Here is a 102376-nt window from a genome sequence, read left to right as displayed (position 1 = left end):
ACACATCTTGTTGATATCACCCTCCAAGCCTAGCCTCTCTCGTTGGGTGCAGATCAACATACAAGGAGCGAATTCATTCGCGAAGGTCAGGTACATCCGACAGATATATGTCGTTTGAAACACTGTCTTCGCGAATGAATTCGCTCCTACGGAATCGCCGCTCTCTCTACCTGAACCTGACCTGAACAGCATCGGCATCACCGGAAAAACAACTGGCTCTCATTCGGGAATGAGTATCATTATGTTACTTATTGTTTCAGCCAAACAGCCCGCTGGAACACCTCACCCCGAAGCCTTTACCCCGGTGAACCATGCTTGTTCCGTTTTTGATCATGCTGCGCGAAGGTATTGAAGCCGCGCTTATCGTTGGCATCATCGCCAGTTACCTGAAACAGACCGGCCGCGGCGAGTGGATGCCTGCGGTCTGGATCGGCGTATTCCTCGCCGCCGCCCTGGCCCTGTTCGTCGGCGGAGGCCTTGAGCTGATGAGCGCCGAATTCCCGCAAAAGCAGCAAGAGCTGTTCGAGGGCATCGTCGGCCTGATAGCGGTCGGCATTCTCAGCTCCATGGTGTTCTGGATGCGCAAGGTGGCGCGTTCCATCAAGCACGCCCTGCACGCCTCACTGGACGCTGCCCTCGCCGGCTCGAAAAACCAGACTTACGCCCTGATCGCCATGGTGTTCTTCGCCGTGGCCCGCGAAGGGCTGGAAACCGTTTTCTTCCTGCTCGCCGTCTTCCAGCAGAGCGAAGGCACCAGCGCGCCCTTGGGTGCCCTGCTCGGCCTGCTGCTGGCCATCGGTTTCGGCGTGGCGATCTACAGCGGCAGCATGCGCCTGAACCTCGGCCTGTTCTTCCGCTGGACCGGGCTGTTCATCCTTGTGGTTGCTGCCGGGATTCTGTCCAACTCCGTGCAGGCGTTGCATGAAGCCGGCGTGTGGAATCACTTGCAGGATGTGGTCATCGACCTCAGCGCAACCCTGCCGATGGACGGCCCGCTCGGTTCGATACTGGCCGGCATGTTCGGTTATCAGGATGCGCCGACCGTCAGCACCCTGAGCGCTTACCTGATCTATCTGATCGGCGCGCTGGTGCTGTTCTTTCTGCCCCACACCCCGGCAGAAAAACAGCAGCCCTCACCCACTTCCGTCACAAACGAATAAGGGCCTACATGTCGAACCCTTCCTCTGAGCTTTCCGGGAAAGCCAGGCCTCCCCGCGCCTTGCGACTGGCAGTTGCCGGCTCCGTGATCCTGATGATCGCTGCCGGCGGCCTGTTCTACTACGCCTCCCAGGTGGCTTCGAAAAAACGGGCTGCCAACAGCGGCAATGAAACAGTGGTCAATATCCACGCCCACAACTGTGAGCCCAACGCACTGACCGTGCCTGCTGGCAAGAACGCCTTTCGCATCGTCAACCGCTCTGAACGTGCTGTGGAATGGGAAATCCTCGATGGCGTGCTGGTGGTGGAAGAGCGTGAAAACATCGCGCCCGGCCTGAGTCAGGTAATCAACGCCAACCTGCAACCCGGCGACTACGCCATCACCTGCGGCCTGCTGAGCAACCCGCGCGGTACCTTGCATGTCACCCCGACCGCCGAGTCTGAAGCCAAGGCAAAAGCGCGTCCGTCCATGGTGGCGTTTATCGGCCCGCTGTCCGAATACCGCGTGTACCTGAGCCAGCAAAGCTCGGCGCTGATCAAGGCCGTCACCGCCTTGCAACAGGCCATCGAAGCCGGTGACCTGAGCGCAGCACAAGCAGCGTACACCCCGGCCCGCACGCTGTATCAGCGCATTGCTCCTGCTGCACAACGTCTGGCCGAGCTGGACAACGCCATCAACGCCCGCGCCGACTACTACGAAAAACGCGAACAGGACCCAGGCTTCGGCGGCTTCCATCGCGTCGAGTACGGCCTGTTCCAGCAGCACAGCGTCGAAGGCCTGACACCTGTGGCGCAACGTCTGCAAACCGATGTCGCCAGCCTCAAGCAGCAACTGCTGGCCCAGACACTCGCGCCGGAGCAACTGGCCGATATCGTCGCCCGCAACATGCACAGCCTGGCGGAAGTGCGCAGCAAGGGTGAAGAAGAGCGCTACAGCCACAGCGACCTCAATGGCTTCGCCGCCAACCTGGAAGGCACACGCAAGGTCATCGACCTGCTGCGTCCGCTGCTGGCCAAGAGCGCGGGCACCCAATTGCAGAATATCGACAGCGCATCGGCTGCGCTGGATGAACAACTCAAGGCGCTGAAAACCGATAACGGCTACCGCCCTTACGATCAGGTCGATGCAGCACAGCGCCAGGCAATTGCCGACAAGGCCAAGGCTCTGGCAGATGCGCTCAACGGAATCGACTCGGCCCTCGGCCTCTCCGACCTCTGACAGATGTGAACAAGTGACTACGATGAAAAATCCGGAATCCGATAACGCGCCCCACTCCCTTCAGCGTCGCCGCGTTCTGCTGGGGCTCGGTGCCGCCGGTGCCGCGCTGGCAGGCAGCAGCCTGAGCGGCAACGCCCTGGCCGCTGCCACCGCCCAGGTCACCGAAGCGCCGAACAGCGACAAGACCCAGGACCACAATGCGTTCCATGGCATCCACCAGAACGGCATCGTCAACCCGCGTCCGGCGGCGGGCATGTTGGTGGCCTTCGATGTGCTGGCCGCCGACCGTGAAGACCTGGAGCGGATGTTCCGCACCCTCAACGAGCGCATCGCTTTCCTGATGATCGGCGGCCCGGTGGCTGAAGTCGATCCGAAACTGCCACCGCTGGACTCGGGCATTCTTGGCCCGGTGGTCACCCCCGACAACCTGACCATCACCGTGTCAGTAGGCGAGTCGCTGTTCGATGAGCGCTTTGGCCTGACTGCCATCAAACCCAAGCGCCTGAGCCGCATGACAGGTTTCCCCAACGATGCGCTGGAAGCCAGCAGTTGCCACGGCGACCTGAGCATCCAGTTCTGCTCCAACACGCCGGACACCAACATTCACGCCCTGCGCGACATCGTGAAAAACCTGCCGGACCTGCTGCTGGTGCGCTGGAAACAGGAAGGCACGGTGCCGGCCCAGGCCCCTAAAAAGCCAGGCCAGCCAGCGGAAAGTGCGCGCAACTTCCTGGGCTTCCGTGACGGCTCGGCCAACCCGGATTCCAACAACCAGAAGACCATGAACGAACTGGTCTGGGTCCAGCCCGGCAGCGACGAACCGGCCTGGGCCGCCAATGGCAGCTATCAGGCGGTGCGGCTCATCCGCAACTTCGTCGAGCGCTGGGACCGCACGCCCTTGCAGGAACAGGAATCCATTTTCGGCCGCACCAAAAGCACTGGCGCTCCCATGGACGGCAAGGTGGAAAGCGACGTGCCGAACTACGCGGCCGACCCCCACGGCAAGAAAACCCGCATGGACTCGCACATCCGCCTGGCCAACCCGCGCACGCCGGAAACCCAGCGCAACCTGATCCTGCGTCGTCCGTTCAACTACTCCAACGGCGTCAACAAGAACGGCCAGCTCGACATGGGCCTGCTGTTCATCTGCTACCAGAGCGATCTGGAAAAAGGCTTCATCACCGTGCAGACCCGCCTCAACGGCGAGCCATTGGAGGAATACCTCAAGCCTTTCGGCGGCGGCTATTTCTTCACCCTGCCCGGCGTGACCGGCGACAAGGATTTTATCGGCCGCTCATTGCTGGCCGCCTCAGCGACTGCCCAAACCGCATGACCTTCAATCACCTGACCCGGAAGACACCCATGAAAAAGACGCCTCTGGCCTTGCTGCTGACCCTTGGACTGCTTCAGACCCCGCTGGCGGCGTTCGCCGCCACCGCGCCGCTGGACCTGGTCGGCCCGGTTTCGGACTACAAAATCTACGTCACCGAAAACATCGATGAACTGGTCAGCCACACCAAAGAATTCACCGATGCGGTCAAGAAAGGCGACATCGCCACCGCCAAGAAGCTGTACGCGCCAACTCGTGTCTACTACGAGTCGGTAGAGCCGATTGCCGAGCTGTTCAGTGACCTGGATGCGTCCATCGACTCCCGTGTGGACGACCACGAGCAAGGCGTTGAAGCCGAAGACTTCACCGGTTTCCATCGTCTGGAATATGCCCTGTTCTCGCAGAACACCACCCAGGACCAGGGCCCGATTGCCGACAAGCTGATGGCCGACGTGAACGACCTGCAAGCCCGCGTGACTGACCTGACCTTCCCGCCCGAGAAAGTCGTCGGCGGTGCTGCTGCATTGCTGGAAGAAGTCGCCGCCACCAAGATCTCCGGCGAAGAAGACCGCTATAGCCACACCGATCTGTATGACTTCCAGGGCAACATCGACGGCGCGAAGAAAATCGTCGACCTGTTCCGTCCGCAGATCGAGAAACAGGACAAGGCCTTTGCCACCAAAGTCGACAAGAACTTCGCCACTGTGGACAAGATCCTGGCCAAGTACAAGACCAGGGATGGCGGTTTCGAAACCTATGACAAAGTGAAGGAAAACGACCGCAAGGCCCTGGTCGGCCCGGTCAATACACTGGCCGAAGACCTGTCGACCTTGCGCGGGAAACTGGGCCTGAATTGAGTCGACCTCTTCGCGAATGAATTCGCTCCTACACAATTTGTAGGAGCGGATTTATCCGCGAAGAAACCAGCGAACCCTCAAATCCCGCTAAACCAGTTATACCCCTGATCCTCCCAATACCCGCCGGGGTTTTCGTTGCTCACGATGATCTCGACGATGTGCTTGGGGTTCTTGAAGCCCAGCTTGGTGGGCACCCGGACCCGCAACGGGTAGCCGTAATCGGGCGGCAAGGCGACTTCGCCGAAGTCCAGGGCCAGCAAGGTCTGGGGATGCAGGGCCGTGGGCATGTCCAGGCTTGAGTAGTAACGGTCGGCACACTTGAAGCCGACAAAACGCGCCGTGGTGTCCGCACCGATATATTCCAGAAACGTCCTGAGCGGCACGCCGCCCCACTGCCCGATGGCGCTCCAGCCTTCGATGCAGATAAGCCGTGTGATATCGGTGCGTTGCGGCAGTTTGCGCAGGGCTTCCAGCGTCCATGGCTGCTTGTCGCGCACCAGCCCCGACACCGCCAGCCGATAGTCGGACAGTTCCACCTCGGGCACGTTGTATTCCGGGTAAAAGGCATTGAACGGGAACGGATTGGTGATCTGCGCCTTGCTGTAGGTCGGTGCCAGTTTCTGGCCGTTGAACAGCCAGGCCTGAACCCGGTCGTTCCAGCGCGACATGGCCCACAGCACTCTGTCCACCTGATCGCCGTCCTGCAGATTGCAGCCGGTCAGCATCGACATGGCACCCACGGTCAGCCCGGCGCGCAGGAACGAGCGGCGCTGGATATCCACCAGTTGAGTCTGTTGTGCAGGCTCCAGACGGATGCGCTGGGTGATGCGTTTACGAGGTTCATTCATGGCCGGGGTTTCCGTTTTCAGCCGGCAGACGCCCGCCAGTAATCATGGGCAACAAGGTGCGCGGGACCAGCACGACCAATGCCAGATGAGCGATGACGAATGCGCCGATGGCCGACATCGCACCGAAATGCACCCAGCGGGCAGCGTCGTAGCCGCCCATCAGGCTGGCCAGTTCCTGAAACTGCACCGGTTTCCACATCGCCAGCCCGGACAGCACGATCAATACGCCCATGGCCAGCACCAGCCAGTACATCAGGCGTTGCACGGCGTTGTAGCGACCTTTGATATGTGCCAGACGAAAGCGCAAGGCATCGGCAATATCGCGCTTTACCTCGGCGGGACGTACCGGCAGCAGGTCACGCTTGAAGTGGCGACTGAACACGCCATACAGCACATACATCAGGCCATTGATCACCAGCAGCCACATCACCGCAAAGTGCCAGGCAATCGAACCACCCAGCCAGCCGCCAAGGGTGAGTGATTTGGGAAAGGTAAAAGCCATCAGCGGCGCAGCGTTATAAATCGCCCAGCCGCTCATGAACATGCAGACCATGCCCACGGCATTGACCCAATGAGTCAGGCGCACGGGCCAGGGATGAATGGGACGGGTTTTCATGATTTTCTCTACCTACAATCGCTCTCATCAAAAATAAACGCAACGCCATGAATTAAAACGCTTTTCTGTAGGAGCGCGCTTGCCCGCGATCGAGTGCGAAGCGCTCGCAAAAATCTACGACTGCTACGCAGCCGGTCGCGGGCAAGCGCGCTCCTACACCGTCCTCTGTTTGCTGCGCGAAAGCGCGGTGCCAAGGCGACGTGTGATCTCCTACGCGCGTTCGATCACATCGGTGGGGTGTACCCATCCTTGCCCACGGCAACCCCGCGAGCGGATTTGCCGTCGTCGGCCGGGAACAGCACGATCTTCGCGCCTGCTTTCAATTCACTGCGCTGGCCCGGTTCGACGTAGGCAATCGGCACATCTTCAGGCACCACCAACTGTTTCTCGCCGCCCTTGTAGAGCACGCTCAAGGTGCGGCCATTGGCTTTGGACAAAGTGCCCACCGTGCCATTGGTCATGGTGCCAGTACTGCCATCGGCGTTTTCCCAGCCGTAATGGCCTTCACCGCTGCCTTTGAGGCTGGCTTCAAACACGGTGACTTCCAGCGCCTTGAGCGTACCGTCAGCCTGGGGAATGGCTGCCGAGCCGACGAAGCTTTCCGGCTTGATGGTGTCCAGATCAGCCTTGGAGACCAGACGGATGCCGGTCTTTTCGGTCAGTTGAATGCTCTGGTGCTGGCCGGCACGAGTGGTGAAATTCAAGGTGTCGGCCTGAAGGCTCTCGACCGTGCCACGCATCGGTTTGACCACCGGCAGATCAGCGGCCTGGGTCATGACAGCGGCACTGAGCAACAACAGGCCGAAGGTAGTGGAAAGCGCAGTCTTCATCGGTTATTCCCTGGCAGATTGAATGGAGCACCATCATTCCCTTGCTACCGGTACTGCAAAATGACCCGCCAATGACATTTTTGTCATTCACGAAACCGAGCCAATCAATGACAAAAATGTCACCGACTCGCCGCTGGCAACTGGTTAGACTGCCGGCACCGGCGCGACTGAAGGCGCCTGCCAGAGTGTAGCCAGCATCACGATGCATATCCTGCTGATTGAAGACGACACCAAGACCGGCGAGTACCTGAAAAAGGGCCTCGGCGAATCCGGCTATCAGGTCGACTGGGCACAACATGGTGCAGACGGCCTGCACATGGCGCTGGAAAACCGTTACGACCTGATCGTGCTGGACGTGATGCTGCCCGGCATCGATGGCTGGCAGATCATCGAAGTGCTGCGCGCAAAACAGGATGTGCCGGTGCTGTTTCTCACCGCACGGGATCAATTGCAGGACCGGATTCGCGGCTTGGAGCTGGGTGCCGACGATTATCTGGTCAAGCCCTTCTCCTTTACCGAACTGCTGCTGCGCATCCGCACCATCCTGCGCCGGGGCGTGGTGCGTGAGGCCGATCATTTCCATCTGGCCGATCTGGAACTGGACCTGCTGCGCCGCCGTGTTACCCGCCAGCAACAGGTCATTGTCCTGACCAACAAGGAGTTCGCGCTGCTGCATCTGTTGTTGCGCCGCGAAGGCGATGTGTTGTCCAGGGCACAGATCGCCTCCGAAGTCTGGGACATGAATTTCGACAGCGACACCAATGTGGTGGATGTGGCCATAAAGCGCCTGCGCAGCAAGGTCGACCTGCCCTACCCGATCAAGCTCATCCATACCGTGCGCGGCATCGGTTACGTCTGCGAGGTACGGCCATGCAACCCGGACGCCAGCCTTCCCTGACCCTGCGCTCGACCCTGGCCTTTGCGCTGGTGGCGATGTTCACCGTGGGCGGTGCGGGGTTGTATCTGTATCAGTCGATCAAGCAGACCGTCATGCAGCGCAGCGACCATGCGGTACTCGCCCGGCTGGATCACTTTCGCAAACTGCTGCGCTATGACCTGACCCTGGACAACCTCAAGGCCAGCCCGCAGTTGTTCGAGAACATGCTCGACAGCGAAGAAGACATTTTCATCATCGGCGAACCGGACAAACCGCCGGTGATTGCCGTGAACCCGCAACGCGCGCCACTGCCGGAACTGCCAACGGTCGCTCAGGATCAGCCCCTGAGTGTCAGCGACCTGCGCAGCGGCATGAGCCTGCAAGGCGTGCCGCTGCGGGCGGCGTCAGTTCAGGCGATGTCCAATGGCGTGGAGTTGCGCCTGCAGGCCGCGCACCTGATGGTCAAGGAAATGGCCATGCTCGCCAGTTTTCGCGAACGCATCTATGCCGCCATGACGCTGACCTTTGTGCTGACGGCCTTGCTGGGTTACGTGCTGTTGCGCCGCGGCTTGCGCCCGTTGCGGCAGATGGCAGCCCATGCGGCCGGTATCTCCCCGACAAGCCTGCACAACCGCCTCGATACCCGCAACACGCCGGTGGAGCTGCAACAACTGAGCGACGCCTTCAACGCTATGCTCGACCGGCTGGATGACGGCTATCAGCGCCTGACGCAGTTTTCCGCCGATCTGGCCCATGAGATCCGCACGCCGGTGGGTTCGCTGATGGGGCATTGCCAGGTCGCGTTGCGCCAGACTCGCAGTGTCGATGACTATCAGGCCTTGCTGGCTTCCAACCTCGAAGAACTGGAGCGGATTTCACGGCTGGTGGAAAGCATTCTGTTCCTGGCTCGTGCCGACGAGGCCCAGGCGGTTCTGGAACGTCAGCCGCTGCAATTGCAGGACGAACTGCAACGAGTGACGGGCTATTTCGAAGGGCTGGCCGAAGAACGGCAACTGGAACTGCATGCCAGTGGCCAGGGCAAGCTGGACGCCGACCCGATCCTGCTGCGCCGGGCTTTGAGCAATCTGGTCGCCAACGCCATTCGCTATGCCGACGAAGGCAGCCGGATTCTGGTACGGGTCGTGTCTCTCAAGCATGAACAGCGGATCGAAGTGGAAAACCAGGGACCCGTACTGCCCGCTGCAACCCTGGACCGGCTGTTCGACCGTTTCTACCGTGGCGACTCATCGCGCCACGAAAGCTCCGATTCCAACGGCCTGGGGCTGGCCATCGTGGCGGCGATCATGCATTTGCATGGCGGTCGCGTCGAAGTTGCACAGCCTGAGGCCGGAAGGATCTGCTTCAGCCTGGTATTTACCGGTTAAGCCTTCTTGTCGTGGGCAATGGTCAACTTGTAGAAAGTCGCCGCGCCACCTTCGTTGGTGTAACCGGTGTTGTCCTGGGTATAAACCCCGGCCTTGAAGTAGAACAGCTTGGTGCTCCAGGTCGAGTCCAGGCTGGCGTTCCAGATATGGTCGTAGGCATTGACCGTGAGACTCCCGCCAGGCGTCAGGTGGATGCTGTAGCTGAAGCGCTCATTGAGCGGAACCCCTTGGGCGATCATGATCACTTCGATTTCGGCATCCGGGCTGCGACGAAACTTGGCGACGATATTGCCGGTCTGCAGTTTTTCCTTGTACTGATACTCGACCTTGAGCAACGGCTCGGTGCTGCCGTAGCAGTGGATCTGGCCAATCACGATCTTGCCGCTGGAAGGCACCTGGTTGACGGTCAGCGAAGCCCGCAGAAAATTGTCCGCACTCGGGTAAGCCCAGTTGTGGGCTCGACCATCCGCCGTGGTCTCGCGCAACTCGGTACGCGGGTACTTGGCATTTTCCGTGGTAGAGCCGGTAACCGGTGCCCAGAAAAACAGGGTATTTCCTGAGCGGAAATAACCATCCTCATAGCCACCCATGAGTTTCGGGGTGTCGATGGTAGTGGCTGGTGTCCCGACAGGTACGGACAGATTCCAGGTGGCGAGGTCGATCATGGGGTTGCTCGCAAGGTGCGCAGTGGCACCGGCAGGATGGCTCTGGAACGGGCGTTCTGCGCCCGCTGGATTCGTCCTGACTATCGGCTGAAACGTTTATTTTTTAAACATCGACCCACGGCAAATTGGCGTCAAAAGAAAGTCACAAAAACCCCAAAGCCATTACTTTGATGTCATTTGTATCGAAAGTTTGACAAGTGGGTTTTTTGCTCTAAGCGGCGATTCATTTGGAAATAGTCAAGAACCGGGTGCGTCATTTTTTTGAATGGCGATCGCCGAAATGAGCGTTTTTTACGGAAAATTACCGACAGACGGTAGCAATTATTTTCAAAATTCGAGGCACTTTTCAAACCCTGAACTGTCTTGACGACCGTTCATCGCCTTTGGAACCCCGCAAAAGCCCCCGACCGCATAGCTTCCGGCGATAAATTTCCTTTGAATGTACAGGCCACTCGCGAATGAATTGGCTCCTACTCAATGCAAAGAGCAGGTTCCGGCAAGCGAATGAACACGGTATAGGTCGCGCCTTCCATTTCCTCGAAGGCAATCAGCTTCTCGACCAGAAGCTCGCTGAGCACCTTGCCCGCATTGAGCAGGAGCATGCCGTTATCGGCGTTGAGGTTACGGGCCAGCACCATGCCCGCACTCAACTCACGAGGTTTCATGGCCTTGACCAGCGGATCGCCCAGGGTGATATCGGAGCGGTAGACCGTGCAGGCCTTGATGAACGCATCCAGCAGACCTGGGTCATACCAGCGCCCGCTGTACTGGCGAATAAACACCAGCGCTTCGTCGCTGTTCATGCGCCGCTGAAGGATCAGGCCATGCTGCAACTCGATGAAGTCCACCGCCAGCTTGAGCAGGCGCGAACCGAAGGGAATCGCCTCGCCCTTGAGCCGGTCGGGAAACCCCGTGCCGTCCCAGTGCTCCTGATGGTGCAGAATCAAGCGGGCTGCATCGCGCATGGGGTCCAGGGTCATGAGCAATGATTCGCTCTGCTTCGGATAATCCCGATAGCGCTCACGCTCGGTGTGGGACAACTGGTCGACAGGCGAAACGATCATGTTGTCGCTCCAGCCGAGCTTGCCGATATTGTGCAGCGCGGCCGCCATGCACAGGTCGCGTCGGCTGGCTTCATCCAGCCCGTGAACCTGACAGTAAGTGCGCACCAGATCGATAACCTGCCGATTGGTCTGCTTGTCCACCGGCAGTCGCTGATTGACCAGCAACGAAAATAGCTCGGTGCTGGTGGCATAGCTGTGCTTGAGTTCGTCGTAGGCCAGGTCGAGCATGTCGGCGGTCTGCTGCACCTCGGACGTACGCGCCAGCACGCGCTTCTCCAGGGTGGCATTGAGCAGTTGCAGCGCTTCGTTCTGGTCGTGGGTCAGTTGTTCGAGACGTTGCCGCTCACGCTCGGAATGCTGATGGGCCAGGGACTGACGCAAGGTCAGCAGCATGTCCTCGTCATTCCAGGGCTTGCTGATGTAACGATGAATACCCCCTTCGTTGATCGCCTTGACGATCATGTCCAGGTCCGCATAACCGGTCAGCAGCAAACGCATGGTAGAGGGATAGAGCTCATGGATACGGGCCAGCAACGTGGAGCCGTCCATGTGCGGCATGCGCGCGTCGCTCATCACAAGATCGATGGGGTGTTTCGCCATGATGCTCAGGGCTTCTTCGCCGCTGTTGGCGCAGTGAATAGTGTACCCCTGGGTTCGCAGCAGACGGCGCAGGCTGCTGAGAATCAGCTCTTCGTCATCGACCAGAAGCACGTTCGGCTTGAATGCACCGGCAGAAACAGACTTGTCGTCCATCGCGAGTACCTCGCTCGGCGGTAGTGGCACATTTGTTCTTGTGAAGTGCCAGATCATCATGCGCTTGCATCTTGCCTTGAGCATAGTGGGCCATTGAAAAATAGTGGCACTTTGAAATTATTTTTCCGATGAAAGCTCACCCACAGCGCTATGCTCAAGTCAGTCAGGGACGCTTCCTGTCATCCACTCGACCGTTGCCGCAGGTGTGCCATGAAAATCCTGTCCAACCGACGCATTCTCCTGATCGATGCCACCCCCGCCACTCACGAAGACTTTCGCAAGGCGCTGGTGCCAGACAGCAGCGGCCAGGCGGATCTTTACCTGATCGAGGCCGCCCTGTTCGGCAATGACATGCCGATCATCACCCACCACTATCTGCTCGATTGTGTGTACGACGCGCCAGACGGCCTGCTCAGGGCGCAGCAGGCGCTGGATGACGATGAGCCCTACGCACTGGCCTTTGTCGACATGCATCTGGCGGAAGATGCGCGGGTCATCGAAAAGCTCTGGCAGATCGACCCGCGCCTGCAAGTGGTGATCTGTACCGCGCAGTCCGACTATTCGTGGGAAACCCTGATAGATCGCCTGCAAGGTCATGAGCGGCTGCTGACCCGCAAGAAACCCTTCAACGACATTGAAGTGCAGCAACTGGCCAATGTGCTCACCACCAAATGGGAAATGACCGAGCTGGCTTCGGTGCAGATGGACCGGCTCGAACAACTGGTGGAACAGCGCACCGAAGAACTGACCCGCACCAGTGAAGAACTGCAACATCAGATCGACGAGCGCAAACACCTGGAAAGCCAACTGGTGCAATCGGAAAAACTGGCTTCGCTGGGGCAGCTGGCGGCCGGCGTAGCCCATGAAATCAATAACCCCATCGGCTTCATCTCGTCCAACCTCGGCACGCTGGAAAACTATTTCGCCCAGGTAAAGGAAATGCTGCTGGCCTATCGGGATGCTGAGCAGAGCCTTGCACAAGGCCCGGAACGGGATCGACTGGCCGGATTGCGCGAACGCATAGAACTGGATTACCTGATCGACGATATTCCAGTGCTGATCAGTGAATCCAAGGAAGGCATCGACCGCGCCGGGAAGATCGTCAAGGATCTCAAGTCATTCTCACGGGCCGACAGCAACGAGCAATGGCAGTGGGCCGACCTGCATCAGGGCATCGACTCGACGCTCAACATCGCGGCCAATGAAATCAAGTACAAGGCCGATGTGATCAAGGAATACGGCGACCTGCCACAGATCGAGTGCCTGCCCTCGCAGATCAATCAGGTGGTGATGAATCTGGTGGTCAACGCAGCACAGGCCATCGGCAGCGAGCGCGGGCAGATCATCATTCGCAGCGGCCAGGAAGGCGACACTGTCTGGCTGGAGGTGGCCGACAACGGCTCGGGCATGGAGCCGCAGGTCATGCAGCGTATCTTCGATCCCTTTTTCACCACCAAACCCGTGGGCAAAGGCACCGGTCTAGGGCTGTCGCTTTCCTATGGCATCGTCAAAAAACATGGCGGCAGCATCGACGTTTCAAGCCAGGTGGGGAGCGGCACCACCTTCAAAGTGGTACTGCCGATTCATCAGGTCAAACCCGGCAATTGATTCACGACGCCACGAACCTCGGGAAATTTACGGTTGACGGAAAGACTTTGTTACAGGATATTATTAGTTAGCAAGCTATTAATATCCTCGCTAACAATATCATCCCTAACTAAATCCCCGGTTCCCCATGTCACTCGATTCACTTCACAGAGCCATCAGCAGCGGTATGGTCGCCGCCTCCCGCCAATGGCGGCGCATCTGCCAGACCACGCTGTCCACCTATGGCATCTCGGAAGCCTGTGCAGGTCCGCTACTGGCCATTGCGCGCCTGGGCGACGGCGTGCATCAGGTGAAAGTGGCCCAGGCCGCCGGTATGGAAAGCCCGACCCTGGTGCGTCTGCTGGATCAGCTATGCGCCTGCGGCATCGTCTGCCGCACCGAAGACCCCAACGACCGCCGCGCCAAGGCTTTGAGCCTGACCGAAGATGGCCGCAAGCTGGCCGGTGCAATCGAACAGGAACTGACTCGCCTGCGCGCCGACGTGCTCAAGGGCGTCGACGCTGCCGACCTCGAAGCCACCTTGCGGGTCTGCAAGGCCTTCGCCGATGTGGCTCACCTCGACAATGCAGGCCAGTCGTGAACGGCTTCTTCGCAGGTTTCCCGCCAGCCCGCGACTGGTTTTATGGCGTGCGCACCTTCGCCGCCGCCATGCTGGCGCTGTATATCGCGCTGCTCATGGAAATGCCTCGACCTTACTGGGCCATGGCAACGGTCTATATCGTTTCCAGCCCGTTCGTCGGCCCCACCAGTTCCAAGGCGCTGTACCGGGCCCTCGGTACGCTGGCCGGTGCCGTTGCCTCGGTATTGCTGGTGCCGCTGTTCGTGCAGACGCCTTTGCTGCTGGCCATCGTGATCGGCCTGTGGACCGGAACCCTGCTGTTTCTTTCCCTGCACCTGCGCACCGCCAACAGCTACGCGCTGATGCTGGCGGGCTACACCATGCCGCTGATTTCCCTGCCGGTGGTGGACAACCCGCAAGCGGTCTTCGAGATTGCCGTATCGCGCACCGAAGAGATTTTCCTGGGCATCATCTGTGCCGCCGTGGTCGGTTCCATGTTCTGGCCGCGCCGCCTGAAACCGGTGTTTCAGAGCACCACAGAAAAATGGTTCAGCGACGCCAGCGCCTACAGCGAGCGCTTTCTGGGCCGCAGTGCCCAGGCCGAAGAAGTCGGCGCACTGCGCAACTCCATGGTCGGCAGCTTCAACTCGCTGGAGCTGATCATCAGCCAGTTGAGCCATGAAGGCACCCGCAAGCAGACCGTGCGCAATGCCATGGAACTGCGCGGGCGCATGATTCACCTGCTGCCGGTGATCGATGCACTGGACGACGCACTCTGGGCACTGGAGCGCCGCACGCCTGAGCTGCTGGCCAACCTCTCGCCGTTGCTGGTGGAAACCCGCAACTGGCTGGGCAACACCGCCAACGGCCCGCAACTGGAGCAATGGCAATGGCTGCATCGCGAGCTGGAGCGCCTGCAACCCGACTCCGGGCAACTGGATGAGCGTGAACAACTGCTGCTTTCCAACGCGCTGTATCGACTGGGGGAATGGATCGACCTGTGGCTGGACTGCCGCACCTTGCAATACGCCATCGACACCGACGACCAAACGCCCTGGCGCGCCGTCTACCGGCACTGGCGTCTGGGCCGGCTCACGCCGTTTCTGGATCGCGGCCTGATGCTGTATTCGGTGGTTTCGACGGTGCTGGCAATTATCGTCGCTTCAATGCTGTGGATACTGCTGGGCTGGAAAGACGGCGCCAGCGCGGTGGCTCTGGCAGCGGTGTCTTGCAGCTTTTTTGCCGCCATGGACGACCCTGCACCGCAGATCTACCGGTTCTTCTTCTGGACCTTGCTGTCGGTGGTGTTCGCCAGCCTGTACCTGTTCGTGGTGTTGCCCAACCTGCATGACTTCCCGATGCTGGTGCTGGCCTTTGCCGTGCCGTTCATTTGCGTCGGCACGCTGACGGTGCAGCCGCGCTTCTTTCTCGGCACGCTGCTGACCATCGTCAACACCTCGTCCTTCATCAGCATCCAGAGTGCTTATGACGCCGACTTCCTGAACTTCCTCAATGCCAATCTGGCCGGGCCTGCCGGGCTGTTGTTCGCTTTTATCTGGACGCTGGTTTTCCGCCCCTTCGGCGTCGAATTGGCCCTCAAGCGCCTGATCCGTTTCAGCTGGCGCGACATCGTGAGCCTGAGCAAACCGGCCACACTGGCCGAGCACCGGCACATGGGCGTGCAGATGCTCGACCGTCTGATGCAACAACTGCCTCGCCTGACCATCACGGCCCAGGATACGGGCATTGCCCTGCGTGAACTGCGGGTCGCCCTCAATATCCTCGATCTGCGGGCTTATACACCGCGAGCCACACTCGTTGCCCAGAGCTTGCTCAATCAGGTGGTGGATGAAGTCGGCAGCTACTTCAAGGCCTGCATCAAGGCCGATGAGCGCCTGCCTGCACCCAAGGGTTTGTTGATGACCATGGACCGGGCACGTCGCTCACTCACCGATCAATGGATGGGCCAGGACCCGGCGCGCATTCACCTGCTGCATGCCCTGAGCGGCCTGCGTCTGGCGCTGCTGCCGGGCGTCGAGATCGTCAGCGTTGCAGGCGAAGCTACCGAACAACCGCCCTATGGCATCGATGGAGCACCGTCATGATTGGTGATCTGGATATCAGCGGCATTTTCGTGCCCACCTTTCTGGCGATCATGGGCATCGCCTACCTGCTGTTTCTGGGGCTGCACGCCGTCTTGTCGCGCGCCCACTTCTACCGCCTGGTGTGGCACCGGGCTTTGTTCAACGTAGGTCTATACGCTTTGTTGCTCGGCGCCGTGGATACTCTCAGTCGATACCTGATGACATGAAAAAACCATTACTGACATTGGGCCGCGTGGTCCTGACCCTGCTCGTTGTGCTACTGGCTTGCGTCGTCGTCTGGCGCATGGTGATGTACTACATGTATGCGCCCTGGACCCGTGACGGGCATATCCGTGCCGATATCGTGCAGATCGCACCGGACGTCTCCGGTCTGATCCAGAAAGTCGAGGTCAGCGACAACCAGCAGGTCAGCAAGGGCCAGGTGTTGTTCACCATCGATCAGGACCGTTTCCAGCTGGCCTTGCGTCAGGCCCAGGCCACCGTTGCCGAACGCCAGGAAACCTGGGAACAGGCGCGCCGGGAGAACAAGCGCAACAAGGGCCTGGGCAATCTGGTGGCCCGCGAACAACTGGAAGAGAGCCAGTCCCGGGAAGCCCGTGCCCTGTCGGCCCTGAATGAAGCCAAAGTGGCGGTGGACGCCGCGCAACTGAACCTGGATCGCTCGGTGATCCGCAGCCCCGTGGACGGCTACCTCAACGACCGTGCGCCGCGCCCTCATGAATTCGTGTCGGCAGGCCGCGCCGTGTTGTCGGTGGTGGATACGGCGTCCTTCCACATCGATGGCTACTTCGAGGAAACCAAACTCGATGGCATTCATATCGGCCAGAGCGTGGACATCCGCGTGGTCGGCGACAATGCGCGCCTGACCGGCCATGTGGTGAGCATCGTCGCCGGTATCGAAGACCGCGACCGCACCAGCGGCTCGAACCTGTTGCCCAACGTCAACCCGGCGTTCAGTTGGGTACGACTGGCGCAGCGCATCCCGGTGCGTATCGCCTTTGACGAAGTGCCTGCGGACTTCCGCATGATCGCCGGGCGCACGGCGACGGTCTCGATCATCGACGACCGTCAGGGAGCGGCACAATGAAACACGCCACGCACATGGCCACGCTGGGGTTGGGTCTGCTGCTGTCGGCCTGCCAGATGGTCGGGCCGGATTATGAGCTGCCCAGGAACGGCGCGATCAATCGCCCGGACCTGCAAGGTGAACTGGCGGGCCAGTCGGTCAATACCGTTTCGGCACCGGTGCCGGAACACTGGTGGCGTCTGTATCAGGACCCGCGACTCGATGAACTGGTGCAACAGGCCATGGCCTCCAACACCGACCTGCGAATCGCCGCCGCCAACCTGCAACGCGCCCGCTATCAGACCGCCGAAGCCCAGGCCGCAGGCGGTTTCACCAACAGCGCCAAAGTGGGTGCCCAACGCCTTCAGGAATCGGGGGAGGCCTTTCTGCTGGCCGACAAGGTGCCGGTGGCCAATGTCGGTGATGTGGGGCTGACCACGTCCTATCAGTTCGACCTGTTCGGCACCTTGCAGCGCGGCATCGAAGCGGCCCAGGCCAATATCGATGCCAGCCAGGCCGCCGCCGATACGGCGCGTATCACGCTGGTGGCCGATGTGGTGCGGGCCTATACGCAGGTCTGCGCCGCCAATGAAGAGCTGCACATCGCTCAGGAGTCGCTGGACCTGCAACAACAGAGCGTGACCCTCAACCAACGCCTGCGCGATGCCGGGCGTGGCGATGAAACCCAGGTCACCCGCTCCCAGACACAGTTCAAATCCCTGCGCGCCGAACTGCCCCGCTACCAGGCCTTGCGCCAGGCCGGGCTGTTCCGTCTGTCGATGCTGCTGGCCAGACCCGTAGAGCAACTGCCGGCTGGCGTCAGTACCTGCAACGAACTGCCGCACATCGCGCAAGTCATGCCCGTGGGCGATGGCGCCGCCCTGCTCAAGCGCCGCCCCGATGTGCGTCAGGCCGAACGTCATCTGGCCATGGCCACCGCGCAGATCGGCGTCGCCACAGGCGAGCTGTACCCGGACATCAGCATCGGTGCGACCGTGGGCAGCATCGGCATCCTCGAAAACCTTGGCAAACCGGCAGCCAACCGCTGGGGCTTCGGCCCGTTGCTGAACTGGACCGTGCCGTCCAACGGCTCACGGGCACGCATCCACCAGGCCGAAGCCTCGACCCAGGCCGCACTGGCGCGCTTCGATGGCGTGGTGCTCAACGCCATCCGCGAAACCCAGACCGGCCTGGCGCAATACACCGCCCTGCTGGACCGCCGCGATGCCTTGAAAGATGCCGAACAATCGGCACAGGAAGCCGCCGACCAGACCCACCGTTTCTACAAGGCAGGCCGCGCCTCGTTCCTGGCGGACCTGCAGGCTACGCGCACCTACACCGACGTGCGCGCACAGATGGCGGCAGCCAATACTCAGGTGGCCATGGGGCAGATCGATCTGTTTCTGGCGTTGGGTGGGGGTTGGCAGTAGGATCTTGTTCACTCTGTAGGACCGAATTCATTCGGGAAGGCGATACATCAGGCCAATAGATGTCGCTTGAAATACCTTCTCGCGAATAAATTCGCTCCTACGGGGCATGACATTGATCCTGTATCCGGAAAGCACATGAACACCACCCTCAGCCGCCGCGAGCAGCTGCACAGCATCATTTTCCAGACCGACACACCCGCTGGGCGGCGTTTTGACAAGATTCTGCTGGTTGTCATTCTGCTCAGCCTGCTGGTGACCATGGTCGACAGCATCCAGGACATTCATCGCGACTACGCCGACCTGCTCACCTACATCGAGTGGGGCTTTACGCTGGTTTTCGCCATCGAGTACATCCTGCGTCTGTACTGCTCGCCGAGGCCGCTGAAGTACGCCTTCAGCTTCTATGGTCTGGTGGACCTGCTGGCCATCGTGCCGGGGGTATTGGCGATCTACTACAGCGATGCCCAGTACCTGCTGATCGTGCGGATCATCCGCATGCTGCGCATCTTCCGGGTGCTCAAGCTCAGCCCTTACCTGAAGCAGGCGCACTATCTGGTGGAAGCCCTGCGCGGCAGCAAGCAGAAGATCATCGTGTTTCTGGTCAGTGTCTCGACCCTGGTCACGGTGTTCGGCACCCTGATGTACGTGATCGAAGGCCCGCAACATGGGTTCACCAGCATCCCCAAAGGCATTTACTGGGCTATCGTGACCCTGACCACCGTGGGTTTTGGCGATATCGTGCCCAAGACGCCGCTGGGGCAGATGGTGTCGTCGGTGGTGATGATCATCGGTTACTCGATCATTGCCGTACCCACCGGTATATTCACCGCCGAACTGGCCAATGCCATGCGCGGTGAACAGTTGAAACACGACTGCCCGGTGTGCGTGAAAAAGCACCATGAGCATGGCGCAGCCTTCTGCTCACGGTGCGGTAATGCGCTGTTTCCCAAGGTGGAAAATCAGGCATAAGCAAATACGTTTTTAATCTTTATGAGGCCAATGTTCAGCGGCTATAGTCGCGGCATAACGCCATCAGCCCTATAAGAATGACTGTCAACTCAAGGAATCCGCAGTGAAAAAAATCTTCGCCGCCTCGCTACTGGCCGCAGGTCTGGCTTTTGCCAGCGCCGCACAGGCCGCTCCGACCCTGCTCAACGTCTCCTACGACGTGATGCGTGACTTCTACAAGGACTACAACAGCGCCTTCCAGAAGCACTGGAAAGCCGAGCACAAGGAAGACGTCACGGTGCAGATGTCCTTCGGCGGGTCGAGCAAGCAGGCGCGTTCCGTGATCGATGGTCTGCCGGCTGACGTCATCACCATGAACATGGCCACCGACATCAATGCACTGGCCGACAATGGCGAACTGGTGCCGAAGACCTGGGTAACCCGTCTGCCGAACAACAGCGCGCCCTTCACTTCTGCCACGGTGTTCATCGTGCGCAAAGGCAACCCGAAAGCCCTGAAAGACTGGCCGGACCTGATCAAGGATGGCGTAGAAGTCATCGTGCCTAACCCGAAAACCTCGGGCAACGGCCGCTACACCTACCTGTCGGCCTGGGGTTACACCCTGAAGAACGGCGGCGATGAAGCGGCTGCCCGCACGTTCGTCGGCCAGTTGTTCAAACACGTACCGGTGCTGGATACCGGTGGCCGTGGCGCAACCACCACGTTCATGACCAACCAGATCGGTGACGTGCTGGTGACCTTCGAGAACGAAGCGGAAATGATCGCCCGCGAGTTCGGTCGCGACCAGTTTGAAGTCGTTTATCCAAGCGTTTCCGCCGAAGCCGAGCCGCCGGTGAGCGTGGTCGACAAGGTCGTGGACAAGAAAGAGTCCCGCGCACTGGCCGAAGGCTACCTGAAATACCTGTGGTCCCCTGAAGCCCAGGAAATCGCCGCCAACAACTACCTGCGCCCACGGGACGCAACAGTGCTGGCCAAGTACAAGGATCGTTTCCCGAAAGTCGATTTCCTGTCCGTAGAGAAAACCTTCGGTGACTGGCGCACCGTGCAAAAGACCCACTTTGTTGACGGTGGCGTGTTCGATCAGATTTATTCAGGCAAGTAAGTAAACCCGGGCCTCACCGGCGCTATCGCGCTGGTGAGGCCTTTTTATTCGTAACAAAACGCTTGCACACCCCAGACATAATCGCTATAAACATGCCACACAAGCACGCTCAGTACTTGAATATGGATATGGTTATGTCGACACAGGGAAGGTGTTCAACACTCAAGTGTATTCACACTTAGCCCCCACTCTACTTAATGCCTGCGCATAAACATGACCGCCTGACAGCGTGTCAACATTTCGGCGCGTGCATAATAAAGACCCGACAACAACAATACCTTTTTTTCAAAAAGGGATACTGCTACGCCTGATTGAAAGTTTAAAACCTTAAATCATCGCCAACACCAAAAGGATTTACACATGTTCAAGAAGACCTGCCTGACTCTCTTTGCAACTGCCGTACTGGCTACGGGTAATGCCCATGCCGCTTGTGCCAACCTCAACGTCAACGGCAGTGGCGCCAATATTCTCGCCCAAGGCGATGCCATTGTCTATGGCCCTTACAGCATTTCATGTGCCGGACCACAGAGCTTCACCTTCCAGGACTTGTCCGCGACAAACAGCAATAACTCGATCAAGCATATTTTCGAGAAACAGAACGGCTCCACCTGGACCGTCGTTTCCAGCAGCACCAGCACCGGCGCAGCATCTGTCACCAAAAGCTTTTTCATCAGCACTAACGGCACTTACCGTTATCGGATAGAAAACGTCGGCACCTCACGAATCGCGAACTGGACAATGAGTGGCCGAGTCACCTTGTTCACCATTCCGGGCACGTTCTAATCTCATCGATTATTAAAGCCCTTTATACTTTTAACAAAAATAATACCTTTTTTAAAAAAGGAATACTGCTACGCCTGATTGAAAGTTTAAAACTTAAATCATTGCCAACACCAAAAGGATTTACACATGCTCAAGAAGACTTTCCTGGCACTCTGTGCGACTGCCATATTTGCCACAAGCAATGCCTATGCTGTTTGTGTCAACTTCAGCCTCACCCGTAGCGGCTCCAATGTTTACCCCCAGGGTGAAACCGTTGTCTATGGTCCCTACAACAGCTCATGCTCAGGAACACAGAGCTTCACGTTCCAGGACTTGTCGTCACGTTTTGTCACCAACAACATCAAACACATTTTCGAGAAACAGAACGGCTCCACCTGGACCGTCATTTCCAGCACGACCAGCCTTGGAGGCTCAACCCTGAGCTTTTACGCCCCCACTGCAGGCACCTACCGCTACCGCATAGAAAACGTAGGCACCACGCCTATCGCGAACTGGACAGCGACTGGCAAGATCACCTTGTAACTGAACAGTCTGGCAGTGAGTACGGTGTACTCCTGCCAGATTTTCGTGTCACCCAAGCCCACGAAATGCCGTGAATATAGGACATTTCTTACAGGCTTATCCCTTTCATGCGCATGAACTTTCCTAGAAAATCTTCCCCCCTTGCATGGGTGTTTTTGGCTCTCTAGGCTGTGTCGGTCACTGCTCATCAGTGATCGGGTTTAGCAGCCCTCAGGACATAAATCACCATGCAAAAGTACCGCTTATGGCGGCTTTGCGTGGGGCACCTTCGGGTGCGCCGGTTTTTGGTGATTTTTCCCCGGTCTGCTAACCCGCGACAAAGCCGCCACCCTCAATCGTTTAGCAGCGATTGTCCGGTGGCCTGACCAAGGAAGAAATCATCATGAAAAAAGTAACCCCCGATCCGCCAGGCAATACACTCGAAGAATCCCTGCTACACGTCTCCGATCTGCTGCGTTGCGCAGCCGCCACCGCCTACGAATCCGGCGACAGCCTCAACGGCCCGAAACGCGACCTGGCCTTTTCCGTCGTACACCTGATCGGCATGGCCCGAACCGAACTCGACCGCTCGCTGGAACGGGTAGAGCCGCGCTGACACCACCGCGGTAGGAGCGAATTCATTCGCGAGAGGCCCATACATCCGAAGAAAATGTATCGAGTTCAATGACGTCTCGCGGATCAATCCGCTCCTACCCGCGGATCACCCAATCAATTACTGAACTGCCTCCCCAACCCCGCCGGAACCCCGCTGGCATCAGTCGCCTGCCATGGGCCATCGGGATGGGTGGACCAGCTCCAGCCGTTATTCCATTGGTAGTAGGTGCGCTGGCGGTAGAAGGTGTTGGGTTGTTCGTCCATCACGTACACGCCCATGCGCGCATCCCAGTGGCTGTTGCCGCCCGGTGGCGGGGCGAAGCTGGCGGAGGTTTTCGGCGCGGGTGCCGGGGCCTTGGGCGGGGTTTTGGGGGTGGTCGGGCGTGGGCTGCCGGGTTGCTGGCCGCCGGGCAAGGACTGGATGGGTTCCTGGCCATGGGGTTCGGGTGGCTGAACCGCACAAGCACTCAAACCAAGAGCCAGACCCAATAAGGTAATGCGTGCGGTGCGGTACATAAGCGACTCTCTATTTGTCAGGACTGTCGATAGTTAAGGCCTGCTGCGCCGTAATGCTACTGGCCAGTGGCTGGCTGCGGCCGATCCACTCACCGGTGGTTGGCTGCCCTGCACGGGACACCCGTGCAACCAGTTGGACTTGCGCAAAGTTCGACAGTTTCAGTTGCGGCATCATTGCGTCGGAATCACCCAGTTCGACCTGCGCTGGCAGGTCGGCCACGGTGATGCGCTTGACCGCCAGAGGTGCCGGTGGGCCATTCACGGCGCGGGCAAAGATGAACACGCTGTCGTCCGGCTGCACACTGGCCTTGAGCGCTGGTGCCAGGTCCACGCGCACCTTGATACGTGCAGCATCGGCCACGTCAGGAGCAGCTTTGATACCAAGGTTTTCACGGGCGCGGGCAATACCGCCTTCCAATGCCTGACGTGACGGGTCTTGCGGGGGCAAGACGCCCAGCAGGCGGGTCCAGTAATCTACGGCGATCTGATAGCGCTCGCTTTCAAAGGCGGCGATCCCCAGCAGCCCAAGGCTGGTGGCTTCTCGCGGGTCGGCCTTGAGGGCTTCGTCGGTCAAGGCCTGAACCTGAGGCGTGAATTGCTTATCGCTGGCGAAATACAGCGCCTGAGCCCATTGCCCCAGCAGTTCCGGCTGACGTCCGGCCAAGGCTACGGCACGCTCGAGCATTTTTGCCGCATCGCCCGGACGCTCCTGGGCCATGTAGCTGCGGGCCAGGAAGTAGAAGCCCTCGGCAGAGTCCGGCTGAGCTTCGACGGTGCGCTCCAGACGGCGGGTCATGTCGGCCAGGGAGGTCGGCGGCTGAGAGAACTCACGGGCCAGTTCGACCTTGTCGCTGGCTCCGTAATGCAGATAAAGGCCCAGGCCCAGAGCCGGCATAAGTACCGCCGCCAGCAAAGGCAAAGCCTTGCCCAGACGCGAGGGGCGCACGGGGCCGGTGTCTTCGGTATCGGCCAGCAGCTCCCGCGCCGCTTCCGAACGACCGCTCTGCATCTGCGCGGCGGACAGCACGCCCTCCTCCTGCTGGCCTTGCAACTCGGCCACGCGCTCTTGATACAACGCAACGTTAAGGGCGGTGCGGTCCTCTTCGGGTTGCACATGACGACCGCGCAGGACCGGGATCAACAAGAAACTCAGGGCCGCCAGCAACAGCAGGCCGGCTGCCATCCAGAAATCGATCATTCTCGGTTTTTATCCAACAGATGGGCGAGGCGCTGACGCTCCTCGTCGGAAAGAACATCGGCTTCTTCGCGTTGCTCACTGCGACGACGACCAACGATCACGCCAATAACAACCAGCCCCACAAGCAGCAACCCGGCCGGGCCGAACCAGAGCAGCCAGGTGCGCGAGCTGAGTTGCGGGTTGTAGCGCACGAATTCGCCGTAACGATTGACCATGAACTCGACGATCTGCTGATTGCTCTGGCCTTCACCGAGCATGCGGTAGATTTCCTTGCGCAGGTCGGCGGCAATCGGTGCGTTGGAGTCGGCGAGGTCCTGGTTCTGGCATTTGGGGCAGCGCAGTTCCTTGGTCAGTTCGCTGTAACGGGCACGCTCGGCTTCGTCGCGAAACTGATAGGCATCGATGGCCCCTTGGGCGAAGCCGACAAGGCCCAGGCTCAGGACAGCGGCAGTCAACCAGCGCTTCATGGCCTGGCCTCATCGACCAGCGCCTGATACAGGCCGGCCAGTTTGTCTCGCCAGACTGTCTCGTCGATCACGCCGACGTATTTGTGGCGGATGATGCCCTTGCTGTCGATCAGGAAGGTTTCTGGCGCGCCATAGACGCCCAGATTCACGCCCAGAGTGCCCGCTTCATCGCGGATATTGAGCTGATAGGGATTGTGGAAGTCCTTGAGCCACTTGATCGCGTCGGCATTTACATCCTTGTAGTTGATGCCGTAGATCACCACGCCTTGCTGCATCAGCTTGTTGAGCACCGGATGCTCTACGCGACAGGCGACGCACCAGGTTCCCCAGACGTTCACCAGTGCCGGTTTGCCCAGCAGGTCGGCGCGGGTCAATACCTTGTCACTTTCGACCTGCGGCAGGGAAAACTCGGGGAACGGCTTGTCGATCAGCGCCGAAGGCAGCTCGGCGGGGTCCAGGTACAGACCGCGATAGAGAAACACTGCGACAACCAGAAAGATTGCCAGTGGCAGCACCATGATCCAACGCTTCATACCGCTGCTCCCGTCATGCCCAGCGCGTCACTCACTTTGTTTTTGACCTTTACCCGGTAGCGTCTGTCCATGGCCGCAAGGATGCCGCCAAGGCCGGTCAGCAAGCCGCCGAACCAGATCCAGCGCACGAACGGTTTGACGTGGACGCGCACCGCCCAGGCACCGTTGCCCAAGGGCTCGCCAAGGGCGACATACAGATCGCGGGTGAAACCGGCGTCGATACCCGCTTCGGTCATCATCGATTGCTGCACGGTGTAGAGACGCTTTTCCGGGTGCAGCGTCGAAATGACCTTGCCGTCCTGCAAGACCCGCACAGTGCCGCGATCCGAGGTGAAGTTCGGCCCTTCGTAGTGCCTGGCCCCCTCGAATACGAACTGATAGCCGCCCAGCTCGGTGGACTCGCCAGGTGCCAGGCGCAAATCCCGCTCGGCGCTGTTCTGGCTCGACAGCACGACGCCCAGGGCGCAGACCGCAATCCCGATGTGCGCCAGCTGCATGCCCCAATAGCTGCGGCTCAGGCCGCGAGCGCCCTTGAGCAGGCCTTTGTGACGCGTCTTGTCCAGCAGGTCACGAACACCCGCCAGCAGCACCCAGGCTGCCAGCATGAAGGTGGCCATCACCGCCCAATGGAAATCACCCAGTACGAAACCGGCAATAACCGCCAATACCGCACTGCCGATCAGTACCGGGGCCAGCATGCTCACCAGCCATTTGAGGGGCGTGTCTTTCCAGCGCACCAGCACGCCGACCGCCATCACCACCATCAACAACCCCATCAGCGGCACGAACAGCGCATTGAAGTACGGCGGACCAACGGACATCTTGGCGCCGCTCACGGCATCGAGCACCAATGGGTACAGGGTTCCGAGCAGAATCATGGACGCAGCGACCACCAGCACCAGGTTATTGCCCAGCAGCAGCGTCTCCCGGGACCATAGGCCAAAGCCGACCTGGCTTTTCACCACCGGGGCACGGACAGCGAACAGCGTCAGCGAGCCACCGACCACCATCAGCAGGAAGATCAGGATGAACACGCCACGCTCCGGATCGGAGGCGAAAGCATGCACGGAGGTCAGCACGCCGGAGCGCACCAGGAAAGTCCCCAGCAGACTCAGGGAAAACGCCGCAATGGCCAGCAAGACCGTCCAGCTTTTGAAGACGCCGCGTTTTTCGGTGACCGCCAGCGAGTGAATCAGCGCCGTACCCACCAGCCAAGGCATGAAGGAGGCATTTTCTACCGGGTCCCAGAACCACCAGCCGCCCCAACCCAGTTCGTAATAGGCCCACCAGGAACCCAGGGTGATGCCGATCCCCAGGAATGCCCAGGCGACAATGGTCCACGGACGCGACCAGCGCGCCCAGGCCGCATCCAGACGCCCGCCCAGCAAGGCGGCGATGGCAAAGGCGAAGGCCACAGAGAAACCGACATAGCCCATGTACAGCATCGGCGGATGCACGATCAGGCCGATGTCCTGCAACAACGGGTTGAGATCCCGGCCATTGGCCGGCACCTGCGGCAGGATGCGCGAGAACGGGTTGGAGGTCAGGATCAGGAACGACAGAAAGCCGACACTGATCATGCCCATCACTGCCAGCACCCGCGCCAGCATGATCTGTGGCAATTGTCGGGAGAAGACCGATACGGCAAAGGTCCAGCCGCTGAGGATCAAGGCCCAGAGCAGCAAGGAGCCTTCATGGGCACCCCAGACGGCGCTGAACTTGTAATACCAGGGCAAGGCGCTGTTGGAGTTCTGCGCGACGTAGGCCACCGAAAAATCGTCGACCATGAAGGCATACGTCAGGCAGCCGAACGCAAAGACCAGAAAGCTGAATTGCCCCCAGGCTGCGGGACGCGCCAGCCCCATCCAGAGGCGGTCGCCTCGCCAGGCCCCCAGCAGCGGCACGATGGCCTGCACGACAGACAGGCACAGCGCCAGAATCATGGCCAGATGGCCGAGTTCAGGAATCATGGCTCAACCCTGCTTCGATGGTGTGGGGGATGGAGCCGGAGCGGACTGCCCGCTTTCCTGCAACGCCTTGGTCACTTCGGGCGGCATGTACTTCTCGTCATGCTTGGCCAGCACTTCATCGGCCACTACCACACCTTCAGCATTGAGCTTGCCCAGCGCAACGATGCCCTGCCCTTCACGGAACAGGTCCGGCAGGATGCCGCGATAGGTGATGGTCACGGATTTGCTGAAGTCGGTGACGACAAAGCGCACATCCAGCGAGTCGGCCGAACGTTGCAGCGAGCCCTTCTCCACCATTCCGCCTGCCCGGATGCGCGTATCCAGCGGCGCTTCGCCGTTGGCGATCTGAGTCGGGGTGTAAAACAGGTTGATGTTTTCCTTCAGGGCACTGAGCGCCAGGGCCAGGGCAATGCCGACCCCGGCCAGTATGGCGAGGATGATCAACAGACGCTTCTTGCGCAGCGGATTCACTTCTTGCTCTCCCAGCGCAGACGACGCGCCTCTTGTTGCAGGTAACGCCGACGCGCCAGTAATGGCAGCGCCACGTTGAGAATCAGCACGAACAGGCAGATACCGTAAGCCGACCAGACGAACAGGCCATGACGGCCCATGGCCAGAAAATCAGCGAATGACTCGAAACTCACTGTGCGCCTCCGCTGTTTGAAGAGGTCGGACTCTGACCCAGGCTGTTGAGGATTTCGGCTTTCACCCAACTGGCACGCGACTCGCGCTTGAGCACTTCAAGGCGCATGCGCACCAGCAGGACTGCACCGAAGAAGCAGTAGAAACCCAGGGTGGTGAACAGCAGTGGCAGCCACATTTCAGCGGGCATGGTCGGTTTTTCCGTCAGGGTGAAGGTCGCGCCCTGATGCAGAGTGTTCCACCACTCCACCGAGTATTTGATGATCGGAATGTTCACGACGCCGACGATGGCCAGCACTGCACAGGCCTTGGCGGCGCTGTCGCGGTTGGTGATGGCGTTACCGAGAGCGATCAGGCCGAAGTACAGAAACAGCAGGATCAGCATGGACGTCAGCCGCGCATCCCACACCCACCATGAACCCCAGGTCGGCTTGCCCCAGATGGCGCCGGTGACCAGTGCCAGGGCGGTCATCCAGGCCCCGATGGGCGCGGCGCTCTGCAGCGCGACATCGGCCAGTTTCATCTTCCAGACCAGACCGACCACGCCACAGACCGCCAGCATCACGTAGCAGGACTGGGCCAGCATGGCAGAGGGAACGTGGATATAAATGATGCGAAAGCTGTTGCCCTGCTGATAGTCAGGCGGCGCGAAGGCCAGGCCCCAGACCGTGCCGGTGCCGATCAACAGCACGGCGGCAACGCTCAGCCAGGGCAACATGCGCCCACTGATACCGTAAAACCACTTCGGCGAACCGAGCTTGTGAAACCAGGCCCAACTGATGCTGTTTTTCATCACGCTGCTTTTCATCACGGTGCATTCCGGGTTTTTACTGATGGCTGGCATTGGCCAGCCTCAGAACCTCAATTATTCGCCGACGCTGATCTTCAGGCCGGCGGCTATTGCAAAGGGTGTCAGGGTTACAGCCAAAGCGGTCAGGCTGCCAAGCCAGAGTAGATAACCGGTTGCCGGCATGCCTTGCAGGGCAGCTTGCAATGCGCCACTGCCCAGAATCAGCACCGGGATATATAACGGCAGGATCAACAGGGCCAGTAACAGGCCACCGCGCTTCAAACCGACTGTCAGCGCGGCACCGACTGCCCCCAGCAAGCTCAGCACCGGCGTCCCCAGCAATAGGGAAAACAGCAGGACCGGCAGGCATTGAGTGGGCAAGCCGAGCATGAGTGCCAGCAGCGGTGCCAACAATACCAGTGCCAGCCCGGAAAAAACCCAGTGTGCCAGTACTTTGGCAAGGACAAGAAGCGCCAGAGGGTGTGGCGAAAGGACCCACTGCTCCAGTGAGCCGTCCTCGAAATCACTGCGGAACAAGCCGTCCAGCGAGAGCAGGACCGATAAAAGCGCCGCGACCCAGAGCAGCCCTGGCGACAAGGTTTGCAACAATTGAGTCTGCGGGCCGACCGCCAGAGGGAACAATGCAATCACGATAGCGAAAAAGACCAGTGGGTTGAGCAGCTCCGCCGGGCGACGCACAAGCAGACGCGCCTCACGTGTCAGCAGCAGGGTAAATACATTGCTCATACTGACCACTGTCCCAGATCAATATCCCGATAACCCGCAGGCATGCGGCTCAGTGTGTGATGGGTGGTCATGACGATCATTCCGCCTTGTTCGCAGTGTTGGGCCAGATGGTTTTCCAGTTGCGCGACACCCTGCTTGTCCAGGGCGGTGAAAGGCTCGTCGAGAATCCAGATCGGCGGCGCCGCCAGATACAGGCGCGCCAGTGCGACTCGACGCTGCTGACCGGCGGAGAGGGTATGGCACGGCACGTCCTCGAAACCCTGCAAACCCACGGCACCGAGCGCTTGCCAGATATCAGGCGCCTGCACCGGTTGATGCAAGGCACAGAGCCAACTGAGGTTTTCTGCCGGCGTCAGCAGGTCCTTGATACCAGCGGCATGGCCGATCCACAGCAGGTTGCGGGCAAGCTCCGCACGCTGGCCTTCGAGGGGCTGACCATTGAGGCGGACTTCTCCGGTTGTAGGCTGCATCAGGCCGGACAACAACCTGAGAAGGCTGGTCTTGCCACTCCCGTTGGGGCCGCTGATCTGCACCATGGCACCCGTTTCGAGGCGCAATTCAAGGTTCTCGAACAGCATGCGCCAGTCACGTTCACAAGACAGGCTGATTGCTTCCAGAAGAGGTGTCGCAAGGGTCATCGATAGCTTCCAGCATGGCGTTGACACGTCGAGAGACAACGTACAGGGCGCAGACAGAAAAAGGGACGGTTCAAGTCGGCATTGAAACAGCCGTTACATTGGTGCAACTTTATCTCCGGGCCATGCGTGGCCGGCATTATACATGTGTGTCCTGATACCAAGAGGGCAACTTCCACAGGTCGAGATTCAATGACAGGTGATATCACCAGCGTTCCTGCCGCTACACCGCCTACGGCCCTGTTGAAGGCGACAGTGACTCAGGCGCAGGTCCTGACCTTGCTGCAAGCGGCAGAAAATCTCGTGCCCGAAGGCCAGACCGCCGAAGCCGAGGTGCTGACCCTCAAACAGGTCAATCAGCAATTCCAGTTACTGCTCAGGCTGGCCCTCAGCAATGGTAGCCAGACTAACCTGCCGGTCAACAGCAGCCTGCCCTTCACGCCCGGCACCACGCTGCAAGTGGCACAAGCTTCGCCCAACGAACTGACCCTGACCTTGCAGCAGATCAACAATGCGTTGAAAAACTCGCAAACCAGCATCGATCTCAAACAATTACCGGTGGGTTCCCTGCTGCAAGGCAAGGTCATGACCAGCCAGCTCGTCAATCAACTGGCCGGGGCGCAGAGCTATCGCTCGATCGTGATGCTGCTCAATACCGCTCAGGCCGGCACTATTCTGACCATCGAGAGCCCCAAGCCGCTGACCGTCGGCAGCCTGCTCAGCGCTCAGGTGCAGGGCAACCAGTCGTTGAACTTCGTGCCCCTGCCCGGCCGTCTCGATCAACTGGCCGTCGCGCAGCAACTGGCCACTCAGCAGAATCGCCAGGGCTCGCTGGAAAACCTGATAGCGGCCCTGCAGAACCTGCCGCGCTCCAACCCTTCGATTCCCGCGCCGTTGCAGGCCAGCATCAACCAGATACTGGCCAGCATTCCCGATGTCGAGCAGATGAGAACGCCGGGCAATGTCGCACAAGCCCTCAATGCCAGCGGCATGTTCATGGAGGCCAAGCTGCTGGCGGGCCTGAGCCCGTCGCTGGCGCCGGACATGAAGGCCAACCTGATGCGTCTGATCGCGCAGGTTCTGCCCGAGCTGCCGGACAATGCTTCGTACAATGCGGCGGCTGCGTCCAACATGCTGACCCGAGTCATCCCCAGCACTATCCGCAATGCCTTGGGTACGCTGGGGCTGGTCGCTCCGCGCCCGCAACCGACCGGCTTCCCTCTCCCCTCCCGCGATGTGAGCGGTGGCGAGAAAGAAGAAGATCTGGAACTGCTGCTCAAACTCGCGGCGGCTGCGGTGTCACGTCTGCAAAGCCATCAACTGGGTGGCCTGGAACAGACCCGCACCAACGCCGACGGAACACAGGTCACCACCTGGCAAATGGAAGTGCCGATGCGCAACGCCCACGACATCGTGCCCTTGCAGGTCAAGATGCAGCGTGAAGAGGCGCCGGAACAGGAAACCACCGAGGATCAGGATGGCAACGACGTCAAAGGGCCACGGGAAAAGCTGTGGCGCATCGACCTGGCCTTCGATATGGAGCCGTTGGGGCCTTTGCAGGTCAGTGCGCAGTTGATCAGCGGCACGCTGTCGAGCCATCTGTGGGCAGAGCGCCCCGGTAGTGCGGCCCTGATCGGCCAGGAGCTGGGTTATCTGCGGGAACGGTTGCTCGCCTGCGGTCTGGCGGTGGGCGAACTGGCTTGCAGCCAGGGGGTTCCTCCACAAGGCCCGCGCACCACACTCGAACAACGCTGGATCGACGAGAACGCCTGATGAGCCTACCTGACCACATGCCGCGCCAGGCTATCGCCCTGACCTACGACGGCCAACAAGCCCCGACCCTGAGCGCCAAGGGCGACGATCAACTGGCGGAAGCGATTCTGGCGATTGCCAGGGAGCACGAAGTCCCGATCTACGAAAATGCCGAGCTGGTCAAATTGCTGGCGCGCCTGGAACTGGGCGACAGCATCCCCGAGCAGCTGTACCTGACCATCGCCGAAATCATCGCCTTTGCCTGGCACCTCAAAGGCAAGTTCCCGGCAGGCCAGGACCCGAATGCGCCGCCGATCGAGCGGGATATCACGCCTCGGTAACAGTACGGGCACCTTCGCGAATGAATTCGCTCCTACGGAGTTCGTAGGAGCGAATTCATTCGCGAAAGGGGCAATCAGGCTAGCTATTGATCCGCAGTATGACGATGCAACTTGCTCATCAATTGCGCTTCGGCCTGGGTCAGGCCACAGGATTGAGTCAGCTCATCGACACTTGCACCCATGCCAACCAGGCGTGCTGCCTGGGCGAAGGACAGCGTGGAGGGATCGCGCTGTTCGAGTGCCGTAAGCTTGTCAGGCAGCGGTGCAACCATCGCACGCAACTCATGCAGGTCTTCCCCCATGCGCACCGTGCCGTTCTGGAAGGTGTCCACACGCTTGGCCAACTCCCGGATCCGCTGGTCCCGCAAGGCACTGGCCTCATCACGCTCAGCGTCAAGAACCCGCTGACGTTTGGTATGAGCCAGGAACATTCCCAGGGTCACGACCCAGAGAATGCCCAGGAAGACAACTGCCGCCTCAAGAATCAATCAGATGTTCTCCAGCTCGGACCACTCTTCTTCGGACATCATCTTGTCCAGCTCGACCAGAATCAGCAGCTCGCCGTTCTTGTTGCAGACGCCCTGAATGAATTTGGCGGTTTCGTCGTTGCCCACGTTTGGCGCGGTTTCGACTTCGGACTGACGCAGGTAAACCACTTCAGCCACGCTGTCGACCAGAATACCGACGACTTGCTTGTCGGCTTCGATGATCACGATACGGGTGTTGTCGCTGACTTCCACCGGAGCCAGGCCGAAGCGCTGACGGGTGTCGATCACGGTCACGACGTTACCGCGCAGGTTGATGATGCCCAGCACGTAGCTTGGCGCACCCGGCACAGGAGCGATTTCGGTGTAACGCAGCACTTCCTGGACCTGCATCACGTTGATGCCGTACGACTCATTGTCCAGGCGGAAAGTCACCCACTGCAGGATAGGATCTTCGGAACCTTGTGCAGACGTCTTATTCATACCGCTAACCCCTCACGTGTGTACTCTGCGGGCAACGCCTCTGGCGCCAACCCATGATTATCTCGATTTGTTCAACTGCTTGACCGCGCCACTGGCTATCAACTCGGCCAACTCTGCAACATCTACCAACGCGCACATATGCTCGATCACTGTTCCCGCCAGCCATGGACGCTGACCACGATGGCCTCGCCATTTGATCTCGGCCGGATCGAGGCGCAATGAACGGCTGACCTGATGCACTGCCAGCCCCCACTCGTAGCCTTGAACCGAGATCACGTACTGCAATCCCTGGCGAAAATCGTCGCGGTAGCGATCAGGCATGATCCAGCGCGCTGTATCCAATACTTTCAGGTTGCCTGCCTGGCTGGGCAGTATCCCGAGAAACCAGTCCGGCTGCCCGAACAGGGGTGTCAATTCCTGGCCTGCCAGAGGGTAGATCGACCCCAGGCATATCAGCGGTACGGCCAGCGTCAAACCCGCTACATCAAACAACAGACACTCGAAAGGCTCGTCGGCCCAGGCCGGACGCCCTTCCCGGTTCGGCGGTGGAGTCGGCGTGCGTTGTTCACCCAGGGTGCTCAACTGGACGACAGGCTCGACCACTTCCACTTTCGGCACTGCAACTTCGGCAACGACCACCGGCGCCGGCACCTCTACAGGTACCTCGACAGGTGTCACCACCGGCACAACAACCGGCGCTGCTACTGCAACGGGTACAGCCACCGGAGCGGGTGCCGCAACGGCCACTGCAACGGGTTTGACCTGCTGCCTGCGCGCATCGAGGGCCTGCTCTTCGAGCACCGCAGCCTGGAACTCGTCAATGGTATCCGACGGTTCTTCCAGTTCTTCAGTGGCATCCTGGAGCAAGGAGTCGAGATACGACTGCAATGCCAGTTTTGGCCGTGTAGCAACTTCTAAAGGGCGGTTCATACCGGGGCCCAACAAAAAATGGAGCGAGTGCCACCTGATAAGCTTATCGGCCGCATGGAGGCCTGACTTGAGCGGGCTGCACAGAAAGAGTAAGGACGCACGTCAAGCCACCTGAGCCGTAAGCTGCTCGGAGAGCATGTGTTTGAGCAGCGCACGGTAAGCCATGACACCACGGCTCTTGCCGTCGTTCTGCGAAGGCGTGACGCCGGCCCGGCTGGCATCGCGCAGGCGTGTATCCACTGGCACGTAGGCTTTCCAGACGTGATCGGGAAAACTGTCGCGCAACAGCTTGAGCGTGCCCATGGAAGCCTGGGTCCGACGGTCGAACAGGGTCGGCACGATGGTGTACGGCAACGGTGTCTTGCGAGAACGGTTGATCATCGCCAGGGTATTGACCATGCGCTCCAGGCCTTTGACGGCCAGGAACTCGGTCTGTACCGGAATCGCCAGCTGCTGACTCGCAGCCAGGGCGTTGACCATCAGGACGCCCAGCAAGGGCGGACTGTCGATCAGGGCATAGTCAAAATCCTGCCACAACTGCGCAAGGCTCTTGGCGATGACCAGGCCCAGACCGCTCTGCCCCGGCGACTGGCGCTCAAGGGTCGCCAGGGCCGTGCTCGAAGGCAGCAGGGAAATACGTTCATCGCTGGTCGGCAGCAACAACTGGCCGGGCAACCCGTCAGGGACCGAGCCTTTGTGCAGGAACAGATCGAAGACACTGTGTTCAAGCTCGTCGGGGTTATGCCCGAAGTAGCTGGTCATGGAGCCGTGGGGGTCAAGATCGACCACGACCACGCGCTTGCCCGCGTCAGCCAGTAATCCGGCCAGGGCAATGGTCGTAGTGGTCTTGCCGACTCCACCTTTCTGATTGGCTACTGCCCAGACTCTCATTGATGTTTTTCCTTCCGCACAACGACGACCATATCGATAACGACTGCTAGAGGGCGGGTGACGGAGAATTGACGGCGTTCGCTCGTACCGGCGGCTTTGCTGGCACAGGTGCAGTTTGTGTGCCAGCACGCCTCAAAGCTGCATCAGGTTGTGCATTGGCCGTGCCGGTGCTGGTCAGACTACGCCGAACATCGAGGTTGCGCGAGATGACCAGCACCACGCGACGGTTCTTTGCACGCCCCGCCGTCGTGGTATTGGTTGCAATCGGCTGGAACTCGCCATAGCCCACCGAAGCCAGTCTGGCAGGGTTGACACCGTCCATGGCAAGCATGCGCACGATGCTCGCGGACCGGGCCGACGACAGTTCCCAGTTGGTGGGGTACTGAGCGGTACTGATCGGCTGATCGTCGGTGAAACCTTCCACGTGGATAGGGTTATCGAAGCGTTTGACGATCCCGGCCACCTTTTCGATGATGGTGAACGCCTTGTCGCTGGGCATCGCATCGCCACTGCCGAACAACAGGCTGGAGTTGAGCTCGATCTCGATCCACAGCTCGTTGCCGCGCACGGTCATCTGGTCGGACTTGATCAGGTCACCAAAGGCATCGCGCACATTGTCGGCGATGGTCTGCAACGGATCGTCAGACTTCTGGCCGATACCGGCATCGGTCTGCTCGCTTTCCTTGATCAACGGCTGGGCAGGCGTGACGCTCACCGGGCGCTGCTCGCCGATGGGAATGGGCTTCATGGTGCGCTCGGCGTCGTTGAATACGCCGACCAGCGCCTGGGACAGAATCTTGTACTTGCCTTCGTTGATGGACGAAATCGAGTACATCACCACGAAAAAGGCAAACAGCAGCGTAATGAAGTCGGCATAGGAAACCAGCCAGCGTTCATGATTCTCGTGCTCTTCGGGTGGACGACGGCGAGCCATGCGGCATTACTCCATGAAGCCTTGCAGCTTGAGTTCGATGGAGCGCGGGTTTTCACCCTCGGCAATGGAAAGCAGGCCTTCGAGCAGCATTTCCCGATAACGGGCCTGACGATGAGCAATGGCCTTGAGCTTGTTGGCCACCGGCAAGAGAATCAGGTTGGCCATGGCAACACCGTAAATGGTCGCCACGAAAGCCACCGCGATCCCGCTGCCCAGCTGGCTTGGATCAGCCAGGTTGCCCATCACATGGATCAGGCCCATGACCGCACCGATGATACCCACGGTCGGCGCATAGCCGCCCATGCTTTCAAACACCTTGGCCGCCTGGATGTCGCGGGTTTCCTGGGTGATGAGATCCACTTCCAGAATACTGCGAATCGCCTCGGGCTCGGCACCGTCCACCAGCAACTGCAGGCCCTTGCGGGCATAATTGTCGGGTTCGGTATCGGCAACCGTTTCCAGTCCCAGCAGACCTTCCTTGCGAGCGGTCAGGCTCCAGCCAATCACCCGATCGACACCGCCAGCCAGATCGATACGTGGCGGGAACAGAATCCAGCCAACGATTTGCATCGCCCGCTTGAAAGCGCCCATCGACGACTGCAACAGCGAAGCACCCAGCGTACCGCCCACCACAATCAAGGCGGCCGGGCCGTTAAGCAGAGCACTCAGGTGCCCGCCCTCCAGGAAGTTGCCACCAATGATGGCAACGAACGCCAGGATAAGACCGATAAGGCTCAGTACATCCATCAGATACAGGCCTCGACCAGATGCCGACCTATATCGTCAAGGCTGTAGATCGCATCCGCCAGATCGGCTTTGACAATGGCCATCGGCATGCCGTAGATCACACAGCTCGCCTCGTCCTGCGCCCAGACGCTGCTGCCGCCCTGCTTGAGCAGGCGGGCACCTTCACGGCCGTCGGCGCCCATGCCGGTCAACACCACAGCCAGCACCTTGTCGCCATAGGACTTGGAAGCCGAACCGAAGGTGATGTCCACACAGGGTTTGTAATTGAGGCGTTCGTCACCCGGCAGGATTTTCACCGCGCCACGGCCATCCACCATCATCTGCTTGCCGCCCGGTGCCAGCAACGCCAGGCCCGGACGCAGGATGTCGCCATCCTCCGCTTCCTTGACGCTGATCTTGCACAGCTTGTCCAGACGCTCGGCAAATGCCTTGGTGAACGCTGCGGGCATGTGCTGGATCAGGACCAGAGGTGCCGGGAAATTGGCAGGCAACTGGGTCAAAACCCGCTGCAATGCCACCGGACCGCCCGTGGACGTGCCGATGGCCACCAGCTTGTAGGCCTTGCGCTTGGGCGCGCCCGAGTGGGCATGGGGAGCCGGTGCGTGATGAGCTGGCGCATGGGCTGCTGGCGCGGGTGCCGTGCGCGACGGCACGGTACGGGCTGGCGGCACGGGCGCGCGGGCTGGTGCAGCAGCCGAAGCCGGTGCTGGCGCAGCCGATGCAGGGGCTGGCAAACTCACGCCACTGAAACGACGATTGCTGCGCGCGATACTGTTGATCTTCTCGCACAGCAGTTGCTTGACCTTCGTCGGGTTACGCGAAATGTCTTCGAAATTCTTGGGCAGGAAGTCCACTGCACCGGCGTCCAGGGCATCCAGCGTAACGCGGGCACCTTCATGGGTCAGTGAAGAGAACATCAGGACCGGAGTCGGGATGCGCTGCATGATGTGTCGAACCGACGTAATGCCATCCATCATCGGCATTTCGTAGTCCATGGTGATCACATCGGGCTTGAGCGCCAGAGCCTGTTCGATTGCTTCTTTGCCATTTGTCGCCGTACCGACGACCTGGATGTTGGGGTCCGAAGAAAGAATTTCCGATACGCGGCGGCGGAAGAAACCGGAATCATCCACCACCAGGACCTTGACTGCCATAAACACTCCAATAGGCGCAGCAGGCAGCTTGCGCTGCCCGCGACCCCAGAATCAAATACGCCGTGCGGCGTAACGCTTGAGCATGCTCGGTACATCCAGAATCAGGGCGATGCGACCGTCACCGGTGATGGTGGCGCCCGACATGCCTGGCGTACCTTGCAACATCTTGCCCAGCGGTTTGATAACCACTTCTTCCTGACCGACCAGCTGATCGACCACGAAGCCGATACGCTGGGTACCCACCGAAAGGATCACCACATGGCCTTCATGCTGTTCTTCATGGGCGGCAGAGCTGATCAGCCAGCGCTTGAGATAGAACAGTGGCAGGGCCTTGTCACGAACGATCACGACTTCCTGGCCATCGACGACGTTGGTGGTCGACAGGTCCAGGTGGAAGATTTCGTTCACGTTGACCAACGGGAAGGCAAAAGCCTGGTTGCCCAACATGACCATCAGGGTCGGCATGATTGCCAGAGTCAGAGGCACCTTGATGACAATCTTGGAGCCCTGGCCCTTGGTGGAGTAGATGTTGATCGTACCGTTGAGCTGGGCAATCTTGGTTTTCACCACGTCCATGCCCACGCCGCGTCCGGAGATGTCGGAAATCTCGGATTTGGTCGAGAAGCCCGGTGCGAAGATCAGGTTGTAGCAGTCGGTATCGCTCAGACGGTCGGCAGCATCCTTGTCCATCACGCCCCGCTTCACAGCGATAGCGCGCAGAACGTTGGGATCCATGCCCTTGCCGTCATCGGAAATCGACAGCAGGATATGGTCACCCTCCTGCTCGGCAGAAAGAATCACTCGCCCGCCACGTGACTTGCCAGAAGCTTCACGCTCTTCAGGCATTTCGATACCGTGGTCTACCGCGTTGCGCACCAAGTGGACCAACGGGTCGGCAAGCGCCTCTACGAGGTTCTTGTCCAGGTCGGTTTCTTCACCGACCAGCTCCAGGTTGATTTCCTTCTTGAGCTGACGCGCCAGGTCGCGAACCAGTCGCGGGAAGCGGCCGAAGACTTTCTTGATCGGCTGCATCCGGGTCTTCATCACCGCGGTCTGCAGGTCGGCGGTGACCACATCCAGGTTCGATACGGCCTTGGACATGGCTTCATCGCCACTGTTGAGACCCAGGCGAACCAGACGGTTACGTACCAGCACCAGTTCGCCGACCATGTTCATGATCTCGTCCAGACGCGCAGTATCGACCCGTACGGTGGTTTCCGCTTCGGAGGCCACAGGCTTTTCACCTACACCGCCAGCAGCAGGTGCGCGAGCCGGGGCCGGGGCCGCAGCAGGCGCTGCCGGTTTGGCCGCAGGTGCCGCAGCGGCAGCCGGTTTGGCTACTGCTGCAGGTGGTGGTGGCGGTGGAGGCGCAGCGGCTGCCACATTGGCGGCAACGGCTTGAGGCTCGAACTTGCCTTTGCCATGCAGCTCATCCAGCAGGTTCTCGAACTCGTGATCGGTGATTTCATCACTGGCAGCCTTGGCAGCAGGCGCGGCAGCCTTGGCAGGTGCCGGGGCAGCCGCTGCTGCAACCGGAGCTGCAGCGACACTGGCATCGAACGAGCCCTTGCCATGCAACTGATCGAGCAAGGCTTCAAATTCGTCGTCAGTGATTTCATCGCTGGCAGGTGCAGCGCCACTGCTCGGAGCAGCCGCTACGGGAGCAGGCGCAGGAGCCGCGACGGCATCAGGCGCAAACTGGCCCTTGCCATGCAACTGGTCGAGCAGCGATTCGAATTCCTGATCGGTGATTTCATCGCTGGCCGCCGCAGGAGCCTGTGCCGCCGCAGCAGGTGCTGCATCGGCCTTGGCAGCGCTCATGGTATCGAGCAGATGCTCGAACTCGGCGTCAGTGATGTCGTCGCTTGCGGCTGGCTCTACAGGAGCCGCCTCAACGACCGGAGGTGGTGGCGGCGCAGCCTCGGCCTGCTCGGCCGATTGCGGCTCGGCAAGACGTGACAGCGCAGCCAGCAGTTCTGGAGTCGCAGGTGTAAGGTCGGTGCGCTCGCGCACCTGACCGAACATGCTGTTGACTGTATCCAGAGCTTCAAGGACCACGTCCATCAATTCGGCGTCAACGCGGCGCTCTCCCTTGCGAAGGATGTCGAACACGTTTTCGGCGATGTGGCAGCACTCCACCAGCTCATTGAGCTGGAGGAAGCCGGCGCCCCCTTTTACAGTGTGAAAACCGCGAAAAATTGCATTGAGCAGATCCGCATCATCTGGTCGGCTTTCCAGCTCGACCAACTGTTCAGACAACTGCTCCAGAATTTCGCCGGCCTCTACCAGAAAATCCTGAAGGATCTCTTCATCGGCGCCGAAGCTCATTGGGGTGCTCCCTAAAATTAACCGTCAACAGACCTAGAAGCCAAGGCTCGATAGCAGATCGTCTACATCATCCTGTCCGGATACGACGTCTTCACGTTTATCGGCATGAATCTGCGGACCTTCACCCTGCGTGATATGTTTTTTAGGATCTTTTTCAGCAAGGATCGCTTTTTCGTCATGTTCGATACCCGCAAAGCGGTCGACATGACTGGCCATGAGGACCAGTTTGAGCAGATTGCTTTCGACTTCAGTGACCAGCTGCGTAACGCGCTTGATCACCTGACCGGTCAGATCCTGATAATCCTGGGCCAGCAGAATGTCATTGAGATGGCTGGCAACGGTATGAGCTTCTGTCTCTGTGCGGGACAGAAAACCGTCAACACGCTTGGCAAGGTCGCGAAACTCTTCAGCGCCGATCTCGCGACGCATGAAACGACCCCAGTCAGCGCTCAGCGACTTGGCATCATCACTCAAGCCGTTCATCAGCGGCGTACTCTGCTCGACCAGATCCATCGTGCGGTTGGCCGCATTCTCGGTCAGTCTCACAACATACGACAGACGATCGGCGGCATCAGTGATCTGGGACACTTCTTCGGCTTGCGGCATGTTCGGGTCAATATGAAAATTGACGATCGCACTATGCAGTTCGCGAGTCAGCTTGCCGACTTCCTGATACAGGCCACGGTCACGAGCCTGGTTGAGCTCATGGATCAATTGCACGGCATCACCGAAACGGCCTTTTTCAAGGCTGGTAACCAGCTCCTGCGCGTGTTTCTTCAGGGTTGACTCGAAGTCACCCAGTGAATCGTTGTTGTCCATAGCGCCCTCGCGGCATGCATCAGCTGTTGACGCGTTCAAAGATCTTTTCGATCTTCTCTTGCAGCACTTGGGCTGTGAACGGCTTGACGACGTAACCGTTCACACCGGCCTGGGCAGCTTCGATAATCTGCTCACGCTTGGCTTCGGCAGTCACCATCAGCACGGGCAGGCTTTTGAGACGATCATCCAGGCGAACCTGACGCAACAGATCGATACCGGTCATGCCAGGCATGTTCCAGTCAGTCACCAGAAAGTCAAAGGAACCGCTTTGAAGCATCGGCAAGGCAGTGATGCCGTCGTCCGCTTCGGATGTGTTGGTGAACCCCAGGTCACGCAACAGGTTTTTTATGATCCGCCGCATCGTTGAAAAGTCATCAACGATGAGGATTTTCATGTTCTTGTCCAATTCGACCTCCAAGCAGTCTTTAACGCATTCAGCACCTGAACACGCTGTTCACTCAATACTGGCACAGCACACCCCCGGCTGTACGAAACGACGACGGGCTTGGCAAAACAACAGAGCACCAACCTGAACCTGCAGGCCATAGGCTCTGTCTGAACAGGCTCCTGCCTTGTCTATCCTGATACCACGTAACGCTCTGCACAGCCGGCTTGCGACAACCTGTGACTTGGATAAGTCACAAATTGCCATCAACGCGCTCGCCACTCCCCCAAACGCCCCCGCAAACGAGCTGCGCACTGGCTGTGTAACTGACTGACTCGCGACTCGCTGACCCCAAGCACTTCACCGATTTCCTTGAGGTTCAGTTCTTCGTCGTAGTACAGCGCCAATACCAGCCGCTCACGCTCCGGCAAATTGGCAATTGCATCTGCCAGCGCTGCCTGGAAACGCTCATCTTCCAGATCACGCGACGGTTCGAGCGAGCCGCTTGCACCATCCTCATGCAGCCCTTCATGATCGCCGTCCTGCAAGAGGTCGTCGAAGCTGAAGAGGCGGCTGCCTAAGGTATCATTCAAAATCCCATAATAATCATCGAGACTTAACTGGAGTTCGGCAGCAACCTCGTGATCTTTAGCGTCACGACCGGTTTTTGCTTCAATTGCGCGAATTGCGTCACTGACCATGCGCGTATTGCGGTGTACCGAGCGTGGAGCCCAGTCGCCCTTGCGCACTTCATCGAGCATGGCGCCACGAATACGGATACCGGCATAGGTTTCGAAACTCGCACCCTTGGTGGAGTCATATTTGGTAGACACTTCCAGCAGACCGATCATGCCGGCCTGGATCAGATCTTCCACCTGAACACTGGCAGGCAGACGCGCCAGCAAGTGGTAGGCAATACGCTTGACCAGCGGCGCGTAACGCTCGATGAGTTCGTATTGCGAATTTCTGGAAGCCTTGCTGTACATTTGAAAGCCGCTCGCTGTCATTGAACAGGCCCCGCACTGGTCTGGTGGACAAGTCGTTCGACGAAGAACTCCAGATGACCACGCGGGTTGGCCGGTAACGGCCAGGTGTCAACCTTCTGGGCAATGGCCTTGAAAGCCAGTGCGCATTTGGAGCGTGGAAACGCCTCGTAGACAGCGCGCTGCTTCTGTACCGCCTTGCGAACACATTCGTCGTAAGGCACGGCACCGACGTACTGCAGGGCAACATCAAGGAAACGGTCAGTCACTTTCGTCAGTTTGGCGAACAGGTTGCGCCCTTCCTGTGGGCTCTGGGCCATGTTGGCCAGAACGCGAAAACGGTTCATGCCGTAGTCGCGGTTGAGCAATTTGATAAGTGCGTAGGCGTCAGTGATGGAGGTGGGTTCATCGCAGACCACCAGCAGCACTTCCTGCGCGGCGCGCACGAAGCTGACTACCGATTCGCCGATACCGGCAGCCGTGTCGATCACCAGGACGTCGAGGTTGTCACCAATCTCGCTGAAGGCCTGGATCAGACCGGCATGCTGGGCTGGCGACAGGTGAACCATGCTCTGGGTGCCGGAAGCCGCAGGCACGATGCGAACACCGCCAGGGCCCTGCAACAGGACATCGCGCAAGTCGCAACGACCCTCGATGACATCCGCCAGCGTGCGTTTGGGTGTCAGCCCCAGCAGAACATCGACGTTGGCCAGGCCAAGGTCGGCATCCAGCAGCATGACGCGCCGACCGAGCTCGGCCAGAGCCAGTGAGAGATTCACTGACACGTTAGTCTTACCGACGCCACCTTTGCCACCGGTCACTGCGATAACCTGTACGGGATGCATGCTGCCCATGTTATTTCTTTACCTTGTCTTGCGTAGACCGAAACCACATTACGGGCTGCATGTTCGCGAACGAACAATGCCTGGCAGACCATTGATGCAGGGACATTCCAGTAATACCCATCACTTAACCCACTCTCTTGCCAGGGGTGTGATAGAGGTCGGCAAACATATCAGCCATCGCTTCCTCGCTCGGCTCATCCTGCATTTGCACACTCACTGCACGACTCACCAACTGGTGACGGCGCGGCAGATGCAGGTCATCAGGAATACGCGGCCCATCCGTCAAGTAAGCAACGGGTAACTCATGGCCGATTGCAAGGCTCAACACTTCGCCGAGGCTTGCGGTTTCATCAAGTTTGGTCAGGATGCAACCTGCCAGACCACACCGCTTGTAACTGTGATAGGCCGCCGTCAGTACCTGCTTCTGGCTGGTCGTCGCCAGCACCAGGTAGTTGCGTGCGCGGATGCCGCGACCTGCCAGACTTTCGAGCTGCATGCGCAGGGCTGGATCACTGGCCTGCAGGCCAGCGGTATCGATCAGCACCACACGTTTGCGCAGCAGCGGGTCCAGGGCCTGAGCCAGGGACTGGCCAGGATCGACATGGGTCACCGGTACATTGAGGATGCGGCCCAGTGTCTTGAGCTGCTCCTGAGCGCCGATACGGAAACTGTCCATGCTGACCAGTGCAATGTTCTGCGGGCCGTACTTGAGCACATAACGGGCTGCCAGCTTGGCGAGAGTCGTGGTCTTGCCCATGCCGGCAGGGCCGACCATGGCGATCACGCCACCCTCTTCGAGAGGCTCGACATCAGGCACGGCAATCATGCGCGCCAGGTGCGCCAGCAGCATGCGCCAGGCCTGACGAGGCTCGTCGATTTCAGGGATCATCGCCAGCAGGTCGCGTGACAGCGGGCCGGACAAGCCGACGCGCTGCAGACGACGCCACAGGCTCGCCTGCTGCGGACGACTGCCTTGCAACTGGCTCCAGGCCAGGGAGCCAAGCTGGACTTCCAGCAGCTCGCGCAGGCCATTCAACTCATGACGCATGGAGTCGTAAGCGCGCTGCCCGACTGCCGGCTCTGCGGCGGCAGGTGTGTGTGCATGAGCAAACGGGCGTGGCGGCTCTTCGAGGGTCGGCTCGATATGTTTATCGAGGCCGCTGAGCGGCATGCCGGAAAACAGCTGGCGATTGATCGAAGGATCGCTGTCACCGCGATTGTCCAGTTCGGCCTGGGCGGAAACGATGCGCGACTGAGTCTTGCGCAGCTCGTCCTCAAGCTCCATGTTCGGCACGCGAGGCGCCAGTGCGGACAGCTTGTAATCCAGAGCGGCAGTCAGCTCGACGCCACCGGCGATGCGGCGGTTGCCAATGATGGCCGCCTCGGCGCCCAGCTCATCACGAACCAGTTTCATGGCTTGACGCATATCGGCGGCGAAAAAACGCTTAACTTGCATGACTCACTACCTCAGCCGTTAGGCCCGACAGTCGCTACGATGGTGACTTGCTTATTGTCAGGAATTTCCTGATACGCCAGAACATGCATGTTCGGTACAGCCAATCGTCCAAATCGTGACAGCATGGCCCGGATGGGACCTGCTACCAACAGAATTACCGGCGACCCTTGCATCTCTTGACGCTGGGCGGCCTCAATCAACGAACGCTGGAGCTTCTCAGCCATGCTCGGCTCAAGAAGAACGCCTTCTTCCTGACCCTGACCAGCCTTCTGCAAACTATTGAGCAATATTTGTTCCAACCTTGGTTCCAGCGTGATGACAGGCAGCTCCGGCTCAATCCCCACAATGCTTTGCACGATTGCACGACTCAGACCGACCCGTACGGCAGCCACCAAAGCGGCGGTATCTTGACTCTTGCCCGCGTTGTTAGCGATGGCTTCGGCAATGCTGCGGATATCGCGAACAGGCACGTGCTCAGCCAGCAGGGCTTGCAGCACATTGAGCAACGCCGACAGCGAAAGAACGCCTGGCACCAGCTCTTCAGCGAGCTTGGGTGAGCTTTTGGCCAGCAATTGCATCAATTGCTGCACTTCTTCATGCCCGATGAGCTCATGGGAGTGCTTGTAGAGGATCTGGTTCAAGTGAGTTGCAACTACAGTACTGGCATCCACCACCGTGTAACCCAATGACTGAGCCTGACTGCGCTGGCTGATTTCGATCCACACCGCCTCAAGACCGAATGCCGGATCTCTGGCAGTGATGCCGTTGAGCGTGCCAAACACCTGCCCCGGGTTGATCGCCAGTTCGCGATCCGGGTAGATTTCGGCTTCGGCCAGAATCACGCCCATGAGCGTCAAACGATAGGCGCTGGGCGCCAGATCCAGGTTGTCGCGGATATGTACGGTCGGCATCAGGAAGCCCAGCTCCTGAGACAGCTTCTTGCGCACGCCCTTGATACGCGCCAGCAACTGACCACCCTGGTTGCGATCCACCAGCGGAATCAGGCGATAGCCCACTTCCAGACCGATGATGTCGATCGGCGTCACGTCATCCCAGCCCAGCTCCTTGGAGTCCTGAACGCGGGTCGGCGATGGCAGCAGTTCCTGTTGACGCTGAACTTCGGCCAGTGCCTCGACCTTTGCCATGTTCTGCTTCTTCCACAGCCAGTAGGCTGCACCGCCCGCCACCAGACCCAGGCTGATGAAGGAGAAGTGCGGCATGCCCGGGACCAGACCCATGACGATCATGATCGCAGCCGATACGGCCAGGGCCTTGTGCGAGGTGAACATCTGGCGATTGATCATCTTGCCCATTTCTTCCGAACCGGAAGCACGGGTCACCATGATCGCTGCCGCAGTGGACAACAGCAGTGATGGCAATTGCGCCACCAAACCGTCACCGATGGTCAGGAGCGTGTACACACGACCCGCATCAGCGAAGGTCATGTTGTGCTGCAGAATACCGACCAGCATGCCGCCGATCAGGTTGATGAACAGAATCAGCAGGCCCGCAATCGCATCACCGCGCACGAATTTGCTGGCACCGTCCATGGAACCGTAGAACTCGGCTTCCTGGGCCACTTCGGCACGACGGCGTTTTGCTTCTGGCTGATCGATCAGGCCGGCGTTGAGGTCGGCGTCGATTGCCATCTGCTTGCCCGGCATCGCATCGAGGGTGAATCGTGCGCTTACTTCAGAGATACGCCCGGCACCCTTGGTGATTACCACGAAGTTGATGATCATCAGGATCGCGAACACCACGATACCGACCACGTAGTTACCGCCGATTACCACTTCACCGAAGGCCTGGATCACCTTGCCCGCAGCCGCGTGACCATCCTGACCGTGAAGCATGACCACACGGGTGGACGCCACGTTCAGCGCCAGGCGCAACAGCGTGGCCACCAGCAGGATGGTGGGGAAAACCGAGAAGTCCAGCGGCCGCAAGGCATAGACACAGACCAGCAGCACGACGATGGACAGTGCGATGTTGAAGGTGAAGAACACGTCCAGCAGGAAAGGCGGGATAGGCAACATCATCATTGCCATCATGATCAACAACAACAGCGGGACACCCAGCTGGCCGCGACCAAAACCGGCAAGATTGCTACGTGCGCTACTGATAATCTGAGAGCGATCCACTGTTCTTTACCTGCGCACTAAATCAAAACTTTGACGCCCAAGGCGACCTGAATCGACTTATTGCAAAAAGCTGTCCAACTTTAGCAGCGAGTAGCCAGCACAAAGCCCCAAGCTGATAACAACTTGTTGCCTTGCTTGGGGATATGGGGTTTTCGCGAATGAATTCGCTCCTACAACGCGCGTGGTGAAATGCGCGAATGAATCCACTCCTACGAACTCCAAGGAGCGAATTCATTCGCGATCAGGCGTCGCGCTGCAAATCCGGCGGAATAGGCAATACACCCAATGGATCGGGGCGTTTGCCTCGGCCAGAGTGGTACTGGCGGATCTGATAGACGTAGGCCAGCACCTGGGCCACAGCCAGGTAAAGCCCGGCCGGGATCTCCTGCTCAAGCTCGGTGCTGTAGTAGATGGAACGGGCCAGGGCGGCCGATTCCAGGATCAGTATCTGGTTGTGGGCGCCAATCTCGCGAATCTTCAGGGCGACAAGATCAGCCCCCTTGGCCAGCAGCATCGGCGCCCCGCCCTTCTCGGGATCGTACTTGAGCGCCACGGCAAAGTGCGTCGGGTTGGTGATGATGACATCGGCCTCCGGAATGGCCGCCATCATCCGGCGATGGGACATCTCGCGCTGCAACTGACGAATCCGCTGCTTGACCTCGGGGCTGCCTTCGCTGTTCTTGTGCTCGTCACGCACTTCCTGCTTGGTCATCAGGAGCTTCTTGTGGGCTTCATACATCTGGAAAGGCACATCGAGCGCGGCAATGAAGAACAACCCGCATGCCATCCAGAAGCTGCTCCAGCCGACCACCTGCAAGCTGTGGATCATGGCCTGCTCCAGCGGCTCATGAGCAATGGAAACCAGGTCGTTGCGCTCCTTGCTCAAGACCACCAGCGCCACCGCCAGAATGATCAGGAACTTGGCGAGCGACTTGAGCAGCTCCACCAGCGCATGGGGAGAAAACATGCGCTTGAGCCCCGAGGCCGGGTTCATACGGCTGAATTTGGGGGCCAGGGATTTGGTCGCGAACAGCCAGCCACCCAACATGATCGGCCCCACCAGCGCAGCCACCAGCATGGCAATCAGAAACGGCAACACCACAATCAGCGCATGCTCGCCGGAACTGAGCAGCAGCTTGCCCATGTAGGTGGTGTCCATCAGGGTTTCACGACTGATCGTGAAGTTATTGCGCATCAGATCAATCATCATGCGCGCAATGCCCCCGCCAAACATCAGCAGGCCGCCCGCCCCCATCAGCATCACGACGAGGGTCGTCAGTTCCTTGGAGCGGGCAATCTGCCCTTCGGCCCGGGAGTCCCGGACCTTTTTCTCCGTGGGTTCCTCTGTCTTGTCCTGGCCATTCTCGTTCTCAGCCATGTCAGCGGGCCCTCACCAGATCACGCAGGGACTGCAAGGCCTGAACGGCCATGGGTTGGTACTGATTGAGAATGTCGGCCATGCTCATCCACAGGATGACCATGCCAAGCACCAGGGTCAGGGGAAAACCGATGGAGAAGATATTGAGCTGCGGCGCCGCACGCGTCATGACGCCAAAAGCGATGTTGATGATCAGCAGCGCGGTAATGGCCGGCAGCACCAGCCTCATCCCCGAACTCATCACCCAGCCAAGCCCCGTGGCCAGCTCCCAGAAATTACTGACTTGCAGGCCACTGCCTACCGGCATGGTGGTGAAGCTCTCGACCAGAATTTCCAGCACCACCAGATGGCCATTCATTGCCAGAAACAGCAGCGTGACCAGCATGGTGAAAAACTGACCGATAACCGCCGACGACACGCCGTTGGTGGGGTCGACCATCGAGGCAAAGCCCATACCCATCTGGGTGGCAATAATCTGGCCAGCCACCACGAAGATATGGAAGAACAACTGAAGCGAAAGCCCCATGCCTGCACCGATGAGAACTTGCTCACCGATCAACAGCAGCGCACTGAGATCAAGGGCTTCGACAGGCGGCATGGCGGGCAGCACAGGAGCGACCACCACGGTGACCGCCACGGCAAAATACAGGCGCACGCGACGCGGCACCAGCGTCGTACCAATGATCGGCATGGTCATCAGGACAGCGACGATCCGGAACAATGGCAACATGAAGCTGGCGACCCAGGTACTGATCTGGGTATCGGTCAGCGCAAGCAAAGGCTGCATGAGCCGTTAGCCGATCAAGGTCGGAATACTGCCGTACAGCGACAGGATGTATTCCATGAATATTTTCAGCAGCCAGGGCCCCACGACAATCAGGGTCAGGAGCATCACGATCAGACGCGGAAGGAAACTCAGGGTCTGTTCGTTGATCTGGGTAGCCGCCTGAAACATGGCAACCAGCAGGCCGCAGATCAGGCTTGGCACCACGAGAATCGCCACCAGCACGGTGGTCAGCCACAACGCTTCACGAAACAGGTCGACCGCTACTTCCGGCGTCATCGGGCAGACTCCTCGTCAAAACGACTCATACACCACCAAAACTTCCCGCCAGGGTTCCGACGATCAACGCCCAGCCATCCACCAGCACGAACAACATGATCTTGAACGGCAAGGAAATGATCAGCGGTGACAGCATCATCATACCCATGGCCATCAGCACACTGGCGACCACCAGGTCGATGATCAGGAACGGGATGAAGATCATGAAACCGATCTGGAAGGCCGTCTTGAGTTCGGAGATCACGAAGGCCGGAACCAGAATGGTCAAGGGTGCAGCGTCAGGCGTCTGAATATCGGTACGTTTGGACAGGCGCATGAACAGGTCCAGGTCGCTGGTGCGGGTCTGGGCCAGCATGAAGTCCTTGATCGGCACCTGAGCCTTGGCCACCGCATCCTGTGCGCTGAGTTTTTCCGCCAGATAAGGCTGCAAGGCATCCTGATTCACCCGATCGAACACCGGCGCCATGATGAACATGGTCAGAAACAGCGCCATGCCGGTCAGAATCTGGTTCGATGGCGTCTGCTGCAAGCCAAGGGCCTGACGCAGGATCGAGAAGACGATGATGATTCGCGTAAAGCTGGTCATCAGCATGACGAACGCCGGGATGAAACTCAGCGCCGTCATGATCAGCAGGATCTGCAGGCTGACCGAATATTCCTGCTGACCCGCCGGGTTGTTGGACAGCGTGATCGCCGGTATCGACAACGGATCGGCAGCGAACGCGACAGGTGCTGCCACGGCCAACAGCAGCAATATCAGGAAACGCAAGGCACCCATCACTTCTTGTCCTTATCCTTGCCCATCAACTCCAGAAGGCGCTGGGCGAACTCAGGGGTTGCCTGCTCGCGCACGGGAACCTGCACCGGCTCCTTGAGCACATGCAGCGGCGTGATGTGGCCCGGCGTGACACCCAGCAGAATCTGCTCGTTGCCCACCTGAACCAGCAGCAAACGGTCACGGGTGCCGAGCGCCCGCGAACCCAGCAGCTCGATGACCTGGCCACCGTTCGGCCCGACACTCTGTACCCGGCGCATGACCCAGGCCAGCACGAAAATCAGGCCGACCACCACCAGCAGGCCGAGCAGCAACTGCAGCACTTGCCCGCCCATCCCGCCTGAAACCGTGTTGGCCACCTGCGGAGCGGCTGCAGCAGCCTGCGCCACAGGTTCGGTTGCCCACGCCAGCGAAGGCAGCGTCAGCAGCACACCCAGCAAGCGCCTCACTTAGCGCAACTTCTTGATGCGTTCGCTCGGACTGATGACATCCGTCAGACGGATGCCGAACTTCTCGTTGACCACGACCACTTCGCCATGAGCGATCAGCGTGCCGTTGACCAACACGTCCAGCGGCTCGCCCGCCAGACGGTCCAGCTCGATCACCGAACCCTGGTTGAGCTGCAACAGGTTACGGATGTTGATATCGGTGCTGCCCACTTCCATGGAGATCGACACCGGAATGTCCAGAATCACATCCAGATTGGGACCGTCCAGCGTCACAGGTGCATTGTTCTTGGGAACACTGCCGAACTCTTCCATCGCCATGCGCGACGAAGAATTACCTTCATCGGCCGCCAGCAATGCGTCGATATCAGCCTGACCACCCTCACCGGCTTCACCCAGGGCCGCAGCCCACTCATCGGCCAACGCCTGATCTTCAGCAGACGTCATTTCGTTTTCATCAGCCATCGGTTGTCCTCTGCGGGCATTGATTCAGTTACGCAACAATTTTCGGCATCGACCTGAAAGATCAACGCCGCTCTATGGGTTCGATTACTTGCAGGGCGAGATTGCCCTTATGCGAGCCGAGCTTGACCTTGAAAGAAGGTACGCCGTTGGCACGCATGACCAGTGTCTCGGGCAACTCCACCGGAATCACATCGCCAGGCTGCATGTGCAGGATGTCGCGCAGCGGCAACTGACGCTGGACAATGGTTGTGCTCAGCGGAACGTTGACGTCGAGAACGTCTTCCTTGAGCGCCTTGATCCAGCGCTCGTCCTGATCGTCGAGATCCGACTGGAAACCGGCGTCGAGCATTTCGCGGATCGGCTCGATCATCGAGTACGGCATGGTCACGTGCAGGTCACCGCCACCGCCATCGAGTTCGATGTGGAACGTGGAAATCACCACCGCCTCGCTCGGACCTACGATGTTGGCCATGGCCGGGTTAACTTCCGAGTTGATGTACTCGAAGTTCACTTCCATGATCGCCTGCCAGGCTTCCTTGAGGTCGATGAACGCCTGATCCAGAACGATGCGCACGACGCGCAGTTCGGTCGGGGTGAATTCACGCCCTTCGATCTTGGCGTGACGACCGTCACCGCCAAAGAAGTTATCCACCAGCTTGAACACCAGCTTGGCATCGAGGATGAACAGGGCCGTACCGCGCAATGGCTTGATCTTGGCCAGGTTGAGGCTGGTCGGTACGTACAGCGAGTGTACGTATTCGCCAAACTTCATGACCTGGACACCACCCACCGCCACGTCCGCCGAGCGACGCAGCAGGTTGAACATGCTGATGCGGGTATAGCGGGCAAAACGTTCGTTGATCATTTCCAGGGTCGGCATCCGACCCCGCACGATCCGGTCCTGGCTGGTCAGGTCGTAACTCTTGATACTGCCAGGCTCACTGTTACTTTCGGTCTGGACCATCCCATCGTCAACGCCGTGCAGCAGCGCATCGATCTCGTCCTGGGACAGCAGGTCTTGAACGGCCATGTCAGAGTCCTACTGCAATACGAAGTTAGTGAAGAGCAACTGTTCGATCACAGTCTTGCCGAGTTCTTTCTGCGCCACTTCCTGGATGCTGGCGGTCGCTTTCTGACGCAGCATTTCCTGGCCGATTGGCGTGGCCAGCGACTCGAAAGGAATGGCCGCAAACAGCATCACCAGATTGTTGCGAATCACCGGCATATGCACCTTCAAGGCTTCCATGTCCGCAGCGTTGCGCGCCAGCATGGTGATGCTGACCTGCATGTAGCGCTGACGACCATTGGAGTTGAAGTTCACCACGAACGCAGGCGTCAGGGGCTCAAAGACTGCCACTGGCTTGACGTTGGCCGCCGCTGCCACTGCTGCCGGATCAGGCGCACTCGCAGACTTGTGCATGATGAACCAGGTCGCACCTACCGAAAGGCCTACAGCGAGCAATAAAGCCACGACTGCGACGATGATGAGCTTGAGTTTACCTTTGGAAGCGGGGTCTTTAACTTCTTCGCTCTTCGCCATGCCAATAATCCGTCACTATTCAAGGGGTTCGCTGATGCGTGAGAGAGGCAGAGCAAGTGTTATGCCAGAGTTGCGCAGAGGAAGGCGGGGGCGTGAATGAATTCGTTACATATGCGGAGGTTTATCGCGAATGAATTTGCTCCTACGGGCGTAGGAGCGAATTCATTCGCGAAAAGATCAATCAGGCGTAGAAATCGATCTCGCTGGTGCCGATCACCCGGGCCGCTGGCTGGCTGACCGGGGCTGCAGCATCGGCGACAGCGGTATCATCCTGCCCGTCACCGGAACCCGAACCACCACTGCGACCGCCGCGCTGTGCCCGGCTGGCCTGTTCTTGCGCCTGCTGCTGGGCCTGTTGCTGAGACTGGTCGGACACGTTGACATCAACCTGACCGAGCCCTTGCTGCACGAATGACTCACGCAGACGCGACATCTGGTTTTCCAGCGCTTCACGCACACCCAGGTGGGCACTCATGAAGGTCACCTGGGTCTGTTGGTCCGGCGCCATATTGACGCGAATGTCCAGACGACCGAGCTCGGCAGGCTCCAGTTTGATTTCAGCTGACTTCAGGTTCTGGCTCGACAGGTACATCACACGATCCACGATCCCTTCGCTCCAGCCACTCTGGTTCATGGCCAGAGGCTGGTTGATCAGCGGTGCGGGTGCGGCGGCTGTCTTGGCGGGTTGTGCCGCCTGGCTCAGGGCCGCCAGACGCTCGGCGAAGTTATCGACACGGGTATCGCCCGTAACGCTCTTGGTGTCTTTGAGGCCATCGCTGATCAGACTGCTGAACGACTTGTCGCTGCTTTCGGTGCTGCTTTCGTCCGAGGGCAACTGCTCGCTCAAGGCCGCCAGGTTATTGGCGACATGTTGACTCTGATCATTATCGGCATTGTTGGTTGCCCGACCCGATGCATTCGCCTGTTGCGAGGCATGCGCCTTGGCGTTGGCGTTTTCCAGTGCCAGTTGTACGGCATGCAAGCCGTCCAGCGGGTCAGCCTCGGGATCAAAGGAGTCCTCAACAGGCGCCGCAGTGGGCAGTGCCGCCAGGACCGGCAAGGCCTTGGCCGCATCGCTGTCGGTCTTGGCCGCCGAGGCCGCCAGCGCTGCAGGCGCCTGGGCCGCTGCCAGTTGCAATGCCGGATCAAGCGCAGGATCGGTGACCGGTGGCGTCACGACTTCGGCGACTGTTTCACCCTCGGCAGCGGACTTGTCGTCAGAACTGGCGCTGGCCGGATCGGCAGGCAAGCCATTGCCGCTTCCGGCAACGGTCGAGTCATCGGCGGCAGTGGTTGTACTGGCCTCGGTCTTGTCCTTTTCAGGCACAGACTTGTCACGCGCAGGCTTGACCGCAGTGTCGTTGCGATCAGCAACCTTGTCCCTGGCCTGTTTGGCATAGACATTGGAAAAGCTGGAGCCGTCGCCCTTGCCGCTGTCTGCAGCCTTGATCGCATTGTTGGCAGCGCTGGACTTTGACGTCGCAGTCGCATTGGCCTGAAGAAGCACATTTGGGGCAAGGGGCATTTCAATCTCCACACATGAGCAGCTGGTTCCATGAACAACAGCAAGATGCGGGCCAGCTTTACCGGAGAAAGAAAATGAGAGAGAAATCAGGTCTGACCGATGAACAATTGGCGCTCGGCGTCGAATAGCCGGCGGATGGTCAGATACTCGCTGTCGATCAGGCCAATCAGCTCTTCAAGGCCTGCCCGCTGCTGCTGGCGAGCACGCTCTTCAAGCTGGCGGCACAAGTCCGAAAGGACCACTGCACCCATGTTGCTGCTGCTGCCCTTGAAGCTATGGGCCGTGAGGCTCAGCTCCTGCATGTCCAGCAGTTCGGTATCGATAGCGCGGCGCAATTGCGTCACGCGCTGCTCGGAATCCTTGAGGAAAACGTCGAGCAACGTTGGATATTCGTCTTCCATGACTTCCTGCAGAACACTTAAAACACTGTAATCCAGATGAATCGACACTTGCTCACTCCTTGATCAAGACTCTGGAGGCGGATTATGCCACTGCTCTCCAGAAAAATTCCACGCAAGCAACCCGGCCATCCTTAGACCATTGCGCCTGCTGGCTCAATTCACGAATCAACTTCAGACCACGACCATGCAACCCCTCAAGCGAGGAAGGCATGGCAAGCATCTGCTGCACATCGAAGCCCCGGCCACTGTCTTCGACACGGATCGTCAGCCGACCACCCTGCTCCACAGGCTCCACTTGCAGATGCAAGCGGACAAAACCCGACTGCAATGCCTCAAGCCGGTCCGTCCGCTCTTTATAATAGCGGGCAAATCCGCTGGCATCCTGCTTGAGTGCAGAATCGAGCCCCAACACGCCATGTTCCAGCGCATTGCTGTACAGCTCGGTAAGCACGCTGTGCAGTGCCGCACTCTGCGCCTGAAGCCCCGGCACCTCAAGCAATAACTGCATCAGGTAAGGCAAAGGGTTGAAGCGCCGCAGGGTCGAAGCCCGAAACTCGAAGCTGACCGACCAGTCCAGCGGGCTCGATGCCGCATTGTCGGAGTAGTTCGACACGGCAGGCGAATCCTGCTCTTGGTCGATGACACTGATTTCCAGCATGCTGACGTCATCTCGCGCCCGCCCGCCAAAATCGTTAAGCGCCTGGAGAATTTCCTGGATCAGCAAAGGCGGATGACGGTTTGCGGTCAAGACCTCGCGCAACCGCTCCACGCCGAACAGCTCATCGCGACTGTTGCTGGTGTCCAGCACACCGTCGGACAGCAGGAAAATCCGGTCCCCCGTGGACAGCGGGTGAACCTCCGTCCTGTCATCAAAGGAGGCGGCACTCAACACCCCCAGCGGCAAATGCCTCGATACCAGCGGCAAGTGACTGCCGTCAGCCACCCGAAGCAGATAAGCATCGGGCAACCCGCCATTCCATATCTCGACATGCTGCTGCTTGAGGTTGACGCACAGCAGCGCCGCACAGCAGAACATGTCCACCGGCAGGATGCGCTTGAGCTTGGCATTCATTTCCCGCAGGGTTTCGCCCACGCCATAACCCTTGGCGGTCATGCCGTAGAACACCTCGGCCAGAGGCATCGCCCCCACGGCTGCCGGCAGGCCATGACCCGTAAAGTCGCCGAGCAAGACATGCATGTTCCCGGCAGGCGTATAGGCGGCGAGCATCAGGTCGCCGTTGAACAGCGCGTAAGGTGATTGCAGGTAGCGGATATTGCTCGCCCCCAGACACCCCGAATGTGCCACCTGATCGAATACCGCCTTGGCGACACGCTGTTCGTTGAGCAGGTAGTCGTGGTGCCTGGCGATCAGGTCGCGCTGTTGCAGAACGGTTTCCTGCAACAGGCGCAGCCGGTTCATGGCATTGATCTTGGCCGCCAGCACCAACGGGTTGTAGGGCTTGGAAATGAAATCATCGCCACCGGCATCCAGACAGCGCGCCAGGGCTTCGCCTTCGGTGAGAGAAGTCAGAAAGATGATCGGTACCAGCGACTCGCCGGACAGGCTCTTGATACGACGCGCGGCCTCGAAACCGTCCATGACCGGCATCAGCGCATCCATAAGGATGAGATGCGGCCGCTCGGCCTCGAATATCGCCAGTGCTTCAATGCCGTTGGCAGCACTCAGGACTCGATGACCCTGGCGCCCGATGATAGTCGACAACAGCAAACGGTCGCTGGCACTGTCGTCCGCGATCAGTATGCACAACCCCTTGGCTGCCGAGGACAAGGGCGTCAGCTCAACTGGAACAGTTTCGAGAAATTGGAAATGGTGAGGATCTTGATGACATCCGGCGTGCAATTGACCAGCTCCACCACCACGTCATCACCACCGGCATGATCGCGCAGCAGCAACAGCATCCCCAGGGCCGAGCTGTCCAGATAATGCGTACGGGCCAGATCCACCACGTACTTCAGATTTGCGGAGCGGTCTTCATAAGCTCCGCGAAAATCCTGATGAGTGGAAAAATCGAAGCGCCCCTCGATAAACACGGTCAGTTGCTGACCGTCCCGGGAAAGCTCGGAGGTGATCTTCGCCATAAGGACTCCTGAAGTACGTCATCACACCGCAAGCGTAGACGAGAGAATAGACATATCAATCCTGCTCACGACGAGGCAGACGCTGGGACAATTCATCGAGCAGCTTCTGCTCGCGCTTGTCTTCAAGCTGGCGCGCTTCATCGATATAACGCTGCACCAGTTTGCGCAGACCTTCGACCCGCGCATAACATTCCTGCCAGGCGCCACGAGCCTTTTCGAGATTGACCTTGTGCCACTCCAGACTCTTGTTCTGCTGGCCGACGGCAGTTTCCAACTGATTGAGGAAGCGCTGATAGTTGGTAAGCCATTGCCCGGATACACCATGGCTACCCTGACTGATCCATTGCTCCTGATAACTCAAGCGAAAGCGCTCAAGCTCTTCAAGCTTGCTGTAGGCCAGATTGACCTGCCCCTGAAAGTGCCCAAGACGCTGGGCTGCCGTACGCTCGGCGGCCTCAGCCATTTCGACCACCGGCGCCAGACGCGCCGCACGACTCTGGGCCATGATCTATCAGCCGCCAGGAGCCGGGGCAAACACTGCAGCCAGCGCTTCACTGCTGGCCTGCATGCTTTCGTTATCGCGCAAACCCTGACGCAGATAGCGCGCCAATGCCGGTTGCAAGGCAATGGCCGTGTCGGTTTCCCGGTCGCCACCCGCCACATAGGCACCCACGCTGATCAGATCGCGGCTCTGCTGATAACGGGACCACAACTGTTTGAAGAACTGCGCACGCCCCATGTGTTCAGGGCTGACAACTGCCGGCATGACCCGGCTGATGGACGCTTCAATATCGATAGCCGGGTAATGCCCTTCTTCGGCCAGACGCCGTGACAGAACGATGTGGCCGTCCAGCACGCCTCGGGCGGAGTCGGCAATCGGATCCTGCTGATCGTCACCTTCGGACAGCACGGTATAGAACGCCGTGATGGAGCCACCACCGGCTTCTGCATTACCGGCGCGCTCCACCAGCTTGGGCAAACGGGCAAATACCGAAGGCGGATAACCCTTGGTTGCAGGCGGCTCACCAATGGCCAAGGCAATTTCCCGCTGGGCCTGGGCAAAACGGGTCAGGGAGTCCATCAGCAACAGGACATTCTTGCCCCGATCACGGAAATATTCGGCAATGCGCGTGCAGTACATGGCGGCGCGCAGACGCATGAGCGGCGCATCGTCCGCAGGCGAAGCGACCACCACCGAACGCTTGAGCCCTTCTTCGCCCAGGATGTGCTCGATGAACTCCTTCACCTCACGGCCCCGCTCACCGATCAGGCCGACGATGATGATGTCCGCCTCGGTAAAGCGCGTCATCATGCCCAGCAGCACACTCTTGCCCACGCCGGTACCGGCGAACAGCCCGAGACGCTGGCCGCGACCGACCGTCAATAAACCGTTGATGCAACGAATGCCCACATCCAGCGGCTGGCTGATGGGGTCGCGCTTGAGCGGGTTGATGGCCGGGCCATCCATGGGCACCCAGTCTTCGGCCTTGATGGGCGGACGCCCGTCCAGTGGCCGACCGGCTCCGTCGAGTACTCGTCCGAGCATGCTCATGCCCATGGGCAGACGCCCGGTATCGGCCAGCGGCACGACCCGCGCCCCTGGCGCAATGCCTGCAACACTGCCCACCGGCATCAGGAAAACCTTGTTGCCCGAAAACCCCATCACTTCCGCATCGACTTCGACCGGATGATGGCTGTCATCGTTGATCACCACACAGCGGCTGCCCATGGCCGCCCGCAAGCCCTCGGCTTCAAGGGTCAGGCCGACCATACGCAACAGGCGCCCCTCCACTACCGGCTGGGCAGGCAAGGTGATGGAGTCGGCATACGACCCCAGTCGCTTGCTGAAGCTGGTGCGATCAAGGCGCATCGTTTTTCTCTATGTCGACTGCACTGGCAGAGACGCCGGTCAGTTCGATATTCAGATCGGCAGCACCAGGATGAGTCACCTGCTCATGCAACTGATCGTACATTTTGGAAATGGCCAGGGAAATCCGTGTCTCGACACTGGCATCGATACGGCTGTGCTCGGTTTCGATCCGGCAGCCACCCGGCAACAGGCTATCGTCCTCGAGAATCTTCCAGCTTTCTTCATGGCGCTCACGCAGCGCCTTGACCAGCACGAAGTCCTGGGGATTGATAAAGATGCGCAGGTTCTGGGCACCCATGGGCAGCAGTTTCAGGGCATCGCGCAGGACATGGGCGATCTGCTGAGAATCGGTCTGCAGCTCGCGCTGGATGACCTGGCGGGCAATGTGCTCCACCAGATGGATAACCGCCTTTTCGATCTGCGTGTCCTGCTCGGCCACCGGCTCCAGCAGATTGAGCATCAACTGTTCGAGACTGGCGAGCTTGGCCGTCAGAGCCACTTCCGCTTCCTGCCGGACCTTGAGCTGGGTGCTGTGGAAACCTTCTTTTTCGCCCGTGGCAAAACCTTCGTTCCAGGCTTCCTGACGAATGCTTTCCAGCTCCTCCAGGGTCAGGGGCTGCACCTCCTCCAATGGAACTTCTTCCATTTCGGCCGGTGCTTCTTCCACTGACTCCGGTTCGGGTTCCGGTTCTGGCTCTTTGTGCGGGTCAAAGCTTGGCAGTGACCACATGTCGAAGCCAACGATATCCTTGGCGCGAATGAGATCACTAACCGGGTCTTTACTGGAGCTGGGCATGGGTCAACGCAATCCTTAGATCATTTCCTCGCCACCTTTGCCACCGAGCACGATCTCGCCGGCCTCGGCCATACGACGTGCGATAGTGAGGATTTCTTTCTGTGCGGTTTCCACGTCGCTGACACGCACCGGACCCTTGGCTTCCAGGTCGTCGCGCAACAGTTCGGCAGCACGCTTGGACATGTTCTTGAAGATTTTTTCCTTGATCGCCTCGTCCGAACCCTTGAGCGCCAGCACCAGCACGTCCGAAGACACTTCGCGCAACAGCGCCTGGATACCGCGGTCGTCCACGTCGGACAGGTTGTTGAAGACAAACATGAGGTCTTCGATCTGCACCGACAGGTCTTCGTCGACCTCGCGGATCGAGTCCATGAGCGTGCCTTCGATGGAGCTGTCGAGGAAGTTCATGATGTCAGCAGCGCGCTTGATACCACCCAGGGTAGTACGCGACGTGTTGGCATTGCCGGAGAACTGCTTCTCGAGAATCTGGTTCAGTTCCTTGAGAGCTGCAGGTTGTACGGTATTGAGCGATGAAACCCTGAGGATGATGTCCAGGCGCACCTTGTGGTCGAAATGCCCAAGCACCTCGCCCGCCTGATCGGCGTCCAGATAAGCCACCACGATTGCCTGAATCTGCGGGTGCTCGAAGCGGATCACATCGGCGACCGCGCGCGGCTCCATCCACTTGAGGCTGTCCAGGCCGCTGGTGTTGCCACCCAGCAGGATACGGTCGATCAGGCCGTTGGCCTTGTCTTCGCCCAGGGCCTGGGTCAGCATCTTGCGGATATAGCCATCGGAACCGACGCCAAGGCTGGTCTGATCGCCGACGATATCGACAAACTCGCTCATGACCTCTTCGACCTGCTCACGATGCACATTGCGCATCTGAGCCATGGCCACGCCCACTTTCTGTACTTCCTTGGGGCCCATGTGCCGAAGCACCTGAGCCGCATCGGTCTCACCGAGAGAAAGCAGCAGCACGGCGGCTTTCTCCACTTTGGTCAGTTTGGCTACGACGGCTCGATCATTCATCAGTGTTAATCCACTCTTTCACGACCTGGGCCACACGACCCGGATCTTCGGCCACCAAACTCTTGATTGCATTCAACTGTGCGTCATAACCCTCGGTCGGGCTAGGCAGCAGGATACTCTGCGGACCGCCCAAGCTGACCCGGTCATTGGACAGATCGCCATCCATACCGCTGCCGCCCATGCCACCGAAACCACCCAGCTCCGAGTCGCCGAACCCGCCCAGTTCCTTGCCCTTGCCGCTGGTGATGTTGTTCAGCACAGGGCGCAGAACACCGAACACCAGAATCAGGATGAAGATCACGCCCACGGCTTGCTTGAGGATGTCCCAGAACCATGGCTGCGAGTAGAACGGAATTTCCGGAATCACTTCACCGCGCTCACTGGAGAACGGTACGTTGATCACGCTGACGCTGTCACCACGACTGGCATCGAAACCGACCGCATCCTGAACCAGACGCGTGAAGCGGGCCAAGTCAGTGGCGCTCCATGGCGCACGGGTCACTTCGCCGTTGGCCGGATTGGTCTTGACCATGTCATCGACCACAACCGCCACCGACAGACGAGTCAGGCGACCCTGCTGTTGCTTGGTGTGGCTGATGGAACGATCCAGTTCGAAGTTCTTGGTCGACTGCACACGCTTGTCGGCCGGGTACGGCGCCAGAGCGGGCTGGCCGGTGGCCGGATCCATGATCTGCTGACCGTTGGCATCGAGCAGCGGCTGGCCGGGAGCGATGGCGGCTGCGGCACCGGCAGCACCGCCACCGGTAGTCTGAGGCGCGGTCGCAGGACCTGGCGGCTGGTTGCTCAAGGCACCCGGAACACCTTGCGGACCCGAGCTGCTGGAGCGCTGTTCATTGACCGACTGCTCGCTGCGCAAGGCAGGCTGGTCAGGGTTGAAGCTTTCGGCAGTCGATTCGACGGCACTGAAATCCACCACTGCCGAGACTTCGGCCTTGTAGCGGTCGCTGCCCAGAATAGGTTGCAGGATGTTCTGCACACGCTGGGTCAGCATGCCTTCCATACGGCGGCTGTAGTCGAACTGCTTGCCGGCCATGGTCAGCTCGGAGTTTTCACCCTGATCGGACAGCAGGTGGCCCTTCTGATCCACGACCGTGATCTGCGACTTGCTCAACTCGGGAACGCTGGTAGCGACCAGATTGACGATGGCCACGACCTGGCTTGGCTCAAGCGTACGACCGGCATACAACTCGACCAGAACCGAAGCACTTGGCTTGCGATCGTCACGGACAAACACCGAGCTTTTCGGAATCGCCAGGTGCACGCGGGCAGCCTTGACGTTATTCAGGGACGAAATGGTGCGTGCCAGTTCGCCTTCCAGACCACGGCGGTAGCGCGTGGCTTCCATGAACTGGCTGGTACCCAGGCCCTGGTCCTTGTCGAGAATTTCGAAACCGATGTTGGAGTCGTTCTGGACCACGCCAGCCTGAGCCAGCTGGATACGCGCACGCTGCACGTCATCGGCCTTCACCAGCAAAGCGCCGGAGTTGGGCTCGACGGTATAGGAGATGTTCGCTGCAGTCAGGGTTTCCATGATCTGCTTGCTGTCCATTCCCGCCAGGCTACCGTAAAGCGGCCGGTAATCGGGTTGCTGGGACCAGAGCACCACGGCAAAGCCAATGGCCACGCTGGCAGCCAGACCGACCATGAGGCCGATCTGACGCAGCATGGTCATTTCAGAAAGGTTTTCCAGAAAAGACAGACCAAACAAGGGTTTCTTGTCGGGAGAGCCCGCTCTTGCCGGAACGGTTTCGGCTGTTGCTTCGGCCATGACTCAGTACGTCCCTTAAACCGGCATCTGCATGATGTCTTGATAGGCTTGAACCAGCTTGTTGCGAACCTGGGTCAAAGCCTGAAACGAGACGCTGGCTTTTTGTGAGGAAATCATGACGTCAGTCAAATCGACACCACTCTTGCCGATTTCAAATGCGTTCGCCAACTGACCTGCGGCCTGCTGGGTTTCGGAAACCTTGTTGACGGCCTGGCCAAGCATATCGGCAAAGCTGCTGGTGCCGACTTCCGGCGTAGCGGTCACTGGTTTGGACGCCGCCATGGCATCCATCTGCATGGCCCGCATATCCAACATCAAGCGATTAAATTCAACACCTTGGCTCATGGACATTTTCTCTCGTAAGGCCCGCAATTTTTTGACACTGATTCAGCGGATACTGAAGACATAGCAACAAGAGTGCCAAATAGATAACGACACCCGCCTCACTTTGCTCTCACCCGCGCCCCAGACCTTCTGGGCGAACCCCTTGCCTCGCACAATGACATCAATATGCCATTGAATTACAACATTCATACGACAAAGCCATAAGAACAGATCACGCCTTCCCGACCCGCCGGAAAAGCTCAGGTCGCGAACAGGTAACCCTCGACATCCATGCCCGCATCACGCATCTGTGCCAGTTTGTAGCGCAGCGTCCTGGGACTGATGCCCAGTCGCTCGGCAGCTTCCTTGCGACGCCCACGTTCAGTACGCAGGGTATCGATGATCACTTGAAACTCACGACGCCGCAGGTCATCCCCCAAGGCACCGGCCGACTCGGCAGCAGCAGCGGCTGGCACATTGTCCACCGCCACCACAGGCGCCAACGGCACCGAAGCCACAGAGGGCGAGGCCCCGGTAACAGGTCCCGCCAGGCAGAAGTCTTCGGCCTCGATCACGCCGCCCTGCTGCAATATCAAGGCCCGCTGTACGGCATTGTCCAGCTCGCGCACATTGCCCGGCCAGGAATATGCCACCAGACACGCCTGCGCCTGAGCAGACAATCGCACAGGCCCATGCTTCATTTTATTGACGTGCTTGGCCAACAGACGCTCGGCAAGCGGCAGAATATCGGCGGTCCTTTGACGCAACGCTTGCCACGCCAGCGGAAATACCGATAACCGATAAAACAGATCCTCACGAAACCGCCCCGCCGCCACTTCACCCGCCAGATCACGGTTGGTAGTCGCCAGGACCCGGATATCCAGGTTGATCGGCTTACGAGCTCCCACCCGCTCAACCTCACGCTCCTGGAGCACTCGCAGAAGCTTGGCCTGCAAACCCATGGGCATTTCGGAGATTTCGTCGAGCAGGATAGTGCCGCCATCAGCCTGCTCGAACTTGCCTGCCTGCGCCGCAATGGCACCGGTAAACGAACCCTTCTCGTGACCGAACAGCATCGCTTCCAGCATATTGTCCGGAATCGCCGCGCAGTTGATCGCTATAAAAGGCTTATCGGCACGTGGCGAGTTTTGATGAATGAATCGCGCCAATACCTCCTTGCCCGTTCCGGACTCACCGGAAATCAGTACGGTGGAATCGCTCTTCGCCACCCGGCTGGCCAGGTTCAGCAACTGAATGCTGGCGGGCTCCACAGCAATCGGCCCATCGTTTTCAACAGGCCCAAGACGCCCCAGCGCATGCCGGGCAACCAACGCCAGCAAGGCCTTGGGCTCAAAAGGCTTGACCAGATAATCCGCCGCGCCCTGACGCATGGCATCCACGGCTCGCTCGACGGCACCATGGGCCGTCATCAGCAGAACCGGCAATTGCGGATGGCGACTGCGCAACAGCGCCAGCAATTGATGGCCATCCATGCCCGGCATGTTTACGTCACTGATGACCAGGCTGAAGGACTCCTGATCCACCGCAAGCAAGGCATCTTCAGCCGACCCGACGGCACGATAATCGTAACCGGCCAGCTCAAGAGTCTCACCCAGCGCCTCGCGCAACGAACGGTCGTCCTCGACCAACAGCACTTTGATCGACATCAGTGGCTACTCACTAAAGCGGAAACTGGAATCAACGGCAAAGTGACGATTGCACACGTCCCGCGATTGACAGTCGAGCGGTACTGCACGCCACCCTGATGAGCACGGGTCACCGCCGTGACCACCGCCAGACCAAGGCCGGTGCCGGTGGTCTTGGTGGTGAAAAAAGGCTCGCCGATACGCGCCAGCGCCGCCTTGTCCATACCACTGCCGTTATCACTGAAGCACAGGCGCAGCGTATTGCCACGACTGTAGGCATGAATTTTCAGACGGGTTTTTCCGACACTGGCCTGCACCGCGTTTTCCACCAGATTGAGCAACGCCCCTACCAGCGTGTCGCGGTTGCACAGCAGCTCGCCATCGATCGAATCGCACTGCCAGCGAACCGCCACATCCTGCACATGAGTCTGGGCTGCCGACTGCAAGGCCCGGAACAAATCCCCCGGCGTCAGTCGGTCGGTCAACGGCAATTCGCCGCGGGCAAAGACCAGCATGTCGCGCACCTGATGCTCAAGCTCATGCAGGCGCTCCTTGAGGCGCGCCGCAAAACGCTGCTGGGTTTCCACCGGCAATTCCTGCTCGGTCAGATGACTGGCGTAGATCATGGCAGCCGATAAGGGCGTGCGAATCTGATGCGCCAGAGAAGCGACCATGCGCCCCAGGGAAGACAAACGCTCATGGCGAGCCAGTTGCTCCTGGAGGCGACGGGTTTCGGTCAGGTCATTGAGCAGCACCAGTTGCCCAGGCTCCGCATCCAGCGAGCGAGTGGCAATGGACAGCCGGCGTCCGTCGCGCAGGGACACTTCATGCCCGTCATCCTCGCGAGGAGCGAAGCAGCGACTGATGACATGGCGCCACAACATGCCCAGCAATGGTTGCCCCAACAACTCGATGGCGGTCGGGTTGGCCTCGCGGACCACGCCCATGCCATCGATGACAATCACGCCACCGGGCAGCAGATCCACAAGGTTCTGCAGACGATTGGCCAGACGCTCCTTCTCTGCCAGCTCCTGCATGCGCTGGGCACCCGCCTCCGCCAGCTCGCCTTTCAACTCGGCGACGCGAGTCTCCAGCATGCCGTAGGAATCAGCCAACTGAGACGACATCTGGTTAAACAACGAGAAGGCCTGCTCAAGCCCCTGGCGACTTTCCAGTTCCAGGGAGGGTTTAGCTTGGCTGGGCAAGTCAGGGGACATGTGGGCGGCCTTGGACATAAATCATCTCTCGCGTGGCGAACCGTCATTAAACGGTATGTTGAGAGTGACTTAGCAATCCTCGTGCCGAAAAAAAACCTCTGAAAATTCAGAGGTTTGATTTTTCGCACAGGGAACAGGCGTCAATCATCCGCCTGATCGTCACCTTCCCGGCGACTCATGCCGTACTTGCGCATCTTTTCTACAAGCGTTGTACGACGGATCCGCAGACGCTCCGCAGCACGCGCCACAATACCGTTTGCGTCATCCAGCGCCTGCTGAATCAAGCCCTGCTCCAGACCACCCAGGTAATCCTTGAGGTCCAGACCTTCCGGGGGAAGTACAGCACCGGAAGCGAAGTTTGGCGTGTGGGCATTGATAGCCACGCGCTCTTCCAGATCGCTGCGCAGACTGTCGACCATCTGCTCGTCTTCATCATCGACGTAGCGGAATTTCTTCGGCAACTCTGCCACGCCGATCACGCCATAGGGATGCATGATCGCCATGCGCTCCACCAGGTTGGCAAGCTCACGGACGTTACCCGGCCATGCATGACGGCACAGCGACATGATGGCAGCCGAATTGAAACGGATCGAACCGCGCTTTTCGTGCTCCATGCGCGAGATAAGCTCGTTCATCAGCAACGGAATATCTTCGACGCGCTCACGCAACGGAGCCATCTCGATCGGGAAAACGTTCAGACGGTAATAGAGGTCTTCACGGAAACTGCCGATCTCGATCATGTTCTCGAGATTCTTGTGGGTCGCGGCAATGATGCGCACATCGATGCTTTGAGTCTTGTTGCTGCCGACCCGCTCGAAGGTACGCTCCTGCAGAACGCGCAGCAGCTTGACCTGCATCGGCAACGGCATGTCACCGATTTCATCCAGAAACAGAGTACCGCCATTGGCCAGCTCGAAGCGGCCGGCACGGCTGGTGATAGCACCGGTAAAGGCACCCTTCTCGTGACCGAACAATTCGCTTTCGAGCAATTCGGCCGGAATCGCACCGCAGTTGACCGGAACAAAAGGCGCATCACGGCGCTTGGAGTGGTAGTGCAGGTTGCGAGCGACCACCTCCTTGCCCGTACCCGACTCACCCAGAATCAGTACGCTGGCATCGGTATCGGCCACTTGCTGCATCATCTGACGCACGTGCTGAATGGCACGGCTGGTGCCGACCAGACTGCGGAACAGATTGGGTTCGCGATGCCGACCACGCTCACGGGCCTGATCGTACATTTCACGATAGACCTGGGCACGATGTAGCGCATCCAGCAATTTGCTGTAGCTGGGAGGCATTTCGAGAGTGGAAAGCACACGACGGCGCAGATCTTCGGGAAGGTCGACGGCAGAATTTTCGCCCATCAACAGAACCGGAAGGAACTCATCCCATGCAGCGACTGTCTTAAGGAGTCCTTGCAGGCTGCCCGGGGCATTGACGCTCCCCACAAGCACGCAAAGAACTTCGCGCGTAGAGGCCAATGAGCCGACAACCTTCTGCCAGTCCTGACTGGAGCAGGATAAATTTTCTTCGCCCAGAAAATTCAGGATAACCGCCAGATCCCGGCGGCGCTGGCTATCGTCATCGATTAGCAGAATCTTGATTTCACGCCACATGCAATAGCAACTTCCCTAGTCAACTCAATGCCCGAGATCGTGGGCAGCTTGGCATCTCAGCCGTTATATCCGATGAGACGCCAGAAAATAGTGAACATCACTAGTTAAGTCAAAAAAACATATACAGTCAAATTTATGGCGAAACTATTGTCGAACAATCAAACCGACAAATAATAGCTAGCCAAATAGATGGTATACCTTCGCGGCGTTTTTGGCATTGCGGATTTGTGTCATTTCGTCGGCGATTGCCTGACGCTCATCTGTAGCAACGTCAATCAATTGTCGATATACGCCCAGCAGTTCTTCCAGATTGCTGCGCAGCCCCGGCTCATCGGCAGGCGCTTCGCTGACAACAGCCTCAACACACTCACGGCACGCCAGATCAAGTTTGACGATTGCATCCCAGTCACGCTCGGCCAGGGCCCCGACCAACGCTTCACGGGTTTCTTCGATACGCTTGAGCGCAGCACTCATGGTGGTTTCTCCAGAAGACAGCGAACTTATTGTTGTACGGCGCCGATTGCGTCCCAGCCTTCCTTGACTGTAATCAACAGGCCGGCGACTTCATCGAGCATCTTTTCATCATTCTTGGCATTGGCTTCGGCCAGACGCTTCATCATGTAGTGATAGAGGCTGTCCTGACGGACCAGTGTCGGGTCGCTTTCCAGATCCAGACCTTCACGCAACCCACCCACAATGCCGATGGCCTTGCCGATGAATACGCATTTATTGGGAATATCCTTGCGCACCATGGCACCCTTGGCCTGGGCGATGCGATCAAGGCCACCCTCCATCAACATCTGAACCAGACGGTGAGGGCTGGCTTCAGAGGTCTGTGCCTGGGAGCCAATCTTCTGATACTGACGCAGTGCTAACATCGGATTCATAGGGGGCCTCGTAGCAGATCCGGATTACGTATACCCAAGCTATCGACGTACGGTCAAAAAACTTTAGCTCAAAAGCAAAAACCCGACACAGGGTCGGGTTCTTGGCATCTTCTTTATTTACGAGGCGTTTTTCTGTGCATTCATCGCTTCGAAAATCGAGGTGATACTGGTGGCCGTTGCCTTGAGCTTACCCACTGCCAGATCCATCGCGTTGTACTTGGTGGTCAGGGTGTTAGTCAGCGTTTCAATACGACGATCAAGCGCTTCCTGCTCGGCACTGAGCCGAGTCTGAACCTGAGTCAGCATGGTCTTCTTGGTAGCAAGAATCCCACCGGACTTCGTATAGGGTTCGAGGGACTTTTCCATACGCTCGATCAAGCCACCACTACCGGTAAACAACTGCTGAATCTCACCCCCAAACTTCTTGTCATTCAGGGCAGTAGTAAAGACAGTGGTATTCAACGCAAGCGTCCCGTCTTTTTGCTGAGTCGTGATACCCAACTGAGCCAGAGAACCCAGACCGCTGCTGGAGGTTGCCGTAGCAATCTGGTTACGAACCACCGCGAGCAAGGCACGAGGCGTCGAATCACCGGTCATGGCAGCTGCCGTGAAGCTTTTTCCGTCTGCAGATACAGTCCCTTTGGTCAGCGTCGTTACAAGCTTGGCCAAGGTGTTGTAGGAGTCGACAAAGGTCTGCAGCGAGGTTTTCAAACCCTCGGTGTTGGTTGCCACTGTGATCGCCGTGTCCGCGGTGTTACTGGCACTCTTGGCCACCAGCTCGAACGTCAGACCGGATACAGCATTGCTGACTGTATTGGTCGCACTGGTGATCTTCAGCCCGTCAATGGTGAACTCGGCATCCTTGGCAAAGTCCGAAATCGCACCGGCACCCGGAATAGGATTGCCATTGGCATCGTTCGAGGTGCTGGTGGTGCTCATCAGCTTGGTGCCATCAACACTCAGCATGCTGAGGTCTGTACCACCATCCACTGAAATATCACTGCCCTTGCCGGTAGTCGTCGAGCTGTACACCAACCGCGAGCCGTTGCTGTCGGTAATGATGTTCGCCGTAATACCCTTACCCTGGAGCGAGGAGTTGATCGTGTCACGCACCTGCTGCAGCGTAGAAGTCGCGGTAATCTTGACTTCGTGGATAGTGCCATTTTGAGTGATTTTCAGGGTACCACTCGGAATAGCACTGGTTTGAGACGCACTGAGTGCAGCCGTCGCAACCTTGGAGCTGGTCGCCAACTGGCTCACGTTAAGAGAATAAGTACCACTGACCGCCGCATTACCCGCAGTTGCCTTGACCACAGACTCATTGGCTGAAGTGGCGGCAAAACCCTGAAAGGCAGGTGTTGTAGTGCTCTTGAGAGCAGTCATAGCCGTCTGAAAGGCACTCAATGCAGCCGTGAGCTGATCGACACCGTCTGACGCACCCTTGGTAACACTTGTCTGCTTGGTGATCTGGTTTTGTTTGGCAGCTTTTTCGGTATCGATGATAACGCCAACGATTGCCTTGATATCCAGGCCAGAATTGAGACCTGTACTCGCTGTAATTGTAGCCATGATGCTTACTCCTCAAGAATGTCGCCGACCTTTTGACCCTTTCAAGGAATCGGAAAATCCGCAACAAGTTTCGTGCCAGTAGTCAGGCCTTGACGTGAAACAACAAGCTGTGTGCGTCACTCAAGCTATCGGCCAGTTTCAGGATTTCCGCATTGGGAATCTGTCGGACCACCTCACCGGAGTCACTTGCAATCACTTTGACAATGACTTTTCCAGAATCTTCGTCAATCGAAAATTCGAGGTTACGCTTGACCGACTGAAAGAACTTCTGAATGTCTTCCGCCGCAGCCTTCACCTTCTCCTCGTCCTGTGAGTCGTCCTTTTGCAAGTCGGAACCCTTACTTTCTGACGTCGGCGCAACTCGCTCGACGGAAGGCTTATCAACTGGCTTATCCGTTGCCACAACTGGGCTTGCCGATTGAGCGGGTGGATAAGACAGGTTCAGCTTTACACTCATATCCATGACCATCACCTCCGAAAGTAAAAAAGCGAGAGAGCACCGTTAAGCACTCCCCCGCCAAAATCATCCCGATATTACTGAAGCAGTTTCAGTACAGCGGAAGGCAGCTGGTTAGCCTGAGCCAGAACAGAGGTGGAAGCCTGTTGCAGGGTCTGTTGCTTGGTCAGCTGTGCAGTTTCAGCAGCGAAGTCGGTATCTTGTACACGACCCAGTGCAGCACTGGCGTTTTCGTTGATGTTCTGCAGGTTGGAGATGGTGCTGGTCAGACGGTTTTGTGCAGCACCGAGGTCAGCACGAGTGGCGTTGATGGTCGACAGAGCGGAGTCGATAGCGTCCATTGCAGCAGAGAATTTGGTCTCTGCATCGGCGCTGTCGGAACCGGCGATGCTGATAGCCGAACCAACACCCAGGGTGTTAGCGTCGAAGCTGGCGCTCAGAGTCAGGGTGATCTGGTTCGAAGCACCAGTGTTGGAGCCGACCTGGAAAGTCATGGTGCTGGCAGTACCGTCGATCAGGTTCTTGCCGTTCAGGTTGGTGCTGTTTGCGATACGAGTCAGTTCTTCACTCATCGCGGTGAATTCTTTGTTCAGAGCGTCACGGTCAGTAGCGCTGTTGCTGTCGTTTCGCGACTGGACAGCCAGTTCACGCATACGCTGCAGAATGTTGGTGGACTCTTGCAGAGCACCTTCAGCGGTCTGAGCCAGGGACATACCGTCGTAGGCGTTCTTGATGGCCATGGTCTGGCCTTTGATCTGCGAGTTGATACGGGTGGAGATTTGCAGACCGGCAGCGTCGTCTTTGGCGCTGTTGATTTTCAGACCGGAAGACAGACGAGTCATCGAAGTCGACAGTGCGTCAGAGGCGCGGCCCAGGTTCTTCTGAACGTTCAAGGATGCAACGTTGGTGTTTACTGTTAAAGCCATGATGAATTCCTCGTTGGTTGGGTACTACGTGGCTTCCGGCCCCTGCAAGCGCCGGGTGTGCCTAGAGAACCTTCGTAATAGTTATCGTCGCGGTGGCAGGTTGCTTGAGTGTTTTTTTGAAAATTTTTGCCAGCAATCTGCCAGCCCTTATAAAACAAGGGCTTGAAGCCCTACGCACGAGGAAATAACACCGATAAAAGACCTTGCATGAAGAAACCTGCAAGGTTGAAAAAAGCAGATTTTCAAAACTGCTGCTATTACGCACTCGCTCTTTTTCATGAAAAAAGCGCTTGAGGGATGCCCCGCAAGCGCTTTTTGTGAACAGGCCGGAGTCAGGCTCTATAGATGATCGCCGATCCCCAGGACAGCCCGACACCAAAACCGCTCAGTGCAACGCGCTTCCAGGAAGAATCAAGCACGTGCTTTTCGATCAGCAGCGGAATGCTCGAAGACACGGTATTGCCGGTTTCGACCATGTCTTTGACAAACTTCTCTGGCTTGTCCTCGAACCGACGCGCCACGGCATCAACGATGGCCGCACTGCCCTGGTGGATACAGAAGGCATCGATATCGTCAGGCTTCAGGCCCGAATCACCCAGCAACTCATGCAAATGCGCAGGCACCTTGAGCAAGGCAAAATTGAAGACCTGACGGCCATTCATGAAAAACACGCCATTGCTGACCTTCAGGTGCGGTGCGCCGGAACCGTCAGTGCCGAATTTCGCCTTGCCCAACTGCCAGGGAGCATCTTCGCCCATCCAGGTCGCAGTGGCCGCATCGCCAAACAGCATGGTGGTGTTGCGATCTTCAGGGTCGACGATCTTCGAGTAAGGGTCGGCGGTCACCAGCAGGCCGTTCTTGAGCCCTGTCGCCTCCATGAAGCCCTTGATCGCATAGATGCCATAGACATAGCCGGAGCAACCCAAGGAGATATCGAATGCAGCGACATTGGTCGACAGGCCCAGCTTGTCCTGAACGATGGCAGCGGTATGGGGCAGCCCTTCTTCATCGCCGTTCTGGGTCACGACGATCAGCACATCGATGCTTTCGCGCTTCAACTGAGGATTGTTGGCCAGCAGTTTATTGACCGCTTCCACGCACAGATCCGACGTTTCCTGAACGTCATCCTTGCGAGGGAGAAAGGTGGAGCCGATTTTCCCAAAGATGAACTCTTCATCCTTGCCGAACTTGGCACCTTGAGCGTAGTTATCAACGCCATCTACAGGCACGTAACTCGCTATGCTTTTTATGCCAATCATCATGGCTTCCCGATTAGTAAACAGGTAAATGTTTGTCCCAAGAAAATCAGGGCGCTACCGAATAGGCGATTTGCGGGCATTTTCAGGGGGTAGGACACGCTACGCAAGTCGAACCTCTCTGCAACACGATAATGTGGAGATGCACTTTATGACCCGCAGGTCACTCCGACATGCATGCTTTACGATTTGCGGATCACGAAAAAGCAGAAATCGCGTCGGCGATCCGGCTGCAATACAGCCGGATCGCACTGCGTGAGAAAGGATTAACGCGCAGCCAGCGTGAAGCCCGGGCCATGGAGGTCAAGATTGCGGCTGTAAGCTTCATCATGGGCGAACTGTGCCGACCACTTATCGATCAGCGCCGTACGCGCCTCGTCAGGGGCGTTTACCACGCCGGAATGTACGACCTGAACATGGGGCGTCCAGACCGTCAGATAACCGGCCTGAGCAGCCTTGAGGCACAAGTCGACATCAGACAGGGCTTCGGCAAAATCACCTTCATCCAGCCCGCCTATCGCGTCGAACAACGACTTTTCGATCATCAGGCAAGCCGAGGAAACCGCCGAGTAATTCTGCTCGACCACCAAGCGGTGCATGTAGCCTCTGGATTGCTTCGACTCACCCACAAAGCCTGAACCGACACCGCCATTCAAGCCCAGAATCAGGCCGGCCTGAGTCACGGTGCCTTCGCGATCCACCAGCCTGACGCCGACGATACCGACTTCCGGACGTTGGGCCTGATTGAGCAGCGACTCGATCCAGCCAACGTTGACGATCTGGCTCTGGGCATCGAGCAGAATCAGGTACTCGCCCTTGGCTTCCTGACTGACAAGGTTGTTCAGAACCGTTGGGCTCAAACGCTTGTCAGCGCGGAACACACGAACCCGATTGGACAATTTTTCCTGCTGATCCAGCCAGGTCGACAGTTCGGGCGAGCTGCTGTTGTTATCGGCAATCAGCACTTCAAAACGCTGATAACGGGTGCGTTGCAGAATGCTTTGCAGGCAGCGTTGCAGCTCCGGCAGGTTGTCCTGACTTTGCAGCAGGATAGAGACCATGGGCCGATGGGTATGGCGATAGTCGATCTTGTAGGTGCCAGGCAGTATCGAGCTGACTTCGGCCTGATAACCGCGCTTGCCAAGATGACGGGTCAGCGCCTTCTTCTCGTCCTCGTTCTCTTCAAGCTCGGGCGCATCACAGATCAGGACCGGCTCACTCAAGTGCGCCAGCCCGCTCATGCCACCCTGCTCGATCAGGCGCAGCAGCAGGTCAAACTCCAGCGCTTTCGGGAAATCACGGGAATAACCACCCGCCTCCACCAGCAAATCACGACGAATCAACCAGTGACGCGCCATCAGCGCAGGCACGCTCTGCAGCAGATCCAGGTTGAAGCCTGGACGGAACAGCGGCGCCAGCGTGCCATTCGGCTGACGATGGATTTCGTCCACCGCCACCGCCCGACACTGCGCGGCATCGATGAGCTCGACGCTGGCCTGGAGCAGGCCGCTTTGGGTGAACTCATCGCCAGCATTGGCCAGCATCAACCAGTCGCTTGAGGACTGCTTGACGATCTGATTGACCTTGTCGACGTAGTTACTCTCGGTGACTTTGACAAAGTGCAGAGTATTTTGCAGCGTGGTGGTCGCTGGCAACTCGCCAGTGGTAAAGACGACAACCTTGAATGCCCGGTAATGACTGTTGATCAGGCTGTCGAAGGTGGCCTGCAACTTGAAGATATCGGCCTCAAGATCGAGCAGCAGAATACTGATCTGCGAACCCGCCGGCTTTTTCTCCAGTTGAGCATTGAGTTTCTTCAACTCGACAGGACCTGGATTACGCGCATCCAGCCACTTGAGCAAACGACCGGACGCCATGCCATCGAGCAGCCTGCCGTTGTCCTTGTCGGACACCGCTTGCAGGCGCTTGCCCCAGGCCACGATTCGCGCAGCCTCTTCCTCATCGTCTGCAGACTTGCTCAGTTCCTGAGCCAGCTTCTGCACCACGCCATGATTGAAGGCATAGGTTCCATAAGCCTGCCAGAGCCGGCTGACCAGAGTTTCAGCATCAGGGTTGGTTTGTGGGCGTAGCAGCTCGTTCTGTTTGAGCAGCGCGGCCTCCAGACCTTCCAACTGATGGCGACCAGCTGGCAGGATATGAATCAGAAATTCTATACGGGCCAGCTCGTCGAAGAAGGGCTGGTTGTAAAACGGCATTTCAACGAACTGTCGAGGCTCGAAACGCGGCTCGGAGTGCTCGAAGGCGACGCTCCAGACCGCACTGACAATCTTTTCCTTGCCTTGAAAGCTCTGAGTGCTCAGGGACTCGCCCATCGCCTCGAACCCGGCCATGATCAGCTTTTCACCCTCTTCACCCGCAACAACAGCCGAGCCCAGAGCGGACACCAGCGTCCGGGCAAACTCTTCACGCCCGGCCCTGGCCTTGGGATCAATATGCGTAAGCGCAGCATTGATTGCAGCATTATGGCTCGACAGCACCTCTTCACTTTCAATGAAGTGCAGCCCATAAGGAACGGGTAAAACACGCAGTTTGGCAGCCGCTGCCAGGTAAGCCATGTAGCCGATTTCCTGCCAGTGCAGGGCGGTATTTTCAGGAACCGCAGCGAACCACTGCCGAGCCAGTCCGGTTCGGGTGACGGCGTTGAGCAGGGAAATACCCTGCCCAAGGAAGCCGACAAGACGCTCACCCGGCTGATCCGATGAATGATCCTCGATGACCTTGCGATCGCGACGCAGATAATCCACCTGACCGACCTGGGCCTGATAGCTCAGGCTATAGCCCTGGCTCGCGCCGTACTGATCATTTCCTTCAAGAAAACGCAATGCATCGGTCAGCGCGTCCGGCAAAAGGAAACTGCTGGCATCCAGGTACGCAACAAAAGGCGTGGCGACACGCTTGATGCCTTCGGCAATCCGGGCACTCAAACCGGCCTGCGCGAGTGCCGCATCGTGCCAGTACTCAAGACCCGGGGTCCTGGCGATTTCGGTATCGGGTGCCCGAGATGTATCCACAACCACCAGAGCGCAGGGATAGTCACTGTAGTACTTCAAGGCTCGGCGCAGAAAGTCCGGCTGATCCTGAGCCAGCAATACCAGTGTCAGACGCTGATTCAACGGCGTAGCTTCATTCCCGAAATTGCTTTGCATAGTCTTTCCCATAACGAACCGATGACTCTCTCAACAGAGGGGACTGCTCGGCCCGCTGCTGAAGCAAGAGCAAAAACATAACATCTCCCGTGCAAGTCCTGCGCTGGAGAGTATTCATTTTGTGTGGATCAATCCGGCAACCAGCCGTTGGCCCAGTACTGCAGGTTATCGCCACGCAGCATGAAATCACGCAATACCGTCTCACGCAGTTCATCGCCCATACGATAGCTGGCGTTGGGGTCAGACAAGTGCATGCGAATCGCCTGCAACCACTCATCCGAACTGTTGGTGTGGATGCGCGTGGCTGGCAAGTGACCGCGATAGGCCTCGGTATCCGAACAGATCACCGGGTAGCCGCAAGCCCCGTACTCCAGCAGACGCAGGTTGCTCTTGCAGTCGTTGAAGATATGGAACTCCAGCGGTGCCAGAGCCAGATCCAGATTCAGGCTCGCCAGCTTGGCCGGGTATGTACTCAGGCTTACAGCCGAATGGAATTCATGGATGTAAGGCCTGAGCAAGTCGGGGCACATGCCGAAGAAGACCCATTCCACTTCATCGGCCAGCTCGCGTATCACATCGACAATCAACTCCAGATCGCCCCGGTGGCTGGTTCCGCCACCCCAGCCAACCCGAGGCTTACCGGAGCTGCGGCGGACACTTCTGAGATCGCTCCACAGATGGGTCGCCAGCATGTTGGGCACCACGCGAATATCACTGTGCATACTGGACAAGGCCTGAGCCAGCGGATGAGTCGACACCACTACCCGGTCACAGAGCCCGACCCCCTTGCGCAACATGGCCGCAATGTTGTCCGGCATATTGCGTCGATGCTCGTTTTTCTCGGGAACATCGGCGATGTAGTCATCCAGCTCGAAAATACGCATCGCACTGGAGTAATTCTTCGCCAGGGCAATATCGGGCACCTTGGCTTCTGTGTAGCGACCCTGAAAGACAATGACATCCGGAGACTGGCGCTCGATTTCGATGACCGAAGGCGACTCATAGCTCATACGCCCGACGACACGCCCTGCCGCTATCAGCTCCAGTAGAGGCTGACTGACCCGATAATGCCCAACGGCCGACGAGTTAACGGCCATGCCCAGAATGGACGGCAGATGGCGAGTGCAGAACGGGTTCCAGCCAAACTGCAATCCGGGCTCCAGATGGAACGAGGAAGCCTCGCCAAGGCTCAGGTTCGGGTTATAAGCCGGATCCCTGGCCATTTTCGGCAACCATTTCAGGTAAAAGGACTTCTGCTCATTCTCAAGTTTCTCGCGAGAAGACTCCGAACGCTGAGCCGCGGCGGGCTCGGCCAGTACCACAGAAGAACATGGCGTTTCGACGATCAGATAACCTTCGCCCCCCACGCGCATGCACAGGTCCAGATCATGCAGCCCCTGGGAGAAAGTAGCTGCATCCATCCCGCCGATGCTGTCAAAAACCTCTTTGCGCACCATTAGGCAGTTACCGCTGACTGCACTCCAGTTTTGCGTCACCTGCAGGCGCTGCATATAACCACCCGCCCCTGCCGGCACGTTGATGAACGGCCTGCCTGCCAGCCCTTCCATACCCAGCACCATACCGGCGTACAGAATGTTGCCCTGAGGGTTAAGGATGCGCGAGCCGACAATACCGACCTCTGAACGCTGGGCATGATTGAGCAATTCATCAAGCCACTCGGCCTGATGAATCAGCGTGTAAGGGCTGAGGGTGACCAGATACTGGCCGCGGGCATGGGAAGCCGCAAAATTCTGTGTGGCCGCTTCGTTACCAGCATCGGGCGAAGCGAAAATCCGCAGCTTCTCGCTGCCCAGCTCACCCATGGCAGCAAACCAGGCACGAGCCTCGGCGCTCTCGCTGGCCTTGTCGACAATCAACACTTCGTAATTCGGATACCGGGTCTTGCTGAGCAGGCTGTCGACACAGCGCTCCAGATCAGCCAATTGATCTCGGGTGCTGATAATGATCGAGACCAACGGGCTGGACGCATGCAGGTACTCGATACGGTTGAGCAGCGGCAATTGGTCATGATGGATGACATGCTCCAGGCCGATACGCTGCAGGTGAGCCGACACCAGCGACTCGCTGCGCTCGATCACTGCCGGCAGTGACAGCCATTGGGCAAACGACAGGCTGGACTCGACCTGGACTTCGGCGATGTGTTCGACGGTTTGCGGGCCGGCACTTTCTACCAGCCGCCAGATCACATCATGGGGTGCCAGCTCGCCATGGGCCGAATCAAATCCGCCCATTGCCAGCAGGTTGCGACGCTCGAACGCCAATGCCCGACCCACATAGGGGTAGCCCCGCATCAGGTCGAGGTTGAAGTCCGGTTTGAACACCGGCTCCTGCGACTCGTCATCAACGATTGCGCCTTCATCACTGTAGACACACAACAGACCGGAAATCTGGGCGACACGCTCGGCCAGGACCAGCAGTGCAGGCTGGGTCAGCCGGTCACCGGCATGCAGCAGATACACCCAGTCGGCATTCTCAAGCAGCGGCAGTACATCGTTCAGTTGCTGCGACCAGTCGGCCTGTAGCGGGAAGCGCAATACCTGCTGATCTTCGAGGCTGGCCGCATTAGTCAGGACCACCACGGACTCGGCAGGGTAATCCTGATCGGCAATGCTCTTGAGGGTCATTTCCAGCGCGTCGGGGTCATTCTGCGCATCGATCACCACCGGCACAATGCGTGGGTTCCAGGCCCAGCGCGCGATACGCTGCTCCAGTAGCTTTTTCTGAGGCTCGCTGAAGAGACGGCATGATAACCATTGGGCATAGAGTTCGGCGTAACTTTCACTGCCACTGCCGACCCGGCTGCGCATGATGCCTTGCCGGCTGGCCATTACGCCATAGATACCAACTTCGTCCCACTCCCTTTGCGACTCCAGCGCCTTGTGCAAGGCCATGAAGCGCACCCAACCCTGGGCAGGAGCCTGCTCGCCGCTACGTGCCTTGAGCATCTCGTTCAGCCAGCCCCACTCCGTGGTTGCAATGTGGTACATGTCTGGCTGGCTGCTGAAGCGGCCTGGATGCAAGCGTTCAAAACTTTCAATACTGTGCAGCGCAATCAGGTTGCCGCGTCGCAACAGACAGTTGAACAACGCGAAGTCGAGCAGCGCAACAAAACCCTGCCCCGCTTGTGCCAATGATGGCAAATACTCCAGCACATCGGCCCTGCGCATCAGGGCGCTACTGAAACCACCCAGCGTATTGCGTGGGGTACGCTCGAAAATCGCCAGCATGTCCTCACCCTTGAACAGGGCATCGTAAGGAACAAGGCCGACGTTTTCCATGCGAACCGGCAGAACATACTCATCGGTATCGACCAGATGACGCCTGCCGACGACCAACTGGACGTCAGGACACATATCCAGCGCCTGAGCCTGGCGTGCGATGCAGTAAGCGTACAGACGATCGTCATCGCACAGAAACTTGATGTACTCGCCCTTCGACTCTTCAAGACACTTGAGCAGATTGCCCTGAAAGCCCAGGCGATAAGGATTGCCTGCGTAGCGTGCAATGCCATTCGATGAGGGCACCAGCTCGTCGAAGATCTCTTTGATTTCACCAGTCTGGCAATCGTCGCAAACGATGACTTCAAGATTGTCGTAGCTCTGATCCAGGGCACTTTGCAGCGCTTCGCGGAAGAACCGTGGATTGAGGGCGGGGATGACAATGCTGACGAGGGGAGTTTGATTCACAGTACGAACTCATGAGCGGCGGGAAACCAGCCAGTCGAATGGCTTCCCTCACCGCTGAAAAAAGACGGCGGATGCTCAATGCCAGGAATCAGATCTGGCTGAACAGGTTCAACTTGGACAGTTGGACAAATACGGCTTGTGAGGCGTCCAGCATGGTCTTTTGCAGCGTCAGCTTGGTGGTTGCCTCAACCATATCGGAGTTGACGAACGTTCCCTGCTCAACCTCGTTGTTGCCCTTGAGCAAGTCGTTGGTCACGCCTTGCGCAGTGGCAGCGACCTGACGCGCACCGCCAGCCGAAATCGCAGTAGAAGCCTGCTCTCTGCTGCTGATGATATTGCCCAGCGCAGAGGACAATGCGGCATCAAGCTTTTGAGAAGCGACCAGGTTGCCATCGGTAGGCGTGCTCAATGCCTTGATCGCTGCCGACAAGGTGTTCAGCACGTTTTCGGTCTGATGCGTGGAAGACTGCACCACGAACTGGTCACCGTTGGCCGGCGTGCCGCTGATCGTGAAGTTGACGCCCGCCGCATTGGCGGTTGTTCCGGTCAGCGTGCCTGTGGACACAGGCGTACTGCTGCTGGTGACGGGCGAGGCATACAGTTCGTAATTCGTGGCACTGGTGAACCTGAGAATCGCACCGGTGGTAGGGAATGTATTGTTGAACGCGGTCAGGTCCGCCGCGCTGGTCCCCACGACCGAACTGCTGATGTTCGCAGTCGAAGGGTTGCCCGGGCTACGGGAAGTGGTGACGCTGTCCGGCGTCGAGGCCAACTGATAGGTACGGTTGGTCAGGACCGCGTCCGCAGCCGCAGTCGTTGCCCTTTCCGACTCCGTCAGGTTGACGTTCATGGTCAGCTCGACGCCACGGAAGGTAAAGGACTGATCATTGAAGCTGTCGTGGGTAAAATTACCCGCCGTCGAAGCATCGGCGGTCACATCATTGCCCGAACCATCCGTGATCTTGAACTGAGTGCTGCTCAGGAAGGTCAGCGTGTAAGGCTCGCCTGCCTGATAGTTGTTGTTATAGGCGTTGCTGGACTTCACCAGGCCACCGGTCAGCGATACCTTGCCATCTTCCACAGCAGGGGAAGTCAATGTCGCAGAGGTACGAGAGGTGTTGATTGCCTGCTCGAACGCCTCGAAACCGGTGGTGTTGCTTGCCAGCACCAGACCGTCACCCACCGCGAGGTTCACGTGGGTCTGGTCACCGTTGTAGCTGTAGGTGCCGTCGGCATTCTGCGAGTACGGAGGAATCGACGATTTCGAGCCCGAGAACATGTACTGCCCGTTGGAGTCCTGGCTGTTCATCAAGCCAAGGATCTCACTCTGCAACTGCCTGAGTTCATCGGCCGTGGAGATACGGTCCTTATCGGTATACGAACCGTTACCCGCCTTGATGATCAACTCCTGAGCGGTCTGCATCGCACTGACGATGCTGCTCAGCGCGGTTTCAGAGTTGGTGGTGTTGGTATTGATCGTACCGATGTTCGACGAGTACTGAGTCAGCATGGAGTTCTGCTGGGCCAGTTGCAGCACGCGAGCGGCACCGACCGGGTCATCACTGGCGGTATTGAGCTTGACCCCGCTGGAGACCTCTTCGCCACTTTTGATCATGTTGGCATAGTTGCGCTGATAGTTTGAAGTCGTGGCTTCGTAGAACTGGGAAGTTGAAATACGCATGGCTCACGACTCCTTAAAGACTGTTGATCAGCGTGCTGAAAATGGTTTGTGCCGCCTTGATGATCTGCGAAGAGGCGGTGTAGTACTGCTGATACTTGATCAGGTTGGCGGCTTCTTCATCCAGGGACACGCCCGATACTGAATCACGAGAAGCCTTGGCCTGGGCCAGGACAGCATCGGTAGCCGTCACATCGCTCTTGCCCTGACTGGCGCGAGTACCGATCTTGGCGACCAGATCACCGTAGGCACCGGACAGGCTGGTGCCGACACTGCCACCAGTCACGTCGACGCTCTTGGCGGTCTGCAAGGCCACACCGGCCAGGGCGTTACGGTTGTCGGAAGAGCCGGCACCGGTCAGATCGATACTGAAGGTGTCATTGACGATTGGAGAACCCGAGAGTGTCATCTCGATCTCGAATGCGGTCTGGGTGCTTGGCGTGGTACGGGTATCGGCGTAGCCCACGCTGAGCTTGATGTTATTGCTCTGCCCTTGAACGATGGTACCGCCCACGGCATTGCCATTCTGGTCGAGCACGGCTGCACCGGTGGAATCCACCAGCGTATAGCTCTGCACGCCTGTGCTGCCGACCGAGCCCATCACCAGCTTCATCGGGGTGGAGTTTTGCAGCGCATTGCGCAGATCACTGGTCTGGGTCGAATCGTAGATGTCGGACTTGGTATTGAGGACTGGCTGGGTAAAGCCACCGGTCCCGGAGTTGCTGACACCCGCCTTGGCGGTCAGTGGCGCGGCAGCGGCAATGTCCTTGGCATCGGTCAGGGCAACAGCGATACCCGAGGCACCGTTGCGCGTCGGGCTGACTTTGAAAGAGTCGCCCGCAGCCAGCGTGTTGCCGTTAAGGCTTACGGTGAAGCCCTCGAACTGGGTCGGCGGGTTATCCGTCAACGAACCGGCGCCGACGCTTTCGCCATTGGGCAGGCGACGCACAGTGAAGTTGTTGGCATCGCTGAAGGTGACTTCGTAATCATCAGCCGTCAGTTTGCTGGTGTCCTTGATTGTGACATCCAGGTTACCCGAGCCCGCACTGTTACCCACCTTGCCAGTGCTGCGTTGAGTGATCAGATCAGCGTTGTTGATATTGGTGAACAGGCTCGAGCCGAAATTGCCCTTGCTGTCGATGCCCTGGCTCATCTGGCTGTTGATCTGATCGGCCAATACAAGCGCCACACGACCCAGCTCGTTGGATGCAGGCGTCAAAACTTCAGAGCGGTAACGCAACAGACCGCCGATGGCACCACCCGTGACTACCGACGTCACGTCGGTCGAGGTCTGGCCGATCGTGATCTGCAGGTTGTATTGCGTAGCGTCGGTTTTACTCGGCGTGGCAGTCAATGCGTATGAAGAAGAACCGCTCACCAGAGACTGACCGGTTCCGGTCATGACCTCGTAAGTGCCATTGCTGCTCTCAAGTACTTTGACGCCAATCAGCTCGTTGAGTTTGCGGACCGACTCATTGCGCGTATCGAGCAGACTATTGGGTGTGGTGTTACCCGTAGAGGCAGCCGTAATCTGCTTGTTCAGGCTGGCAATGGTACTTGTCAGTTCGTTGACCTGATCACTCAGCGTGGTCAGTTGCGCATTGACGTTCTCGTTCTGCGACGACAACTGCGAGGCAATCGAGTTGAACCGTGCACTCAGCGCGCTTGCCTGGGTCAGGAAAGTCGAGCGCTCGGCGGACTGGGTCGCATTGGAGGCAACGGATTGCAGATCGGTAAAGAACTTCGACATCTGCGCCGCAACACCGGTGGTGTTGTCCGACAGCAAGGTATCGGTCTTGCTCGCCTGGCCGGCGTAAGCCACGGCATCGGCACTGAGCGCCGTACCGGCTTGCAATTGGGTATCAAGGTAGCCGTTGTAGATACGGCGCACATCGGACAGCGTAGTGCCGGTACCGATATAGCCGATCCCCAGGCCAATGTTGATCTGCGCCGAAGCCGTGGTCATTACCTGCTGACGCGAGTACCCGGCAGTGTCCACGTTGGCCGTGTTGTTACCGATGGTATTGATCGCGGCACTGCTGGCAGTAATACCCGAGAGCCCAATTGAAATCAGCGACATGATTCAAACCTTATAAAGTCGTGGAAGAGCCCGTTGCAGCGGCGTAGTTCTGGTAACTCTTCATCTGTTTCGCAATCTGCGAAATCTTGCTTGCGTAGGCCGGGTCCGTGGCGTAACCGGCCTTCTGCAATTCTTTTACATACTGCTCAGAGTTATCGGCGGAGTTGACGACTTCTTTATACCGATTGTTGTTCTGCAACAGGCTGACCAGGTCATGGAAGCTGTCGGCGTAGGAATCGTAGGAACGGAAGTCCGCCGTCTCCTTGACCATCTTGCCGTCACGGAACTCGCTGGTGATCGCACGGGCCTGCGCCCCTTGCCAGCTACCGGTTGCCTTGATGCCAAACAGGTTGTGGCTGCTACTGCCATCCTGCTGACGCATGATGGATTTACCCCAGCCGGTTTCCAGCGCAGCCTGGGCCACCAGCATGACGGGATCGACGCCAATGCGCGCTGCCGCCTCCTTGGCCAGAGGCAACATCGTCGCCACAAACTGGTCGGAGTTGCCGAAAGCACGCTTGGCCGGCGCCAACGGCGGCTGGGCCATGGTGCGAACGTATTGCGGTTCGGCAAGATTGGGATCCAGCGTCCAGTCACCATTGCTGCCGGTCGGTGTCGCACGCTGCGCAGCCATCGGGCTATTGGCATTGGTGCTGGCGGTTGCAGTCGAGGGCACAATCCCCAACAGCAGACGATCGGTCAGCTTGGTCGGCAATGCCAGGCGACGCGAATTGAGCAGCGCCATGTCATTACGCCCTTCGACAGAGCCAGCAGCCCCCGCCTTGTCTGCCGCTGCCGAGCGAGTCGCCCACAACGGACGCTGATAGACGCTGGCAGCCAATCCCGCCTTGGAGGAATCCGTAGCAGCAGCCTGAGTGCTACTCGCCGCAGCCGCGTGATTGACGCCCTTGTCCTTGGACAGCTGGCGCATCAGCACATCCTGCAACCCAATACCATTGGCACGGGTCGACAGGGTAACGGCCAACTGCTGGTCATACATGTCCTGATACTGCCGTGTTGCCGCAGTATTCAGCGGATTGTCCTTGGCCAGCACTTCGTTGGCAGAACGCATGGCCTTGAGCATCTGGCTGACGAACAGCGACTCGAACTCCCGGGCCACCTTCTTCAGGTTTTCCGGGCTGTCCTTGTCGCCATTCTTCAAAGCGGCCAGACGATTGACGTCGGTATAGGCACCCGAATCGACCGTCGTGGAAATTCCGCTCTTGGGCATATCCATGCTCGATTCCTCAGATCACGATCAGGTCGGCTTGCAACGCGCCGGCCTGCTTCAATGCTTCAAGAATGGCCATCAAGTCACCGGGAGCCGCGCCCACCTGGTTGACCGCACGAACGATCTCATCCAGCGTGGTGCCCGGGCCGAACTTGAACATCGGGTGCATTTCCTGCTGGGCGTTGAGCCTTGAGCGCGGCACCACAGCCGTCTGGCCATTGGAAAGCGCGCCCGGCTGGCTGACGATCGGATCTTCAGTGATAGTCACGGTCAGGCTGCCGTGAGTCACAGCGGCTGGCGACACCTTGACGTTTTGACCGATCACGATAGTGCCGGTCCGCGAGTTGATGATGACCTTGGCGGCAGTCTGACCCGGATCGATCTCCAGGTTTTCCAGAATCGACAGGTAATCCACACGTTGCCCCGGATCCAGAGGTGCAGTCACACGCACCGAACCACCGTCCAGCGCCTGGGCAACGCCAGGGCCAAGCATGTCGTTGATCTTGTCCACAATGCGTTTGGCCGTGGTGAAGTCGGAACGGTTAAGGTTCAGGGTCAGGCTGTTGCCCTGATTGAAACCGCTCGGCACTGCACGCTCGACCGATGCACCACCCGGAATACGACCGGACGACGGAACGTTGACGGTAATCTTCGAACCATCACGACCTTCAGCATCGAAGCCACCCACCACCAGGTTGCCCTGAGCAATGGCGTAGACGTTGCCATCGACCCCCTTGAGCGGGGTCATCAGCAGACTGCCGCCACGCAGGCTCTTGGAGTTACCGATGGACGAAACACTGATATCCACCACCTGCCCCGGCTTGGCGAAAGGCGGCAGGTCCGCATAGACCGCCACCGCCGCAACGTTTTTCAACTGTACGGTGCCCGAACCGCTTGGTACCTTGATGCCGAACTGCGACAGCATGTTGTTGAAGGTCTGCAGGGTAAACGGCGTCTGAGTGGTCTGGTCACCCGTACCATTGAGGCCGACGACCAGGCCATAACCGATCAATTGGTTGGCCCGTACGCCCGAGATACTGGCGATGTCCTTCAGGCGCTCGGCCTGAACACCGAAGGCGGTGGACAGCAGCAGGGTTGCCGCAATCAGTTGCTTGAGCTTGATCATGTCTATCCCGCTATCAGAAAGGGAACAACGGGCTGAGGAAGAACCGGTCGAACCAGCCTGGCTGGTTGGAGTCGGCAAATGCACCAGTACCTGAATACGTGATACGCGCATCAGCCACTCGCGTGGACGACACAGTGTTATCGGTGGCAATGTCGTCGGCACGAATCAGACCGGCAATGCGGACCAGCTCATCACCGGTATTGAGAGTCAGCCACTTTTCGCCACGCACCGCCAGAATGCCGTTGGGCATGACATCAGCCACCGTCACCGTCACCGAACCGGTGAGGCTGTTGCTCTGGGCGGCCTGCCCCTGACCTGCGGTAGAACGTGCGCCCGTGTAGCCGGCATTGAGACTCAGATCGTTACCACCGATCGGGTTATTGGTCGTCAATCCGGAACCGAACAACGAAGTCAGACCCAGGTTGGCAGTGCTGTCCTTGGTAATGGCAGAGCTTGCAGCCTTGCTGGAAGCCATCCGCTCGGAAAGCGTGATGGTGATGATGTCACCCACACGAAAGGCTTTGCGGTCGCCATACAGGTTCTGCTCGAAACCGGCCTGATAGATCGCACCATTGTTTGCAGCGGCAGACATGGGCGTACGCGGCAACACCGGCGCGTAATAAGGGTCATTAGGCTTGGCAGAAGGCGCCACACAGCCTGACAGCAAGACAATCGCACTCAAGGGTGCGATCAACACTGAAAAACGCAGAACACTAAGGCGTTTCATGACACTTGAAACCTCGCGGTGTAGCAGGCGCCCATCAGACGCCATGTCGGTTTTGAGCAGATACATCAGGGTCTTACAGATTCTGAGTCAGGTTCTGCAACATCTGGTCGGCAGTCGAGATCACTTTGGAGTTCATCTCGTAGGCGCGCTGAGTAGTGATCATGTTGACCAGCTCTTCAACCGTGCTCACGTTGGAGTTTTCCAAGGTGTTCTGCAGGGTTGTACCCAGGCCGTTCAAGCCAGGAGTACCCACTTGAGGCGCACCGCTGGAACCGGTTTCCAGGTACAGGTTGCCGCCAATGGCCTGCAGGCCGGCCGGGTTGATGAACTCGGCGGTCTGAATGTTGCCGATGACCTGCGGCGTGGCAGTGGCGCCCGCTACGGTGATCGAAACAGTACCGTCCTGACCGACAGTGAATGTCTGGGCGTTCTGAGGAACGACAATCGCAGGCTCAAGGGCATAACCATTGGCCGTCACGATCTGGCCAGTGGAGTCCAGGTGGAAAGTACCGTCACGGGTGTAGGCAATGGTGCCGTCAGGCTGCGAAATCTGGAAGAAACCACGGCCATTGACGGCCAGGTCCAGAGGATTCTCTGTGGTCTGCAGACTACCGGCGGTGAAGTTCTTTTGCGTACCGACGATGCGCACACCTGTACCCAGTTGCAGACCGGACGGCAGCTCGCTGTCCTGAGTCGACTGAGCACCCGGCTGGCGCTTGATCTGATAGAGCAAGTCCTGGAATTCGGCACGATCACTCTTGAAACCTGTGGTCGAAACGTTCGCCAGGTTGTTGGAGATGGTGGTCAGGTTGGTGTCCTGAGCAGCGAGGCCGGTTTTCGCAACGTATAGTGCAGGAAGCATTCGTATTCTCCTCAAGCGCCGGTTTGTCGGCGCAAGCTGTCAATGGTTAGCCAAGTTGCAAGACGCGAGCCATCGCCTGGTCATCTTCTTCAGCTGTTTTCATCATCTTGACGTGCAATTCAAACTGCCGGGCCAGGGCCAGCACCGAGGTCATTTCCTCCACGGCATTGACGTTGCTCGCCTGCAGAAAACCGGACTCGACACGCACATTGGCATCCATTGGCGCAGCCTGACCGCTCTTGGTATGAATCAGGCCGTCCGGGCCTTTCTCCATGGTGCTCATATCAGGATTGACCAGCTTGATTCGGTCAACCTGAGCCATCACCTGCGGGCTTTCACCCATGGAGCGAATACTGATCGTGCCGTCGGCACCGATCTCGATCTGCTGCTCAGGCGGCACGGCAATCGGCCCGCCGTTGCCCATGACCGGCAAACCGCTGCCGTTGCGCAACACACCCAGGGCATCGATATTCATGCCGGCACTGCGGGTATAGGCCTCACCACCATCGGCAGTCTGGACCGCAATCCAGCCATCACCCTTGACGGCAACGTCCAGCTCGCGACCCGTCTGGATCAGCGCACCACCGGAAAAGTCAGTACCTGGACGTTCGCCCATCGCATAGGCACGCGAAGGCATGACCTCGCCAAATACCGGCATCGAACGGGCCTGTTGCAGGTCGCGCATGAAGCCATTGGTCGATACGTTAGCCAGGTTGTTGGCATGCACCTTTTGCGCCTGGGCGTTTTCAGACGCCCCGCTCATTGCGACATAAAGCAACTTGTCCACAGTCTTCCTCCTCCGACAGACGCTTGCCGCCTGTAGCTGTTCTGAATGGGAGAAAGCAATTTTTGAACCAACTTTTCATACCAGGGACAAACCCCTGATTTCATTGTTGAAAAAAGCCTAACCACGACCTGTGGTGCGGCACAGCAGGCTTGACTGCGGCGGTAGATTGCCACCGCACTGCAATAACCCCAAACCAACCGCCAAAAAAACCTCACTCGACCTTTACATCCCCTACAAAAAACATCGAGCCCACTGCAAAACATTCATATTTTTTTAATAATAACGAATAGAAAGCACTCAAGACCCACCGCTTGAATGTACAAGAAAGATCACTTTTTCTTGACCAAAAAGTTTTCAACGCTATAACATCGTCGCCGCTGACACTTCCAGTTTTTTAAAAACAGAAGCAGCACACTTCGCAATTTAAAACACTCCAAAAACGCAAAAACAAAGTATTAAAAGGACTTATATGAAATTCAGCATGCGCAAAGCTGCTCTTGCACTCGCCCTTACATCACTGGCCAGCATCGCCAATGCCACAACTGTAACCGTAACCCTGCAAAATTTATCTCCAACCGCCAGCATGTCGGTCAGCTCCGGCAACAGATCCAGCTTCCCCCTCGTCATAGGCCCCAATCAGACACAAACTTTCACAGTAGACTTCAACAACACAACAAGCGAATTCGATATCACCTATCGATCAGTAAAAGGTGATGCCTGCAGATTCCAGGCAGGCCATAAATCCATTCGAGTTTCCCCGACTGTTGTGACCGCAAACTTCACACAGAGCGCCACAAGCGTAGGAACAGGCGTCCCCCTGTGCAACATTAATTTGACCCCGCGAACCTATCAGGCACCATTCGATTACAGACTGAATATACAGATGGGGTCTTATTAACCGTATTAAATAGCTCAAAAGCAGCTTGGGGGGCGGACACTTACCCGCCTCCTTCCAGCGACAATCCGACAACGAATACACACCATCAAAAGCATCAGTGATAGATTTGTCCACTCCCCCCACAGGAAACCGGCATGTATCTTCGCGCATGCATCATCACCCTGATGACCTTTATCCCTCTCCTAAGCCAAGCTGCTCCCGCACCCTATTACAAATGGCAGGGCGCCAGCCGGATCGTCTGCGCCCAGACCAGCCCGGGACCTGGATGGAAACGCCTGAATGGCTCATTCATCAAGTCCGACTGCTCGATCTGAGCAACACCCCGGAAAGCTTTACAACCGAAACCTGCAAACCCTATAAACGAAAAAAGCCCCGACAAAGGGGCTTTTTTCACTACCTCATCAGACCCGGCTATCAGGTCATCTGAATAGTTGTCTGCATGATGGTGCTTTCAGTCGAAATGGTTTTCGCATTCGCCTGATAGTTGCTTTGCGCCTTGATCAGGTTGACCAGCTCGACCGTCAGGTCAACGTTGGACTCTTCCAGCGCCTGCCCCGTGATGTAACCCAGAGTTCCTGATTGCGGCACGCCGGTAAGTGGGATGCCTGAGGAAAAGGTTTCACGCCAGTTGGTGCCGCCAGCCGGAGCCAAACCCTGCACGTTGGCAAACGAAGTGAGCGAAACTTGGCCGATAACTCTAGACTGATTGTTCGTATAGCTAGCGAACAGATTACCGCTGGCATCCACATTCAGACCACTGACCTGGCCTGCCGCGTACCCGTTCTGACTACCACTTGAGCGCCCCGAAACGGTTGCTGTCTGAGTAGCACCGGTCATATCCAGCTGAATACCACCCGGCACACCGGATGCACCATTAGCTACCCAGGTAGACGAAATACCCGTTCCCGTTTGCACACCCGGAACCCAGTTATTGATCTGGAAGGTACCATCAGTATTGACAGTAATATTGGTACTACTCGAAGGGACACTCGGAGTTGCCGCCGTGTTAATGACAAGATTCCCTGAGGAATCAAAGGTCAGGTTATTACGCTCAGCCACCGCCGTTGTAGGATCACTGATACTACGACCATCCATCAGCGAGTACATGGCCCATGTATTGGTGCCCGTCTTGGCAAAGTAACTTTCCAGCTTGTGCTCATTACCCTGAGAGTCGTAGACCGACGTACTGTAGGTAAAGTTATAGCTATTGGTGTTCGTTGCATCGAACGGAGAGATGGTCGGAACAGTTGCCGTCGAATTAAGACTTGCCACGTTAGTGATGATGCCTGTTGCCTTGGCTGGCTGATTTGAAGTATCAACCCGCAAATCACCCGACACCCCAACGGTCACTACGCCATTGGCATCAACGTTATAGCCCTGCAAATTCATGCCGGAACTGTTGACCACATAACCATCTTTGTCAGTATGGAACGCACCTGCACGCGTATAAAGGCTGTCGCCGTTATTGCTCAACATGAAGAAGCCGCTGCCATTGATGGCCAGGTCCAGGCTATTGCCAGTACCCGTGGTCAGGCCACCCTGAGAAAATTGCTGGGAGATGGCAGCAGTGGTAACACCCGTACCAGTATTGGTGCCGCCTGACGTTGCACGAATCGACTGAGCATACTGGTCAGCAAACTCGATACGCGATTGTTTGAAGCCCGTTGTCGCCACGTTGGCAATGTTGTTGCCGGTAACGTCGAGACTTTTGTTTGCCGCATAGAGCCCACTAAGGCCGATATTGAATGACATGTACCACTCCTACGCCGTCTAGTCGGCTCTATATTCCGATTGATTGCACTTTGGACAAAGCGATCGAACTGCCGCCAGCCAGATTTAGTGTCATTTCCCCGCCACTCACAGCCGTTGTAACACTGTTGACTGTTGCGGGCAGGTAAGTGCTCAAGCCAGTATTGGTGCCGTTGATAGTGCCGCTTGCAACAAATTTGTAGGTTCCGGACGGCAAAGCGACACCCTCACTATTGAGGCCATCCCACGCAAAACTTGCATTGCCTGCGCCCTTCGCCCCCAGGTCAATCGTATCAACCTGGTTATTGCTGGAGTCGTACACCTTGACCGTCGTCAACGACGTTGATGCAGGCACCACAACAGAACCAGTCAAACCTTTACTGGTATCAACCTGAGCGGTACCGGTTTCGACAATCACCGAACGCCCCACCAGCGAAGAAGCCTGCAAGGCTTGCGAGGACTTGTAGCTGGTCGCAATGGAATCAACCGTCGAGGTCAGGTTCTGCATGCTTTCCAGACTGCTGAACTGCGCCAACTGCGCAACGAATTGCGTGTTGTCCTGCGGATCCAGCGGGTTCTGGTTCTTCATTTGCGTCACGAGCAGTTGCAGGAACGCATCCTTGCCCAACGCCTCGCTTGAATTGGTTGCAGTCGCCTTGGGGTTCTGCAGCGAGTTTATAAAACTCGTCGATACATCGTTTTCAACGGCCATAACGTTCGCCCTTTATCACTGACCGAGGGTCAGAACCTTCTGCATCATGGATTTTGCGGTGTTCATGATTTCGGCGTTCGTCTGGAACGAACGGCTGGCGGAAATCATGTCGGCCATTTCTTCCACGACATTGACGTTGGGGTAGTAGACATACCCGTTCTTGTCAGCAGCAGGATGATTAGGCTCGAAACGCGCCTCAAGGTTGGAACTGTCTTCAATGATGCCGTTGACCTGAACGCCCTGCCCGGCATCGCCCTGATCCTGAAACAGCGAGCCACCGGTGGACTGCTGACCCTGCATCACGGTTGCAAAAACCGGGTGACGGGCACGGTAGGTCTGATCCATGCTCGATGACACGGTCTCGGCGTTGGCGATGTTACTGGCCGTGGTGTTCAGACGCGTGGTCTGGGCACTCATGGCGCTACCGGCAATGTTGAACACATTGGCTAGTGACATGGATTATTCTCCGCGCAGGGCTGAGATCAGCCCTTTGAACTTGCTGTTGAGCAGGGTGAAGCTGGCCTGGAAACCCATGGCGTTATCGGTGTAGCTGGCCTGCTCGATCTGCGAATCAACGGTGTTCTGGTCCAGCGAAGGCTGAGACGGAGTGCGATACATCAACGTACCGTCGCCATTGCCCATGCCTTCAGCTTCGATATGACGGTTATTGGTCATGTTCAGCGCAAAACGACCGTTCTGAGCCTTCTCGTTTTCGGCGGCCAGCACCGAGGAAAAGTCCAGATCACGGGCCTTGAAATTCGGGGTATCGGCGTTGGAAATGTTGTTGGCCAACACCTCTGCACGCTGAGCCCGGAAGTTAAGGGCCTTTTCGTGTATGCCTAATGCTTTATCGAAGCTGATGCTCATTTCGGGAAACCTTTGCCGGTTGACCTGATTCTCGTATCACTGAGAAAGCAATCAGCGTGCCAAATACACAAACCCAATGTTTGCGGGGCTTGTAGCGGCTGCCAGGGCGGCAATGCCAGAAAAGCGGCAAGGCATTTCCGCTATGAGAGGGTAAAGCGGCAAGGGATGTGTCGTTTTTTTGCCATCACCGCTGAGGGGCAAGCTATTACGGCGCAGAGGCTGCCAGTTCGACATAACCTGGCTTGAGCCCAGAAACCTCGACACCCTGAGGCATCGCACGACCGGCACTGACCATGACCTGTTGCGATACATCAGCCATGTCTTTTCGATAAACCACGAAAGTTCTACCTTCGGCATCCTGGCGCAAGGCCTCAGCCGGAAGCACAAAACCGTTTTCAGCGCGGTAAGTCACGATAGCCAGACGCGCACTCATGCCAAGACGCACCTTCGATTGCTGAGCCGCGGTCAAGGGCGCGATGTTGATCACAACCTCGTAAGTCGTACCGCCACCAAACATATCGGAGGCCACCCCCTGGGCTGCAATGGAAGAAATGGCCCCCTCAAGGGTAATGCCATCGAAACCTTCACCCGTGACCTGCACCGGCATACCCTCGGACAACTGATGCAGATCCGCCTCTTCGACACGAGCAACCGCCCTGATCTGTTCCAGACTGGCCAGTTCAAAAAGCGGCACACCTTGAGCCATGCGCATCCCTTGCTGGACCAAAGGCGACGTGCCGCCTTCAGGCCTTTGGGGGCGCAACACAATTCCGGCAAACGGTGCCACAATCTCGCGCCGGGCATGCAGCGCCTGCAAAGCCTGATAGCGTGACTGGGCATTCGCCAGTTCCATTTCAGCTATCTGCCGGTTTTCACCTTTCCCCTTCTCCATTACGGTGCGCAACTCCGACTGAGAGGCGACCAGATCAAGCTGCTGCATTCTGGCTTGCTGCTCAAGCGCCTCCACATCCATGCGAGCCACAATGCCGCGCTCAAACAACCGGCGAGTATCTGCCAGTTTTCGCTCGGTATCGCTCAAGCCATATTGCGCAGTGGTCACAGTACGCCGCGCCCGCGCCATTTCTTCGCCCTGCGCCCAGTTCTGCATGTCTTTTACTGACCGCTGAAGCTTCAATTGAGCAGCAAGCGCCTCGCGCAACTGAATATCCAGCTGTGTCGTGTCCAGCGTCAGCAAGTGCTTGCCGCGCTCGACCTGCTGCCCCTCGACAACGGCAACCTCCTGCACGACACCCTCAAACGGAGCCGCCATGGTTGATCGACTGGACGCTTCGATTCGCCCGACCAGGCCCAACTGGTTCTCCAGCAATTGCGGCTGCACAGGAATCCAGCTGACGCCCGGAGATATAGGCTCAAGCCGCGTTTGATAGCCATAGACAATGCCCACAAAAAGCCCTGCGGCAACCACCCCGGCAACCACAGCCCGACCACCGACGCGAAAGGTGCGTAAGCGCGCCAGATACTTAGTCATTGAGATCAATCTCCCAGCTCTCCAGGGTCGTACCCAGCCTCTGATCCAGGTCAGTCTGGGCATTAAGGTAGGCAATCAATGCATTAAGGCGGGCATTCTCCGCATTGCGCAGATCCGACTCGAAACTCAAGACCTGGAAGTTACTGGAACGACCGGCCTGTAACTTTTCCCGCTCGATATTCAGCTTGCGCAACGACAGCTCGCGAGCGCGCTGGGAAATTTCATACTGACGCCAGCGCGTCCCCAGATCTCGCACCCCGTCGCCGACATCACGGGCCAGAGACTGATTGGCCTCAGCCAGAAGCAGATCCTGATTCTCCACATCGACCCTTGCCCGCACTTCAGCTTGTCGACGACTTAAATCACCAATCGGAATGTCGACCTGAATACCGGCATAGCCTTCCCAGGTGCGCGTCGTTCCCGGACCGAAGTCATTCTGAGTGCGATCCCGAATCTGAGTGGCACCACCGATCAACGACACATCCCAGAGTCGATCATTGCGAGCGACAGCAAGGTTTATTTCTGCCTGCCTGGTGGCGATCAAGCGGGTGAGATAAGCAGGCTGTCGTTCTTGCGCCGTGGCAAGCGCCTGGGTCAGGCCAACCTCTATGCGCCGAGCATCGAGCACTTCCGCCGCCCGCACTCGCGTCCCGAGGTCCAGCGCCAGAAGACGCAATAACTCAAGACGGCTGGCATCGAGCTGGTTGGACGCTTCTTCTATAGCCAGCTCCTGATTGGCGACATCGGCCTCGGTCTGAACAATATCGAACTCGGCCATCTGCCCCGCAGAAATCATCGCCCGGTTCGCGTCAAGCAACTGACGTGAGCGCTCCAGAGCATCGCGCGCGATACGAACCTGCTCCTGAGCGCGCAACAGCTCACGATAACCCGTGATGATCTGGGTAATGGTGTCCGAAACCGTCGACTTCAGAGCCAGGCGATTGACCTTTTCTGAAAGCACAGCCAGACGCACGGGAGCGGTGGCGATATCTTTCCCGGCACCGCGCAACAAAGGCTGAATGACCGTCAGGGTGGCACCATCATTACGACTGCGACCCGTACTGTCGGCCAGCGTCAGCTGGTTAGTCCAGGCCAGACTGAGCTGGGTACCGTACTCGCTCAGCATCGTGGTTTGCGGGATGACCTGGGTCTGGCGGTAGCTATCACTCTGACTGCGGTTAGCCAGATAACGACTGCTCAGAACCAGTTTGGGCGTAAAACGATCCTGGGCAACCCGCAAGTCGAACTTCTGCGCAATACGCTCCAGATACGCACTGCGGATGGAACGGTTTGCGCGCAATCCCAAAAATACGGCATCCGCCAAGGTAAGCTCGATGGTCTGCTCATTCAGGGAAACAGTCCTGCCCGGCATGCTCGGAGCATCCGGTGTCAAAGGCGCAGCAAGCGAAGGTTGTACTGCGTAAAAAACCAGACAAAGCGCTGCCGCGAAACGATAAAGATCAGTCATCGCGCAACGCCTGTACCGGCTCAAGCCGGGCGGCCATGAGGGCCGGGTTCAAACCAAAGAAAAGCCCCACAAGCAGTGAACTGGCAATGCCCAGGGGAAGAGAAGGAATAAACAAAATAAAGCCCCAGCCCGACAACACCGAAAATAGCCATGCCGCCAGCAAACCGATACACGCACCCACCGATGCTCCCGCGACGGACAACACAGCAGCCTCCAGCAAAAACAGCCGCCCGATATCCAGCGGCCTTGCACCCAGCGCCATGCGAACACCGATTTCCCGGCGACGCTCTGACACATTCATGACCATCACATTCATAACCCCGACCCCACCGACCAGCAGGGAAATACCGCCAAGACCTGCCAGCAGATAGGAAAAAGTGCGGGACTGTTGAGCCATGCCGTCAATCAACTGCTGGGGAATCTGCACCTGAACATCTCGCCCCGGCGCTAATGGCCGCAGAAAGTCAGTCAAGGCATTTCCATCCTGCTCAAGGGTTTCACTCCCTCTGCCCCTGGCGACGATATTGCTGATTTCGGGCTTTGAACTGATACGCCGCATGCCCTCGATCGGCACGACAATAGCCTGATCGACAGCGACGGGGATCAGCGGATTCTGTCCGTGCTCGGCCAGTATCCCGACCACCTCAAAGAGGTAACTGTCGACCTGTATACGCTTGCCCGCCACGTCCTGAATATTCAGGATTCCCAGATCCCTGGCCACTTGCGCGCCCAGCACGGCATAAGTGCTTCGAGCGTCATGGTGGGAAAGAAATCTACCTTGAGTCACCCGAAGCCCAAGGACCGCCAACAAATCACTGGATGTGCCCACCACGCTTGTATTGTGTGCCCGACCATCAAAACGAGCCCTGGTCGACAGCACGATGAGGGGCGCGATATCAAGGATTCCAGGGACTGCATCAATGACAGCCTGGCTATCCAGCGTGGCGGGAGCCGGACGCATCTTTACCCCCGGCATTGCCGCAAAGCTGACGACCAACATATCGCTGCCGAGTCCCTTGAATGCACTGATTGCCTCGTTGGCGGCGTTCTGACCGATATTCAGCAAGGCGACCACAGAGGCGCACCCCACAGCGATTCCCAGCAAGGCAAGCAACGACCTGCGCCCCAAAAGACGCAAGCTGTTCAAGGGCTCCATGAAGATCTGCCCAAGTGATGGGCCGTAACGCACAGACGTATTCTCAGGCATGTGCAATCCCGACCGGCGATACATGCTCCTGGAGGCAACCGTCTTTGACATTCAGGCAGCGCTGCATATGCCGGGCCATGGCGTTATCGTGCGTCACCACGATCAACGTGACGCCCTGCTCTCGGTTCAGGGAAAGCAGCAAGGCGAGAATCTCGGCGGCCGTTGTACTGTCGAGATTTCCGGTGGGCTCATCGGCAAGAATCAAGGCGGGTTGCCCGACAAGAGCGCGGGCAATTGCCACCCTCTGGCGCTGCCCGCCCGACAGCTCGGCAGGCCGATGATGAGCCCTGTCAGCCAGACCAACACGCTCTATCTCACGCTGCGCAGCCACTCGCGCGGCCTGACGGGAATAACCGCGATACAGCAACGGCAAGGCTACATTATCAAGGGCATTGAGGCGCGGCAGCAGGTTGAAGCTTTGAAAGACAAACCCGATAAGCTGATTGCGAACCCTGGCTCGCTGCTCTGCCGAGGCGCTTCCCATGTCCAGGCCATCAAGAAACAGACCGCCGGAAGTCGGACGATCAAGGAGGCCCAGAATATTGAGCAGCGTGCTCTTGCCTGAGCCAGAGCTTCCGACGATGGCGCAGCTCTGCCCGCGTTCGATAGAAAGAGAGATATCGCGCAGGACCGCATGTGTCACGGCTCCCGACTGATAGGAGTGGCAAATACGCTCCAGTTGAATCAGGTTTGCGCATGACGCCAGCGCAGCCTTTTGGCGCTCTCCCTGAATGACCTGCCCTTCCATTGCGCCTCGCCTTCTCCATGACCTCGTATTCGCCCGCCCTTATATCACCTCGACAAAGGGTGTTGGAGCGTTTTTTTGCATGAAGGAAAAAATTCATACTGTCATTCAACGCATGAAACCTGAAAAATTTTAGTACTCACTCAACATGCGAATAAAAACAATACGAAAAATGACAAGGTAAATTATAAAATCGCGTAGATAACGACAACATCCTCAGGCAATACAGCGCCTCAGCACCATCACCACAAAAAAACAATTCAAAAGATTTCAATTTTCAACACATAAAGAAAAGAGCTTTAATTATTCGGCACAAAGAGTGCTAGAAGAAACTAACACTGCTTAAAATTCTTTTTTTCACCTCAGTGTCTTGCTTCAATAAAAACGAGCACGTATAAAGCTCCCACAGCCTGACCAGACAGGCAGGCGCTTCGCAAAGAATGCGAACTCACGGATTAGAAGGAGTCTTCAAAATGAAAAGAAAAGGTATTCTAGGATGTGCAGCAGCATTGGCATTGGCAACGATTGGCAGTAATGCATTTGCAGTAGGGGGTGCTTACTCTCAAGAAGCAGTCGTTAACACCACGTACTCTTCAAACATCTGGAACACCACAAACTTCCGGATTGTAGGCACACCTCCAAACACCGGAAAAATAAACATTGTCAGGTGGAACTATAAAATCGGCGCCATCCCGGCCAATGCAACCTTTACGGCTTATCTGTGCCAAGGAGACACAAACTCTTGTTATGACGTCACCCTTCTTAAAAGCGGATCAACTACCGTCTTCAACAACAGGTCTCCAGACAAGCCATTTTTCCTGTACCACCGAATTTATCGTGCAAGCTCATTCGCACCCGTATCAGGTGGTACATCACAAGTCATCGTTAGCTGGGAAAACTAATACCCGCTAGACGCACTTGCCGAGTCATAAAAACCTAACACTCATGATTCGGCAAGTACTTCTTCTGCGCACTAAAAGCCTGCATATCAGAAGAACGCCCACAAAAAAGAGACCCGAAGGTCTCTTTCATGTCCATACAAAGCCCACCATCACTTGGCCTTGTAGATAATCCCCGGACTGCACTGAACCATCTGATAATGATCCGGCAGGCCGTTAAGCGCTTCGGACGCACCCAGGAACAGATAGCCACCTGGCTTGAGCGTGCCGTGAATGCGCAGCAGGATGTCTTTCTTGACTTCAGCCGAGAAGTAGATCAACACGTTGCGGCAGAACACGATGTCGAACTTGCCAAGGCTCGCGTAGCTGTCGAGCAGGTTGAATGAACGAAACTCGACACGGCTCTTGATCGGAGCCTTCACCACCCAGCGACCCGGACTTTTCACGTCGAAGTAGCGCTGCAGGCGATCCGGCGACAGGCCGCGGCCGATTGCCAGGCTGTCGTACTCGCCCGTCTTGCAGTTGGTGAGCATCAAGCCGGACAGGTCGGTGGCAACGATCTGTGCACCGGCCTTGAGCTGACCCGGATTGCTGCGCTCGAACTCATCGATGGACATCGACAGCGAGTACGGTTCCTGACCGGACGAACAGGCCGCCGACCAGATACGCAAGCGCTGACCCGGGCTGGCCTTGATCTGCTCGGGCAGCACCTTGTTCTTCAGCACCTCAAAGGGATAGGTATCACGAAACCACAGGGTTTCGTTGGTCGTCATCGCATCGACCACCTGTTCGCGCAAACCGCTGCGGGGTTGCGACTGGATGCGCTGCACCAGTTCGCCCAACGATTTGAGTCCCTGCTGCTCCATCAGCTTGTTGAGACGGCTGGAGACCAGGTACTGCTTGTTTTCCCCCAGCAAGATGCCACAGGCTTTTTCCAGAAAGACCCGGAACTGTTCAAAATCCAAATTACCTGTAGACAAGGTGCCGCCTCTCAAAATCATGTGAATCACCAAGGGCGACGCCCCTAGCTATTGTCTGCCGCCTTGATCCGCGCCACGACCCTGGCCGCGAGGTCATCAGGTCGAAATTTCGCGAGAAAATCGTCAGCACCCACTTTCTTTACCATCGCCTGGTTGAACACCCCGGAAAGCGAGGTATGCAAGGTGATGTGCAGCTTCTGCATTCGCGGATCGTTGCGTATGGCTGTTGTAAGGGTATAGCCATCCATCTCCGGCATTTCAATGTCGGAGATCATCATCAGAAACTCTTCTTCAGGTTTCTTGCCCTCTTCAACCATTGCCTTCAGGTAATCCAGCGCCTGACGACCGTCGTTCAAGGCAACCACCTCGACTCCGACCGTTTCCAGGCAACGACTCACCTGCTTGCGTGCAACCGACGAGTCATCGACCGTCAGCACCCGCAACGAAACGGCCTTGCTGTGAGTTTCTTCGTCGATTACGCCGTGGGATACACCCTCGGTAATCGGCGCCACCTCGGCGAGAATCTTCTCGACGTCGATGATTTCCACCAACTGGTTGTCCACACGCGTCACGGCCGTCAGGTAGTGATCGCGCCCGGTGCCCTTGGGTGGTGGATGGATCTCTTCCCAGTTCATGTTCACGATGCGCTCTACCGAATGCACCAGAAAACCCTGAACCTTGGTGTTGTATTCAGTAATGATGACGAAGGAATTAACCAGCGAAATCATTCCGGTCGAACCCGTCGCCATTGCCAGATCCATGATCGGGATCGTGCCACCGCGAATGTTGGCCACACCACGCACAATCCGGCTGGACTTGGGCATGATGGTCAGTTTCGGGCACTGCAGTACTTCTTTAACCTTGAATACGTTGATCCCATAGAGCTGCTTGCCGTCCAGACGGAATAACAGCAGCTCAAGGCGATTCTGACCGACCAGCTGAGTTCGCTGGTTCACCGAATCCATTACACCCGCCATGCCCGACCCCCTTAACAAAAGCCACCGTTCGCCACACACCAGATTTGGCAAGCGGCACGAGCCTTGCTTTTTATACGCCATGAACGCAAAGACGACAATTTTTCGACACCTGAAACTGGAAACCCGCAGACTGCTCTGCGTGATCGCTCTCCTGTGCCTTTCAAGCACTGCAAACTACGGTCGCGCCGAGAATTTCACACTGCCTGAACAGCTTATCGGCGTCACACAGGGGTTTCTTGAGTTCACAGTAGAAGACTATTTAGCGAGCAACCAGATTGAGGGCCGTTTTGAAATTCAGGTGAGGCAGCTGGACCCCAGAATGCGCATGGGCTCCTGTGACAAGGATTTGACAGCAAAACTGGAAAGCGCCAAGCCATTGGGCAGAGTGAGCGTACGCGTACGCTGTGAAGGCTCATCCCCATGGACTGTGTTTGTGCCGGCGGAAGTGAAGCTGTTTCGCAATGTGGTGGTGTCGGTACGTCCCCTGAAACGCGACAGTATTGTGTCGCAGGACGATGTCATGTTGAGGGAAAGGGACATCGGCAGCCTGGGTCTGGGCTTCCTCTCTTCACTGGATCAGGCAGTCGGGCAAAAGGTAATCCGACCAACGGTCATCGATCAGGTCATGTCCCCAGTGTTTCTGGAACAGCCACAGATGGTTCGCAAGGGCGACCAGGTGGTCATTACCGCCCGCAGCGGCTCGCTGGCGGTGCGTATGCCCGGCGAGGCGCTGTCCGATGGCGGTTTCAACGAGCAGATACGGGTGAAAAACCTGAATTCCAATCGTGTCATCAAGGCCAATATTATCGGCCCCGGACAGGTGGAAGTGGCAATGTAGATCGATTGAGGCTGGCGTCGAACGCGCGTTTTTCCTAGACTGCGGTGCATATTCCCGCGGTGGAAAGCCCGTTCCATATGCTTTTCACACAAAGCCTAAAGTTTTTTTGGGTTGGGCCGAAAACAAGGCAAGCGTCCAAACACCCAAGAGGTTTTTTCAATCATGGTCATCGATTTCAGTCGCCTTGGAAATTCACAGTCTGCCGGTAGCGTTTCGCGCACCGGGACTACAAAGGAAAGCGGTAAAACCGGCGCACCCGAATCTGCAGCAGCGGCTGCAAACGTCAAAGGCACCGGAGAATCCGTTCATTTGAGCAGTGAGGCTCAGCAGTTGCAGAAGATCACTGATAAGTTGGGCGATCTGCCAACCGTCAACAGCGCTCGCGTCGCCCAGTTGAAGCAGGCGATTGCAGACGGCACCTACACAGTGGACAGCAACCGCGTAGCCAGCAAACTGCTCAACTTCGAAACCCAACGCTAAGCCCTGTGCTTGCGGTGGATAATCTGGACGCTTGAAAACCAGAGCATGCGATGCAAGATACTACTTTGCTTCAGATGATCACCGACGGCATGGTTCCAACCCGGCAACTGCTTGAGTTGCTGCATGCCGAGTCACTGGTTCTGCACGGCCGCGACATGGGCGAGATGGAACATATCCTGGCGCAGAAACAGGCGCTGGTGATTCTCCTCGAGCAACATGGCCGCAGGCGCAGCCAGTTACTTGCCGGCCTTGGGCTACCTGCGAACCGCAAAGGTCTCCAGGAGCTGGCCAGCCATTCGGATGTGGGCGAACAGCTTCTCGCCGCGAGCGATGAACTGAGCGCATTGATCGCTGAGTGCCAGGCTATCAACGAGCAGAATGGTAGTCTTATCCAGTTGCAGCAGGTGACAACCGCTCACCAGCTCCGCATCTTGAAGGGTGCCGATACCCCGACGCTGTATGACAGTCGCGGATCGACCGCTGGAAGAGCAAGACCACGCCCGCTCAGTCAGGCGTAACTTCCTGTTTCAAGGTTTAGTGCGTAGTGGCAGAATGCCTGTTGTTGCGTTGCCGTAGTATTTTGCCTGGAGAAGTTAAAACGTGAATGGCTCAAGCGCGGATGATGCTCCGCAGCCCCCGAAGGTCCTCAATACACCTTTGGAAATTGCCGCCAACCTGCGGTTACTACATGAACATAATGATCCACTGATCATTACCTTTCATGAGCGCGCCCAACGCTTCCAGAGCTACCTGATCGAGGTTGATCGTGACAGTAACGTCATAGCCCTCGATGAAATGATTCCACGCGACGGTGAACGATTCCTGGCCAATGGCGAATCGTTCAGGGTCGAAGGCTTCCACGACGGTGTGCGCATCGCCTGGGAAAGCTCGGATCAGATGACCATCGTGGACGTGGATGGCCAGCGCCTCTACCGCGGCCCCCTGCCCACCGAAGTGATCTACCACCAGCGTCGCAACGCCTTCCGTGCAGCCCTCAAGCTCGCACAACTGGTCGACATTGAAATCGGTGGCGACAGACTCAAATCCCCTCTGGTCGGCAAACTCCTGGATATCTCGGCAACCGGCTGCAAGCTGCGCTTCGAGGGCGATGTGTCCGAGCGCATGCAACTGGGTCAGGTATACGAGCGTTTCATCGCCAAGCTGCCTTTCGGGGCGATGACCGCACCGGTCGAGCTGCGCTACCTGCACTTCGAAGAAAGATTCCACACCACCTTCGCAGGCGTACGCTTTCACAACATGAGCGGTCTGGTACAGCGCCAGGTGGAACGCTTCGTTTATCAACTGCAGCGCGAAGCGCGTCGGTTCGATAAAGACGACGATTTTTGATAGAAGCAGTTGCAAGCTGCAAGTTTTAAGCTGCAAGCTTTTGACTTGCGGCTTTTAGCTTGCAGCTTGCTGCGCCCTCCCCATCAAGGCCGATTGATTTCCTCTTCTTCCAGCCTCACCGACGGTTCGGCATTGGCCTCAGGTGCCACTTCCGGCTCGACCGTGGTCTGCATCTGCTCCTGAACCACCTGTTCGTCAACCCGCGGATCAAGCGCTACCACCAGCGGCGAACTGGACATGCTGTCCGGCATTGCCACGTGATGCAGCGGCGCGTCGTCCACCTGATGCTGATGGGTAACCGCTTTGGGACGTGTCAGCAGCGCCAGCACCAGTGATATGAAACACACAAATGCATAAAGCATGTTGCTGCCGAACTGTTTCATCAGGGCGCCAGCTACCAGCGGCCCGATGCTGGCGCCAATGCCGAAGGTCATCAGCAGCATCGCCGTCAGCGACACCCGCCGCTCCCCCTCCACATGGTCGTTGGCAAAAGCCACCGCCAGTGGATACAGACTGAACTGCACCAGCGAAGCAATGAAACCCACCACCAGCAGCATTTCCAGCGGCATGCTCGGCAGCACCGCAAGCGGCAAGGCGGCGATCACCAGCACCCCCGCGAAGGTACGCATCAGTTGCGCCCGGTCATAACGGTCGGAAAGCAGACCCAACGGCCACTGCACCACAAGACCGGCAAGAATGCAGAAACCCATGAACATACCGACATGTTCGGTCGACAGACCTTGCTGGGCGGCATACAGCGGCGCC

101 protein-coding genes and 1 pseudogene (1 of these 102 running past the window's edge) are annotated in these 102376 nt (G+C 58.0%); 26 read left to right on the top strand and 76 right to left on the bottom strand.

Going from position 1 to position 102376, the window contains the following annotated elements:
• Positions 1 to 311: 311 nt before the first annotated feature.
• Genes efeU through efeO (K5D32_RS11365) form a run of 4 tightly spaced genes read left to right on the top strand, consistent with a single transcriptional unit; the run spans position 312 to position 4564 of the window.
• Positions 312 to 1160: an iron uptake transporter permease EfeU gene (gene efeU, locus K5D32_RS11380; protein ID WP_221575737.1), complete on the top strand. Its 849-nt coding sequence runs from the start codon at positions 312 to 314 to the stop codon at positions 1158 to 1160.
• 8 nt (positions 1161 to 1168) lie between these two features.
• Positions 1169 to 2377, top strand: a complete 1209-nt coding sequence (efeO, locus tag K5D32_RS11375) for an iron uptake system protein EfeO (protein ID WP_221600285.1) — start codon at positions 1169 to 1171, stop codon at positions 2375 to 2377.
• Positions 2378 to 2399: 22 nt separating this feature from the next.
• On the top strand, positions 2400 to 3710 hold the full coding sequence (gene efeB / locus K5D32_RS11370; protein WP_221600282.1) for an iron uptake transporter deferrochelatase/peroxidase subunit: 1311 nt from the start codon (positions 2400 to 2402) through the stop codon (positions 3708 to 3710).
• A gap of 29 nt (positions 3711 to 3739) precedes the next feature.
• Positions 3740 to 4564 carry an iron uptake system protein EfeO gene (efeO, locus tag K5D32_RS11365; RefSeq protein ID WP_221600280.1) on the top strand — a complete coding sequence of 275 codons (825 nt, stop codon included), beginning with the start codon at positions 3740 to 3742 and terminating at the stop codon, positions 4562 to 4564.
• 77 nt (positions 4565 to 4641) lie between these two features.
• On the opposite strand, the gene K5D32_RS11360 is transcribed toward efeO (K5D32_RS11365), so the two are convergent.
• The 3 genes from K5D32_RS11360 to K5D32_RS11350 form a co-directional block, all read right to left on the bottom strand.
• Positions 4642 to 5412 carry a molybdopterin-dependent oxidoreductase gene (locus tag K5D32_RS11360; protein WP_221600278.1) on the bottom strand — a complete coding sequence of 257 codons (771 nt, stop codon included), beginning with the start codon at positions 5410 to 5412 and terminating at the stop codon, positions 4642 to 4644.
• Positions 5405 to 6028, bottom strand: coding sequence for a cytochrome b/b6 domain-containing protein (locus K5D32_RS11355; protein ID WP_221600276.1), 624 nt, complete (start codon positions 6026 to 6028; stop codon positions 5405 to 5407). Before K5D32_RS11355 ends, K5D32_RS11360 begins: the two co-directional genes overlap by 8 nt.
• Before the next feature lie 224 nt (positions 6029 to 6252).
• Positions 6253 to 6858, bottom strand: a complete 606-nt coding sequence (locus K5D32_RS11350) for a hypothetical protein (RefSeq protein ID WP_201018466.1) — start codon at positions 6856 to 6858, stop codon at positions 6253 to 6255.
• A gap of 202 nt (positions 6859 to 7060) precedes the next feature.
• Between K5D32_RS11350 and K5D32_RS11345 the strand changes: the two genes are divergently transcribed.
• Together K5D32_RS11345 and K5D32_RS11340 are read left to right on the top strand one after the other, a co-directional pair.
• Positions 7061 to 7756 (top strand): heavy metal response regulator transcription factor, encoded by a 696-nt coding sequence (locus K5D32_RS11345; RefSeq protein ID WP_201004637.1) that lies wholly within the window; start codon positions 7061 to 7063, stop codon positions 7754 to 7756.
• On the top strand, positions 7729 to 9120 hold the full coding sequence (locus K5D32_RS11340; protein WP_221600274.1) for a heavy metal sensor histidine kinase: 1392 nt from the start codon (positions 7729 to 7731) through the stop codon (positions 9118 to 9120). The genes K5D32_RS11345 and K5D32_RS11340 overlap by 28 nt, the downstream gene beginning before the upstream one ends.
• Here K5D32_RS11340 and K5D32_RS11335 read toward each other — a convergent pair.
• A complete protein-coding gene (locus K5D32_RS11335) occupies positions 9117 to 9785 on the bottom strand; it encodes a polysaccharide lyase family 7 protein (RefSeq protein WP_221594647.1) in 669 nt (222 codons plus the stop codon). The genes K5D32_RS11340 and K5D32_RS11335 overlap by 4 nt on opposite strands.
• A gap of 470 nt (positions 9786 to 10255) precedes the next feature.
• Positions 10256 to 11602 (bottom strand): HD domain-containing phosphohydrolase, encoded by a 1347-nt coding sequence (locus tag K5D32_RS11330; RefSeq protein ID WP_221600272.1) that lies wholly within the window; start codon positions 11600 to 11602, stop codon positions 10256 to 10258.
• A gap of 210 nt (positions 11603 to 11812) precedes the next feature.
• Here K5D32_RS11330 and K5D32_RS11325 point away from each other — a divergent pair, with 210 nt between their 5' ends.
• The 11 genes from K5D32_RS11325 (at position 11813) to K5D32_RS11275 (ending at position 22341) form a co-directional block, all read left to right on the top strand.
• Entirely contained in the window at positions 11813 to 13210 is a 1398-nt protein-coding gene (locus K5D32_RS11325) for an ATP-binding protein (protein WP_221575727.1), read from the top strand.
• Positions 13211 to 13337: 127 nt separating this feature from the next.
• Positions 13338 to 13790: a MarR family winged helix-turn-helix transcriptional regulator gene (locus K5D32_RS11320; protein ID WP_221575726.1), complete on the top strand. Its 453-nt coding sequence runs from the start codon at positions 13338 to 13340 to the stop codon at positions 13788 to 13790.
• Positions 13787 to 15874, top strand: coding sequence for an FUSC family protein (locus tag K5D32_RS11315; RefSeq protein WP_221600270.1), 2088 nt, complete (start codon positions 13787 to 13789; stop codon positions 15872 to 15874). The genes K5D32_RS11320 and K5D32_RS11315 overlap by 4 nt, the downstream gene beginning before the upstream one ends.
• Positions 15871 to 16080, top strand: a complete 210-nt coding sequence (locus K5D32_RS11310) for a DUF1656 domain-containing protein (protein ID WP_025260844.1) — start codon at positions 15871 to 15873, stop codon at positions 16078 to 16080. The genes K5D32_RS11315 and K5D32_RS11310 overlap by 4 nt, the downstream gene beginning before the upstream one ends.
• On the top strand, positions 16077 to 16961 hold the full coding sequence (locus K5D32_RS11305) for an HlyD family secretion protein (protein ID WP_221594651.1): 885 nt from the start codon (positions 16077 to 16079) through the stop codon (positions 16959 to 16961). Before K5D32_RS11310 ends, K5D32_RS11305 begins: the two co-directional genes overlap by 4 nt.
• A complete protein-coding gene (locus tag K5D32_RS11300; protein ID WP_221600269.1) occupies positions 16958 to 18370 on the top strand; it encodes an efflux transporter outer membrane subunit in 1413 nt (470 codons plus the stop codon). Before K5D32_RS11305 ends, K5D32_RS11300 begins: the two co-directional genes overlap by 4 nt.
• A 135-nt stretch (positions 18371 to 18505) precedes the next feature.
• Positions 18506 to 19339 (top strand): ion transporter, encoded by an 834-nt coding sequence (locus K5D32_RS11295; RefSeq protein WP_221575721.1) that lies wholly within the window; start codon positions 18506 to 18508, stop codon positions 19337 to 19339.
• A gap of 103 nt (positions 19340 to 19442) precedes the next feature.
• Complete coding sequence (locus K5D32_RS11290) at positions 19443 to 20441, top strand: sulfate ABC transporter substrate-binding protein (protein WP_221594653.1); 999 nt, start codon at positions 19443 to 19445, stop codon at positions 20439 to 20441.
• Between the two features lie 360 nt (positions 20442 to 20801).
• Entirely contained in the window at positions 20802 to 21224 is a 423-nt protein-coding gene (locus K5D32_RS11285; RefSeq protein WP_221600267.1) for a hypothetical protein, read from the top strand.
• Between the two features lie 126 nt (positions 21225 to 21350).
• A complete protein-coding gene (locus K5D32_RS11280; protein WP_221575719.1) occupies positions 21351 to 21746 on the top strand; it encodes a hypothetical protein in 396 nt (131 codons plus the stop codon).
• Between the two features lie 382 nt (positions 21747 to 22128).
• On the top strand, positions 22129 to 22341 hold the full coding sequence (locus tag K5D32_RS11275) for a DUF6124 family protein (protein WP_025260852.1): 213 nt from the start codon (positions 22129 to 22131) through the stop codon (positions 22339 to 22341).
• Positions 22342 to 22454: 113 nt separating this feature from the next.
• Here K5D32_RS11275 and K5D32_RS11270 read toward each other — a convergent pair whose 3' ends face one another.
• From K5D32_RS11270 to ccmA, 10 genes are all read right to left on the bottom strand, one after another.
• Positions 22455 to 22856, bottom strand: a complete 402-nt coding sequence (locus K5D32_RS11270; RefSeq protein WP_221575718.1) for a hypothetical protein — start codon at positions 22854 to 22856, stop codon at positions 22455 to 22457.
• A gap of 10 nt (positions 22857 to 22866) precedes the next feature.
• Positions 22867 to 24054, bottom strand: a complete 1188-nt coding sequence (ccmI, locus tag K5D32_RS11265; RefSeq protein WP_221600265.1) for a c-type cytochrome biogenesis protein CcmI — start codon at positions 24052 to 24054, stop codon at positions 22867 to 22869.
• A complete protein-coding gene (locus tag K5D32_RS11260; RefSeq protein WP_221575716.1) occupies positions 24051 to 24521 on the bottom strand; it encodes a cytochrome c-type biogenesis protein in 471 nt (156 codons plus the stop codon). The genes ccmI and K5D32_RS11260 overlap by 4 nt, the downstream gene beginning before the upstream one ends.
• Positions 24518 to 25054: a DsbE family thiol:disulfide interchange protein gene (locus tag K5D32_RS11255; protein WP_221575715.1), complete on the bottom strand. Its 537-nt coding sequence runs from the start codon at positions 25052 to 25054 to the stop codon at positions 24518 to 24520. The genes K5D32_RS11260 and K5D32_RS11255 overlap by 4 nt, the downstream gene beginning before the upstream one ends.
• A complete protein-coding gene (locus K5D32_RS11250; RefSeq protein ID WP_221596106.1) occupies positions 25051 to 27024 on the bottom strand; it encodes a heme lyase CcmF/NrfE family subunit in 1974 nt (657 codons plus the stop codon). Before K5D32_RS11250 ends, K5D32_RS11255 begins: the two co-directional genes overlap by 4 nt.
• Positions 27025 to 27027: 3 nt before the next feature.
• Positions 27028 to 27495, bottom strand: coding sequence for a cytochrome c maturation protein CcmE (gene ccmE / locus K5D32_RS11245; RefSeq protein WP_198728518.1), 468 nt, complete (start codon positions 27493 to 27495; stop codon positions 27028 to 27030).
• Positions 27492 to 27668, bottom strand: a complete 177-nt coding sequence (gene ccmD / locus K5D32_RS11240) for a heme exporter protein CcmD (RefSeq protein ID WP_025260860.1) — start codon at positions 27666 to 27668, stop codon at positions 27492 to 27494. Before ccmD ends, ccmE begins: the two co-directional genes overlap by 4 nt.
• Positions 27665 to 28459, bottom strand: a complete 795-nt coding sequence (locus tag K5D32_RS11235; RefSeq protein WP_221600295.1) for a heme ABC transporter permease — start codon at positions 28457 to 28459, stop codon at positions 27665 to 27667. Before K5D32_RS11235 ends, ccmD begins: the two co-directional genes overlap by 4 nt.
• Positions 28460 to 28531: 72 nt before the next feature.
• Positions 28532 to 29203: a heme exporter protein CcmB gene (gene ccmB / locus K5D32_RS11230; RefSeq protein ID WP_221575713.1), complete on the bottom strand. Its 672-nt coding sequence runs from the start codon at positions 29201 to 29203 to the stop codon at positions 28532 to 28534.
• Positions 29200 to 29841 carry a cytochrome c biogenesis heme-transporting ATPase CcmA gene (ccmA, locus tag K5D32_RS11225; RefSeq protein WP_221575712.1) on the bottom strand — a complete coding sequence of 214 codons (642 nt, stop codon included), beginning with the start codon at positions 29839 to 29841 and terminating at the stop codon, positions 29200 to 29202. The genes ccmB and ccmA overlap by 4 nt, the downstream gene beginning before the upstream one ends.
• A 189-nt stretch (positions 29842 to 30030) precedes the next feature.
• On the opposite strand from ccmA, the gene K5D32_RS11220 reads away from it, so the two are divergent.
• Positions 30031 to 31611, top strand: coding sequence for a flagellar hook-length control protein FliK (locus K5D32_RS11220; protein WP_221575711.1), 1581 nt, complete (start codon positions 30031 to 30033; stop codon positions 31609 to 31611).
• On the top strand, positions 31611 to 31931 hold the full coding sequence (locus K5D32_RS11215) for an EscU/YscU/HrcU family type III secretion system export apparatus switch protein (RefSeq protein ID WP_221575710.1): 321 nt from the start codon (positions 31611 to 31613) through the stop codon (positions 31929 to 31931). The genes K5D32_RS11220 and K5D32_RS11215 overlap by 1 nt, the downstream gene beginning before the upstream one ends.
• Positions 31932 to 32014: 83 nt before the next feature.
• Here the strand turns inward: K5D32_RS11215 and K5D32_RS11210 are convergent, their stop codons facing one another.
• The 50 genes from K5D32_RS11210 to K5D32_RS10965 form a co-directional block, all read right to left on the bottom strand.
• Positions 32015 to 32419: a DUF2802 domain-containing protein gene (locus tag K5D32_RS11210; RefSeq protein ID WP_221575709.1), complete on the bottom strand. Its 405-nt coding sequence runs from the start codon at positions 32417 to 32419 to the stop codon at positions 32015 to 32017.
• Complete coding sequence (locus tag K5D32_RS11205) at positions 32420 to 32899, bottom strand: chemotaxis protein CheW (RefSeq protein ID WP_025260867.1); 480 nt, start codon at positions 32897 to 32899, stop codon at positions 32420 to 32422. It lies immediately after the preceding gene.
• Positions 32900 to 32956: 57 nt separating this feature from the next.
• The gene (locus K5D32_RS11200) at positions 32957 to 33829 is read right to left on the bottom strand and encodes a CheW domain-containing protein (RefSeq protein WP_221596108.1); all 873 of its coding nucleotides are present in this window, start codon (positions 33827 to 33829) and stop codon (positions 32957 to 32959) included.
• Positions 33830 to 33931: 102 nt separating this feature from the next.
• A complete protein-coding gene (locus K5D32_RS11195; protein ID WP_221575707.1) occupies positions 33932 to 34720 on the bottom strand; it encodes a ParA family protein in 789 nt (262 codons plus the stop codon).
• 46 nt (positions 34721 to 34766) lie between these two features.
• Positions 34767 to 35654 carry a flagellar motor protein MotD gene (motD, locus tag K5D32_RS11190; RefSeq protein WP_198728510.1) on the bottom strand — a complete coding sequence of 296 codons (888 nt, stop codon included), beginning with the start codon at positions 35652 to 35654 and terminating at the stop codon, positions 34767 to 34769.
• A gap of 6 nt (positions 35655 to 35660) precedes the next feature.
• Positions 35661 to 36401 (bottom strand): flagellar motor protein, encoded by a 741-nt coding sequence (locus K5D32_RS11185; protein ID WP_221575706.1) that lies wholly within the window; start codon positions 36399 to 36401, stop codon positions 35661 to 35663.
• On the bottom strand, positions 36401 to 37555 hold the full coding sequence (locus K5D32_RS11180) for a chemotaxis response regulator protein-glutamate methylesterase (protein WP_221600262.1): 1155 nt from the start codon (positions 37553 to 37555) through the stop codon (positions 36401 to 36403). The genes K5D32_RS11185 and K5D32_RS11180 overlap by 1 nt, the downstream gene beginning before the upstream one ends.
• 51 nt (positions 37556 to 37606) lie before the next feature.
• Entirely contained in the window at positions 37607 to 39883 is a 2277-nt protein-coding gene (locus K5D32_RS11175; RefSeq protein WP_221600260.1) for a chemotaxis protein CheA, read from the bottom strand.
• 33 nt (positions 39884 to 39916) lie between these two features.
• Positions 39917 to 40702: a protein phosphatase CheZ gene (locus K5D32_RS11170; protein ID WP_200993339.1), complete on the bottom strand. Its 786-nt coding sequence runs from the start codon at positions 40700 to 40702 to the stop codon at positions 39917 to 39919.
• A gap of 19 nt (positions 40703 to 40721) precedes the next feature.
• A complete protein-coding gene (locus K5D32_RS11165; RefSeq protein ID WP_176767544.1) occupies positions 40722 to 41096 on the bottom strand; it encodes a chemotaxis response regulator CheY in 375 nt (124 codons plus the stop codon).
• Positions 41097 to 41353: 257 nt separating this feature from the next.
• The gene (gene fliA, locus K5D32_RS11160; RefSeq protein ID WP_025260876.1) at positions 41354 to 42094 is read right to left on the bottom strand and encodes an RNA polymerase sigma factor FliA; all 741 of its coding nucleotides are present in this window, start codon (positions 42092 to 42094) and stop codon (positions 41354 to 41356) included.
• Positions 42091 to 42924, bottom strand: coding sequence for a flagellar synthesis regulator FleN (fleN, locus tag K5D32_RS11155; protein ID WP_025260877.1), 834 nt, complete (start codon positions 42922 to 42924; stop codon positions 42091 to 42093). Before fleN ends, fliA begins: the two co-directional genes overlap by 4 nt.
• A gap of 115 nt (positions 42925 to 43039) precedes the next feature.
• Entirely contained in the window at positions 43040 to 44371 is a 1332-nt protein-coding gene (gene flhF, locus K5D32_RS11150; protein WP_221575703.1) for a flagellar biosynthesis protein FlhF, read from the bottom strand.
• Between the two features lie 11 nt (positions 44372 to 44382).
• On the bottom strand, positions 44383 to 46512 hold the full coding sequence (gene flhA / locus K5D32_RS11145; RefSeq protein WP_221575702.1) for a flagellar biosynthesis protein FlhA: 2130 nt from the start codon (positions 46510 to 46512) through the stop codon (positions 44383 to 44385).
• Between the two features lie 241 nt (positions 46513 to 46753).
• The gene (flhB, locus tag K5D32_RS11140; protein WP_221600258.1) at positions 46754 to 47890 is read right to left on the bottom strand and encodes a flagellar biosynthesis protein FlhB; all 1137 of its coding nucleotides are present in this window, start codon (positions 47888 to 47890) and stop codon (positions 46754 to 46756) included.
• A gap of 1 nt (position 47891) precedes the next feature.
• Entirely contained in the window at positions 47892 to 48677 is a 786-nt protein-coding gene (gene fliR, locus K5D32_RS11135) for a flagellar biosynthetic protein FliR (RefSeq protein ID WP_221600257.1), read from the bottom strand.
• A gap of 6 nt (positions 48678 to 48683) precedes the next feature.
• Positions 48684 to 48953 carry a flagellar biosynthesis protein FliQ gene (gene fliQ / locus K5D32_RS11130; RefSeq protein WP_025260882.1) on the bottom strand — a complete coding sequence of 90 codons (270 nt, stop codon included), beginning with the start codon at positions 48951 to 48953 and terminating at the stop codon, positions 48684 to 48686.
• A gap of 25 nt (positions 48954 to 48978) precedes the next feature.
• Entirely contained in the window at positions 48979 to 49731 is a 753-nt protein-coding gene (gene fliP / locus K5D32_RS11125) for a flagellar type III secretion system pore protein FliP (RefSeq protein ID WP_200986073.1), read from the bottom strand.
• Positions 49731 to 50177, bottom strand: coding sequence for a flagellar biosynthetic protein FliO (fliO, locus tag K5D32_RS11120; RefSeq protein WP_198728500.1), 447 nt, complete (start codon positions 50175 to 50177; stop codon positions 49731 to 49733). The genes fliP and fliO overlap by 1 nt, the downstream gene beginning before the upstream one ends.
• Positions 50178 to 50639 carry a flagellar motor switch protein FliN gene (fliN, locus tag K5D32_RS11115; RefSeq protein ID WP_025260885.1) on the bottom strand — a complete coding sequence of 154 codons (462 nt, stop codon included), beginning with the start codon at positions 50637 to 50639 and terminating at the stop codon, positions 50178 to 50180.
• A 61-nt stretch (positions 50640 to 50700) separates the two neighbouring features.
• Complete coding sequence (gene fliM / locus K5D32_RS11110) at positions 50701 to 51669, bottom strand: flagellar motor switch protein FliM (RefSeq protein ID WP_025260886.1); 969 nt, start codon at positions 51667 to 51669, stop codon at positions 50701 to 50703.
• 9 nt (positions 51670 to 51678) lie between these two features.
• Entirely contained in the window at positions 51679 to 52179 is a 501-nt protein-coding gene (gene fliL, locus K5D32_RS11105) for a flagellar basal body-associated protein FliL (protein WP_025260887.1), read from the bottom strand.
• A 181-nt stretch (positions 52180 to 52360) separates the two neighbouring features.
• On the bottom strand, positions 52361 to 53704 hold the full coding sequence (locus K5D32_RS11100; RefSeq protein ID WP_221600255.1) for a flagellar hook-length control protein FliK: 1344 nt from the start codon (positions 53702 to 53704) through the stop codon (positions 52361 to 52363).
• A gap of 86 nt (positions 53705 to 53790) precedes the next feature.
• A complete protein-coding gene (locus tag K5D32_RS11095) occupies positions 53791 to 54153 on the bottom strand; it encodes an Hpt domain-containing protein (RefSeq protein ID WP_025260889.1) in 363 nt (120 codons plus the stop codon).
• A gap of 34 nt (positions 54154 to 54187) precedes the next feature.
• On the bottom strand, positions 54188 to 55894 hold the full coding sequence (locus tag K5D32_RS11090; RefSeq protein WP_311775781.1) for a SpoIIE family protein phosphatase: 1707 nt from the start codon (positions 55892 to 55894) through the stop codon (positions 54188 to 54190).
• 5 nt (positions 55895 to 55899) lie between these two features.
• A complete protein-coding gene (locus K5D32_RS11085; RefSeq protein ID WP_221575698.1) occupies positions 55900 to 56205 on the bottom strand; it encodes an STAS domain-containing protein in 306 nt (101 codons plus the stop codon).
• Positions 56206 to 56260: 55 nt separating this feature from the next.
• Positions 56261 to 56710, bottom strand: coding sequence for a flagellar export protein FliJ (fliJ, locus tag K5D32_RS11080; RefSeq protein ID WP_025260892.1), 450 nt, complete (start codon positions 56708 to 56710; stop codon positions 56261 to 56263).
• 6 nt (positions 56711 to 56716) lie between these two features.
• Entirely contained in the window at positions 56717 to 58075 is a 1359-nt protein-coding gene (gene fliI / locus K5D32_RS11075) for a flagellar protein export ATPase FliI (protein WP_025260893.1), read from the bottom strand.
• On the bottom strand, positions 58065 to 58871 hold the full coding sequence (gene fliH, locus K5D32_RS11070; protein ID WP_221600253.1) for a flagellar assembly protein FliH: 807 nt from the start codon (positions 58869 to 58871) through the stop codon (positions 58065 to 58067). The genes fliI and fliH overlap by 11 nt, the downstream gene beginning before the upstream one ends.
• A gap of 15 nt (positions 58872 to 58886) precedes the next feature.
• Positions 58887 to 59903 carry a flagellar motor switch protein FliG gene (gene fliG, locus K5D32_RS11065; RefSeq protein ID WP_025260895.1) on the bottom strand — a complete coding sequence of 339 codons (1017 nt, stop codon included), beginning with the start codon at positions 59901 to 59903 and terminating at the stop codon, positions 58887 to 58889.
• Entirely contained in the window at positions 59896 to 61692 is a 1797-nt protein-coding gene (gene fliF, locus K5D32_RS11060) for a flagellar basal-body MS-ring/collar protein FliF (protein WP_221575696.1), read from the bottom strand. Before fliF ends, fliG begins: the two co-directional genes overlap by 8 nt.
• A 15-nt stretch (positions 61693 to 61707) precedes the next feature.
• Complete coding sequence (fliE, locus tag K5D32_RS11055) at positions 61708 to 62037, bottom strand: flagellar hook-basal body complex protein FliE (RefSeq protein ID WP_025260897.1); 330 nt, start codon at positions 62035 to 62037, stop codon at positions 61708 to 61710.
• Between the two features lie 239 nt (positions 62038 to 62276).
• Positions 62277 to 63683, bottom strand: a complete 1407-nt coding sequence (locus K5D32_RS11050; protein ID WP_221600251.1) for a sigma-54 dependent transcriptional regulator — start codon at positions 63681 to 63683, stop codon at positions 62277 to 62279.
• Entirely contained in the window at positions 63683 to 64879 is a 1197-nt protein-coding gene (locus tag K5D32_RS11045; protein WP_260407352.1) for an ATP-binding protein, read from the bottom strand. The genes K5D32_RS11050 and K5D32_RS11045 overlap by 1 nt, the downstream gene beginning before the upstream one ends.
• A gap of 140 nt (positions 64880 to 65019) precedes the next feature.
• Positions 65020 to 66495, bottom strand: a complete 1476-nt coding sequence (gene fleQ / locus K5D32_RS11040) for a transcriptional regulator FleQ (RefSeq protein ID WP_221600250.1) — start codon at positions 66493 to 66495, stop codon at positions 65020 to 65022.
• A 177-nt stretch (positions 66496 to 66672) separates the two neighbouring features.
• A complete protein-coding gene (fliT, locus tag K5D32_RS11035) occupies positions 66673 to 66969 on the bottom strand; it encodes a flagellar protein FliT (RefSeq protein WP_025260901.1) in 297 nt (98 codons plus the stop codon).
• 26 nt (positions 66970 to 66995) lie between these two features.
• Entirely contained in the window at positions 66996 to 67382 is a 387-nt protein-coding gene (fliS, locus tag K5D32_RS11030; RefSeq protein ID WP_221594175.1) for a flagellar export chaperone FliS, read from the bottom strand.
• A 117-nt stretch (positions 67383 to 67499) separates the two neighbouring features.
• Entirely contained in the window at positions 67500 to 68954 is a 1455-nt protein-coding gene (gene fliD / locus K5D32_RS11025; RefSeq protein ID WP_221600293.1) for a flagellar filament capping protein FliD, read from the bottom strand.
• A 79-nt stretch (positions 68955 to 69033) separates the two neighbouring features.
• Entirely contained in the window at positions 69034 to 69414 is a 381-nt protein-coding gene (locus K5D32_RS11020; RefSeq protein ID WP_221575691.1) for a flagellar protein FlaG, read from the bottom strand.
• Between the two features lie 71 nt (positions 69415 to 69485).
• Positions 69486 to 70334, bottom strand: a complete 849-nt coding sequence (locus K5D32_RS11015; RefSeq protein WP_221594174.1) for a flagellin domain-containing protein — start codon at positions 70332 to 70334, stop codon at positions 69486 to 69488.
• Between the two features lie 332 nt (positions 70335 to 70666).
• Positions 70667 to 71593 (bottom strand): ketoacyl-ACP synthase III, encoded by a 927-nt coding sequence (locus K5D32_RS11010; protein ID WP_221594173.1) that lies wholly within the window; start codon positions 71591 to 71593, stop codon positions 70667 to 70669.
• A gap of 263 nt (positions 71594 to 71856) precedes the next feature.
• Positions 71857 to 74757 (bottom strand): glycosyltransferase, encoded by a 2901-nt coding sequence (locus K5D32_RS11005; protein ID WP_221600248.1) that lies wholly within the window; start codon positions 74755 to 74757, stop codon positions 71857 to 71859.
• Between the two features lie 128 nt (positions 74758 to 74885).
• A complete protein-coding gene (locus tag K5D32_RS11000) occupies positions 74886 to 78464 on the bottom strand; it encodes a glycosyltransferase (RefSeq protein ID WP_221594171.1) in 3579 nt (1192 codons plus the stop codon).
• Positions 78465 to 78552: 88 nt separating this feature from the next.
• Entirely contained in the window at positions 78553 to 80145 is a 1593-nt protein-coding gene (locus K5D32_RS10995; protein WP_221575686.1) for a flagellar hook-associated protein 3, read from the bottom strand.
• 13 nt (positions 80146 to 80158) lie between these two features.
• The gene (gene flgK / locus K5D32_RS10990) at positions 80159 to 82222 is read right to left on the bottom strand and encodes a flagellar hook-associated protein FlgK (RefSeq protein ID WP_221575685.1); all 2064 of its coding nucleotides are present in this window, start codon (positions 82220 to 82222) and stop codon (positions 80159 to 80161) included.
• 10 nt (positions 82223 to 82232) lie between these two features.
• Positions 82233 to 83459, bottom strand: a complete 1227-nt coding sequence (gene flgJ, locus K5D32_RS10985) for a flagellar assembly peptidoglycan hydrolase FlgJ (RefSeq protein ID WP_221575684.1) — start codon at positions 83457 to 83459, stop codon at positions 82233 to 82235.
• Positions 83460 to 83469: 10 nt separating this feature from the next.
• On the bottom strand, positions 83470 to 84579 hold the full coding sequence (locus K5D32_RS10980) for a flagellar basal body P-ring protein FlgI (protein WP_221575683.1): 1110 nt from the start codon (positions 84577 to 84579) through the stop codon (positions 83470 to 83472).
• 13 nt (positions 84580 to 84592) lie between these two features.
• Complete coding sequence (gene flgH, locus K5D32_RS10975) at positions 84593 to 85306, bottom strand: flagellar basal body L-ring protein FlgH (protein ID WP_232924668.1); 714 nt, start codon at positions 85304 to 85306, stop codon at positions 84593 to 84595.
• A 73-nt stretch (positions 85307 to 85379) separates the two neighbouring features.
• Positions 85380 to 86168: a flagellar basal-body rod protein FlgG gene (flgG, locus tag K5D32_RS10970; RefSeq protein WP_025260914.1), complete on the bottom strand. Its 789-nt coding sequence runs from the start codon at positions 86166 to 86168 to the stop codon at positions 85380 to 85382.
• A 46-nt stretch (positions 86169 to 86214) separates the two neighbouring features.
• Complete coding sequence (locus K5D32_RS10965; protein WP_095066859.1) at positions 86215 to 86955, bottom strand: flagellar basal body rod protein FlgF; 741 nt, start codon at positions 86953 to 86955, stop codon at positions 86215 to 86217.
• Between the two features lie 469 nt (positions 86956 to 87424).
• Between K5D32_RS10965 and K5D32_RS10960 the strand changes: the two genes are divergently transcribed.
• Both K5D32_RS10960 and K5D32_RS10955 read left to right on the top strand, forming a co-directional pair.
• Positions 87425 to 87853 carry a hypothetical protein gene (locus K5D32_RS10960; RefSeq protein WP_221575681.1) on the top strand — a complete coding sequence of 143 codons (429 nt, stop codon included), beginning with the start codon at positions 87425 to 87427 and terminating at the stop codon, positions 87851 to 87853.
• A gap of 134 nt (positions 87854 to 87987) precedes the next feature.
• On the top strand, positions 87988 to 88167 hold the full coding sequence (locus K5D32_RS10955; RefSeq protein ID WP_221575680.1) for a hypothetical protein: 180 nt from the start codon (positions 87988 to 87990) through the stop codon (positions 88165 to 88167).
• Between the two features lie 100 nt (positions 88168 to 88267).
• On the opposite strand, the gene flgE is transcribed toward K5D32_RS10955, so the two are convergent.
• From flgE to K5D32_RS10915, 8 genes and pseudogenes are all read right to left on the bottom strand, one after another.
• Positions 88268 to 89605: a flagellar hook protein FlgE gene (flgE, locus tag K5D32_RS10950; RefSeq protein ID WP_221594169.1), complete on the bottom strand. Its 1338-nt coding sequence runs from the start codon at positions 89603 to 89605 to the stop codon at positions 88268 to 88270.
• A gap of 28 nt (positions 89606 to 89633) precedes the next feature.
• A complete protein-coding gene (locus K5D32_RS10945; RefSeq protein ID WP_221594168.1) occupies positions 89634 to 90314 on the bottom strand; it encodes a flagellar hook assembly protein FlgD in 681 nt (226 codons plus the stop codon).
• A gap of 15 nt (positions 90315 to 90329) precedes the next feature.
• The gene (flgC, locus tag K5D32_RS10940) at positions 90330 to 90770 is read right to left on the bottom strand and encodes a flagellar basal body rod protein FlgC (RefSeq protein WP_221575677.1); all 441 of its coding nucleotides are present in this window, start codon (positions 90768 to 90770) and stop codon (positions 90330 to 90332) included.
• 3 nt (positions 90771 to 90773) lie between these two features.
• The gene (gene flgB / locus K5D32_RS10935; protein WP_221594167.1) at positions 90774 to 91181 is read right to left on the bottom strand and encodes a flagellar basal body rod protein FlgB; all 408 of its coding nucleotides are present in this window, start codon (positions 91179 to 91181) and stop codon (positions 90774 to 90776) included.
• A 205-nt stretch (positions 91182 to 91386) separates the two neighbouring features.
• A complete protein-coding gene (locus K5D32_RS10930; protein ID WP_221594166.1) occupies positions 91387 to 92670 on the bottom strand; it encodes an efflux RND transporter periplasmic adaptor subunit in 1284 nt (427 codons plus the stop codon).
• Positions 92663 to 94138, bottom strand: coding sequence for a TolC family protein (locus K5D32_RS10925; RefSeq protein ID WP_221594165.1), 1476 nt, complete (start codon positions 94136 to 94138; stop codon positions 92663 to 92665). The genes K5D32_RS10930 and K5D32_RS10925 overlap by 8 nt, the downstream gene beginning before the upstream one ends.
• Entirely contained in the window at positions 94131 to 95294 is a 1164-nt protein-coding gene (locus K5D32_RS10920; protein WP_260407350.1) for an ABC transporter permease, read from the bottom strand. Before K5D32_RS10920 ends, K5D32_RS10925 begins: the two co-directional genes overlap by 8 nt.
• A gap of 213 nt (positions 95295 to 95507) precedes the next feature.
• Positions 95508 to 96093: pseudogene (locus K5D32_RS10915) on the bottom strand (ABC transporter ATP-binding protein); the annotation flags it as partial.
• 470 nt (positions 96094 to 96563) lie between these two features.
• Between K5D32_RS10915 and K5D32_RS10910 the strand changes: the two are divergent.
• The gene (locus K5D32_RS10910) at positions 96564 to 96992 is read left to right on the top strand and encodes a flagellar protein FlhE (protein ID WP_221594164.1); all 429 of its coding nucleotides are present in this window, start codon (positions 96564 to 96566) and stop codon (positions 96990 to 96992) included.
• 149 nt (positions 96993 to 97141) lie between these two features.
• On the opposite strand, the gene cheR is transcribed toward K5D32_RS10910, so the two are convergent.
• Both cheR and K5D32_RS10900 read right to left on the bottom strand, forming a co-directional pair.
• Positions 97142 to 97969, bottom strand: a complete 828-nt coding sequence (cheR, locus tag K5D32_RS10905) for a protein-glutamate O-methyltransferase CheR (RefSeq protein WP_025260925.1) — start codon at positions 97967 to 97969, stop codon at positions 97142 to 97144.
• Positions 97970 to 98013: 44 nt separating this feature from the next.
• Positions 98014 to 98946: a chemotaxis protein CheV gene (locus K5D32_RS10900; RefSeq protein WP_201004748.1), complete on the bottom strand. Its 933-nt coding sequence runs from the start codon at positions 98944 to 98946 to the stop codon at positions 98014 to 98016.
• A gap of 79 nt (positions 98947 to 99025) precedes the next feature.
• Between K5D32_RS10900 and flgA the strand changes: the two genes are divergently transcribed.
• The 4 genes from flgA to K5D32_RS10880 all read left to right on the top strand — a co-directional run bounded on the left by flgA (position 99026) and on the right by K5D32_RS10880 (position 101611).
• Entirely contained in the window at positions 99026 to 99784 is a 759-nt protein-coding gene (gene flgA / locus K5D32_RS10895) for a flagellar basal body P-ring formation chaperone FlgA (RefSeq protein ID WP_221575672.1), read from the top strand.
• A gap of 162 nt (positions 99785 to 99946) precedes the next feature.
• Positions 99947 to 100264 (top strand): flagellar biosynthesis anti-sigma factor FlgM, encoded by a 318-nt coding sequence (flgM, locus tag K5D32_RS10890; RefSeq protein WP_221600245.1) that lies wholly within the window; start codon positions 99947 to 99949, stop codon positions 100262 to 100264.
• A gap of 50 nt (positions 100265 to 100314) precedes the next feature.
• Positions 100315 to 100782 carry a flagella synthesis protein FlgN gene (locus K5D32_RS10885; protein ID WP_198728467.1) on the top strand — a complete coding sequence of 156 codons (468 nt, stop codon included), beginning with the start codon at positions 100315 to 100317 and terminating at the stop codon, positions 100780 to 100782.
• An 82-nt stretch (positions 100783 to 100864) separates the two neighbouring features.
• Positions 100865 to 101611 carry a flagellar brake protein gene (locus K5D32_RS10880; RefSeq protein ID WP_221575670.1) on the top strand — a complete coding sequence of 249 codons (747 nt, stop codon included), beginning with the start codon at positions 100865 to 100867 and terminating at the stop codon, positions 101609 to 101611.
• Positions 101612 to 101694: 83 nt separating this feature from the next.
• Here the strand turns inward: K5D32_RS10880 and K5D32_RS10875 are convergent, their stop codons facing one another.
• Positions 101695 to 102376, bottom strand: the 3' portion of a protein-coding gene (locus tag K5D32_RS10875) for an MFS transporter (protein ID WP_221594162.1). It continues 659 nt past the right edge of the window; 682 of the gene's 1341 nt are visible here — the last part of the coding sequence; its start codon lies off the right edge, out of view; the stop codon is at positions 101695 to 101697.

Source organism: Pseudomonas cichorii, from assembly GCF_019719005.1.
In the GTDB taxonomy this organism is placed as follows: Bacteria; Pseudomonadota; Gammaproteobacteria; order Pseudomonadales; family Pseudomonadaceae; genus Aquipseudomonas; species Aquipseudomonas cichorii_E.
The sequence above is the reverse complement of the archived record's forward strand: the minus strand, read 5'-3'. Positions and strand labels throughout refer to the sequence as shown.

What these genes read in the sequence shown, in the direction of transcription:
- efeU (WP_221575737.1), top strand. Translation starts at nt 312, where the DNA reads ATGCTTGTTCCGTTTTTGATCATGCTGCGCGAAGGTATTGAAGCCGCG.
- efeO (WP_221600285.1), top strand. Translation starts at nt 1,169, where the DNA reads ATGTCGAACCCTTCCTCTGAGCTTTCCGGGAAAGCCAGGCCTCCCCGC.
- efeB (WP_221600282.1), top strand. Translation starts at nt 2,400, where the DNA reads ATGAAAAATCCGGAATCCGATAACGCGCCCCACTCCCTTCAGCGTCGC.
- efeO (WP_221600280.1), top strand. Translation starts at nt 3,740, where the DNA reads ATGAAAAAGACGCCTCTGGCCTTGCTGCTGACCCTTGGACTGCTTCAG.
- K5D32_RS11360 (WP_221600278.1), bottom strand. Translation starts at nt 5,412, where the DNA reads ATGAATGAACCTCGTAAACGCATCACCCAGCGCATCCGTCTGGAGCCT.
- K5D32_RS11355 (WP_221600276.1), bottom strand. Translation starts at nt 6,028, where the DNA reads ATGAAAACCCGTCCCATTCATCCCTGGCCCGTGCGCCTGACTCATTGG.
- K5D32_RS11350 (WP_201018466.1), bottom strand. Translation starts at nt 6,858, where the DNA reads ATGAAGACTGCGCTTTCCACTACCTTCGGCCTGTTGTTGCTCAGTGCC.
- K5D32_RS11345 (WP_201004637.1), top strand. Translation starts at nt 7,061, where the DNA reads ATGCATATCCTGCTGATTGAAGACGACACCAAGACCGGCGAGTACCTG.
- K5D32_RS11340 (WP_221600274.1), top strand. Translation starts at nt 7,729, where the DNA reads ATGCAACCCGGACGCCAGCCTTCCCTGACCCTGCGCTCGACCCTGGCC.
- K5D32_RS11335 (WP_221594647.1), bottom strand. Translation starts at nt 9,785, where the DNA reads ATGATCGACCTCGCCACCTGGAATCTGTCCGTACCTGTCGGGACACCA.
- K5D32_RS11330 (WP_221600272.1), bottom strand. Translation starts at nt 11,602, where the DNA reads ATGGACGACAAGTCTGTTTCTGCCGGTGCATTCAAGCCGAACGTGCTT.
- K5D32_RS11325 (WP_221575727.1), top strand. Translation starts at nt 11,813, where the DNA reads ATGAAAATCCTGTCCAACCGACGCATTCTCCTGATCGATGCCACCCCC.
- K5D32_RS11320 (WP_221575726.1), top strand. Translation starts at nt 13,338, where the DNA reads ATGTCACTCGATTCACTTCACAGAGCCATCAGCAGCGGTATGGTCGCC.
- K5D32_RS11310 (WP_025260844.1), top strand. Translation starts at nt 15,871, where the DNA reads ATGATTGGTGATCTGGATATCAGCGGCATTTTCGTGCCCACCTTTCTG.
- K5D32_RS11305 (WP_221594651.1), top strand. Translation starts at nt 16,077, where the DNA reads ATGAAAAAACCATTACTGACATTGGGCCGCGTGGTCCTGACCCTGCTC.
- K5D32_RS11300 (WP_221600269.1), top strand. Translation starts at nt 16,958, where the DNA reads ATGAAACACGCCACGCACATGGCCACGCTGGGGTTGGGTCTGCTGCTG.
- K5D32_RS11295 (WP_221575721.1), top strand. Translation starts at nt 18,506, where the DNA reads ATGAACACCACCCTCAGCCGCCGCGAGCAGCTGCACAGCATCATTTTC.
- K5D32_RS11285 (WP_221600267.1), top strand. Translation starts at nt 20,802, where the DNA reads ATGTTCAAGAAGACCTGCCTGACTCTCTTTGCAACTGCCGTACTGGCT.
- K5D32_RS11280 (WP_221575719.1), top strand. Translation starts at nt 21,351, where the DNA reads ATGCTCAAGAAGACTTTCCTGGCACTCTGTGCGACTGCCATATTTGCC.
- K5D32_RS11275 (WP_025260852.1), top strand. Translation starts at nt 22,129, where the DNA reads ATGAAAAAAGTAACCCCCGATCCGCCAGGCAATACACTCGAAGAATCC.
- K5D32_RS11270 (WP_221575718.1), bottom strand. Translation starts at nt 22,856, where the DNA reads ATGTACCGCACCGCACGCATTACCTTATTGGGTCTGGCTCTTGGTTTG.
- ccmI (WP_221600265.1), bottom strand. Translation starts at nt 24,054, where the DNA reads ATGATCGATTTCTGGATGGCAGCCGGCCTGCTGTTGCTGGCGGCCCTG.
- K5D32_RS11260 (WP_221575716.1), bottom strand. Translation starts at nt 24,521, where the DNA reads ATGAAGCGCTGGTTGACTGCCGCTGTCCTGAGCCTGGGCCTTGTCGGC.
- K5D32_RS11255 (WP_221575715.1), bottom strand. Translation starts at nt 25,054, where the DNA reads ATGAAGCGTTGGATCATGGTGCTGCCACTGGCAATCTTTCTGGTTGTC.
- K5D32_RS11250 (WP_221596106.1), bottom strand. Translation starts at nt 27,024, where the DNA reads ATGATTCCTGAACTCGGCCATCTGGCCATGATTCTGGCGCTGTGCCTG.
- K5D32_RS11235 (WP_221600295.1), bottom strand. Translation starts at nt 28,459, where the DNA reads ATGAAAAACAGCATCAGTTGGGCCTGGTTTCACAAGCTCGGTTCGCCG.
- ccmB (WP_221575713.1), bottom strand. Translation starts at nt 29,203, where the DNA reads ATGAGCAATGTATTTACCCTGCTGCTGACACGTGAGGCGCGTCTGCTT.
- ccmA (WP_221575712.1), bottom strand. Translation starts at nt 29,841, where the DNA reads ATGACCCTTGCGACACCTCTTCTGGAAGCAATCAGCCTGTCTTGTGAA.
- K5D32_RS11220 (WP_221575711.1), top strand. Translation starts at nt 30,031, where the DNA reads ATGACAGGTGATATCACCAGCGTTCCTGCCGCTACACCGCCTACGGCC.
- K5D32_RS11215 (WP_221575710.1), top strand. Translation starts at nt 31,611, where the DNA reads ATGAGCCTACCTGACCACATGCCGCGCCAGGCTATCGCCCTGACCTAC.
- K5D32_RS11205 (WP_025260867.1), bottom strand. Translation starts at nt 32,899, where the DNA reads ATGAATAAGACGTCTGCACAAGGTTCCGAAGATCCTATCCTGCAGTGG.
- K5D32_RS11200 (WP_221596108.1), bottom strand. Translation starts at nt 33,829, where the DNA reads ATGAACCGCCCTTTAGAAGTTGCTACACGGCCAAAACTGGCATTGCAG.
- K5D32_RS11195 (WP_221575707.1), bottom strand. Translation starts at nt 34,720, where the DNA reads ATGAGAGTCTGGGCAGTAGCCAATCAGAAAGGTGGAGTCGGCAAGACC.
- motD (WP_198728510.1), bottom strand. Translation starts at nt 35,654, where the DNA reads ATGGCTCGCCGTCGTCCACCCGAAGAGCACGAGAATCATGAACGCTGG.
- K5D32_RS11185 (WP_221575706.1), bottom strand. Translation starts at nt 36,401, where the DNA reads ATGGATGTACTGAGCCTTATCGGTCTTATCCTGGCGTTCGTTGCCATC.
- K5D32_RS11180 (WP_221600262.1), bottom strand. Translation starts at nt 37,555, where the DNA reads ATGGCAGTCAAGGTCCTGGTGGTGGATGATTCCGGTTTCTTCCGCCGC.
- K5D32_RS11175 (WP_221600260.1), bottom strand. Translation starts at nt 39,883, where the DNA reads ATGAGCTTCGGCGCCGATGAAGAGATCCTTCAGGATTTTCTGGTAGAG.
- K5D32_RS11170 (WP_200993339.1), bottom strand. Translation starts at nt 40,702, where the DNA reads ATGGACAACAACGATTCACTGGGTGACTTCGAGTCAACCCTGAAGAAA.
- K5D32_RS11165 (WP_176767544.1), bottom strand. Translation starts at nt 41,096, where the DNA reads ATGAAAATCCTCATCGTTGATGACTTTTCAACGATGCGGCGGATCATA.
- fliA (WP_025260876.1), bottom strand. Translation starts at nt 42,094, where the DNA reads ATGACAGCGAGCGGCTTTCAAATGTACAGCAAGGCTTCCAGAAATTCG.
- fleN (WP_025260877.1), bottom strand. Translation starts at nt 42,924, where the DNA reads ATGGGCAGCATGCATCCCGTACAGGTTATCGCAGTGACCGGTGGCAAA.
- flhF (WP_221575703.1), bottom strand. Translation starts at nt 44,371, where the DNA reads ATGCAAGTTAAGCGTTTTTTCGCCGCCGATATGCGTCAAGCCATGAAA.
- flhB (WP_221600258.1), bottom strand. Translation starts at nt 47,890, where the DNA reads ATGGCTGAGAACGAGAATGGCCAGGACAAGACAGAGGAACCCACGGAG.
- fliR (WP_221600257.1), bottom strand. Translation starts at nt 48,677, where the DNA reads ATGCAGCCTTTGCTTGCGCTGACCGATACCCAGATCAGTACCTGGGTC.
- fliQ (WP_025260882.1), bottom strand. Translation starts at nt 48,953, where the DNA reads ATGACGCCGGAAGTAGCGGTCGACCTGTTTCGTGAAGCGTTGTGGCTG.
- fliP (WP_200986073.1), bottom strand. Translation starts at nt 49,731, where the DNA reads ATGGGTGCCTTGCGTTTCCTGATATTGCTGCTGTTGGCCGTGGCAGCA.
- fliN (WP_025260885.1), bottom strand. Translation starts at nt 50,639, where the DNA reads ATGGCTGATGAAAACGAAATGACGTCTGCTGAAGATCAGGCGTTGGCC.
- fliM (WP_025260886.1), bottom strand. Translation starts at nt 51,669, where the DNA reads ATGGCCGTTCAAGACCTGCTGTCCCAGGACGAGATCGATGCGCTGCTG.
- fliL (WP_025260887.1), bottom strand. Translation starts at nt 52,179, where the DNA reads ATGGCGAAGAGCGAAGAAGTTAAAGACCCCGCTTCCAAAGGTAAACTC.
- K5D32_RS11100 (WP_221600255.1), bottom strand. Translation starts at nt 53,704, where the DNA reads ATGCCCCTTGCCCCAAATGTGCTTCTTCAGGCCAATGCGACTGCGACG.
- K5D32_RS11085 (WP_221575698.1), bottom strand. Translation starts at nt 56,205, where the DNA reads ATGGCGAAGATCACCTCCGAGCTTTCCCGGGACGGTCAGCAACTGACC.
- fliJ (WP_025260892.1), bottom strand. Translation starts at nt 56,710, where the DNA reads ATGGCCCAGAGTCGTGCGGCGCGTCTGGCGCCGGTGGTCGAAATGGCT.
- fliI (WP_025260893.1), bottom strand. Translation starts at nt 58,075, where the DNA reads ATGCGCCTTGATCGCACCAGCTTCAGCAAGCGACTGGGGTCGTATGCC.
- fliH (WP_221600253.1), bottom strand. Translation starts at nt 58,871, where the DNA reads ATGCCCAGCTCCAGTAAAGACCCGGTTAGTGATCTCATTCGCGCCAAG.
- fliG (WP_025260895.1), bottom strand. Translation starts at nt 59,903, where the DNA reads ATGAATGATCGAGCCGTCGTAGCCAAACTGACCAAAGTGGAGAAAGCC.
- fliF (WP_221575696.1), bottom strand. Translation starts at nt 61,692, where the DNA reads ATGGCCGAAGCAACAGCCGAAACCGTTCCGGCAAGAGCGGGCTCTCCC.
- fliE (WP_025260897.1), bottom strand. Translation starts at nt 62,037, where the DNA reads ATGAGCCAAGGTGTTGAATTTAATCGCTTGATGTTGGATATGCGGGCC.
- K5D32_RS11050 (WP_221600251.1), bottom strand. Translation starts at nt 63,683, where the DNA reads ATGTCGATCAAAGTGCTGTTGGTCGAGGACGACCGTTCGTTGCGCGAG.
- K5D32_RS11045 (WP_260407352.1), bottom strand. Translation starts at nt 64,879, where the DNA reads ATGTCCCCTGACTTGCCCAGCCAAGCTAAACCCTCCCTGGAACTGGAA.
- fleQ (WP_221600250.1), bottom strand. Translation starts at nt 66,495, where the DNA reads ATGTGGCGTGAAATCAAGATTCTGCTAATCGATGACGATAGCCAGCGC.
- fliT (WP_025260901.1), bottom strand. Translation starts at nt 66,969, where the DNA reads ATGAGTGCTGCGCTCAAGCGTATCGAAGAAACCCGTGAAGCGTTGGTC.
- fliS (WP_221594175.1), bottom strand. Translation starts at nt 67,382, where the DNA reads ATGAATCCGATGTTAGCACTGCGTCAGTATCAGAAGATTGGCTCCCAG.
- K5D32_RS11020 (WP_221575691.1), bottom strand. Translation starts at nt 69,414, where the DNA reads ATGGATATGAGTGTAAAGCTGAACCTGTCTTATCCACCCGCTCAATCG.
- K5D32_RS11015 (WP_221594174.1), bottom strand. Translation starts at nt 70,334, where the DNA reads ATGGCTTTAACAGTAAACACCAACGTTGCATCCTTGAACGTTCAGAAG.
- K5D32_RS11010 (WP_221594173.1), bottom strand. Translation starts at nt 71,593, where the DNA reads ATGATTGGCATAAAAAGCATAGCGAGTTACGTGCCTGTAGATGGCGTT.
- K5D32_RS11005 (WP_221600248.1), bottom strand. Translation starts at nt 74,757, where the DNA reads ATGCAAAGCAATTTCGGGAATGAAGCTACGCCGTTGAATCAGCGTCTG.
- K5D32_RS10995 (WP_221575686.1), bottom strand. Translation starts at nt 80,145, where the DNA reads ATGCGTATTTCAACTTCCCAGTTCTACGAAGCCACGACTTCAAACTAT.
- flgK (WP_221575685.1), bottom strand. Translation starts at nt 82,222, where the DNA reads ATGTCGCTGATTTCAATTGGGCTCTCGGGTATTACTGCCAGCAGTGCC.
- flgJ (WP_221575684.1), bottom strand. Translation starts at nt 83,459, where the DNA reads ATGGATATGCCCAAGAGCGGAATTTCCACGACGGTCGATTCGGGTGCC.
- K5D32_RS10980 (WP_221575683.1), bottom strand. Translation starts at nt 84,579, where the DNA reads ATGATCAAGCTCAAGCAACTGATTGCGGCAACCCTGCTGCTGTCCACC.
- flgH (WP_232924668.1), bottom strand. Translation starts at nt 85,306, where the DNA reads ATGAAACGCCTTAGTGTTCTGCGTTTTTCAGTGTTGATCGCACCCTTG.
- flgG (WP_025260914.1), bottom strand. Translation starts at nt 86,168, where the DNA reads ATGCTTCCTGCACTATACGTTGCGAAAACCGGCCTCGCTGCTCAGGAC.
- K5D32_RS10960 (WP_221575681.1), top strand. Translation starts at nt 87,425, where the DNA reads ATGAAATTCAGCATGCGCAAAGCTGCTCTTGCACTCGCCCTTACATCA.
- K5D32_RS10955 (WP_221575680.1), top strand. Translation starts at nt 87,988, where the DNA reads ATGTATCTTCGCGCATGCATCATCACCCTGATGACCTTTATCCCTCTC.
- flgE (WP_221594169.1), bottom strand. Translation starts at nt 89,605, where the DNA reads ATGTCATTCAATATCGGCCTTAGTGGGCTCTATGCGGCAAACAAAAGT.
- K5D32_RS10945 (WP_221594168.1), bottom strand. Translation starts at nt 90,314, where the DNA reads ATGGCCGTTGAAAACGATGTATCGACGAGTTTTATAAACTCGCTGCAG.
- flgC (WP_221575677.1), bottom strand. Translation starts at nt 90,770, where the DNA reads ATGTCACTAGCCAATGTGTTCAACATTGCCGGTAGCGCCATGAGTGCC.
- flgB (WP_221594167.1), bottom strand. Translation starts at nt 91,181, where the DNA reads ATGAGCATCAGCTTCGATAAAGCATTAGGCATACACGAAAAGGCCCTT.
- K5D32_RS10930 (WP_221594166.1), bottom strand. Translation starts at nt 92,670, where the DNA reads ATGACTAAGTATCTGGCGCGCTTACGCACCTTTCGCGTCGGTGGTCGG.
- K5D32_RS10925 (WP_221594165.1), bottom strand. Translation starts at nt 94,138, where the DNA reads ATGACTGATCTTTATCGTTTCGCGGCAGCGCTTTGTCTGGTTTTTTAC.
- K5D32_RS10920 (WP_260407350.1), bottom strand. Translation starts at nt 95,294, where the DNA reads ATGGAGCCCTTGAACAGCTTGCGTCTTTTGGGGCGCAGGTCGTTGCTT.
- K5D32_RS10910 (WP_221594164.1), top strand. Translation starts at nt 96,564, where the DNA reads ATGAAAAGAAAAGGTATTCTAGGATGTGCAGCAGCATTGGCATTGGCA.
- K5D32_RS10900 (WP_201004748.1), bottom strand. Translation starts at nt 98,946, where the DNA reads ATGGCGGGTGTAATGGATTCGGTGAACCAGCGAACTCAGCTGGTCGGT.
- flgA (WP_221575672.1), top strand. Translation starts at nt 99,026, where the DNA reads ATGAACGCAAAGACGACAATTTTTCGACACCTGAAACTGGAAACCCGC.
- flgM (WP_221600245.1), top strand. Translation starts at nt 99,947, where the DNA reads ATGGTCATCGATTTCAGTCGCCTTGGAAATTCACAGTCTGCCGGTAGC.
- K5D32_RS10885 (WP_198728467.1), top strand. Translation starts at nt 100,315, where the DNA reads ATGCAAGATACTACTTTGCTTCAGATGATCACCGACGGCATGGTTCCA.